This is a genomic window from Phreatobacter sp. GW821-FHT04C01, assembly GCF_059420385.1.
Window position 1 is genome coordinate 588,050 of the sequence record NZ_JBWKTP010000004.1, and the last position, 109,942, is coordinate 697,991.

A 109,942-nucleotide genomic window follows, 5' to 3' on the forward strand; every position below is an offset into this window, starting at 1 on the left:
CGGCAAGACCGGCGGCGAGGATACCGATTTCTTTCACCGCCTGCATCGTGCCGGCGCGGTCATCGTGGTGACCGACGATGCGTGCATCCATGAGGACGCCCCGCCGGCGCGCCTGGCGCCCGGCTATCTGCGTCTGCGCGCGATGCGTTCAGGTCAGTCCTATGCCCGGTTCAGGCTTTCCGGCCGGCGCGGCCTGGATATCAGCGGCTTGAGATTTCACGGCGACGCGGCGGCCAAGATGTTGGCCGGATTTGTCGCGGCCTCGCTGCTGCGGCCGCTGTCGCGCGCCCGTTCCATGGCCTTCGCCCAGAAGGCCTGGCTCAATCTCGGCAAGCTCAGGCAGGTGACCGGCCGCGACCTGCCGTCGATGTATTGACGCCGTATTTCCACTGCCGCAGCGGATTGCGGATCGCGGCCTCGACCCGGCGGCTCCAGTGGCCGAGGCCGCCGACCAGCGCGCGCGCCGGTGTGTCGCTACGCAGCGACGTGCGCGGCACCAGCCAGGCGGCCTTCGCCGCGAGCCCGCCCGAACTCGTATGTACCCGGCGATAGCCGGCCTCGGCGATCAGGCGCAGCACCCGGCCGTCGAAGGCGCCGAAGGGCACCGACAGGCTGTCGACGGCGCCGCCGGTGACGTCCTCGATCCGGGCGCGGGCGTCGTACAGCTCACGGCGCATGGTCGCGTCGGAGGCCTTGGTCCAGTCGACATGGTTTTCACCGTGACTGCCGACGGCCATGCCGTTCCGACGGAGCTCGGCGACGTCGCGGCGCGTCAGCGATCCCGGCTGGTCGAGGCGGCCGGCGAGCACGAAAAACGTGGCGCGCAGCCCGGCCGCCGCCAGCAAGGGCAAGCCGATGCCGATGTCCGAGGCATTGCCGTCGTCGAAGGTGATCTCGACGCGCGGTTCGGCCCGGGCGAGCGCCAGGACGTCGGAGAAGACGCCGGGCTCGACCCAATAGGGCCGCTCGGCCGCATCGATCCCGGCGGCGGGCTGGCCGAGCCCGTGGAAGGTCAGCACGATGCGGTCCGGCACGATGCGCCCGAACCAGCCGGCGGCCGCCGCGCGATCGCCGGCCATGTCGGCGGGCATCGCGACGCTATCTGCGGGTTCAGAACGCATTGCGATAGGACGCACGCGACAGCAAGGTCATCAGGATGATCCGGATATCGAGCCAGACCGACCAGTTCTTCAGATAGGCCAGGTCATAGGCGACGCGGGCGCGCATCTTGTCCTCGGTGTCGGTCTCGCCGCGCAGGCCGTGAACCTGGGCCCAGCCGGTAATTCCGGGCCGCACCACATGGCGCCTGGAGTAATGCGCGATACGGCTGTCGAAGGCGTCGTTGAGCGCGACCGGATGCGGCCGCGGCCCGACGATCGACATGTCGCCGGTGAGCACGTTCAGGATCTGCGGCAATTCGTCGATATTGGTCCGGCGCAGCCAGGAACCGACGCGGGTGACCCGCGCGTCGCCGCGCTTGGCCTGGGTGAAGGCGGCGCCGTCCTCCATCACGGACATGCTGCGGAATTTGAAGACGCGGAAGGTCGATTGGTTGAAGCCGTGGCGGGTCTGGCGGAACAGCACCGGGCCGGCGCTGTCGAGCTTGATCAGCAGCGCGACGATCGCCAGGACCGGCGCGAGCAGGACCAGCGCGATGCTGGCGATGGCAAGGTCCATGCTGCGCTTGACCAGTACCTCGGATGTGCCGAGCGGCGCACGCACCAGCAGGAAGCCCGGCTCCTGGGCATCGTCGCTGAGGCCGCGGTAGCGCCTCAGCCCGCGCTCCGGGGCGAGCCGGATGGCCGCGGGCGTCACCACCAGGGTGTCGGTCAGCGCTTCGATCAGGTCCATCTCGGACCAGGGCACGGCAATGAGGATTTCGTCGGGCTGCAGCCGTCGCGCGGCGTCGAGCGCCTGGGCCGCCGGATCGGCTGCGTCGTCGATCTCGACGACATGGGTGATCGCCGGCATGTCGCCGTCGCGCGGCCGCAGCCGTTGTATCGCGATGGTCGCGCGCTGGCCGACCACCAGCACGCGCCGCGGGGCGAAGCGACCGGCGCCGCGCAGGCGCGAAATGGCGTGGCCGGCCAGGGCTCGCAACGGCAGGACGGCCGCGAAGCCGGCGGCATAAAGCACGATGGTCGCGCCGCGCGAGATGTCGACGCTGGATTTGAGCAGGAACATCAAGGCCAGGACCGCGGCGAATGTGATTGTCCAGCTCACCCAGAGGTGGCCGGGACGGCGGGCTGAGCGAAGATAGGCCTGCAGGCCGTAATCGCCGCGAAACGACGCGACGAGCACGAAAACGATGGCGAAGGTCGCGCCCCAGCCCAGATGGCCGGCCATGGCCCCCGGGCTGCCGAAGGCGGCCCGATAATAGAGGTGGCCGGCGATGAGCGCGGTCGCGACGATCGCGCCAGCGTCAAGCATGGCCGCGGCGAATGCCAGGACCGGCCAGGTGACGGCCCGGCCGCCCTTGCCTGTCTCGCTCGTTCCCGCCAGATCGATCGACGTCATGTGGCTCTTCTCGCTGTCTCAAGGTGTCCCGGCTTTGGCCAGGACATGGCGGAGGCGGTGGCCGGAACCGGCCACATGTGTCCACCGGACCGGTCTCAGCAAGAGTCGGGCCGCGCCGTCGTCTCGCCGAGGGACAGGTTGCGCCGGCGCGATCAGGGCTGCTGCCGGATCGCCGCGCGCCGGATCGCGGCGATCGTCGCCGCGACGTCGCCACCCAGGAAATGGCTGGCGGTCGCATAGGGGGGAAACGCACCTGTATCCGGCATGAATGCGCGATAGACGCCGAGCCAGGCGAGGTTCCAGGGCGCCGGCACCGCCTGGGGCGAGCCGGCCCGCTCGGCAAAGAAGCGGGGGTCGGCGAGGCCGGACATGGTCCTCCCGGCAAGCCGCGCGAGGGCCTCGCGGTCGAACCGCCGGCCGCGCGCCGTTTCGATCAGCGCCAGGGCCGTCAGCGGCGCGGCCGCAAAGGCGTGATAATCGAGCGCCTTCTCGCCCCGGCTCATCTCCTGCGGCAGGGTTCCGTCCGGCCCGACGGCGGCCAGGCCGTCGCGCAGGACGCGTGCGCCCCTCGCCTCCAGGTCCGGTGCGCCGGTGGCGAGGCCGGCGGCCGCGAGAGCCAGTCCCGCCCAGTAGGACAGGTTGTTCGGTGGGATCGTGCCGCGGTCCAGGACGGTTTCGGCCGACCGCGCCATGCGCGTGAGCCAAGGGCCGACGACACCGCGCCGCTCCGGATCGGCGGCTGGGACGAGTTTCAGATAGGCCAGCGCCAGGGCCGCCAGATACCAGTTGCGCTCGTAATCGGCCTGGCGTGACGCGAGCGCGCCGGCGAGGACATCGGCGCGGCCCCAGCCGGCCAGGTTGTCGAGGGCGCAGCGTGCCGCTGCCTGGTCGCCGCCCAGCGCGAAGGCGTCGGCCTGCCTCTGCACCAGCCGGACGAAGGCCTCGTAGGGCGCGACCGCCTGTTCCCGGGCGGCGCGGCGCGCGCTGTCGATCACGCTGCCCTGCCGGTCGGCATAAAAGCCCTCGACCACGAAAGGGGCGGCCGGCGCCGGCACCATCGGGCAGGCCGCGGCGCCGGCCGGCGGCAGCCACAGGCCGAGGCCGAGGAGCGCCGGCAGGATTGCGGCGAGGCGTGGCGCCGTCGGCCTGCCGTGCGGGCGCGATCGCAGTGGCATCATCGGTATTCCGGCCTTTCGAGCGGACACGTGTCGGCGGTCATGTTGACTATAGGATCAATCTGGCCGGCAAGGACCGGCCGACCGTGTTTAAATGGACCGAAGTCGCCGGGATCCCCCGAGAGCCCGTCGCGACCCGTCGTCGTTCGAAATCAAAGGGATGCGTGAGAAGGGCATGACTGTTCGCCAAGTGAACCTGCCGGGAACCGATATCGCGAGCTCGGTCCTGGGATTCGGCTGCGCCTCCCTGGGTTCGCGCATTTCCCGAAAGACCGGGTTGAGAAGCCTCGAACAGGCCTATGAGGCCGGCGTGACCTGGTACGACGTGGCGCCGCCCTATGGCGCCGGCGAGGCCGAGCCCATCCTCGGCGAGTTCCTGCAGGGGCGCCGGCACCGGGTCCAGGTCTGTACCAAGGTCGGGCTGACCCATCCCGAGCGCAACGGGGTCATGCGGCTGGTCTATGCGGTGGCGCGGCCGCTGGTCGGCCACCTCAAAGGCGTGCGCCAGCGCTTTCGCAGCATGCCGTCGACCCGCTATCAGAAGGCGGCGCTCGACGCCGCCTCGATCATGGCCTCGGTCGACCGGTCGCTCAGCCGGCTGAAGACCGATCATGTCGACGTCTTCGCCCTGCATGATCCCTCGGAAGCCGATGTCACCAAGGACGAGGTCCTGCGCGCCCTGGAAATGATCGTGGCGTCGGGCAAGGCACGTTATCTCTCGGTCGGCGGGACCTTGCCGGCCTGCCGCGCGGCGGTCGGACCGAACCTGCCGTTCGGTCTGGTGCAATTCGCCGACGATCCGCGCCTGGCCGCGCTCGCGCAGGTGCAGGCGGCGGCCGCCCGGCCGGTCGCCACCATCACCCATTCGGTGTTCGGTGTGGCCGGCGCCCATGAGCGGCTCGTCGCGCGGCTGCGGTCGGAGCCCGAAGCGGTCCGCCGTCTGGAGGCGGCGGGTTATTGCGGCGACGTCGAGGCTGCGGCCTCGGCGCTGCTGCTCGACCGCGCCTTCGCCTCCAATGCCTCGGGCGTGGTGCTCGCTTCGATGTTTTCCGAACGCAATCTCCGCTTCAATCTCGACCGCGCCAGCCGCCCGCCCTCGCCCGCCAGCATCACGCTGGTCCGCGACCTCGTCGGCGACAGCGAATCCGGCCCGGATCGTCAGGCATGATCAGCGATCATCTCGAGGGGCTGGAGACAGTCCGGCACGATGTCTGCGTCGTCGGCTCCGGGCCGGTCGGCCTGACCCTTGCGCTCGAACTGGCGCGCCTGGGCAAGACGGTGCTGGTGCTCGAATCGGGTGGTGTCGCGCCGACCGAGGAGACGACCCGGCTGTCGACGGCCGAGATCGTCGAACCGGAGCGGCACGACGACATGAGGATTGCGGTCGCCCGCCGTCTCGGCGGCACATCCAATCTCTGGGCCGGCCGTTGCCAGCCGTTCGATCCGATCGATTTCGCGCCGCGGCCGCTGGTCGGCGATGCCCGCTGGCCGATCGCCCACGCCGATCTCAGCCCCTATTACGAGCGGGCCTGCGCCTATGCGCACTGCGGCCAAGCGGTGTTCCGCGATCCGATCGCGGGGGTCGAGACGGCCGATGCCGCCTTCGACTTCACCCGGCTCGAGCGGTTCAGCAACAAGCCGAAGTTTCAGGTCGCGCATGCCGCGCCCCTGAAGACCGAGGCGCGGATCGATCTGCGGTTGAATGCGACCGTCGTCGACGCGCGCTTCGATGCCGCCGGACGGATCCAGGGGCTGGTCGTCAGCCGCCCCGACGGCCGCCGCCAGACGGTTCCCGTCGCGACCGTGGTGCTCGCCGCCGGCGGCCTGGAATCGACCCGCCTGCTGCTGGCGCTGCAACGCCAGCAGCCGGACCGGTTCGGCGGCGCGGACGGGCCGCTCGGGCGTACCTATATGGGCCATCTGATCGGCGAGATCGCCGACATCACCTTCGCCAGCGACGCCATCGACGCGGCCTATGACTTCTATGTCGACGGCCACGGTTCCTATGTGCGGCGCCGGCTGATTCCCTCGGATGCGCTACAGGCCGCCGAAGGCCTGCCCAATGTCTCGTTCTGGCCGGTGGTGCCGCCGAGCGCCGATCCGCGCCATGGCAGCGGCATTCTCTCCATGGTCCTGCTGGCGCTGTCGGTCGGGCCGTTCGGCCGGCTGCTGGTCGCCGAGGCGATCCGCAAGCGTCATGTGCCCGAGGAGCTCGAGCGCTGGCCGCATGTGATGAATGTGCTGCGCGGCCTGCCGGCGGCCTGCCTCTACGTGCCGTCCTTCTTCTACCGCCGCTATTTTGCCGCCATGCGCCTGCCGGGCTTCTTCCTGCGCAACCCGGCCCGCACCTACGGGCTCTCCTATCATTGCGAGCACCTGCCCGACCCGGCGAGCCGGGTGCGGCTGACGGCCGAGGCCGATGCCCTCGGCCTGCCCCGGCTGTCGATCGATCTGCGATTCGGCCGGGCCAATGCCGAGGCCCTGCTGCGGACGCACGACCAGCTCGGCCGCTGGCTGAGCGCGACCGGTTTCGGCGCGCTCCGCTATCGCCAGCCACGGGAAGAGAGCGCCGACGCCATTCTCGGGCTGGCGGCGCATGGAACCCACCAGATCGGCACCATCCGCATGGGCGGCAGCCGGACCCAGGCGGTCGTCGACGCCGATCTGAGATGTTTCGACTGCGCCAATCTCCATGCCGTCGGAGCGGCCGTGCTGCCGACCTCGGGCCAGGCCAACCCGACGCTGACGGCGATCGCGCTGGCGATCAGGCTGGCCGATCACCTCGCTGGAAAGCGGGGATAATCCGGCGGAAACAGCGCGAGCGCGTGGCGGCGACGGTCATCGCCGTCGCGGCGGCGCCCACCGTCATGGACGGCCGGGCGTTGAACCTTTGATGTTCTGGAGGTGGGGGGTGGGGGAAGTAGGACTCGAACCTACGAAGGCGTAGCCAGCGGATTTACAGTCCGCCCCCTTTGCCGCTCGGGACATTCCCCCGTCCCAGACCCTCGGACTGGCCGCGGGGTGTGGCGCGCTTGATAGGGATGGCTCCCTGCCCTGTCAACCTTGAAACGTCACGCGCCTGACATGAGCTGTGCGTGGCAATTGCGCGAGACGGCGTGTCGTGGGATGAGGGCGCATGGATACGACGCCTCCGCGGGGCAACAAGAAGCCCTTCCGCCCGTTCTCGAAGCCCGGCCGCCCCTTCAAGGGGCGTGGCGGACGTGTATTGCGCGAGCCCGCGCCGGAATTCGAAACCGGCACCGTGCTGCTTTATGGCTGGCACACCGTGTCGGAAGCGCTGCGCAACAAGGGCCGGCGCATCCGGGTGCTGCTGGCGACCGAGAACGGCGCCAAGCGGCTGGACGAGGAAGGCATCGCGCACGAGGCGACGATCGTCTCGGTGCGCGAGATCGACCGCCGCCTGGCCTCGACGCCGGACGCCCTGCACCAGGGGCTGTTCGCCGAAGCCGATGCGCTCGACGCGCCGGATCTCGACACCATGCCGGCGGAAGGCGTGCTGCTGCTGCTCGACCAGATCACCGATCCGCACAATGTCGGCGCCATCGTCCGCTCGGCCGCGGCTTTCGGCGTCAAGGCGATCGTCACCACCAACCGGCATTCGCCCGAGGCGACCGGCGTGCTGGCCAAGAGCGCATCCGGCGGGCTCGAGCATGTGCCCTTCGTCACCGTGCAGAATCTGTCGCGCTCCATGCTGGACCTGCGCAAGCGCGGCTTCCTGATCATCGGCCTCGACAGCGAGGGCGATGCCGATCTCGACCAGGTCAAGCTGCGCGAGCCGGTGGCGCTGGTGCTCGGCGCCGAGGGCAAGGGCCTGCGCCAGCTGACGCGCGAGACCTGCGACGCGCTGGCGCGCATCGACATGCCCGGCGCGATCAAGAGCCTCAACGTGTCGAATGCGGCGGCGCTGGCGCTCTACGCGGTGACCACCAGGCTCGGCCTGCGCAGCTGAGGCGCGGCCGGCGGCATCTCGTCCAGCGTGATGACCCGGGAATCCGTGCCGGATGGATACCACGGCCGAACCGGTAGCAAGGCTTGCTGCTGGCGTGGCGAGGTCACCGGATAGGCGCCGGACCGCGGATAGACCGGCACTACCCCGCGCGGGAAGCTGTAGAGCGGCGGCGGGTAGATCGGCAGCACCATGCCGTAATGGACCACCGGCGGCCGCGGCACGACATAGGTGAAGGTCCCGGCCCGCTAGGCCCTGACCAGCCGCCGCAATACCAGCGACCCGCAATTGCAGTCGATCTCGTGCCTGACCACCGCGACATCGCCGTTGCGCCCGTTGACGATGGCGGTACGCCGGTAATATTGTGCATTCGCAGGCTGTGCAAATGGCGTCGACACGAGGGCGACAGTTATCGCCGCGGCGATCATAGACCAAGGTCGCATGGCCATCCCCCGTGACTGAATGCCGCATCGGCGTTAGTCTTGCCCTGGCTCTGGGGTGTGGTGAAGCGGACCGACCACCGGCCGGCGAATCTTTGCCCGATAGAGTGAATACGAGCGATCAATGCGATCGGGGTGGCTCAGATCGAGCCTTCAACCCGGCCTGCTCGAACCTGTCCCTGCGGGGCGGACAGGCCAGGAGGAGACGACACAGGCGGCCCCCCGGGCCGTCTCGCCGAAGCGGCCCGGCGCCTCAAGGCTCGCCCACAAGACCATATTGCCGCCGATGGCGTCCCCGCGACCTGCGAACTCTCGTTCGCGGCAAGGGTCGCGGCTTGCCCGGTGGTTTGAGCCAAGGGGACGAAACCGATGTCAATGAGTTCAGCAACAGGGGCCGCCACTGCGCCTCGCCCGATGAGTGGCGAGGAGAAGAAGGTCATTTTCGCCTCGTCGACCGGCGCGGTGTTCGAATGGTATGATTTCTATCTGGCGGGCGCGCTCGCCGCCAATATCAGCGCCAACTTCTTTTCCGGCGTGAACCCGACGGCCGGCTTCATCTTCACCCTGCTCGCCTTTGCCGCGGGCTTTGCCGTGCGCCCCCTCGGCGCGCTGTTCTTCGGTCGCCTGGGCGATATGATCGGCCGGAAATATACCTTCCTGGCCACCATGTTCGTCATGGGCATCTCCACCTTCGTGGTCGGCCTGCTTCCCGGCTACGCCTCGATCGGCATCCTCGCGCCGATGGCCTTCATCGCCTGCCGGCTGCTGCAGGGCCTGGCGCTGGGCGGTGAATATGGCGGCGCCGCCACCTATGTGGCGGAGCACGCGCCGCAAGGACGCCGCGGCTATTATACCTCGTGGATCCAGACGACCGCGACTCTCGGCCTGTTCCTGTCGCTGCTGGTCGTGCTCGGCTTGCGTCTCAGCATGACCGCGGAGCAATTCGCGTCCTGGGGCTGGCGCGTGCCGTTCCTGCTGTCGATCCTGCTGCTCGGCGTCTCCATCTGGATCCGGCTGCAGCTCAATGAATCGCCGGCATTCCAGAGGATGAAGGCGGAAGGCACCGGCTCCAAGGCGCCGCTGTCGGAAGCCTTCGGCAATTGGAAAAATGCGAGGATCGGCCTTCTCGCGCTGTTCGGCGGCACCGCCGGCCAGGCCGCGGTCTGGTATTGCGGCCAGTTCTACTCGCTGTTGTTCCTGACCCAGACATTGAAGATCGACATCGCGACCGCCAATGTCCTGGTCGCGCTGTCGCTCTTGCTCGCAACGCCGTTCTTCATCTTCTTCGGCTCGCTGTCGGACAAGATCGGCCGCAAGCCGATCATCCTGGCCGGCTGCCTGCTCGCGGCAGTGACTTATTTCCCGCTGTTCGGCCAGATCGCCAAGATCGGCAATCCGACGCTCGCGGCCGCCGTGCAGAACGTCCATGCGACCGTGACCGCCGACCCGGCGACCTGCGGCTCGCTGTTCGACCCGGTCAACGTGCGCACCTTCACGCAACCTTGCGATATCGCGCGCAAGGCGCTCGCGACCGCCTCGATCAAATATGACTATGTGGCCGGCCCTGCCGGCACGCCCGCCAAGGTGGCGATCGGTGGAGCCGAAGTGGCGATCAATGCCGATTTCGCCAAGAACATCATCCCTGCCGCCCAGGCGGCCGGTTATCCCAAGGCCGACGACCCCGGCATCGCCAACATCTTCAAGACCGGCATGAATGGTCAGATGTGGGCGCTGACCGGCCTGCTGTTCATCCTGGTGTTCTATGTCACCATGGTCTACGGCCCGATCGCGGCCATGCTGGTCGAGCTGTATCCGACCCGCATTCGCTATACCGGCATGTCGCTGCCCTATCACATCGGCAATGGCTGGTTCGGTGGGTTCCTGCCGCCGATCGGCTTCGCCATCGTGGCGGCCACCGGCGACATCTATGCCGGCCTCTGGTACCCGATCATCGTCGCCTTGATGACCTTCGTGGTCGGCCTGCTCTTCATGCCGGAGACCAAGGACCGCGACATCTACACCTACGAAGAAAAGTAAGTCCGGGCCGCGACAGACCTGAAACTCGAGGGAACGCCGGGGCTCGCGCCCCGGCGTTTTGCGTTCCAAAAGGTAGCTGGCGGTCTGCCGCGCTGGGCGGCGTTGAGCCGGCCCGGGCCATCGAAGCGGGAATGCAAATCTAAACGCCTTGTTGTCGTTCGGGGATCGCGTCTTCCCATTTTGTGATCGGCGAGTTCTGGGGGGCGATCCATCTCGCTGACAGTTGCACGCAGCGTTTTCGTGTGACGACCTGGGGGCCGCGGGCGCTTCCAAAGCGCGATCGCTTCGGACAGAGACGCCCCGCACAAAGCTTAGCCGTCCTTCGAGGCTAAGCTTTGTGCTGACCGCTTCAACTTGAAGCGACGATGCTCCAGCTGTCGCGATATCTGCCAGACCTGCTCAGCGTCGCCGCCGCGGGCGCGGCGTCGCCGGCGGTGCCGCCGGCGGCATCTCGTCCAAGGTGATGACCCGGGCATCCGTGCCGGTCGGATACCACGGCCGGACCGGCAGCAAGGCCTGCTGCTGGCGTGGCGAGGTTACCGGATAGGCGCCGGAGCGCGGATAAACCGGATAGGCCGGCACCACTCCGCGCGGAAAGCTGTAGAGCGGCGGCTGGTAGATCGGCAGCACCATGCCGTAGTCGACGACCGGCGGCCGCGGCACGACATAGGTGAAGGTCCCGGCCCGATAGGTCCGGACCAGCGGCCCGCAATTGCAGTCGATCTCGTGCCTCACCACGGCGACATCGCCGTTGCGACCGTCGACGATGGCGGTGCGCCGGTAATATTGTGCATTCGCAGACTGTGCAAATTGCGCCGACCCGAGGGCGACAGTTATCGCCGAAAGGATCATAGACCAAGGTCTCATGGCCCATCCCCGTGACTTGAACGCGGCATCAGCGTTAATCTTAGCCTGACTCTGGGGCGTCGTGAAGCGAATCGACCATTGGTCGGCAGATCTTCGTCCGAAAGAGTGAATGCGAGCGATCAACGCGATCGGGATGGCTCCTGGGGGGCCTTCAAACCCGGCATGCTCGAACCTGTCCACGCGGGGCGGACGGGTCAGGAGGAAACGGGACAGACGGCCCCCGAACCGTCTCGCCGAAGCGACCCGGCGCCCAGAGGATCGCCCACAAGACCATATTGCCACCGATGGCACCCTCTCGACCTGCGAGCTCTCGTTCGCGGCAACGGCAGTGCTTTGCCCGGTGGCCTCAGCCAAGGGGATGAAACGGATGTCGATGAGTTCAGCAACGGGGGCGGCCGCCGCGCCACGCCCCATGACCGCCGAGGAGAGGAAGGTCATCCTCGCCTCGTCCACAGGCACGATCTTCGAGTGGTATGACTTCTATCTCGCTGGCGCGCTCGCCGCGAACATCAACGTCAATTTCTTCTCCGGCGTAAACCCGACGGCCGGCTTCATCTTCACCTTGCTCGCCTTCGCCGCCGGCTTTGCCGTCCGCCCCTTCGGCGCGATCTTTTTCGGCCGCCTTGGTGACCTGATCGGCCGTAAATATACCTTCCTCGTCACGATGACGATCATGGGCCTGGCGACCTTCGTGGTCGGCCTGCTGCCCGGCTACGCCTCCATCGGCATTCTCGCGCCGATGGCCTTCATCGCCTGCCGGCTGCTGCAAGGCCTGGCGCTGGGCGGTGAGTATGGCGGCGCCGCCACCTATGTGGCCGAACACTCGCCCCAGGGACGCCGCGGCTATTATACCGCGTGGATCCAGACCACCGCGACGGTCGGCCTGTTCCTGTCGCTGCTGGTCGTCCTTGGCCTGCGCCTCAGCATGTCGGCCGAGGCTTTCGCGGCCTGGGGCTGGCGCGTGCCGTTCCTGCTCTCGATCCTGCTGCTCGGCATCTCGGTCTGGATCCGGCTCCAGCTGAACGAGTCGCCGGCCTTCCAGAAGATGAAAGCGGAAGGCACCGGCTCCAAGGCGCCGCTGACCGAAGCCTTCGGCAATTGGAAGAACGCCAGGATCGGCCTTCTCGCGCTGTTCGGCGGCACCGCCGGCCAGGCCGCGGTCTGGTATTGCGGCCAGTTCTACGCGCTGTTCTTCCTCACCCAGACGCTGAAGATCGACGGCACCACCGCCAACGTCCTGGTCGCCCTGGCCCTTATTCTCGGTACGCCGTTCTTCATCGTCTTCGGCTCGCTGTCGGACAAGATCGGGCGCAAGCCGATCATCCTGGCCGGCTGCCTGATCGCGGCGGTTACCTATTTCCCGCTGTTCGGCCAGATCGCCAAGGTCGGCAATCCGACGCTCGCGGCCGCGGTGCAGAACGTTCATGCGACCGTGACCGCCGACCCGGCGAGCTGCGGCTCGCTGTTCGATCCGGTCAATGTGCGCACCTTCACGCAGCCTTGCGACGTCGCGCGCAAGGCGTTGGCCACGGCCTCCATCAAGTATGATTTCGTGGCCGGGCCTGCCGGCTCGCCTGCGAAGGTCACGATCGGTGGCGCCGAGGTTCCGATCAATGCCGACTTCGCCAAGAACATCATTCCGGCGGCCCAGGCTGCCGGCTATCCGAAGGCTGACGACCCGGGCATCGCCAACATCGCCAAGACCGGCATGAACGGGCAGATGTGGGCGCTGACCGGCCTGCTGTTCATCCTGGTGATCTACGTCACCATGGTCTACGGCCCGATCGCGGCCATGCTGGTCGAACTGTTCCCGACCCGCATCCGCTATACCGGCATGTCGCTGCCCTACCACATCGGCAATGGCTGGTTCGGCGGGTTCCTGCCGCCAATCGCCTTCGCCATCGTGGCGGCCACCGGCGATATCTATTCCGGCCTCTGGTACCCGATCTGCATCGCCATGATGACCTTCGTGATCGGCCTGTTCTTCATGCCGGAAACCAAGGACCGCGATATCTACACCTACGAAGAAAAGTAAGTCCGGGCCAAAACAAGCCTGAAGCAGCAGGAAACGCCGGGGCTCACGCCCCGGCGTTTTGCTGTCCGGGCGCCGCCAAAGCGGCGGGATTGCGGACGAGCTGCACGCCTTTCTTCACGGCTGCGCGAGGCATTGTCACGTTCGTGCGACCATGCAATCAAGACTTCGTCATGTCCGCCCCGTCAGTGCATTTTCCCAGCTTCGTGATTAGAGCGTGATCGCGCGACGACCTATTGCCTTGGGGTCGGCGGCGGACACCTCCCGCCGATTGCACAAGATCAACCCCAGCGGCGCGTGTCCCTCCCCGCCGGGCTTCCGACTTGGAGACGTGCCATGAAGAAGTTGCTGTTCGCGACGGCATTGCTTGCGCCCTTCGCTGTCGCGCTTCCTGCCTTCGCCGACGATGCCGACATGCCCTCGTCTTATGGTCACCCGTTCTTTGCCGAACCGGCGCCGGTCACGGCGGCCGTCGTGCCGGTCAGCCATCGGCGCCACATGCGCCACATGCGCGACGAGATGGAAATGAGTGGGGAGACCTGGATCGATCACAACCTGATCGATCGCGAAGAGGTGCCATCCTCGGCCTTCGTGGGCAACGGACGCTAGCCGGCGTTCGACGCGACCGGGATCCATTCGAGCCGGGGCTTTGGCCCCGGCTTTTTTTATGCGGCCCGCGACGGTTCCCTGCCCAGGGTTCAAACTTTAATTTTGCGACAATGCATTTTTCGATCTATCGATATGCGATCGCGCATGCATTTTCTCAATTTCGTGATTGGCAAGTGAACGGCGGGGCGCCTATCTCAGTCCTGTCGGCGGCGGACACCTCCCGCCGGCACCGAAACAAACATCCCGGATCAGGCGTGTCCCTCCCACCACCGGGTTTTCCAATGGAGACTGTCATGAAGAAGCTGATCCTCGCCGCCGCCCTGCTCGCCCCGCTTGGCCTCGCCGCTCCGGCCCTGGCCGACGATGCCGCCGGTTTCATCGAGACCCCCTCGGTCACCACCTATGCACCGGCCCAGCCGCGCGAGTTCACGGCGCGCTACAGCCATGTCTCAGGTGCCGACCAGAGCCTGATCAACCGCGAAGCGGTGCCGTCCTCGGCCTTCTCGTCGTCCAACTGATTTTGGTCGACCCAAGCGCCGGCGCCCGTTTCGCCGACCGACCCGCCCACATTCCGGCCTGAAGCCTTCGTCGCCAGCCGGACCACCAAAAAGAGACCTGTCATGAAGAAGTTCATCCTTGCCGCCGCCCTGCTCGCCCCGCTTGGCCTCGTCGCTCCGGCCCTGGCCGATGACGCCGCCGGCTTCGTCGAAACCCCTGCCGTTTCGACCTATGCGCCGGTTCAGCCGCGCGAGTTCACCGCTCGCTTCGCCCAGAACGGCCAGGCGACGGGCAGCCTGATCAACCGCGAGGCGGTGCCGTCCTCGGCTTTCTCTTCGTCGAACTAACCTGACGTGCATGCCGGCGGCAGCCGGTCCTACCCAAGATCAACGCCGGGGCTCCTCCACCCCGGCGTTTTTCGTTGGCCATGGCGCATGGCCGCAGGCCGCTGCACTGTCCGCGCCAATGCAAATCTAAAGGGTTCGTTACCCTGGCGGCGATTGCGTTTTCCCATTCTTGTGATTGGCGCATCCCGGGCCCCGTATCCATTTGAAGAGCTGTTACGGCCGGTGCCCCATGCGCAGCCATCAACGCGGATGGGTCCCCTGACGCCGAGATCCATGACGCGCCTGGATTTTCGGCGGCTGCTTCGGAGCCGCGTCCAACCGCCAGCCCTGCGGCAATTGTGATCGTCTCGCTGTCATTATTTTGACAATAATTGCACAGGCGCATTCAGTTTGATTCATTGCCTGCGACATATGTGCATTTTCCCATTTTCGTGATTGGCATGTGACCAGACGGACGCCTATCTCCGCGCTGTCGACGGCGGAGACCTGCCGCCGATGCCAGAACAAACGTCCCGGATTTGGAGCGTCGCTCCCACCACCGGGATTTCAATGGAGACTGCCGTCATGAAGAAGCTCATCCTTGCCGCGACCCTGCTCGCGCCTTTCGCCGCCGCTGCTCCGGCTTTCGCTCAGCAGGACGCGGCCGGTTTCATCGAGACCCCGACGGTCACCGCCTCCGCACCGGTCCAGCCGCGCGAATTCGCCGGCCGCATTGCCCAGGGCAACCAGGCAGCAGGCACCCCGATCCATCGTGACGCGGTGCCGTCCTCGGCCTTCTCGTCGTCGAACTGATTTCGATCTCACCGACCTGACCTTTGTGCCGGCGCGCGCCGGCCGGTCGAGACCACGCCGGGGCTCCACCCCGGCGTATCTCATGGCGCCCGACCGCGGTGGCCATGACGTGTGATCATGCAATGCATTCTCGAATGTCATTACGCAGGTTTGCTCAGGCGCAAAACATCTGAACGCCAAAATTTCGAATCATCGCTGGATTTCCGAGACCCCGGCAACCCGGGCACACCCAAGCTGTCGCCGCGCCTGAATGGTTCGAGCCGCCGAAACAGACGGAATCGGAGCGGTTCCGATAAAAAATTGACCAATTTTCGTCGATTTCGCCGCAGCACGATCGCTCGGCGCGGTGACGCACCACGCTTCCCCTGACCTTCGGCGGGCGGAGCGCGGCAATTGTAAAGATTGCGACAATGCACTTTGAAATGAATTGAAACGTTCTGTAATGTGCATTTTCTCAATTTTGTGATTGGCAATTTCGACCGGGGTCACCTATCTAGGAAATGTCGACGGCGGACACCTCCTGCCGACACAGAAACAAATGTCCCGGGCTTGGCGTGTCCCTCCCCACCGGGATTTCGATTGGATGACCGTTATGAAGAAGCTGATCCTCGCCGCGACCCTGCTCGCGCCTTTCGCCGTCGCCGCTCCCGCTCTTGCCCAGGACGCCGCCGGTTTCATCGAGACCCCGTCGGTCACGACCTATGCACCGACCCAGCCGCGTGAATTCACGGCGCGTCCGGGCCGCATGACGGGTGCCGACCAGAGCCTGATCAATCGCGAAGCGGTGCCGTCCTCGGCCTTCTCCTCGTCGAATTGATCCCTGGCGGCGCCAGGCCGCCTCACACCGCTCCGGTTCAGTGCGCTTGCCGCCAATCCGGACATTCCAATGGAGACCATCATGAAGAAGTTCATTCTCGCTGCCGCTCTGCTTGCCCCCTTCGCCGCCGCTCCGGCTTTCGCTCAAGGGGCGGGCGACGCCGCCGGTTTCATCGAGACCCCGGCCGTCACCACCTATGCGCCGGTCCAGCCGCGCGAGTTCTCCTCGCATCGCAGCCTCGGCGGCCAGTCGGTCGGCGTGAGCAACGCCGAGCGCAATCAGATCCAGCGCGAAGTGGTGCCGTCCTCGGCCTTCTCGTCGTCGAACTGACCTCGGCGGCCGTTGCCGCCGATCCCAGACCAAGCCCGCCGGCCTGAGAGCGTTTCAACGCCCGCCGGACCATCCAATGGAGACCATCATGAAGAAGTTCATCCTCGCCGCCGCCCTGCTCGCCCCTCTGGCCGCCGCCCCGGCTTTCGCCCAGGGTTCGGGCGATGCCGCCGGCTTCATCGAGACCCCGGCCGTCACCACCTATGCGCCGGTCCAGCCGCGCGAGTTCTCCTCGCATCGCAACCTCGGCGGCCAGTCCGTCGGCGTGAGCAATGCCGAGCGCAATCAGATCCAGCGCGAAGTGGTGCCGTCCTCGGCCTTCTCGTCGTCGAACTGACTTTTGGTCGAACCGAATTCAGTGCATGCCGGCATTCGCCGGCTCGTCCAAGACCAACGCCGGGGCCTCACCCCGGCGTTTTCTTTTGGGCCGCGGCGAAAGCGGAATCGCGGCGACGCTCTTGCGCGCGGGGCGCGGCATTGCTAGGCCGATGCCGGTCATGGGCCGGCATAGCTCAGTTGGTAGAGCAACCGCCTTGTAAGCGGTAGGTCGCGAGTTCGAGTCCCGCTGCCGGCACCAGTCCCCTTGGTTTTGGACGTCATGGTCGACAATGGCCATCGCCCGGTCCGTCCGGCGGCGACGCCGCCCTGCAAGCCGTTCACGATGGCGTGACCTTCCCGAGCGGCGGCGGGCCTTTCGCCAAGCTTTTTCGCAGGTTAGCGTCGCGCGGCAAAACAATTGCCGCCCCGCGACCGAGAGACGCCAAGATGACACAGATCACCCGCCGTCACGCCCTGGCCGCCGCCGCGGCCGCTGCCGCCGCTCCCGCCATCGGATCCTCAGCCATGATCAGCTCCGCCCAAGCACAGACCGCCGCTCCGGCCCAGGCGCCGGGCTTCTACCGCTACAAGGTCGGCGACATCACGGTGACCGCGATCAATGACGGCTTCGCGCTCCGGCCGCTCGAGGGCTTCGTTCGCAATGCGCCGCTGGCCGACGTGCAGGACGCCATGCGCAAGTCGTTCCTGCCGACCGACGCGTTCCAGAACACCTTCACCACGCTGGTGGTGCAGACCGGCGGCAAGCTGGTGCTGATCGATACCGGCAACGGCGATTCGGGCGCGCCGACCAGCGGCGCCTGGATGCGCAATTTCCGCGCCGCCGGTTTCGATCCGGCGCAGGTCAATGCGGTCGTCATCAGCCATTTCCATGGCGACCACATCAACGGGCTCAGGCTGAAGGACGGCACGGCGGTGTTCGCCAATGCCGAGATCAGCGTGCCGGCGCCGGAATGGGATTTCTGGATGTCGGACGAGCGCATGGGCCAGGCGCCCGACGGCATGCGCGGCGGCTTCCAGAACGCGCGCCGGGTGTTCCAGCCGATCGCCGCGCAGGTGAAGCGGTTCACGCCGGGCGCCGAGGTGGCGCCAGGGGTGACCTCGTTCGCCGCGCACGGCCATTCGCCCGGCCACACCATTTTCGGCATCGCCTCGGGCAATGCCAAATTCACCTTCGTCGCCGACATCACCAGCCACCCGGCGCTGTTCGTGCGCAATCCCGACTGGTCGGCGGTGTTCGACCAGGATGCCGACATGGCGCGGGCGACGCGCCGGCGCGTGCTCGACATGGTCGCGACCGAGCGCACCCAGGTGCATTTCTATCACGCCCCCTTCCCCGCCACGGGCTTCATCGCCAAGGACGGCAACGGCTTCCAGTTCGTGCCGGTGCAGTGGAGCCAGTCGGTCTGACCGTTTGGCGCGACCGAAAAGCCCGTCCCGGCCGACAGGCCGGGGCGGGTCGCCTGTTTTCGGTGGAACGCCTTGCTTCCGTCGATTGACAAAATGCCGACGAGTCCGCCTCCTGGCCGGACTCGCGACGGCGGCCATCGCGCAAGCAATGGCCACGGGAATGCGGTGCGTACCGGATCGACGAAAACGGGCCTCCCGGCTCGTCATGGCGATCCGGTGCAAATCCGCAGCTGCCCCCGCAACTGTGAGCGGCGAGCCGGTTCCTGAATGCCACTGACGGCCGTTATCGGCCCTCGGGAAGGCGGAGCCCCGGCGACGACCCGCAAGCCAGGAGACCGGCCGGCGCGACGTCACTGTCCGGGCGTGCGGGATGGCGCGCGCGGGGAGCGGGTATCCGCTTTTTCGGTGACACCTGATGTCGCGGGAGCCGATCGGCTCGTCTTCGAGGCTTGAAGCTTCCGCGATCCCGTGTCCCTCCCGCGGAGATCCGCCATGGCGCAACGCCCGATTCTCAGCCTCGGTTTTTCGGCCCTGATTCTGTCCCTGCCCGGCTGGAGCGCGGCGCGCGCCCAGCAAGCGGCCCAGCCCCCGACCATCCTGCCCGACATCCTGGTCTATGGTGCCAGCACCGTGCCGGTCGAAGCGCCACGCGTCGGTTCGGCGGTCACCGTGATCACCGCCGACGACATCCGCAACCAGGGCGCCCAGGCGCTGCCCGACATATTGCGGCTGGTGCCGGGCGTGGCGATCAGCCAGAGCGGCAGCCGCGGCGGCCTGACCCAGGTGCGCATTCGCGGCGCCGAGGCCAATCACACCCTGGTGGTGGTCGACGGCGTGCCCATCAACGACGTCAACAATGGCGACAGCGACCTGGCCAACCTGCCGGTCGACAATATCGAGCGTGTCGAGGTCGTCAGAGGCCCGCAATCCGGCATCTGGGGCCCGAATGCCCAGTCCGGTGTCGTCCTGATCACCACCAAATCCGGACGCGGGCTGGCCCGGCCGGAGCTCACCGCCCGGCTCGAAGGCGGCTCGTTCGGCACGTTGCAAGGCTCGGTCTCGGCGCGTGGCGCGCAGGGACCGTTCTACGGCGCCCTGTCGGTGTCCGGCCTGCGCTCCGGCGGTTTCGTCGTCGCCCCCGGCACGACGCGGCCGAACGGTTCCGAGATGGGCTCGTTCAGCGCCAAGCTGGGCGTCGACCCGACCGACTGGTTCAATCTCGAGGGCACGCTCCGGATGGTCAGCCGGACCGGCTTCTACAATCCGGCCAACAGCGCCTTCGGCGATCCCAATTATGGCTTCCTGGCCAATGGCGTCGGGCGCGCCACGGCCAATGATTTCCAGGGCCGGATCGTCGGAACGGTCAGCCTGCTGGACGGGCGCTGGATCCAGAAGCTCTCGGCCGACACCTCGCGGCAAAGCACCAATGCCGCGGACAGCTATATCAGCGCGTTCAGCACGCTGGAGCGCCAGGCCTTCTGGTCGCAGACCGAGCGCAGCCGGGCGGAATATCGCTCGGCCTATACGTTCGAGACGCCGGGCTTTTTCGGTGCCCGGCATACCCTCGTCGGCGGCGCCGAGATCGTCCGCGAGCGCTTCCGCTACTATTACGAAAGCGACGGCATGTTCGGGTTCTACAGCAATCCCGGTTTCGCGGGCGCCGGCCAGAACCGCGAGCGCAAAGGCCTCTACGGCGAATATCTCCTGAGCCTGGCGACCGGCTTCTCGCTGTCGACGGCCATGCGCCAGGACTGGAACTCGTCCTTCCGCAACGCCACCACCTGGCGCCTGACGGCGGCCCAGACCTTCGACACCGGCACCAAGCTGCACGCTTCCCTCGGCAAGGGCGTGACCAACCCGACCTTCATCGAGCAGTTCGGCTTCACCAACACCTTTGTCGGCAATCCCAACCTGCGGCCCGAACAGTCGCTCGGCTGGGACGCCGGTATCGAGCAGCGCTGGTTCGGCGACAGGCTGGTCACCGACATCACCTATTTCCGGGCCAATCTGCAGAACGAGATCGTCGGATCCGGAATCACCGTCGAAAACCTGCCATTCGCGACATCGCGCCAAGGCCTGGAGGCATCGGTTACCGCACGGCCGCTCGACTGGCTGCGGATCACCGGCTCCTACACCTATACCGACACGCGTTCGGCCGAGAACACCTTCTCGGGCTATGTGTTCAAAGAGGCGGTGCGCCGGCCGAAACATGCCGCCAGCCTGTCGGCCGTCGCCTCCTTCGCTGAAGATCGCGGCAAGTTCACCGTGACGCTTGCCCATAACGGCACAATGCGCGACCGCTTCTTCGGACCGCTCGGGACGAGCGACGTCTATCTGAGGCCCTATACCTTGCTCGGCGCGCAGCTTTCCTACGACGTGACCAAGAATGCCACCGCCTATATCCGGGGCGAGAACATTTTCGGCCAGCGCTACCAGGACGTCTACGGCTACAATGCCGGCGGCGCGGCGGTCTATGCGGGCCTGCGCGTGCGCCTGGGCGACTGATCCGGGCGGATCTGCACCTGCATACAGTCGACAGTGGCGCCCGTTTCGGCCAGTCTGCCGATGCCATGATCGCGCGGCCAACAGCGCGCCGCCCATTCGCCTATCGGAGGAAACACATGTCGCAGAAGATTGCCGTCGTCACCGGAGCCGGTTCCGGCATCGGGCGCGCCTCGGCGCTGGGGCTCGCCGCTGCCGGCTATGCCGTCGTGGCGGCCGGCCGCCGCCAGGAGGAGCTGGAGAAGACCGTCGCGGCGGCGACCGGCGGCCCGGTCGTCGCGGTGCCGACCGATGTGGCGGACGAGGCCTCGGTCGCCGCCCTGTTCAAGGCGGTCAAGGACCGGTTCGGCCGGATCGACGTCTTGTTCAACAATGCCGGCATGGGCGCGCCCGCGATCCCCATGGATCAGCTGACCGTCGCCCAGTGGAAACAGGTGGTCGACGTCAATCTGACCGGCTCGTTCCTGTGCGCCCAGGAAGCCATGCGGCTGATGCGCGCCCAGTCGCCGAAGGGTGGCCGGATCATCAATAACGGCTCGATCTCGGCCTATGCGCCGAGGCCCTATTCGGCGCCCTATACGGCGACCAAACACGCCATCCTCGGGCTCACCAAGGCGATTTCGCTGGATGGCCGGGCCGACCGCATCGTCTGCTCGCAGGTCGATGTCGGCAATGCCGCGACCGAAATGACCGAGCGCATGACCAATGGCGTGCTGCAGGCGGATTTCTCGGTGAAGGTCGAGCCGCGCATGAACGTCAAGCATGTCGCGGAGGCCGTCGTCCACATCGCCAACCTGCCGCTGGACGTCAACATCCTGACCATGACCGTGATGGCGAACGACATGCCCTTCGTCGGCCGCGGCTGACCGGGCACACGAACCGTGTCGGGATCGGCGCCGCGACGCGGCGCCGATGGCCTGCCATGATCTCGACAAGGCATGCGCCGCGCGTATAGACGAGATTGACATCTGGCGTTGCTAAGCTGCCCTTGCGCCAGCCCCCTCCTCTGCATGACGGCCGCCATGTCGGACCAAGGTCCCGAGCCACACAAGATCGCCTTCGTCGCCTCGCCGGCGCCGGAAGCACAGGCCGCCTTCGCCAGCCTGTCCCAGCGCTATGGCTCGGTCCCGCCCGACGAAGCCGCGGTGATCGTCGCGCTCGGCGGCGATGGCCTCATGCTGCAGACGCTGCACCGGTTCATTTCCACGGGAAAGCCGATCTACGGCATGAACCGCGGCTCGGTCGGCTTCCTGATGAACGAATATGTCGAGGACGGGCTGGTCGAGCGGCTGCTCGCGGCCGAGCGCTCGGTCATCCATCCGCTGGCCATGACCACCATCGACATTCATGGCGAACGCCATGATGCGCTCGCCATCAACGATGTGGCGCTGCTCCGGCAAACCTCGCAGATCGCCAAGCTGCGCATCCTGGTCGACGGGCAGTTGCGCATGGACGAGCTGGCGGGTGATGGTGTCCTGGTGGCGACGCCGGCCGGCTCGACCGCCTATAATCTCTCCGCCAACGGTCCGATCCTGCCGCTGAACACCAATCTCCTGGCACTGACCCCGATTTCGCCCTTTCGCCCCAGGCGCTGGCGCGGTGCGCTGCTGCCCGACCGGGTGGCGGTGCGCATCGAGGTGATGGAGCCGACGCGGCGGCCGGTCAGCGCCACCGCCGACAATGACGAGGTGCGCGAGGTGGCGAGCGTCGATATCGCCATGGACCGGTCGCGCAGCATGGTGCTGCTCCACGATCCCGGTCATTCGCTCGACGAGCGGATCCTGCGCGAGCAGTTCGGCGCATAGCCGGGTGCCATATCCGGCGCGAGGCGGTCAGCCTTAACGCTTCGTTGAGCGGCACGGGCTAAATTCGCCGGCGATGATCCGCATCGACTTCAACCGTCTGCGATTCCTGGTGATTGACGATAACGCGCATATGCGCCGGATCGTCAGAACCCTGCTGCACGGCTTCGGCGCCCGCGAGGTCTACGAGGCCGAGGACGGCGCCGCCGGCCTCGAGGGTTTCACCCATTACATGCCCGACATCGTCATCACCGACTGGTCGATGCCGATCTTCGACGGGCTCGAGCTGACCAGCATGATCCGCCAGCCGGGGGCCAACGCCAATCCCTACGTGGCGATCATCATGCTGACCGGCCATTCGGAAAAGAAACGCGTGCTGGAATCGCGCGATGCCGGGGTTACCGAGTTCCTGGCCAAGCCGATCTCGGCCAAGGCACTCTACCAGCGCATCCTGAACGTGGTGGTGAACCCGAGGCCCTTCATCAAGACCAAGACCTTTTTCGGCCCCGACCGGCGGCGCAACCACAGTTCCAGCTATGTCGGGCCGGAACGCCGCAAGAGCGACAAGACCGAGACCATCCGGGTCCAGCCCTTGCTGGACAAGACCAAAAGTTCGGTGTGACGGACAGATCCATGAAAAAGCGCAAAGAGACCAAGTTGGACGAGGCTAGCGTCAAGAGCTTCGGCGACTACGAGGTCATCGTGCCCAAGCACAACCTGCGCACCTATGTTCACAAGGTCGAGGGGCCGGATGACGGTTTCGGCGGCATCGATCCCGAGGCGATCGAGCGCGCCGAGGCGGCTCTCGCCGAGCTGTCGTCGGAATTCGACGGCTGGATGGACAAGGAAGTGGCGCGCCTGACCAGCGCGCGCGACGCGGCCGCAAGCCAGGGCCTGGACGCCGCGACCCGCGCCGAGCTGTTTTCGGCCGCCCATGACATCAAGGGCGAGGCCGCGACCTTCGGCTATCCGCTCGCGGCGCGCGTCGCCGACAGCCTGTCGCTGTTGCTGCAGGCGGTGGAGGATCCCAGGAACCTGCCCTGGGCGCTCGCCAACCAGCATGTCGACGCGATCCGCGCCATCGTGCGCGAGGAGGCCAAGGGGCTCGATCACCCTGTCGCCTCCGAACTGGTCGATCAACTGGTGGCGGTGACCACCGAGAAGCTGATCGAGATCACAGGGGCGCCGCCGCTGGTTCCGTGAGCGACCGTTTGAGAGCTCGTTCCAGGCGGTTCGCCGCCGCTCGTCATCCCCCGGCCTGGCCCGGGGATCTGCGCATTCAAAACAGAACAAGTCGTGGATGGCCGGGACAAGCCCGGCCAAGACGACGCGAGGCCTCGCCGGAACGCGTTCTCAAACGGGTTCCGAGGTGATTCAGCATCGGGGCGTGATATCGCCTCGAATTGAAGCGGTCGAGCGGTTCAGCACAAGTGTTCGCCGTCCTTCGATGCTCGCTTCAGCCCCCGCCCCGCTCAAGCCGCGGCGGCGAGCGGGAATGTCAGGTCGTCGTCGTCAACGGCATCGCGGCCGGCGATCAGGTCCTCGGTGAAGGCCCGCGCCTCGTCGCGCGCCGCTTCCGCCGCGAAACGCCGCAACAACGCCAGCAGCTGATCGAGATCGCCGGCAGCCATGGGGGCATAGGCGGTCAGCACGCGTTCCACCATGCGCCGGCGCAATTGCGCGTCGCCGCCCCGCCCGGCGCTGCCCGCGCCGTCGGCGTGCCAGGCGTCGAGGGCCGCGCTGAAGGCCGGATAGGCGGAGGCCGGCAGGCCGGCCTTCTCATAAAGCGCACGGAAACCGGCACCGCGGCGATCGCCGACGAGGCCCGCGACCCTGCGGGCGCTGAGCCCCGACAATTCGGCCAGCGCCTCCTCGAACAGGCCGATATGACCCGACAGCAAGGCGCGCAGCACCAGCCCGGTGGTCAACTGGCCGGAGCGGCGCAGATGCCGGGCGAGCGGGCGCAAGGCGTCGCAGCGGGCCGAGGCCGCGATCACCACCGTGGCCTTCTCGGCGGCCTCCTTGACGACACGGCCGGCACGCTCCTTGCCGAGCCAGGCCCGGTCCGAGACGAAGATCGACAAGGCCTCCGACAATTTGACCACCAGCGCCTGGCGGGCGCCGGCGGAAAGGTCGGCCCGGCGGAACAGGGCTTCGCGCATCTCGGCGTCGTCACCGAAGCGCTCGATGATCCGGTCGATCGAGAAGGCCGGGACATCGGCCCCGTCGAGCGACACCACAGCCAGGCAAGCCTCCAGGCAGCCGACCTCGGCGATGGCGGCGGCCACGGGGGCCGGCACATCGAGGCGGCGGGCGACGGCATATTGCACCAGCGGCTCGCCGGTGCCGACCAGGTCGACCAGCTCGGCATCGAGCAGCAGCGGCGAATGACGGGCGACGATCGCCGCGATGTCGGGCTGGTCCTGAAGCAGGCCCGCCAGCACGCTGTGCGGCGCGTCCTCGGCGCCGGCGAGCGCATCGGCCAGCGCGCGGCGCACCAGCGGCGAGGGATCGTCGAGCAGGACGATCATCGCGGCTTCGGCGGCGGCACGGTCGCCGGCGGACAGGTCGGAATGAAGATAGGCGCGCGCCAGGGCCGATGTCGCATCGGCCCGGTCGCCGGCCGGGGCGGTCTGGATCCATCGGAGGAAATGACGGACGATCATGGGAAGCGCCTGCACAGCCGAGGGCCCGACGCCCCCGCAAGATCAGGCTAGCGCGCCGCCGCTTAACAAAGCGTTCACTATGAAATTTAACGCTTTTTCCGGCCTGACGCGCGGGCTCAGCGACGGTCGCCCTGACGCCGGAACTGGCTGAGATCGAGCGGCCCGCCGCGGTTCGCCGGCTCGGTACGAACCGGCACATAGGGGCCGCCGACAGGGCCGCGCGGGTGGGCCGGCGCAACCACCGAAAGCGGTGTCGGCGCAATGCTGGCGGCTGCAGTGGTGGTCTGGGCCAGAGCGGTCGCGGCGGTCACGGTTTCGCGGGTCGAGGGACCGCGGCCGAGCGACGACCAGGTGGCCGAGACGAAGGCGTTGATCGGGCCGGCGCCGGTGGCGAACATCGAATGGAACGGCCGGTTGGGGTTGGCGTTCATGCGCGGCACGGCCGACCAGGAGCCGTTATCCGATTCGGCCTCCTGGGCCGGCGCGGCGCTGGCGGCGGCCTGCTGAACCGGTGCGACGGGCGGCGTGCCGGCAACCGCGGTCGCCTGCCCGGACGCGAGCAGCGAATAGACCTCGGCGACAGTGCGCGGCCGGCCATTGTCGAAGAAGATCCGGCGGTTGGCGCCGGCGGCATCCGGAAAGGCGCGCGCGGCGGTCGCCTGCGGATTGCTGGCGTTCAGGCTGATCAGCCGTGACGCGCCGCCCGAGCCGAGGAAATGCGCCATATAGAGTTCGCCTTCGGTCGGATTGCGACCGATGGCCGAGCGAAGATCGGCGGCATTGCGGTTGGTGAAAGCGCCGGCCATCAGCGCAGCCACCTGCGGATCGTCGCGCAGCGCCAGGATCTGCTGGCGCATGGCGGGATCGGCGACCACCGGCTGGCCGGTGCTGGTCGAACCGATCTGGGAGGCGTAGCGTTCCAGGCCGAGCTTGCGGCCCTCGTCGCGCATCATGGTCAGCCAGGTCGTGTCGATGAACTGGTACAGGCCGCGGGCGCTCGAGGTCGGCGCCTGCGCCGCGGGCTGCAGGCTCGATTCGCGTTGCGCCGTGCGCAGCAGGTAATCGAAGCCGGCGCCGGTGGCCTGGGCCGCCGACTGAATGGCCGACACCACGCGATTCACCCCGGCTTCCGTCGCATTGGTCGGACGGCTCTGCGGTTCGGCAGGTGAACGGAAGAGAAACATGGCGGCAGCGCTCCGGAGGCGATACCTCCAGCTTCGATCCTGGTCGATTATGGTAAATGAAATCCTAACTTCCCTCCCCGAGATGGCGCAGCTCCCATGACCTCCACCGTTCTGATAACCGATGCCCAACGCCATCCGCGCGGCGGCATCTATTTCGACGATTTCGTTGTCGGCCAGTTGGTCAAGCACCGCTTCACCCGCTCGGTGACGCAAATGGACAATGTGCTGTTCTCCAACATGACGATGAACCCGCAGCCGCTGCATATCGACCGGCAATTCTCAGCCGATTCGGAATGGGGCAAGCCGCTGATGAACTCGCTGTTCACGCTCGGCCTGATGATCGGCATTTCCGTGCCCGACACCACCAACGGCACGCTGTTCGCCAATCTCGGCATGACCGATGTGAAGTTCCCGCACCCGCTGTTCGAGGATGACACGATCCATTGCGAGAGCGAGGTGGTGGCCAAGCGCGAATCGAAGTCGCGGCCGACCATGGGGGTGATCGAGTTCCATCACCGTGCCTTCAACCAGAACGACAAGCTGGTGGCGGAATGCCTGCGCCAGTCGCTCGTCCTCAAGCGTCCGGCCTGAACCATGCGCTCCATGCTGTTCGTGCCCGCCGATTCGGAGAAGAAGCTCGGCAAGGGCCTGGAAAGCGGCGCCGACGCGCTGATCCTGGATCTCGAGGATTCGGTCGCCGCCGCCAACAAGCCGCTGGCGCGCGCCACCGCCCGCGCCTTCCTCTCCGCCCATGCCGGAACCAAGGACCGGCCGCTGCTGATGGTGCGGGTCAATGCGCTCGATACCGGGCTGACCGATGCCGACCTGGAGGCGGTGGTCGGTGCGCGGCCTGACGCGGTCATGCTGCCGAAGGCCGAGCGCGGTGCCGACGCCACGCATCTGGACGCCAAGCTGACCGCGCTCGAGGCCATCCACGGCATCGAGGAAGGCATGATCAAGATCGTCGTGGTGGCGACCGAGACGGCCAAGGCGGTGTTCAACCTCGGCAGCTATCAGGATGCCAGTGCGCGGCTGACCGGCCTCACCTGGGGCGCCGAGGACCTCTCCGCCGACATCGGTGCGGAGACCAACCGGGCCGTGGACGGCCGGCACACCGAGCCGTTCCGCCTCGCCCGCTCGCTTTGCCTGTTCGGCGCGGTGGCGGCCGGCGCCCAGCCGATCGACACGGTGTTTCCGGCGTTCCGCGACAGCGAGGGCCTGCGGCTGGAATGCGAGGAAGCGCGGCGCGACGGCTTCACGGCCAAGATGGCGATCCATCCGGCGCAGGTGCCCGTCATCAACGCGGTGTTCACCCCGACGGCCCAGGCGATCGCCGAGGCCCAGGCTATCATCGACGCCTTCGCGGCCCAGCCGGATGCCGGTGTGGTCAATATCGGTGGCGAGATGTTCGACCGACCGCATCTGACGCGGGCCGAGCGGCTGATCGCGCGGAGCAAGGGCTGAGGGGCTGGCGGCCGTTCCGCGCGTACGGCCTGCCGGATTCTCACCGCGTCTTGGCGGATCAGGGGTATAAGTGGATGGCCGGGACGAGCCCGGCCAAGATGGTGGTGGGCAATCGCCTCCCGTGATCAGACGGCGCGGGAATATTGGCCTGGCGGCTGCCCGACATGCCGGCTGAACGCCGTGCTGAACGTGCTTGCCGAGCCATAACCGACCCGCCGCGCCACCTCGTCGAGGGCGATCGTCCTGTTGCGGAGCAGGTCCTTCGCAACCGCCATGCGCCAGGCGAGCAGATATTCCATGGGCCGGAGCCCGACCAGACGGGTAAACCTGTCGAAAAAGGCCGATCGGGACATCCCTGCCCGTCCGGCAAGGTCCGCCACGGTCCAGGAACGCTCGGGATCGTCGTGCATCTGCCGCAGCGCCACGGCGACGCGCGCGTCGGCCAGCCCGCGCAGCAGCCCGGCCGGCGCGTCCTTGCCTCGAATGGCCCGCAGCGATTCGATCAGCAGGACCTCGACGAGACGCGCCAGCACGAGATCGCGGCCGACGCTCTGCCGGCTCGCCTCCTCGCCGACGAGGCGCACCAGCACGGACAGCCGCGGGATGCCGCGGATGTGAACCATGGCCGGCAAGAGCGATACCAGCAGCGCCGCGTCGGGCGAATCGAAAGCGAAATAGCCACCGAACAGCCGGACGTCCGGAGGGCCGTCGGGCCGACCATGACGGACCTCGTCGGTTGGCGCCGGTGCGGCCTTCGGATCGATATGTTTCGGGGGCGCTGGCTGGAAGCCGGACATGGTGAAGGCGGGCGTCGCCGGCAGCAGAACGAAGTCGCCCTCCTCGAGATCGATCGGATCCTCGCCGTCGACGGCCAGGCGGCACCCGCCTTCGATGACCGCGCAGAAGCCCGGCTGCCCGAATTCGGAATAGCGCACCGCCCAGGGGCCGGCGCCGCTGATGCCTTTCGAGAACACGGCGCGCGGCCGCAAGAGGTCGATGACCTGGGTGAGCGGGTCGGTCATTTTCGGACTATCACCAATTAATACTGGACGGATGATCGATGATAGTCCGGATTGTGCGGGGTATTTCAAGGGCGTCAACCCGCCAACGAAAGCCCCTCCCATGAAGACCGCTCTGATCACCGGCTGCTCCTCCGGCTACGGCCTGGAAACCGCCCGTCATTTCCATTCGCAGGGATGGACCGTGATCGCCACCATGCGAACGCTTCGCGACGACCTCCTGCCCCGGTCCGAGCGCCTTCGCCTGCTGCCGCTCGATGTCACCAGGCCCGAGAGCATCGCGGCGGCCCTCGCGGCCAGCGGGCCGATCGACGTGCTGGTCAACAATGCCGGCATCGGTGTCGTCGGCGCTTTCGAGGCGACGCCGATGGCGCATATCCGAAAGGTGTTCGAGACCAACACCTTCGGCGTGATGGCGATGACCCAGGCGGTGATCCCGCAGTTCCGCGCCCGCAGATCCGGCGTGGTGGTCAATGTGACCTCCAGCGTGACGCTGGCGCCGATGCCGCTGGCGGCCGCCTATACCGCCAGCAAGATGGCGATCGAGGGGTTCACCGGGTCGCTCGCCCATGAGCTCGGGGCTTTCGACGTCCGGGCCAAGCTGGTCGAGCCCGGCTACGCCCCGACCACGCGCTTCGCGCAGAATACCGACGTGAACATCGAAGACCTGATCCCGGAGGCTTATGCCTCCTTCGCCCAGCCGATCTTCGCCGCCTTCGCCAAGCCGGCTTTGGTGACCACGGAAACCGATGTCGCGGAAGCGGTGTGGCGGGCCGCCAACGACATGTCGGGCCAGCTGCGTTTTCCGGCGGGAGCCGACGCCGTGGCCCTGGCTCAGGCACATTGAGGATTGCCGGCGCCCGGCGGCTCACCTGCGCAACCAAGGCCATGCGTGGATGGCCGGGACAAGCCCGGCCAAGACGAATGGGGCGGTGATGCCGGACGCGTGGCTTGCGCCCGGCCCTGCCCGCCTCAGCGCTTGCGTTCGTTGAAATTGCCGCCGCCGGGCGGGCGGGTCATCTTGAACATCTGGTCGGGGCCGACCTGGAAATATTGGTCGTAGCCGGCGCGCATGATCGGCCGCATGGCGCCGGTGTCGACGATGCCGTCACGAATGAAGGCGTCGTCGATATAGATGCCGACCACCTGCCCGATGATCAGGAAATAGTTGGTGACGCCCTCCAGCGAGGTCAGCGGCACGGTCTGAAGATATTTGCATTCGAGCGCGGCCGGCGAGGCCTTGACCCGAGGCGGCTTGACGAATTGCGAGGGAGCGGCTTCGAGGCCGGCGAAAGCCATCTCGTCCTCGCCGCGCGGCAGCGGTGCCGAGGTGCGGTTCATTTCCTCGCGCAGGTCGAAGGTCGACAGCGAGCAGGTGAATTCACCGGTTTCCTCGATGAAGGCGCGCGCATCCTTCATGCCGCCGCCGCCGAAGGCGACCATGTGCGGCTTGTCGGAAATGGCGTTGAAGAACGAATAAGGCGAGCAATTGACCCGGCCGTCCTTGTCGAGCGCGGTGATCCAGCCGATCGGACGCGGTGCGACGACGGCCTTGAACGGGTCGTAAGGCAGGCCGTGATCGGCGGCGGTGACGTTGTAATGCATGAGATCAGCCTTCGAAATGCGTGGTGATGCTGGCCATGTCGGGCCGCACCCGGTCCTCGGCCTTGCCGGTCGGGGTGCCGATATGGACGAAACCAACGATCTTTTCGGACGCCGCCAGGCCCAGCCGGTCGAGCACGCGCCGGTCATAGGCCGGCCATTCGGTGACCCAATTGCCGCCGAAGCCATGGGCCGCCGCGGCATGGAGCAGGTTCAGGCCGACCGCGCCCGCCGACAGAAGCTGCTCCCATTCCGGGATCTTCACATGCGGACCGGCGCGCGAGACGATGGCGACGCAGACCGGCGCGCGGCTGAAGCGGGCGGCATCCGCCTCCAGCTTCTTGCCGTCGGCTGCGGGATCGTCGGCCTTGGCGAGTTCGACCAGCCAGGCGCCGAGCCGGGCGCCTGCGGCACGGTCGATGACGATGAAGCGCCAGGGCGCGAGCTTGCCGTGATCGGGAACCCGGGCGGCGATGGCGAGCATGGCGTTCAGCGTCGCGGCATCCGGTCCGGGCTCGGCCATCAGCGGAAACGGCACGGAGCGGCGGGTCTTCAAGTGGTCGATCAGGTCTGGTGATACCGGCATGATGGCTGTCCTCACGGTCCTGGCTCAACTAGGTTGGATCCGTGGCCGCGCCAAGTCCTTTCGCGCGATTTGGGGGTTTATCAGCCTTGTCCCTTGGCTTGTCCGGCCAGGCCGGCGAGCTTTCCCTTGCCTGCGCGGCGGATGCGCAGCAAAAAGGCCATAATCGCCGGTGAATGGTTCGCCGGTCCCCTCAACCTCCCGAAACCGCAGCCGATGCCCTCGATCGCCCAGCGCCTCAGTTCGTCCTGCCTCGCCGCGGCCATCGCCGTCACGGCGCCGGCGGGCATGGCCATGGCGCAGCCGTCGCCGGGGGCCCCAGGCGCGGCACCGCTGCAGACCGATCTCGCGCCTCTGGCCAGCGAGCCGCAGCGCCGGCGCCGGCATATCCCGGGCGGCGCCGCCACGCCCTTCTTCACCTTGCCGGACGGCGCCCTGCCGTTCGCGCCGCAGGCCGGCACCAATCCGGCGCTGCAATTGCCGGGCGCGCCGCCGCAGCCCAATATCGTGCCGCAATTCACCGACCGGACACCGGTGAATTTCGACGCCCGCTACAAGGCCAACGGCCAATATGTCCGCGGCGGCCTGCACTGGCGTGTCTTCGCCGATCAGCCCGAGGCCAACGGCGCCTTCGCGCTGATCACCGAATCGCGCGACGCGGCACCGACCTTCGGGCTCAGGCCCGGCTCCTATATCGTGCATATTTCCTTCGGCACGGTGGCGCAGGCGCAGCGGGTCGAGATCGGCACCGGGCCGTTCCGCCAGACCATCGTGCTGAATGCCGGCGCGCTGAAACTGGTCGGCAAGGTCGGCGAGCGCGAGATTCCCAATGCCCGGCTGGCCTTCGACATCTTCGCCGGCGGCCTGTTCGACGGCGGCGAGCCGCGCCTCGTCATGCGCCAGGCGCCGGCCGGCGACCTGATCGCGCTGACCGAGGGCACCTATCACATCGTCTCCGTCTATGGCGACGCCAACGCCACCATCCGCGCCGATATCCGCATTCGCGCCGGCCAGGTGACGGACGCGACCATTCACCACCGCGCCGCCAATGTCAGCCTGCGGCTGGTGCAGGGCCGCGAAGGCGGCGAGCCGATCGGCAATGCCGCCTGGACCGTGCTGACGCCGGGCGGCGACGTGATCAAGGAATCGATCGGCGCCTTCCCCTCCATGGTGCTGCAGGAAGGCGAATATCTCGCCATCGCCCGCCACGAGGGCCGCGTGTTCAACCGGAAATTCCAGGTCGAAGCCGGCAAGGACCTGCAGCTTCAGGTCGTCGCGCGGTAGGACTCACTGCGACGGGGATGGCCGTCCTTCGAGGAAGGCGCCGGAGCCACCACCTTTGCCTCTCCCCGGCGGGGAGAGGTCGGCGCGTCAGCACCGGGAGAGGGGGAGTAGAGCTTTCCGAACAAGGCGTTACCTGCTTCGCATGATGCGTGTTCGATGAGCGCCGCGCCCCCTCTCCCGACCTTTCGCTACGCTCAAGGCCGACCTCTCCCCGCCGGGGAGAGGTCAAGGTTGTGGTTCTCGTGCAAGCCTCGAGGGACGGCTGTCCCTGATGCAAGGCTCGGCTCCCCCAAACAACAAGGGCCCCGGTTTTCACCAAGGCCCCTGCTCATTCCACGATCACGCAGCCCGGGCCCGCCGGATATCCGGCGGGGTCGCTTCGTCGGTCAAGGTTGCGACGATCTGTTCGAGGCTGACCGTCTCCTGGGCCTGCGAGCCGAGCCGGCGCACTGAAACGGTGCGTTCGGCCGCCTCCTTCTTGCCGACCGCCAGGATGACCGGCACCTTGCCGAGCGAGTGCTCGCGCACCTTGTAGGAGATCTTCTCGTTGCGCAGGTCGGCATCGGCCCTGAGACCTGCCTTGCGGCAGGCGGCGAGCACTTCCAGGCCGTAATCGTCGGCTTCCGAGGTGATCGGGCAGATCACCACCTGTTTCGGGGCGAACCAGAACGGGAAGTGGCCGGCGAAGTTCTCGATGAGAATGCCGATGAAACGCTCCATCGAGCCGCAAATGGCCCGATGGATCATCACCGGCGTGGTCTTCTCGCCGTCGGCGCCGATATAGAAGGCGCCGAACCGCTCCGGCAGGTTGAAATCGACCTGGGTGGTGCCGCATTGCCAGTCGCGGCCAATGGCGTCACGCAGCACATATTCGAATTTCGGCCCGTAGAACGCGCCCTCGCCCGGGTTGATCGAGGTCTTGATGCGGTTGCCGGAGCGTTCGGCAATGGTCTTCAGCACCTCGCCCATGACAGCCTCGGCGCGATCCCACATGGCGTCGGTGCCAACCCGCCGTTCCGGCCGGGTCGACAGCTTCACCACGATCTCGTCGAAGCCGAAATCGGCATAGGTGGTCAGGATCAGCTCGTTGATGCGGATACATTCCGCCGCCATCTGCTCGTCGGTGCAGAAGACGTGGGCATCGTCCTGGGTGAAGCCGCGCACGCGCATCAGGCCATGCAGGGCGCCGGACGGCTCGTAGCGATGTACCGCACCAAATTCCGCAAGTTTCATCGGTAGATCGCGGTAACTCTTCAAGCCATGCTTGAAGATCTGGACGTGGCCCGGACAGTTCATCGGCTTGATCGCGAACCAGCGCTTGTCCTCGGCCTCGTCGCCGGCGGACTGGGCCGCGAACATGTTCTCGCGATACCATTCCCAGTGGCCGGAGGTCTCCCACAGCGACTTGTCGAGCAGCTGCGGCGCGTTGACCTCCTGGTAGTCCATCTCATTGAGGCGGCGGCGCATATAGGCGACCAGGTTCTGGAACATGGTCCAGCCCTTGGCGTGCCAGAACACGACGCCCGGCCCCTCCTCCTGGAAATGGAACAGGTCCATTTCGCGGCCGAGCTTGCGGTGGTCCCGCTTCTCGGCCTCTTCGAGCATATGGGTATAGGCCTTCAGTTCCTCGTCGGTACGCCAGGCGGTGGCGTAGATGCGGGTCAGCATCGGGTTCTTGGCGTCGCCGCGCCAATAGGCGCCGGCCACCTTCATCAGCTTGAAGGAATTGCCGATCTGGCCGGTCGAGGCCATGTGCGGGCCGCGGCAGAGGTCGAACCAGCCGCCCTGGTCGTAGAGCTTGATCTCCTGGTCGGCGGGGATCGCCCCGACCAGCTCGACCTTGAAGGTCTCGCCCTTGTCCTTGAAGATCTGCACCGCCTCGTCGCGCGACACCACACGCTTGGTGAACGGCTTGTTGGCGGCGATGATCTTGCGCATCTCGGCTTCGATCGCGCCGAAATCCTCGGGCGTGAACGGCTCGTTGCGGAAGAAGTCGTAATAGAAGCCGTTCTCGATCACCGGACCAATGGTCACCTGGGTGCCGGGCCACAGCTTCTGGACGGCCTCCGCCATGACATGGGCGGCGTCGTGGCGGATCAGCTCGAGCGCCTCGGCGCTCTCGCGCGAGACGAACTCGATCGCGGCGTCCTTGAGGATGGGATCGCCGAGGTCGGCGACGACGCCGTCGAGCTTGACGGCGATGGATCGCTTGGCGAGCGACGGGGCAATGGCTTTGGCGACGTCGAGGCCGGTCGCTCCGGCATCGTAGGACCGTTTGGCGCCATCGGGAAAGGTCAGCACGGGCATGGAATTCTCCTCTCACTCCTGCCGACGGAGCAGGTAAGGGGTTGGACAAAGGGTTGAATCCGTCAGCCGGACTTGCCGTACACGGGCGCGGCATACGGTCGACGGAGGAGGCTGGGATAGCGGAGCCCGGCGGCCAGGGCAACATGCCAGGCGCGCGATCGGCCTTTCCCGCGGCCCCCGCCACGGCTAGCCTTGCGCCGATGCGGTCAACCCTCGCCCTGTTCGTCGGTCTCGCGACGTGCCTCTGGCAGGCGCCGGCGGCCCGTGGCGAGACCATGCCGCCGCCGCCCGTGGCTGGTGAGGCGCCCGCCATCCGCCCGGCCCCGCAAGCGATGATCCCGATGACCTTCACCCGCATGACCGGCGAGCCGGGCGTCTGCGGGCCCGGCTGCTCGGAATGGATCGCCGCCGAGGGTGTGATCCTGCCCGGCACGGTGGTCAGCTTCGCGGCCTTGGCGGAGCAGCTCGGCAAGACCAGGCCGCCCGTGGTCATCCATTCCGAGGGCGGCATCGTCGATGTCGCCATGGCGCTCGGCCGGATCGTCCGGCGCGCCAGGCTCGACACGATCGTGGCGCGCACCGACCGGTCCGGGGCGAGCCCGGCCCTGGCGCTGGACGGCGCCTGCCATGGCGCCTGCCTCTACCTCCTGGTGTCGGGCGTGGCGCGGGCGGCGGCGCCCGGCGCGATCATTTCGATCAGCCCGATCGACTTCCGCCATCCGGCCGGCGGCGTGTTGCCGGACGCGCTCCGGCAGAAGCTGATCGCCGCGACGCTCGAGCGGGTGCGCAGCTATTTCGGCGATATGGGGCTCGATCCGGCCCTCGGCGACCTGATGGACGGCGAACAGAACGAGCTATTCTATCCGGAACGCGGCCTTCTCGAAGGTTACGGCATCATCACCCGCGATCAGGGCTTCTGACCGGCATCCACCGCGTCACAGGCCGGCCCGCCCTTGCGCCAGCGCCAATGGCCGTAACGCCAGGGCCGGAACCAGCGCGCGCCGAGAGGCAGGATCAGCGGCGGGTTGTCGATGCCCGACGTGCCGAGCGGATGGCAGCGGCAAAGCCGGGCCACCCCCATCCAGCCGCCGGCCCACAGGCCGTGGCGCATCACCGCCTCGTCCATATAGGCAGAGCAGCTCGGCAGGTGCCGGCACCAGCGGCCGACCAGCATGGAAATGCTCAGCTGATAGCCGCGCAGCAGCGCATGGCCGGCAAGCCGCGGCCAGCGGCGCGGGTGCTTGTCGTCGAACAGCCGGTCGATATCGGAGCGTGCCATGCGGCTTTTTAGCATGCGCGCGCCCATCCGGCGTTGAAGCCGGCGTGCCCTGTCTCTATCGATAATGCATGACCAGAGCTTATGATCTCGCCGTTGTCGGTGCCGGCATTCTCGGCCTCGCCCATGCATTGGCGGCCGCCCGTCTCGGCAAACGTGTCATCGTGCTGGACAAGGACAGCCAGGCCAATGGCGCCTCGATCCGCAATTTCGGCCTGGTGACGGTCACCGGCCAGCAACGCGGACTGACCTGGCGCCGGGCCACGCGATCGCGCGACGTCTGGGCCGAGATCGCACCCAAGGCCGGCATCGCGGTCGAACATCGCGGCGTCGCAATCGCGGCCAGCCGGCCGGAGGCGGTGCCGGTGCTGGAAGCCTTCATGGCGACCGAGATGGCCGAGAATTGCCGGATCGCCACGCCGGCCGAGGCGGCGAAGCGCGTTCCGGCCCTGCGCACGGAGGCCCTGAAGGCGGTGCTCCTGTCGGAGGGCGCCCTCAGGGTCGAGAGCCGGACGGCGATCCCCAAGCTCGCGCGCCATCTCGCGGAAGCCCATGGCGTGGTTTTCCAGCGCGGCACGACGGTCACCGCCGTCGAGCCGCCCCGGATCCAGACCTCGGCCGGCCCGGTCGCGGCGGAAACCGCCATCGTCTGCCCGAACGACGACTTCCTGACCCTGTTCCCCGAGCGTATCGCCGCGCGCGGGCCGACCAAGTGCAAGCTGCACATGCTGCGGGTCAGGCCGGAACAGCCGGTCGGATTCGGCGCCGCCGTCATGTCGGATTTCGGCCTTGCCCGTTATGAGGGCTTCGCCGCCCTGGCCGAGGCCGAAGCCCTGAAAGCCCGGCTCGCCGCCGAACGGCCGGACATGCTCGCCAACGGCATCCATCTGATCGTCGTGCAATCGGCCGACGGTTCGCTCGTCGTCGGCGACAGCCATCATTACGGCGCGACGCCCGATCCTTTCGCCTCCACCGCCGTCGACGACCTGATCATGGGCGAATGCGACGCGGTGCTCGCTTTGCCCGGCCGGCGGATCGTCGAGCGCTGGACCGGCATCTATCCGTCCGGCCCTGATGTCATGTTCATGGACGCCCCGCGCCCCGACGTGCGGCTGGTCATGGTGACCGGCGGCACGGGCGCCTCGACCTCCTTCGCCATCGCCGAAGAGACGATCGCCGACCTCTATGGGCTGGCGCCACCGGCGCATGCCGTGGCGGTGTGAGGGACCGGACTGAGCGGCCCCTGTGCGGCAGATCGCATTGCACGGGAAGCACAACCCCACCTCTCCCCGGCGGGGAGAGGTCGGCGCGCGAGCGCCGGGAGAGGGGGAATAGAATTGTCCGAACAAGCCTTGCGCTCGTCGCGCGGAGCCTTCTCGTCTCGCGTTTTGCCCCCTCTCCCGGCCTTCGGCCGACCTCTCCCCGCCGGGGAGAGGTAAAAGGAGTGGTACCGGCGCTTCTGATGACGGGTCAACCGGAGTGCAAGGTTTTCGCCGGGTCGCGGTTCGGGCGTCCCTTCCCGGCCTACTCCGCCGCCTGGGGGCTGCGGGCCGCTTCGATCTTGCCGATGGCGTCGACCACGGCGTCGAAGGTCAGCAGCGTCGAGGCATGGCGCGCCTTGTAGTCGCGCACCGGCTCGAGCACGGCGATATCGGACCATTTTCCCGCCGGCGGCGCGCCGTTCTCCTTCAGCATGCGCCTGACCGTCTCGCGCAGGCTCCGGAGCTCCTCCGCCGTCGAGCCCACGACATGGCGCGCCATGATCGAGGACGAGGCCTGGCCGAGCGCACAGGCCTTCACGTCATGGGCGAAATCGGTGACCCGGTCGCCATCCATGGCGAGATCGACGACCACCGTCGAGCCGCATAGTTTCGAGTGGGCGGTGGCGCTCGCCTGGGGCGCCGCGAGACGGCCGAGCCGCGGGATGTCGGCGGCCAGTTCGAGGATGCGCTTGTTGTAGATGTCGTCGATCACGGTTGCGGTTCCCTGCGGCCGCAACATGAACAATTGTTCATGGGCCGTTCAGATGCCTCCATCATATATGCCTCCCGTGTCGACATGGAACCCCGGGCCAAGCCGGGGCGTTGCACCGGCGATAGCGGGCATGCATTTCGTCCACCCTCGATCCTCTCTCCTCGACAGTAACAGCCTGCCCCGGACCGCCGAATAACGAAGTCGTTGGGAACGTCCCTCTACCGGAGTTGAGTCATGGATGCCGTCGTTACGACCCTTCCCGTGCACAAGGGTCCCGAGGCGAAGCGTCACCGTCGTCCGACGCGGGAGGAGGCCGAAGCCGCGGTCCGCACGCTGATCGAGTGGATTGGCGACGATCCCGACCGCGAGGGCCTTGTCGATACCCCGCGCCGCATGGCGAAGTCCTGGGAGGATCTGTTCCGCGGCTATGGCCAGTCGGCCGCGGACGAACTGGGCACGGTGTTCGAGGAGGTCGGCGGTTACGGCGACGTCGTGCTGGTGCGCGACATCCCGTTCTTTTCGCATTGCGAGCACCATATCGTGCCGATCCAGGGCAAGGCGCATATCGCCTATTACCCGCGCGACGGCGTGGTCGGCCTGTCCAAGCTCGCCCGGGTGGTCGATATCTTCGCCCGCCGCCTGCAGACGCAGGAGAACATGACCGCCGAGATCGTCGCCGCCATCGAGGAGAGCCTCAGCCCCCGCGGGCTCGCCGTGCTGGTCGAGGCCGAGCACATGTGCATGTCGATGCGCGGCGTGCAGAAACAGGGCGTCTCGACCATCACCACCGGATTCACCGGGCTGTTCAAGGCGGACGCCACCGAACAGGTCCGGTTCATGACGATGATCCGCGGGTTCAAGGGGTAAGAAGCAAATGGTGAGTGGCGAATAGCGAATGGGGATGGGGATGAAGTGAAACGCCTCCCGCGAAGACGCGGGCGAGCGTTTCGCGCGACCCTATCCCCTACGCGCCATTCGCTGCTCGCACTTCGCCCGCTTCAAAGCGTCAACGCTTCCCCGACCTTCGGCACCGCCACCTTGGTCTTCGAGCCGCCCATGGCGCCGACGAACTTGTCGGCGGTCTGGTCGATCATCGGGAAGGTGCCGTAGTGGCAGGGCACGACGGTTTCGAAATTGAAGAACTTGCGGCAGGCGAAGGCGGCGGCATCGCCACCCATGGTGAAGCGGTCGCCGATCGGCACCAGGGCCAGAGAAGGCTTGTGATATTCCGCGATCAACGCCATGTCCGGCATCATGTCGGTATCGCCCATGGCATAGAGGTTGGGCCCGCCCTTGACCTTGATCACCAGGCCATTGGGATTGCCGAGCGCCTGGCTGATGCCGTCGTGGAAATCGCAGGACGAATGCAGCGCGTTGGTGAGCGACACGGTGAAGTCACCCTGGTCGGTGGTGCCGCCGCAATTCATCGGGTCGAAGGCCTTCAGGCCCTTGGACGCCAGCACCATGCACAGGTCGAAATTGGTCACCACCTTGGCGCCGGTCTCGGCCGAAATCGCCAGGCTGTCGCCGACATGGTCGGAATGGCCGTGGGTGAGCAGCACATGGGTGGCGCCGGCAATGGCCTCGGCGCGGTTGCCGGTGAATGACGGGTTGCCGGTCAGGAAAGGATCGATCAGCACGATCGATGTGCCGAACTCGAGCCGAAAGGCGGAATGGCCGAACCAGGTGAGTTTCATCGGGCGTCTCCTCATGCGGTAGGACGTGCCAAGCGGTAGGACTTGGTCCGGTTCGGCAGTATAGAGGCCGCGGGGACGGTCACAACGCATCGTCGAGGATGGGCAGCAGCATGGCGATCGTGGAACTGGTCCAAATCAGGGCCCTGGTCGGCAAGGGCTTGCGGGTGATGGGCCTGGACCTCGGCACCAAGACCATCGGGCTGGCGCTCTCCGACGTGAACTGGACGATCGCGACGCCGCTGGAAACGATCCGGCGGGTGAAATTCACGCCCGATGTCGAGGCGCTGCTGGGCCTGGCGGCCAGGCACGACGTCGGCGCGCTCTTGATCGGCCTGCCGAAGAACATGGACGGCACCGAGGGGCCGCGGGCGCAGTCGACCCGCTCCTTCGTGCGCAATCTGGTGCCGAAGACGCCTTTGCCGATCGTGTTCTGGGACGAGCGCATGTCGACCCAGGCCGTCACCCGCACCTTGCTCGCCGCCGATGCCTCACGGGCAAGGCGCGCCGAGCTGGTCGACAAGATGGCGGCCGCCTTCATCCTGCAGGGGGCGCTGGACCGGCTGGGTTATGGGGAAATCGGAGAAGCGAATAGCGAATAGCGAATGGGGAAGGAGGTGCGCCCGCGACTCAGGCTCGTCTTCCCCGTTCGCCATTCGCCCTAACGAAGGTCCACCGGACGCGGCAGCATCTCGGTGATCTGAACGCCGATGCGATTGCCGTTGATCACCACCTGGCCACGGGCGATCGGCATGTCGTTGGCGAGGATTTGCACCTCGTCGTCCTCCGTGGCATCGAGTTCGATGATGGCGCCACGCGCCATGCGCAGCATCTGGTGGATGGGCATTTTCGTCGTGCCGAGGACCACCGAGATGTCGAGGGATACAGTTTCGATTTGCGCCATGAATGCACCATGCAGGAATGGCGTTAACAGACCATGATCATGGTGAACGAGTGGTAAATTCCCGCGAGGATTTGGCCGGAACGATGCTGCCGGCGGACGGCTCCGCGCCGGTCGAATGGTTGATCGCGCCGGCGCCTGTCGCCTACGAGGACGCGCTGGCCGAGATGGACCGGCACGTGCAGGCGATTTCCGAAGGCCGGGCCGCCGAGCGCATCTGGCTCATCGAACATCCGCCGCTCTATACCGCCGGTACCAGTGCCCGCGGCACCGGCCTGATCGACGCCCGCTTTCCGGTGTTCGAGGCTGGCCGCGGCGGCCAGATGACCTATCACGGCCCGGGCCAGCGGGTCGCCTATGTCATGCTCGACCTGAACCGGCGCCGGCGCGATCTCCGGGTCTTCGTGGCCGCGCTGGAATCCTGGATCATCGCGACGCTCGCCGGTTTCAATGTCCGTGGCGAGCGGCGCGAGGACCGCGTCGGCGTCTGGGTGAAGCGGCCCGAAAAGGGCCCCGGACATGAAGACAAGATCGCCGCGATCGGCATCCGGGTGAAGCGCTGGGTGACGCTGCACGGCATTTCGCTGAATGTCGAACCGGATCTCGGCCATTTCGACGGCATCGTCGCCTGCGGCATCCAGGATCCGCGCTACGGCATCACCAGCCTGGTCGATCTCGGCCTGCCGGTGACCATGGAAGAGGTCGACACGGTGCTGCGGCAGAGCTTCGAGGAGCGATTCGGGAAGACGGTGGCGGTTTAGCGCATGAACCCTCGCCCGCGGGCGGGTGAGGATCGAGGTCCGCGCTCGTTCAAAGCGTGGGGCGGATTTCAAAACCCTGCGTGAGCCCCTCGCCCTCCGCCGCGCGCCGGTCGATGCGGTCGACCTTGGCGCCCAGCGGGCCGTTCATGGCCTCATTGATGGTGGCTTCCACCGCGGCCTCGTCGCCCGACAACACGGCCTCGACGGTCGTGTCGCGGCGGTTGCGCACCCAGCCATCGAGGCCACGCGCCGCGGCGTGGCGGCTGAGCCATTGCCGGTAGCCGACGCCCTGGACCCGGCCGGAAATGATCAGGTGGATGACCATGGCAGCATCGCCTCACGGGTCTTCAGCACGGCTTCCGCCGCGGTGATGAAATCGCGCTGCACCGGCACCGCGTCGCGGGTTTCCGACAGCAGCAGCTGGTAGACCATGTTGGAGCCGTGCAGGAAGCCGAGCTCGACGGCGGCGAGATAGAATTCCCACATGCGGGCGAAACGCTCGCCCTGCATGGCGACCACCTTGTCGCGCACGGCCTCGAAATTCTCGCGCCAGGCCTTGATGGTCCAATAATAGTGCAGCCGCAGCACTTCGCAGTCGTCGACCCAGAGCCCGGTCCGCTCGGTCGAGGCGAAGACCTCCGAGAGCGCCGGCACATAACCCCCGGGGAAGATATATTTGCGGATGAAGGGCGCGGTTGTGCCGGGCGGCGACATGCGGCCAATGGCGTGGATCATGGCGTAGCCGCCATCGTTCAGCAGGCGTTTCACGGTCGAGAAATAGTCGTCGAAATGATTGACGCCGACATGTTCCATCATGCCGACGGAGACGACCCGGTCGAAGCGCCCGGTGAGCTCGCGATAGTCCTTTTCGAAAAAGGTGACCCGGTCGGCGACGCCGGCCTGTCGGACGCGGTCCTTGGAGGCGGCGAGCTGGTCGGGCGAGACATTGATCGCGGTGACATGGACGCCGCAGACCGCGGCCAGATAGGTCGCAAGCCCACCCCAGCCCGAGCCGATCTCGGCGACGGTCATGCCCGGCTCGAGCCCGAGCTTGGCCGCGATGTGGCGCATCTTGGCGACCTGCGCGTCCTTCAGCGAGACGTCCGGCCGTTCGAAATAGGCGCAGGAATAGCTCATGGTCTCGTCCAGCCAGAGCTCGTAGAAGGCGCGCGGGTGGTCGTAGTGGCTCGACACATTGGCCGCGGCCTGCCCCACCTTGTTGGCCTGGTGCCGGCGCTTCAGGGCCCGCCAGACCTTGCGCAGGGCCTGCTGGACGGGATGGGAGCCGAGGCCCGAACGGTTGACCGAGAACAGCGTCAGCAGGTCGAGGACCTTGCCGCCGTTCTCGATCGTCAGCCGGCCGTCCATATAGGCTTCCGCCGAGGCGAGCTCCGGATTGAAGAACAGCTCGCGCTGCACCTTGGCGTCATGCAGCTTCACCGTCACGTCGGGGCCGCCGGCGCCCGAGCCGAAACTCTCGCGGCTGCCGTCGTGATGCAGAACGGTCAGGCGGCCGTTCTTCACGAAGCGGGAGAGAAGATGGGCAAGCATGCTCATGTCAGGTCTCAACCTCGAAAATCAGAACTCGGCGGCCAAAGCCACGCGTCCATTGCGACAGCCAAGTCTTAATTGCGAAAACCGTTCCGCGCGAGGCGGTCCAGTTGGGCGATATAGCCCGACGGCGGGTCCCAGGCGAGCGCCGGGCCCGGCCCGCCCGCGCCGGCGACGCCTGCCGGCCACGCGTGGCGCCATGCGCTGATGGCACTTGCCCTGCCAGCCCCGGCGTGATGCAAGTCGCCTCCCGCCATAACCTGTCCCATCCCATGTCCCCGATCGTCGCCAGCCTCGCCCCGGTTTTCCTGATCATCGTGCTCGGCGCGCTGCTGCGCGCCCGCGGCCTGATGGATGGCGGCGGCTGGAACGGGTTGGAACGGGCGACCTATTATGTGTTCTTTCCGGCCGTGATCATCATGACACTGGCCAAGGCCGACCTGCGCACCGTGCCGGTGATCGAGGTCGGCGTGGCCCTGATCGGCGCGATCCTGATCATGGCGGTGCTGCTGCTGGCGATGCGGCCCCTGCTCGCGCGGCTGTTCGACATGAACGGACCAGCCTTCACCTCGGTGTTCCAGGGCGCGACCCGCTGGAACTCCTTTGTCGCGATCGCGACCGCCGGCGCGCTGCACGCGACCGTCGGCCTGACGCTGACCGCGATCGCGGTGGCAGCGATGATCCCGCTGCTCAACGTGCTGGCGGTGATCATGCTGCAGCATTATGCCCAGGACCGCCCGGTGGTGCTGGGGCCGACGCTGAAGGCAATCGTCAGCAACCCGTTCATCTGGTCCTCGGCCATCGGCATCGTGGTCAATGCGCTGGGCCTGCCGGTTCCGGTCGTGATCATGCGTTTCGGCGATATCCTGGGCTCGGCTGCGCTCGGTGCCGGGCTGTTGCTGGTCGGCGCCGGCCTCGACGTCAAGGCGGCGCTCAAGCCCAGCGCGCTGACCTGGCTCTGCTGCGTGCTGAAGCTCGTGCTGATGCCGGCCATGGTCGGCGCCATCGCCATGGCGCTGGGCGTCTCCGGCGTGCCGCTGCAGGTGGCCGTGCTCTGCGCCGCCATGCCGACCGCGTCGGGCTCCTACATCCTCGCCCGCCACATGGGCGGCGACGCGCCGCTGATGGCGGAGATCCTCACCGTCCAGACCCTGGTGGCTGTGGTGACCATACCGCTGGCGCTCGGGCTGGTGAGCTAAGGCACGCTGGTGACGCCTCGTCTTGCCCGGGCTTGTCCCGGGCATCCACGTCTTCTCTCCGGCCAAGACGAGAACCATCCTTCACGGGAGCGCCTCGCGCCGTCGCGAACGATGAAGGCCGTGGTCACGGCTCGATCGGCCCCGGCTTGCCCTGACCCCAAAAAAGAAGCGCGGCCTCTCGACCGCGCTCCTCTTCATGCTCATGTGCCGTGACGTCCCGGGATCAATCCCAGTCGTGCATGTTGCTGCCCGGCGTGTAGAAATTGCGAGCCGGACGCTGGTAGTAGACGCGCGGCGGCGGCGCCTCGTCGTAGTAATAGGCGCGCGGAGCCGGGGCGTAATAGCCGCCGCCGTAATAGCGCTCGCGCGGATAATAGGCGGGCTCCTCGTAGCGACGGTTCTGCGAGGCGATCGCGGCACCGGCGGCAAGGCCGATAATGCCGAGCGCGATGCCGGCGCCGACGGCAGCGCCCCGGTCGCCACCGCGGTAATAGTGGCGGCGATACTGAGCGGAAGCCGGCGTGACGCTGGCGGCAACGCCCGCAGTGATCACGAGGCCGGCCACGAGGGCCTTCAGGCCCCGGGATTTGAAAGCATTGGTCAGCATTGTCATGCCCCTTCGCGTTTGTCTGGAAGCTCCGTGGCGCGTCGCGCCTCGACTTCAAGCTCCCTTCCTCAACGTTCCCGGAGACTAGCGGTTCCCCTTTGAACCCTGGCTGAACGGACAGTGACGATATCGTGGCGTGCCGATGAACGGCTGTTCATGGAATTTCAGGTATCCACAGCCCATTTCAGAGGTTTTCCGGGACCGCCGAGATGATCACGAAGGCTTGCGCCATCGGATAGTCGTCGGTGATCGTCAGGTCGACCTGGGCGCGGTAGCCGGCCGGTGTGATGGCCTTCAGGCGCTCGAGCGCGCCATTGGTCAGAACCATGGTCGGTTTGCCGGAAGGCAGGTTCGCCACGCCCATGTCGCGCCAGAACACGCCCTGCCGGATGCCGGTGCCAAGCGCCTTGCAGCAAGCCTCCTTGGCGGCGAAACGCTTGGCATAGGTCGCGGCGCGATGGGCCCGGCCCTCGGCCTTGGCGCGCTCCAGATCGGTGAACAGCCGATGGGTGAAGCGTTCGCCGTGGCGTTCCAGCGATTTCTCGATACGCCTGATATCGCAGAGATCGGAGCCGATCCCGAGAATCATCTCAAGCTTTCCTGAGCGCGAGACCGGTGAGGACGAGGCCGCCGGCGCTCAGCGCCAGCCCGAGCAGAACCAGGGGAATACGCTCCTTCGGCGGATCGTCGAGCACGATGACGTCCTCGCAGGTCGTGCCCGGAACCAGGCTGAGCGTCTCGAAGATCGGCTTGCCGTCGGGGGCATGCCGGTATTGCGGCAGGTCGATGCGGCAATCCTGGACCATGGGACCGATCCGCCGCTCGAAGACATAGGCCGGCACCGAAACCGTGTCGCGCGAGGAATGGGTGACCACCGACGACACCCAGCGCGCCGTGACCGCCTGCGTGCGGTCGGCGCGCCAATAGTGCCAGAGCGGCCAGACATTGGGCAGGAGCACGACCAGGCCGAGCACGACCACGAACAGGCCGACCAGCAGCTTGGTGCGCCCCGGCGCCAGTTCGGATGTGGCTTGGGTCAAGCCTTGGCTCCCTGAATGCCGCGCGAGCCCGGCTTGACCGGCGGCAGCGCCGCGAGTTCCGGCGGCAGCGCATCGGCGGCGAAGTCGGGCACGAACCAGGACAGCAGCGAGACCAGGGGCACGCCGACATCGACCTTGCCGCCGGAGCGGTCGACGAGAACGGCCGCGCCGACCGTGATGCCAGGGTGGCCCTCGATGGCGGTCAGGCATTCGCGGGTCGAAAGGCCGGTCGTGACGATGTCCTCGACAACAAGGACACGCGCGCCCTTGGGGATCTCGAAGCCGCGGCGCAGCTTGAACTGGCCGCCCTCGCGCTCGACGAAGATCGCCTTGGCGCCGAGCTGGCGGGCCGTTTCATAACCCGGCACGATGCCGCCGACCGCCGGCGAGACCACATAATCGACCGCGCCGAAGGTCGCCTGCACCTTGGCGGCCAGCGCCGCGCAAAGCCGGGCGGTGCGCTCGGGATCCATGAAGACGAACATCTTCTGCAGGAAGACCGGGCTGCGCCGGCCCGAGGACAGGATGAAATGGCCTTCGAGAAGGGCGCCCGCGGCGCGGAATTCGGCGAGCACGTCGTCGGGTGTCATGAGCGTTTCAGATTCCGTTTGAACTTCGGGGATCAACGCCGAACGATCTGCCGTGTCAACCATTCTTGGTGCAGTCAGACGTTTTCACCTTGGCCGGCGGCAGAACGCACGACGTCATCCCCGGCCGAGCGAAGCGAGGGGAAGGGGATCCAGGGGCCGCCTGGCGACGCCTTCAGCGCATGAAATCGCTCGGCAGGTGATCTCGTCCCGGGGGCGCGCAGCGGCGCGGACATTGCTCGGCAACCCTGGATCCCCTTCCCCTCGCCTCCGCAGAAGCAAGGGCTTCTGCTCCGGCTCGGCCGGGGATGACGGAGAGATCCTTCGGCTATCGTTCCACCCGGCATCGCCTGCGGGACCGGCCCTCTCCCTCACTCGAACACCCGCAGCGCATCGGCGGCGACCGGCAGGCTCTTGATGCCGCCGATGATGGCGTTCAGGTGCTTCAGGTCCCAGACCTCCAGATCGATCATCACGTCGGTGTAGTCGGCGGTTTTCCGGTGCATGCGGAGATTGTCGATATTGCCATCATTGTCGGCGATGACCTGGGTGATGCGGGCGAGCGAACCGGGCTCGTTGCGCGATTTCACCGCGATGCGCACGGGATAGCGCGACGGCTTGGTCTCGTCGACGTCCCAGCGCACGTCGAGCCAGCGCTCGGGCTCGTTGTCATAGGCCGCCAGCGCCGGCGACTGGATCGGGTAGATGGTGATCCCCTCGCCCGGCGTCATGATGCCGACGATGCGATCGCCGGGCACGGCGCCGCCATCGGCGGCGAAGCGCACCGGCAGGTCGAAATTGATGCCGCGAATCGGGATCGCGCCCTCGGTCTCCGGCACCTGGAATTTCAGCTCGCTGGCCCCGCCGACGCCGAACCAGTCTTCCGTCGGTTTCGGCCCGAGCGCGACCGGCCCCTTGAAGTCGGGATGGACCGCCTTCAGCACGTCGTCGGGCGGGATCTCGTCGCGGCCGACCGCCCAATAGACGTCCTCGACGGAGGCGCGCGCCAGGCGCTTCAGGCCCGGCTTGATCAATTCGTCGGAGAACGGCTTGCCGGCGCGGGTGAACAGGTTCTGCACGATGCGTCGGCCGAGCTCGAGATATTGCGAGCGGGTCGCGGCCCGGGTGGCGCGGCGGATCGCCGAGCGGGCGCGGCCGGTGACCACGATGCTCTCCCAGGCCGGCGACGGCGTGGCATTGGCATCGGTGATGATCTCGACCTCGTCGCCGTTCTGCAGCTCGGTCACCAGCGGCCGCTCGACGCCGTTGATGCGGGCGCGCGAGCAGTGATTGCCGATATCGGTATGAACCGCATAGGCGAAATCGATGCAGATCGCCTTGCGCGGCAGCGCGATCAGCCGGCCCTTGGGCGTGAAGCAATAGACCTGGTCGGAGAACAGCTCGAGCTTGGTGTGCTCGAGGAACTCTTCCGGGTTGGAGCCATGGGCCAGCGTCTCCACCGTGTAGCGCAGCCAGGCATAGGCCTTGCTCTCGTTCTCAAAACTCGAGAGCTCGGCGCCGTCCTTGTAGAGCGCATGGGCCGCGATGCCATATTCGGCGATCTCGTGCATGGCGCGGGTGCGGATCTGCATCTCGACGCGCTGGCTGCCGGGCCCGATCACGGTGGTGTGGATCGAGCGGTAGTCATTGGCCTTGGGCGTCGAGATATAGTCCTTGAAACGCTGCGGCACCGCCGGCCAGGTGGTGTGGATGACGCCGACCGCGCGATAGCAGTCGGGCAGGCTCTCGACCACCACGCGGAAGCCGACGATATCGGACAGCTGCTCGAACGAGACCGACTTGCGCTCCATCTTCCGGTAGATCGAATAGGGCTTCTTCTCGCGTCCCGAGACCTCGGCCGTGATGCCCTGGCCGGCGAGCTTGCCGGTCAGCTGCGTCTCGATCTCGGCGATGGCCTTGGCATTGGCCTCGCGCTGCCGGTCGAGCCGGGCGGTGAGCGCGGCATGGGCTTCCGGATTGATCTGGCGGAACGACAGGTCCTCCAGCTCCTCGCGCATGTCGTGCATGCCCATGCGGCCGGCGAGCGGAGCATAGATGTCGAGGGTTTCCTGGGCGATCCGGTCGCGCTTGGCGGGCGGCACATAGTGCAGCGTGCGCATGTTGTGCAGCCGGTCGGCGAGCTTGACCAGCAGGACACGGACATCGGAGGTGATCGCCAGCAGCAGCTTGCGCAGGTTTTCCGCCTGCACCGCCTGCTTGGAGACGAGGTCGAGCTTCTTCAGCTTGGTCAGGCCGTCGACCAGTTCGGCGATGTTCTCGCCGAACTTCTCCCGGATATCCTCCTTGGTCGCGGCGGTATCCTCGATCGTGTCGTGCAGGAGGGCTGCGACAATGGTGGCGTCGTCGAGCTTCAGGTCGGTGAGGATCGCCGCGACTTCGAGCGGATGGGAAAAATAGGGATCGCCGGAGGCCCGTTTCTGGCTGCCATGGGCGAGCATGGCATAGACATAAGCCCGGTCGAGCAGCGCCTCGTCGGCCTTCGGGTTGTAGCGCTTGACGCGGTCCACCAGCTCGTATTGCCGCATCATGGGGTGAACATCTGCCTCGGGTCGGATAAGCCGGCGGAAGCGCCGTGGGATATGGATATCATCCCTTGGCATTGTTCCCACAAGGCAAGGGCTAAAAAAGCCGGAAACAGGGCAGATCTGCGAACCTCTGGCGGCAAATAAAAAGGGCGGCCAATGGCCGCCCCGGTCGTCTCCACCGATGAGGGCGCGACTCACATGCCGTCGTCTTCGTCGGTATCCTCCGGCGGCTTCAGGCCTTCGAGGCCGCGCAGCAGGTCCTCTTCGCTCATCCGGTCGAGCGCCACGTCGTCGTCGCGATCGCCGCCGCCCGAGGACGCGATCATCGGCACCGCATCCGGCTCCGGCTCGTCGACCTCGACATATTTCTGCAGCGAATGGATCAGGTCTTCCTTGAGGTCGTCGGGCGAAACGGTCGCATCGGCGATCTCGCGCAGGGCCACGACCGGGTTCTTGTCGCGATCGCGATCGATCGTCAGCGGCGCGCCGGCGGCGAGCATGCGCGCGCGGTGGCTGGAGAGCAGCACCAGCTCGAACCGGTTGTCGACCTTTTCAATGCAGTCTTCGACGGTGACGCGAGCCATCGGTTATCCTTTTGGGAACGCCTTGCAATCAGGCGGATGTCCGGAAAGCTGGGCTGTATAGACGTGTCGGGGCTTCGAGACAAGTCTCGATGTCGGGCTGGTCCCGGCGGGCGATTGATGCACCAGGCATCCCGCGCGGATGATTCGTGTCTCGCCCGGGCTTGTCCTTGATACCCAAGCATTGCCTTGGCGAGGCAAGTCGTGGATGCCCGGGACAAGCCCGGGCAGGACGAAGTGTTGAGCTCGCATTGTCCCAAACGACCGAGGCGCCTCCGCCAAGGATAAGTCTCGTCCTGGCCGGGCTTGTCCCGGCCATCCACGACTTGGCGATGCGGCGACGGCTGAATACGTGGATGCCCGGGACAAGCCCGGGCAAGACGAAGGCGCGCGTGATCACTCCCGATTCCCGTGCGGGACCGTCAGGACGCATCGGCCCATTCAAAGCCGGTCGAGCGTCGCCTGATCAGGAACATCGCCGCAATACTTGGTCAGGGCCTGCGCGAACAGCGGCTCCTCCGGCGCGGCCCGGGCGAACAAGGTCATCGACGAACGGAACTTCAGGTCGTCGGGATTGCCGAAGATGTCGTGGAGGGTGCATCCCTCCGCCCGGTTCACCAGCGCGGTGCATTCGACAAGCCGGCGGCCGAGCACGGGATGGCCGGCATAGGACCTGGCCTCGGCGAGGGAGGCGAGCGCGAATCGCCGCGCCGTCGGGCTGAAGCCGAGGCCCGCGATCTGCGGGAAGACGAACCACATCCAGTGGCTGGTCTTCCGGGCCCGGCGCAGTTCGGCGAGAATCTGGCCGTAGATCGGATCCTGGGCGTCGATGAAGTGCTGCAGAGGATCGATGCCGGGCATGACCGCCCCCTTCGATGGATCAGTTGATCGGGCCGTCCGGGGCGAAGGCGCTCCGACAAAGCTTCCGGCGATGCGCCGCCGACGGTCGCAAGCCTTGCCGGCCCAATGAAAATACCCCAATCATTGCCGTGGATTGTGACGCCAATGTCTTGTGGCGCCAGGGCCGCATGTTAAAGTCGTTCCAGATTTGGCTAAAACTGGCCACATCGGTTGTTGAAGACCCCCTTTGCCGACGCGCGGCTTGCTTTTGCTATGGATCACCTGCCCCGCGCCGCATTGCCTGAAGGACTGGATCCATGTCGCTCGGACAGGAACGTATCGCGCTCTTCATTGACGGCGCCAATCTCTATGCGACAGCCAAGACCATTGGTTTCGATATCGACTACAAGCGGCTGCTGAAAGAATTCCAGAGCCGCGGTTATTTGCTTCGGGCTTATTATTACACCGCGCTGATCGAGGATCAGGAATATTCGTCGATCCGGCCGCTGATCGATTGGCTCGACTATAACGGTTTCACCGTCATCACCAAAACGGCCAAGGAATTTACCGATTCCATGGGGCGCCGGAAGGTGAAGGGCAATATGGACATCGAGCTTGCGGTCGATGCCATGGAACTGGCGCCGCGCGTCGACCACATCGTGCTGTTCTCCGGCGACGGCGACTTCCGCTCGCTGGTCGAGGCGCTGCAGCGCCGCGGCGTCAAGGTCTCGGTCGTGTCGACGGTCTCGGTCCAGCCGGCAATGATCGCCGACGAACTGCGCCGCCAGGCCGATGAGTTCATCGATCTCGCCCAGCTCATTCCGCGCGTCGGCCGCGACCCGTCCGAGCGGGCGCTGCGCCAGACCGGACAGGATATTCCCGGCTTCGTGCGCGACCGCCCTCGCCCGCCGCGCCCGCCGGTCGCCTCGACCAATCCGGCCGGCGCGGGCCCCGATGACGATTTCGCCGATCGTTGAGCGCGATGATCGAGCTCGACCCCGGGCGTGACTGCCCGCTTTGCCCGCGTCTCGTGGCGTTCCGGGAGAAGCAGCGCGCCGCCCATGCCGATTGGCACAATGCGCCCGTGCCGTCCTTCGGCACGGATGAGGCGCGCCTGCTGATCGTCGGGCTGGCGCCCGGCCTTCAGGGCGCCAACAAGACCGGCCGGCCGTTCACCGGCGACTGGGCCGGCGATCTGCTCTACGAGACGCTGATCGATTTCGGTTTCGCCAGCGGCGTCTATGACGAGCGGCCGGACGACGGGCTGACGCTGATCGACACGCGCATTACCAACGCGGTGCGCTGCGTGCCGCCGGAGAACAAGCCGACGACCGAGGAAATCGGCACCTGCCGGCCGTTTCTCTCGGCAACGGTCGCGGCCATGCCCCGGCTGTCGGCGATCGTCGCGCTCGGCCGCATCGGCCATGACAGCGTGGTGCGCGCGCTCGGCGAACGCCCCTCCAGGGTCGCCTTCGGCCACGGCGCCACGCACCGGGTCGGTCAGCTGACGCTGTTTTCCAGCTATCACTGCTCGCGCTACAACACGAATACCGGCGTGCTGACGCCGGCCATGTTCCGTGCCGTGTTCCAGGCGGTGCGCGCCCATCTCGACGCGGCCTGATCCGCGCGCGCCGCCCGGCCCTTTGAACCTTTTCCCTCGCTACGCACACCCATGGCCGGCGCCGCTCCGCGGTCGCCGCCGGCCGGGCTGCTCCCGCCGGCCCGGCGCGCCGAGCGAGGGACAAGTGCATGGCCATGACCAGCGACACCAGGACCATTCTGCGGATCTTGATCCTCGCCGGCGCGGCCATCGGCACGCTCTACTGGCTCGACACCACCTTGCGCGTCATCGCCCTGCCGGTGGCGCGCCGCGACGGCCTCGACACGATCGGCGTCTTGATGACCACCGGCTATTTCCTCGGCCTGGTGCTGCCGGTCCTGATTCTCGGCATTCTCGGCCGCTGGCTGGTACCGGGCGCCATCATGGCAATTGCCGTGATGGGGCTCGCCACCGACGCGATCTGGCCCTGGCTGCCCTGGTGAACGCCGCGCCGATAAGCCGCCGCCCGCAATTTCCGTTGCGTTAGTTGCACGCCGAGCCCAGGTTGAGCGCGCGGAACCGGCCGCGCGGGATCACGCGCTCGTGACCTCTCGCGAAGCGTCCACCTGACGCAAGTGCCGTGTTCCCTCTGCGCCCCGCCGGTTGGCGGGGTTGAAACACGGGAGACAGACATGAACCGCCGTCACGCCCTCAAGCTGCTGGGCGCCGCAGCCCTCGGCGCCGCCCTGCCGATTCCTGCGAGCCACAAAGTCTTCGCGCAGGCCGCCACGGGCCCCTTCACGCTGCCGCCGCTCGGTTACGGCTACGATGCGCTGGAGCCGAATATCGACACGATGACGATGACCATTCATCACCAGCGCCACCATGGCGCCTTCATCGGCAATCTCAACACGTTCGCGGCGCAGTACCCGGCCTTGAAGCCCGACGCGGTCGAGACCGTCCTGCGCAATCTCGCGGCCGCCCCCGAGGCGATCCGAGCGGGCGTGCGCAACAATCTCGGCGGCCATTGGAACCACAGCCACTTCTGGGAGATCATGACGCCCGGCGGCGCCAAGGAAGCCGGCTCCGAACTGGCCACCGCGATCAACGGCGCCTTCGGCGACCAGGGCCAGTTCCGCCAGCGCTTCAACGCGGCGGCGGCCGGCCGCTTCGGTTCGGGCTGGGCCTGGCTGGTGGTCGACAAGGACAAGAAGCTGGCGGTCGTGTCGACGCCGAACCAGGACAATCCGCTGATGGACGGCGCCAAGGGCGTGGTGCTCGGCGTCGATGTCTGGGAACACGCCTATTACCTGAAATACCAGAACCGCCGCCCCGACTACGTGACGGCCTGGTGGAACACCGTGAACTGGACCAAGGCGGGCGCGAACTTCCAGAAGGCGATGGCGTAAATCCCGTCGCGCGATGCGGGGAGCGGCTCGACGCTGCCCGCATCGCCGCGGCCGCCGTCAGTTTGCATGCTTCACATGAGCAAAGTTATTTCACGGCTTGGAATAGCTCATGAATTCCATCAGCGATCCGTCGGGATCGCGGAAATAGACGCTGGTTCCCGGCCCCTTGGCGCCGTTGCGCGCGACCGGGCCGAGCTCGACGGCCACCTGATGGCGCGCCAGATGGGCGACGGCGCCGTCGATCGGCCCGTCCCATTCAAAACAGAGATCGGAATTGCCGGGCTGCACCGGCAGCCTGGCGACCGGGGTGGCCTCGACGCCCGGCCCATGGCAGTTGAGCTGGGTATCGCCGAAACGATAGGCGAAACCTGGTCCGCGCGCGATGATCTCGGCGCCGAGCACGTCGCGATAGAAGGCGTTGGATCTAACCCAATCGCCGACATGGATCACGCAATGGTCGAGCTTGATCCGCATCGGGGGTGTCTCCGGGCTAGCCGCGGTCGCGCATGATGCGCGCCTGGTCGCGCTGCCAGTCGCGCTTTTTCTCGCTCTCGCGCTTGTCGTGCAGCTTCTTGCCGCGCGCGAGCGCGATCTGCAGCTTGGCGCGGCCCTTTTCGTTGAAATAGAGCTTCAACGGAATGACCGTCATGCCTTCGCGCTGGACGCCGCCGATCAGCTTGGCGATTTCCTTCTTGTGCAGCAGCAGGCGGCGCGGCCGGCGCGGCTCATGGTTGAAACGGTTCGCCTGCAGATATTCCGGGATATTGCAGTTGAACAGGAAGAATTCCTCGCCCGAAGGCCCGGCATAGCTCTCGGCGATCGTCGCCTTGGCGGCGCGCAACGACTTCACCTCGGTGCCGGTCAGCGACAGGCCGGCCTCGAAGGTCTCCATGATCTCATAGTCATAGCGACCGCGACGATTGTCGGCGATCAGCTTGATATTGGGATCCTGCTTGGGCGCCATCAGTTCATCAGGCCGGCATGGACGAGCGCTGCCTTGAGGGTTTCCTTGGTCGCGGCGGTCACCGGAACCATGGGCAGCCGGGTCTCTTCCGACATGCGGCCGAGCATGGCGAGCGCCGCCTTGGAGGGGGCCGGGTTGGGCTCGACAAACAGCGCCTGATGCAGCGGGAACAGCTTGTCCTGCAGCTTCAGCGCGGTCTTGTAGTCGCCCGCCAGGCAGGCATTCTGGAAATCGGCGCAGAGCCGGGGCGCGACATTGGCGGTCACCGAGATGCAGCCGTGGCCGCCATGGGCCATATGGGCCAGCGCGGTGCCGTCCTCGCCGGACAGCTGGATGAAGTCAGGGCCGCAAACCTCACGCTGGGCCGAGACCCGGTCGAGCTTGGCGGTGGCATCCTTGACGCCGACGATGTTCTTGATCTTCGCGAGCCGGCCCATGGTCTCGACCGTCATGTCGACCACCGAGCGCGGCGGGATATTGTAGATCAGGATCGGCAGCGCGGTCGCTTCGGCGATCGCCTTGAAGTGCTGATAGAGCCCTTCCTGGTTCGGCTTGTTGTAATAGGGCGTGACGTGCAGCAGCCCCTGCGCGCCGACCTTCTCGGCATGCTGGGAGAATTCGATGGCATCGACCGTGTTGTTGGAACCAGCGCCGGCGATGACGGGCACCCGGCCGCGGGCTTCCTCGATGGCCCAGACGATGACCTGCTTGTGTTCCTCATGGGTGAGCGTCGGGCTCTCGCCGGTCGTGCCGACCGGCACCACGCCGTGCGAACCTTCCGCGATCACCCAGTTCACATGGGCGCGGAACGCTTTCTCGTCGACCTTGCCATTGGAAAACGGCGTGACGAGCGCGGGCATCGACCCCTTGAACAGAGCGGCGGACATGAAACGTTCTCCCGAACGTGGATGAGTTAGCACGGAATAGCGCGGCCGGTCGCCGCGCGTGAAAGGTCGGACACAAAGCCTTGTGACGGCCCGGACGTCAAGCGTGGCGGTATTTTCGCATGGCTGACGGCGCCTCGTCGATTCGACCAACGCCCGAGAAATATACGACACGCCGATAAAAATCCCATGATGAATTCGCCGGTGTTCCATCACCACGCCATATGGGCCGCGGCTTCAGGCGCCGGAACTGGCGCCGTGGCGGCCCTCCGCCGCCATTTGCCGCACCTGTGCGATCAGCCGGCGGGTCGCGGCGGAAAGCGCGCCGCCGCGATAGGCCAGATGCAGCGGCGCGACCAGATCGGCCGCGTCGGTCAGGCCACGATAGGCGATGCCTTCGGTCTCGAGGCGGCGCATGGAAGCCGGAATGATCGAGACGCCGAGCCCGGCGGCGACCAGGCTGAGGGTCGACGGCATGCGCGGCGCCTCCTGGCCGATGCGCGGGCTGAAGCCGGCGGCGCGGCAAGCGGCGATGATCGCGTCATAAAGCCCCGGCCCGGTCGGCCGGCGGTAGAGAATGAAGGTTTCGCCGGCGAGATCGGCCAGCGCGATATGGCCGGCCGGGCGCGCGCCGCGCGGGCCCGGCCCGGCCAGGGGATGATGCGCCGGCAGCGCCGCCAGCATCGGCTCTTCGAGCAAGGGCTCGACGGCGATGCCCGCGGCTTCGCCGGCCGGCGCCCGGATGAAGGCGGCGTCGAGCCGGCCGCTGCGCAGGGCGCCGACCAGTTCGACGGTGCCGCCCTCCTCCAGCGCCAGCGACACGTCGGGGGCCGCGTCGCCGAAGGCGCGGATCGCCGACAGCACGAAGGGATGGAACGCCGCCGAACTGGTGAAGCCGACGGCAATGCGACCGCTTTCGCCGCGGGCGACGCGGCGTGCCGTTTCGACCGCGCGCTCGACCTGGGCCAGGATGGCGCGCGCGTCCTCGAGCAGCACCTGGCCGCTTTCGGTCAGCTGCATGCCGCGCGGCAGGCGATGGAACAACACCGCGCCGATCTCGGCCTCCATGGCGCGGATCTGCTGGCTCAGCGGCGGCTGCTGCATGCCGAGCCTTTCGGCCGCGCGCGTCACATGGCCTTCCTCGGCGACGGCGACGAAATAGCGAAGCTGGCGAAGGTCGATCAACGGCATATCCCATCGATATGGCAAGGCAATGAAACATATATTGGACTGCCATGGCCAGGAGAAGTAGGTCGATAACCACAAATCCGGTCGCGAACGGGCGCGCCGGGAGGCCGCGCCTCGCCTTGTGCTTGGCCGGGCACGGAGCGGGACGATGACGGTGGCGGCCAACGAGCTTCAGGTGAGCGAGCAAGCAGGACCGCCCACCGTGCGGGCCTTGTTCCTCGGCTTTCTGGGGCTCGGCCTGACCGGTTTCGGCGGCGTCCTGCCGCTCGCCCGCACCATGATCGTCGAGCGGCGGCAATGGCTGACGGCCGAAGAATTCACCGACCTGCTCGGGCTCTGCCAGTTCCTGCCCGGCGGCAACATCATCAACCTGTCGGTGGCGATCGGCCTGAAATTCCATGGTCTTGCCGGCGCATTGGCTTCGATCCTCGGCCTGATCGCCTTTCCCTCGATCATCGTCATCGGCCTTGGCGTCATCGCCGAGCATCTGCAGGGCGACCCGCATGTGCAGCACATGTTCGCGGGGCTGGCGGCCGCCGCGGCCGGCCTGCTCGTCTCGATGGCCGTCAAGATCGCATGGCCCTTGCGCCGCCGGCCGGAGGGCATCGTCATCGCCGTGGCCTGTTTCGTCGCCATCGCCGTTCTGCGCCTGCCCTTGCTGCCGACCATGCTGACGCTCGCGCCCTTGAGCATTCTGGCGACCTGGTTCGTCAGGGTCCGGGCCTCGGGCCTTGGGGGTGCCAAGCCATGACGTCGGTCCTGGTCGCCCTCGCCGTCATCTTCACCCAGCTGTCGCTGCTCGCCTTTGGCGGCGGCAATACGATCCTGCCGGAGATGCAGCGGCAGGTCGTGGATATCCATCACTGGATGACCGCGCGCGAATTCTCGACCATGTTCGCCGTGGCGCAGGCTTCCCCCGGACCGAACATGATGATCGTCACGCTGGTCGGCTGGCACGTCGCGGGCTGGCAAGGCGTGCTGGTGACCTCGCTGGCGAAATTCGGCCCGTCTTCCATCGTCACGGGGATCGCCATGGGCCTGTGGCAGCGCTTCAAGGACAATCCCTGGCGCGCCACGGTCCAGGCCGGGCTGGTGCCGATGACGGTCGGCCTGGTCTCGGCCAGCGCCGCGCTGATCACCGAGGCCTCCGACCATGAATGGATCCTGGTGGCGATCACCGCCGCCGTCGCGCTGGTCACCTTCAAGACCCGCATCCACCCGCTCTGGGCCCTTGGCGCGGGCGCCCTGCTCGGCTGGAGCGGCTTCGGCCAGCTCTGATCGCCGCGCATCGTTAGCGGCCGCTTAACCAGTTTTACCGGATGCCACCCGTCCCGTTCAGCACTCGTCAAGGAAAACGAACGACAAACGATCACTCAAAGGCCGCATTTCGCCCGCGGGGTGAGGCCATCCGGTGTTGCGTATCAGGACGGTTTCATGGTGCCGACCTTTGTTTACCCTTTGCGTCTGGCGCTGCTGACCAGGGTTGCCCTCGGCGTCTTGACGCTGGCCGGACCGGCCTGCGCCCAAGCAACCGACGGCGATATCGCCCAGCATCTGCTGGAGCGGCGGGCGACCGAGGCGGCCCAGAGCGAGCAGTCGGCCGCCGAACCGCTGCCGGCCGAGCAGCCGATCGTCGAGGCTCGCGCAACCGCGCCCACCACCACCGGGTCGATCCCGCAGGCCGACCGGGCGTGGCGCCCGCAAGGCGATGCCGGCGGCCAGGCCGACGTCGCCGCTCTCGGCCGGGTGATCACGGCGGCCAAGGCCGGCCGGGTCGACCAGGCGACCGCCGGCCGCAATGCCCTGACCGACCCGATTTCGCGGGCGATCGCCGAATGGGCCATTCTCCGCTCCAATGAAGGCGTCGGCTTCGCCCGGCTGTCGGCCTTCCTGCAGGCCAATCCGGGCTTTCCCGCTTCGCAGCGCATTCGCATGCGTGCCGAGGGCGCGCTGCTGGAAGAGAATCTCGACGCGGCGACGGTGCGCGCCTTTTACGCCACCCGCCAGCCCAACTCCGCCAAAGGCAAGATCGCCCTTGCCATCGCGCTGAAGCGCGGCGGCGATGCCGAGCGTGGCAATCGCCTGGCGCGCGACATCTGGCGGCGCGACGATCTCTCCGCCGACACCGAGCAGACCTTGCTCACCGCCTTCGGATCGATCCTGACCCAGGCCGATCACAAGGCCCGCCTCGACCACATGCTGCATGCCGAGCAGGACGGCACCGCCATGCGCGCGGCGCAGCGGCTCGGTGGCGGCCAGGTGGTCCTGGCGCGTGCCTTCCTCGCCATCGGCGCAAGGCGCGCCAATGGCGGCGCCCTGCTCGCCCAGGTTCCGGCTTCGCTGCACCAGGATCCCGCCTACCTGTTCGCCAAGGCGCAATGGCTGCGCCGCGAGGACCGGGCCCAGGAGGCCGCCGCCGTGCTGATCGCGGCGCCGCGCGACCCGGCGGTGCTCGGCAGCCCCGAGGACTGGTGGACCGAGCGGCGCGTCATGGTGCGCAAGCTGCTCGACGCGGGCGATGCCCGCACCGCCTATCGCGTCGCCTCGACCCATTCGGTTCGCCAGGGCTCGGCACGGGTCGAAGCCGAATTCCATTGCGGCTGGCTGGCACTGCGCTTCCTCAACGATCCGGCGACCGCCCTGCGTCATTTCGAAGCCGCGCGCCACGCCTCCAACACGCCGATGTCGCAGTCGCGGGCGTTCTACTGGGTGGCTCGCGCCCAGGAAGCCCTCGGCCAGCAGGCCGAGGCGCGCCGTTCCTACGAGGCAGCCGCGCGCCATCCGACCCATTATTACGGCCAATTGGCCCGCGCCAAGCTCGGCATGACCGACCTGCCGATCCGCCGGCCGGTGGAAGCCACGCCCGTCCGCGGGCCCTCGGCCCGGGCGCTGAGCATGCTCTACCAGCTCGGCGAACAGGATCTGGCCCGTGCCATCCTGGCCGATCTCGGCCTGCGCGCCATGGATACCGGGCAATTGCATGCCGCGGCCGAAGTCGCGGCGCGCAACAACGACGCCAAGGGCGTGCTGATCCTCGGCAAGCTCGCCAACAACCGCGGCCTGCCATTCGACATCCACGCCTTCCCGACCATTGGCATTCCGCAATATGCCCATGTCGGGCCGGAGGTCGACCGGGCCGTCGTCTATGCCATCGCGCGGCAGGAATCGACTTTCGACCCGCGCGCCGTCAGCCATGCCGGCGCGCGCGGCCTGCTGCAGCTCATGCCGGCGACGGCACGGGCGACGGCGCGCACCTATGGCGTCGCCTTCGACCAGGGCCGCCTGATCAGCGACCCCGCCTATAACGCGCGGATCGGCGCGGCCCATCTCGGCGAACTGGTGGCCGAGTTCAACGGCAGCTACATCATGACCTTCGCCGCCTATAATGCCGGTCGCGGCCGGGTGCGCGAATGGGTGCAGGCCTATGGCGACCCACGCGACCCGCGTGTCGATCCGATCGATTGGGTGGAGCGCATTCCCTTCACCGAGACGCGCAACTATGTGCAGCGCGTGATGGAGAACGTGCAGGTCTACCGGGCGCGCCTCGGCGGCGGATCCGGCCTGCGCATCGAGGCCGATCTCAGGCGCGGCCGGACGAACTGACCCGCCGAATGGCGACCGGCCGAACCGGCGGTCAGCTCTTGCCGGTTTTCGGCTCGACCGCCACCGCCACCAGCCAGCGCCGGATGACCCGTTCGTCGGCCTCGGAGAACCCTTCGGACAGATGCTGTTCGGCGTCACGGACCGCCTCGCGGCAGCCGGCGAGCAAGGTCTTGCCGGCTTCCGACAGGCCGAGCTCCTGGATCCGGCCATGCACGGCGTGCGCCTTGCGGGTGACGGCGCCTGCCCGCTCCAGGTTGGCGACGATGACACTGACCGTCTGGGGCGTCAGCATGGTCAGGCGGGCGATGTCGGCATTGGACAGGCCCGGATAGGCGCCGAGCATGGTGAGCACCAGGAATTGCGGCGGCGTGGTGTCGAGAGGGCTCAGCGCGCGCTCGAGCCGCAGCCGATGGGCGGCGCCTGCCTGGCGCAGCAGGTAGCCGAGATAGCCCTCCTCGCCGCGCTTGCCTTCGCCGATATCAGGCATCGCAGGTGGCCCGGCAGGCTTGCGCATCATATCAGTGCTCTTATATGTTGTTCGTGTTCTAACATTATCTCCTATCCGCAAAAAGAGCCAGCCATGTCCGCATCTGCCCCCCGCATTGGTTATGAAGCCTTCGGCACGATCGCCCCCGCCGCGCGCGCGGCGCTGACCGCGCTCGGCAAGGCCGTCGACGATTCCGGTCTCGACAAGGGATTGACCGAGCTTCTCAAACTGCGCGCGTCGCAGATCAACGGCTGCGCGTTCTGCATCCAGTATCATCTGCATCTGGCGCGCAGGGCCGGCGTGGCGGCGGTCAAGCTCGACCTGGTCGCCGCCTGGGCGGAAGCCGGCATCTATTCGCCGCGCGAAACGGCGGCGCTCGCCTGGACCGAAGCGCTCACCGTCAATCCGGGCGCCGGCGCGACCGACGCGCTCTATGCCAGCGTGCGCGAACAGTTCAGTGAGACCGAGCTGGCCTTCCTGACCGCGGCGATCGCCAATATCAACGCATGGAACCGGATCGCCGCCTCGCTGCGCTTCGCCGTGGCGGGCGCGTAGGGCGAGCGGGTGGCGAGTAGCGAATAGCGATGAAGCGAAACCCGCCGTGTGCGTCAGCCCTCTCCTGCGGCGGCGCAGGAGAGGGTTCGCGCTGTGCCTCGCGCATCATGCCCCATTCGCCACTCGCCATTCGCCCCCTCACCCCCTCAGCGTCACCCGGGCGGGCGGCTCGGTATGGGCTGCGGGCTCCATGGCTTCGACCAGCTGAATGAAGGACGAGCCCGGCAGAGGCGGCGCGAAGACGTAGCCTTGCGCACTGCGGACGCCGCGCCGGCGCAGGGCCTCGACCTGGGCGAAGGTCTCGACGCCTTCGGCGACCACGTCCATGTTCAGATGCGCCGCCAGATCGATCAGGCTGTCGACAATGGCGGTGGACTGGCGCTCGGCGCCAAGCGCGTCGATGAACAGCTTGTCGATCTTCATGACGTCGACGCCGAGCTTCAACAGATAGCTCATGCCGCCATGGCCGGTGCCGACATCGTCGAGCGCCACCTTGACCTCCATGGCCTGGAAGCGGGCGATGATGCTGCGCGCGGTCTCGATGTCGTCGAGCGGGTCGCGCTCGGTCACCTCGAGCAGGATCTGCGACAGCCGAAGGTCGGACGCGCCGAAAATGGTGGCGACGTCGGCGATGATGGTGTCGTCCTTGAAGTGCGCGGCGCAGAGATTGAAGCCGCATTTGAGCGTGGGGCGCACCGAATAGGTCGGGCCGAGCTCCTGGGCGGCCTGGCGCATCAGCGCCAGCGTCAGCGGGAAGATGAAGCCGGAGCGCTCGGCGCGGTCGATGAAGGCGCCCGGCGGGACGATGCTGCCGTCGGGTTTGCGCCATCGCACGAGCACCTCGCAGCCAAGGATGCGACCGGTGTCGATATCGAGGATCGGCTGGTAGTGCGGAATGAACTCGCCATTGTCGAGCGCGTCCTGCATCTCGGCCATGGGGTCGACGCCGCGCCGCGCGGAAATGACAATGAGCGCGCCGATGACCAGGCCGAGAAGCGCGGCGACCACGGTGGCCAGGACGATGATCCAGAGCCGCGCCTCGCGCCAGTCGGCGCGCGACGCGGTGACCGCAACCTTGATCGGCAGGCTCTGCGAAACATTGTCCAGCCGGGCGTCGAAGGCGGCACCGTTGCGGCCCAGATTGCGGGAGATCAGCAAGGCCGAGCCTTCGCTGAGATTGACCTCGATGCCCAGCCGGTCTCCCGTCCCGCCGGCGGTCTGATAGGGGGCGAACAGGCTGGCCGCCACCAGTCCGCCGAAAATCGCGTTCTCATGCTCGCGCCAGACGATCCTGAGTGCCCTGCCCTCGGAGCCGAAAGCGACCACCGACCCCAGCGAAATGCGCGGGTCGCGGGTGGGAAGCAGCTCGGAGAGCGGCGAGATACGGACGAGCTCGCCGATATTGTTGCACAGCACCGTGCCGTCGGGCGCCAGCACCGCCAGTTCCTTCAGCACCGGCGAGCCGAAGACCAGGACGCGCAGCGCCTCGCGGTCGCGCAGGTTGCAGGTGCTGGCCCGGCGCAGCGCCGCTTCCTTGAGCGTCACCACCGAGCGCTCGACCGAGCTCTCGATGCGCTGGATGACCTGGGTCGCCATGCGCTGGAGATGGGCTTGCAGGTCGCGCTCGACATAAGCTTCGGCGCCGAAATAAGCCGCGATGGGCGCAAGCGTCGCAATCGCGGCCGCCGCCATCCACACCAGGCCTCTCGCGCCCAAGCCCGCCCTCAAACCCACCCCACCGATCGCTGCCGAATCCGCCAGGAACCGGCAGGATCGTACAAGGATATCAGGACATTAAGGAGCGCGTCTTAATGGTCTCTTGCCTGCCCTATGGTCAGGCGGCAGGCAATTTCGCGGCCTCCTGAGCCTCGACCACCGCCAGCGCCGTCATGTTGACGACGCCGCGCGCGGTGACCGAGGAGGTCAGGATATGCGCCGGCTTGGCCGGGCCGACCAGGATCGGGCCGACCGGCAAGGCGTCGGCCAGCACCTTGATCACCTGGAAGGCGATATTGGCGGCGGCCATGTTGGGCATGATCAGCACATTGGCGACGCCGGTCAGCTTGGAATGCGGGAAGATGCGCTCGCGCAGCTCCGGCAGGAGGGCCGTATCCGCGTGCATCTCGCCGTCGACCTCGAGACCCGGCGCCCGCTCCCAGATCAGCTTCAGGGCCTTGCGCAGGGTTTCCGCATCGGCGTCGTCATAGCTGCCGAAATCGGAGTGGCAGACCAGCGCGATCTTCGGCTCCAGGCCGAAACGCCGGACATGGCCGGCGGCGGTGATCGCCATGTTGGCGATCTGCTCGGGCGTCGGGTCGGTGGTGACATGGGTGTCCGCGATGAACAGCGGGCCCTTGGAGGTGATCAGCAGCGACAGGGCCGCCAGCCCTTCGCAATCGTCGTTCAAGCCGATCACCTGGCGGATATGGCGCAGATGCGTGTTGAACCGGCCCTCGACGCCGCAGATCATGGCGTCGGCATCGCCACGCGCCAGCGCGACGGCGGCGATCGCCGAATTGGAGGTGCGCATGATGGTGCGCGCCGCGTCGGGCGTCACGCCGCGCCGGCCGGTGCTCTCGTGATAGCTCGCGACATAATCGCGATAGCGCGGGTCGGACTGAGGGTCGATCAGTTCGAAATCCTTGCCCGGCCGGATCGACAGGCCGAACCGCTCAAGCCGCTGCTCGACCACCGCGGGCCGGCCGATCAGCACCGGCAAAGCCAGCCCCTCCTCGACCACGACCTGGGCGGCGCGCAGGATCCGCTCGTCCTCGCCCTCGGCATAGATGACGCGCTTCGGCGCCTCGCGGGCCTTGTCGAAGACCGGCTTCATCAACAGGCCGGAGCGGAAGACGAAGCGCGACAGTTCGGTGCGATAGGCGTCGAAATCGGTGATCGGCCGGGTGGCGACACCGGTTTCCATGGCCGCCTTGGCCACCGCCGGCGCGATGCGCAGGATCAGCCGCGGATCGAAGGGCGAGGGAATGAGGTTGCCGGCGCCGAACGTGCCGACCTCGCCGCCATAGGCCCGCGCCACCACGTCGGAGGGCGCCTCACGCGCCAGGCCGGCGATGGCGCGCACGGCGGCGAGCTTCATCGGCTCGTTGATCGCGGTCGCGCCGCAATCGAGCGCGCCGCGGAAGATGTAGGGGAAACACAGGACATTATTGACCTGATTGGGGAAATCCGACCGTCCGGTGCAGATCATCGCGTCGGGCCGCGCCTCGCGCGCGACGTCGGGCATGATCTCCGGATTGGGATTGGCCAGCGCCATGATCAGCGGGCCCTTGCCCATGCGCTTGACCATGTCCGGCTTCAGCACGCCGGCCGCGGAAACGCCGAGGAAAATGTCGGCATCGCCAATGATGTCGCCAAGGGTTCGGGCATTGGTGTCCTTGGCATAGACCTCCTTATAGGGGTCCATCAGCTTTTCGCGGCCCTTGTAGACGACCCCTTCGATGTCGGAGACCCAGATGTTTTCGGTCTTGGCCCCGAGTTCGACCAGCAGGTTGAGGCAGGCGATGGCAGCGGCGCCCGCGCCGGAGGCGACGATCTTGACGTCCTCGATGCGCTTGCCCATCAGCTCCAGCGCATTGGTGACCGCCGCGCCGACGATGATCGCGGTTCCGTGCTGGTCGTCGTGGAATACGGGAATCGCCATGCGCTCGCGCAGGCGCCGCTCGACCTCGAAACATTCCGGGGCCTTGATGTCCTCGAGGTTGATGCCGCCGAAGGTCGGTTCGAGCGCCGCGATCACGTCGACGATGCGATCGACCTCACGCGCGTCGATCTCGATATCGAAGACGTCGATGCCGGCGAATTTCTTGAACAGGACCGCCTTGCCCTCCATCACCGGCTTGCCGGCGAGCGGGCCGATATCGCCGAGCCCGAGCACGGCCGTGCCGTTGGAGATGACCGCCACCAGGTTGGCGCGGATGGTCAGCTCGGCGGCTTGAGCCGGATCGGCGACGATCGCCTCGCAGGCCGCCGCCACGCCGGGGGAATAGGCCAAGGCCAGATCGCGCTGATTGCCCAGAGGCTTGGTGGCCTGGATCTCCAACTTACCCGGCCGCGGCAGCCGATGATAAATCAGCGCGCCGGCTTTCAGATCGTCGGTAATTTCCTTGGACATGTACCCCTCCGATGACGCGGTCATGCGCTTCTGGTTTTGCCGGGTCAACCATCCGACATCAAGAGCCGGCCGGAAAGCCGGTCTGGCCAATCAGCACCTTTGCCGAACAGGAAAAAGCGCATTTGCCGACAAGGCGAGTCAGCCGCGGTGCCGGATGGCCGCCCTAACACAAATCGTCATGCCGATTGAAGGGCACGCCCGTGGCCGGAGCGAGAAAATCGGGCTAGACCGTTGCGAGCGGCGCCCGCGCGGGCTATCGGGGCGGATCAACGGGATAAGTCACGTGACCGACAAGCCGAAAGCCTCAAATGGCCTGACCTATGCGCAAGCGGGCGTCGATATCGATGCCGGCAATCGCCTGGTCGACATGATCAAGCCGCTGGTGCGCGCCACCGCGCGGCCGGGCGCCGATGCCGAGATCGGCGGCTTCGGCGGATTGTTCGACCTGAAGGCCGCGGGTTTCAAGGATCCGGTGCTGGTCGCCGCCAATGACGGCGTCGGCACCAAGATCAAGATCGCGATCGAGGCCGACCGGCACGACACGATCGGCATCGATCTGGTCGCCATGTGCGTCAACGACCTCGTTGTCCAGGGCGCCGAGCCGCTGTTCTTCCTCGACTATTTCGCCACCGGCAAGCTGTCGCCGGAAGCGGCCGCCCAGGTGGTCAAGGGCATCGCGCTCGGCTGCAAGCAGGCCGGCTGCGCGCTGATCGGCGGCGAGACCGCCGAAATGCCCGGGCTCTACGCCGATGGCGACTATGATCTGGCCGGCTTTTCGGTCGGCGCCGCCGAACGCGGCACGCTGCTGCCGCGCCCCGATGTCGCCAGCGGCGACGTGGTGCTGGGCCTCGCCTCGTCCGGCGTCCATTCCAACGGCTATTCGCTGGTGCGCAAGATCGCCGAGCTCTCGGGATTGCGCTGGGACGCGCCGGCGCCCTTCGGCCCCGAGATGACGCTCGGCGAAGCCTTGCTGGAACCGACCCGCATCTACGTGAGGAGCGTGCTGTCGGCCCATCGCTCGACCGGGGCGATCAAGGCGCTGGCCCATATTACCGGCGGCGGCTTCGTCGACAATATTCCGCGCGTGCTGCCTGATGGGCTCGGCGTCGCGGTCGACCTGTCGGCCGTGCCGGTGCCGCCGGTATTCGGCTGGCTCGCCAAGGTCGGCGGCCTGGACCAGGCCGAAATGGTGCGCACCTTCAATTGCGGGATCGGCATGGTCGTGGTGACGGCGCCGGCCGACGCCGAACGGCTGATCGCGGCCTTCGAGGCCGTGGGCGAGACGGTGGTGACGCTCGGCCAGGTGGTCGCCGCGACCGAGGAGCCGCTGGTGACCTTTACCGGAGCCTTGACGCTGTGAGCCGCAAGCGCGTCGCGATCCTGATCTCCGGACGCGGTTCCAACATGGCCGCGCTGATCGCCGCGGCCAAGGCCGCGGACTATCCGGCCGAGATTGTTCTCGTGCTGTCGAACGTCCCCGGGGCCGGTGGCCTGGCGCTGGCCGAAGCCGAAGGCATCGCGACGGTGACAATCGACCGCAAGCTCTACGGCCGCGACCGCGAGGCCTTCGAGCAGGCCATGCAGGCGGAGTTCGAAGCCCACGCGATCGAGATCGTCTGCCTCGCCGGCTTCATGCGTATCCTCAGCCCCTGGCTGGTCGGCCAGTGGCAGGACCGCATGATCAATATCCATCCCTCTATTTTGCCGGCGTACAAAGGTCTCGACACACACGAACGAGCGCTCGCGGATGGTGCCACCAGGCACGGTGCGACGGTGCATTTCGTGGTGCCGGAAATGGATGCCGGACCGATCATCCTGCAGGGCGAAGTGCCGATCCTGCCCGGCGACACCGCGGAAACACTGGGAAAACGAGTGCTCGAAGTCGAGCACCGGATCTACCCTGAAGCGCTGCGGATGATCGCGACCGAGTACAGCTTGAGCTGAGTCGCTATGGTATTTAGCCGGATCATTGTCTGGTCTGCGATGGGCCCGACGGCAGCCGGAAAAGGCACTGCGTCATCCCCGGCCGGCGAAGCGCGGGAAGGGGATCGAGGGGCCGACAGACCGTGCGTCCCGCGCATCAAATTGCCTGGCAGGAGATCTTGTCGAGGTGGTTTCGCGGCGTCGCGGACGCCGCCCTGCAACCCCTGGATCCCCTTCCCTCGCCTCCGCAGAAGCAAGGGCTTCTGCTCTGGCTCGCCGGGGATGACGTAGAGCGTCATCGACGGCCGTTCAGCCCGTCCGCATGCCGGCAAGACGCCCCTGCCTCAATCACTCCACGGGCCTGATCCAGGCCTTGTTGTCGTGGAAGGCAGCGCCACCGAAGGGGGCGACCGCGTCGGCGCCGGTCAGCATGTTGATGCCCCTGCCCTTTTCATGCGCGGAATTGGGCCAGAGGCCTTCGGCGATCAAGGTGCCGGGGCGGGTCTGGTCGGTGACCTTGGCATGCAGGATGACCTGGCCGCGCTCATTGCCGAGCTCGACCTTGGCGCCCGGCGCGATGGCCAGCCGCTCGGCATCGGCCGGGTTGATCATCACTTCCGGACGGCCCTCGCGCTTTCTGGACGACGGCGTCTCGGCGAAACTCGAATTGAGATAGCTGCGCGACGGCGAGGTCGCGAGCTTGAACGGATGGGCCGCGTCCGGCTCCTCCGTCACGTCCCAATGGTCGGGCAGCGACGGCATCTTATCCCAGGGCCCGAGCGTGCCGATATTGGCATTGGGCACGTTCGGCCAGTCCGGCTTGAACTTGAACTTGCCGTCGCGATAGGCGAATCCCCCGAGATAGTGGGCCTCCTCGAATTTCGGCTGGACGTCGCGGAAATTGGTGGTCTCCAGCTCGGCCAGCGTACCCCAGCCGGAATTCTGCAGGGTCCAGTCGATGATCTCGCGCGGGCTCATGGTGAAGCCCTGATGCTCGGCGCCCAGCCGCTGCGCCAAAGCCGAGATCACCTCGTGGTTCGACCGGCATTCGCCGGGAGCCTCGACCAGTTTCAGGCCGAGCATGATGTGCTGGTGGCCGCCGCCGGCATAGAGGTCGTCATGTTCCATGAACATGGTAGCCGGCAGCACGATATCAGCCATCTTGGCCGTATCGGTCATGAACTGCTCGTGCACCACGGTGAACAGATCGTCGCGGGCGAAGCCTTGGAACACCTTGGCCTGGTCGGGCGCCACATTGACCGGATTGGTGTTCTGGATCAGCAAGGCGGTGACCGGCGGCCCGTCGCTGCCGTCGGGGCGCTTCAACGCCTCGCGCTCACCGGTCAGGATCGCGCCGATGCGCGACTGGTCGAGGATGCGGATCTTGGGATCGCGCGCGTCGAGCCCTTCGATCAGCGATTTGCGCCAGTGATAGATCGCGCCATTGTTGTGGAAGGCGCCGCCGCCCTCATATTGCCAGGCGCCGGTGACCGCCGCGATGCAGGCGGCGGCGTGCATGTTGACCGCGCCGTTGCGCTGGCGGCCGAAGCCGTAGCCGAGCCGGAAGAAGGTCTTCCTGTTCTCGCCGACCAGCTTGGCGAAGGTCTCGATCTCGTCGACGGTGAGACCGGTGATGCCGGCGGCCCAGGCCGGGCCGCGGGTCGAGAGATGGGCTTCGAGCTCGGCCGGCACGTCGGTGTAACGGGCGAGATAGTCCCGGTCGGCATAACCGTCGCGAAACAGCACATGCATGACGGCGCAGGCGAGCGCGCCGTCGGTGCCGGGCTTGAGCACCAGGCTCAGATCGGCCTGTTTCATCGTGTCGGTCTTGTAGACGTCGATCACCACCACCTTGGCGCCGCGCTCCTTGCGGGCCTTCATCGCATGGGTCATCACATTGACCTGGGTCGACACCGCATTGGTGCCCCAGATCACCACGACGTCGGCAAGCGCCATTTCGCGCGGATCGACGCCGGCGAGCTTGCCGGTGCCGGCAATGAAGCCGGACCAGGCCATGTTGGTGCAGATGGTGGCGAAGAAGCCGGAATATTTCTTCACATGGCGCAGGCGGTTGATGCCGTCGCGCATGACGAAGCCCATGGTGCCGGCATAATAATAGGGCCAGACCGTCTCGGAGCCATGGCGCGCTTCGGCCTCGCGCAGTTTCGCGGCCGCGATGTCGAGCGCCTCGTCCCACGAAATTCGCTGAAACTCGCCCGACCCCTTGGGTCCCTTGCGGATCAGCGGATACAGCAGGCGGTCGGGATGGTAGGTGCGCTCGGCGTAGCGCGCGACCTTGGCGCAGACCACGCCTGCGGTGTAGCTCTGCCTGGCATCGCCATGGACGCGGCCGATCCGCCCCTCGATCACCTCGATGTCGAGCGAACAGGCCGACGGGCAATCATGCGGGCAGGTCGACTGGCGGCGTTCGATGCGCAGCGGGGCATTCATCGGGGGCTCCGGGATGGGGGCACCTGACCGTGGACCGGCCTTGGGATCGGCGTCGAGCCTAAGCCATATCGCGCCAACGAAAAAGGCGGGCCGGAGCCCGCCTTGACGCATATTGTTCTATGGATCGATCAACCGGGCTGATCGACGGCGATCAACCGGGCTGATCGAAGGCGATCAACCGGAGATGATCTCGTTCTCGGAGAAGAACTGGGCGATCTCGAGCTTGGCGTTGTCGGCCGAGTCCGAACCGTGCACCGAGTTCTCGCCCACCGACAGGGCGAACTGCTTGCGGATCGTGCCGTCGGCGGCCTGGGCGGGATTGGTGGCGCCCATCACTTCGCGGTACTTGGCAATGGCGTTCTCGCCTTCCAGGACCTGCACGACGACCGGCGCCGACACCATGAAATCGACGAGCTCACCGAAGAACGGCCGCTCCTTGTGGACCGCATAGAAGCGGCGTGCTTCGCCGAGCGACATCTGAATGCGCTTCTGGGCGACGATCTTCAGGCCGGCGGCCTCGATGAGGGCATTGATCGCGCCGGTGAGGTTACGCTGGGTGGCGTCCGGCTTGAGGATGGAGAAGGTGCGCTCGATGGCCATCGACTGTTCCTTGGGAGAGGGATTGGGAGGAAGGTGGCGCGCTTCTAGCAGCGCCTTAACCCGCCCGCAACGCCCAGGGCGTCACGGTGGCGGCGGGATGAACCGGACATGAAGCGACGGATCAGAAGGCGTTCAGCGCAACCGCGCTAGCTTCTTCTCATGACGGCTGATCGAGGCCGCCACGTTACCGATCGAAAAATGGCCGGTCGAACCCGTCAGTTGAATTTACGTCCTGGAGAACCCCTATGCGCAAGCTCGCCCTCACCGCCATCGCAGGCTTCGCCGCCCTGATGGCAGTGGCGCTGACGCCATCCAAGGCCGACGCCCAGATGTCCATCGGCATCGGCGTCGCCAGCTCGAGCCCCTATATGCCGGTGCAATATTACGGCGGTGGCGGCGGCTGGGATCGCCCGCGCCGCGACTGGGACCGTCCCCGTCCCTATTATCGTCCGGGCTACGGCGGTTACGCCCCGCGCCGCTGCTGGGTCGAGCGGCGCTGGGTCGAGACGCCCTGGGGTGCCCGCCCGCGTGACGTTCGCATCTGCCGCTAAGGCATCCGAGTAGTCGCGCGGGTCATGACGCCCCACCTGGTCCGCGCGAAGTTGGCCCGTCGCCCCGTTGATCCGGAGCGGCGGGCCTTCTTGTCTTCAGGCTCCCGCCAGGATCGATGGGCCGGTCGAGACCGGCCCGGATCCCGCCGGTGTCAGGCTTCCAGTGTCTTCGACTTGAACAGCGCCCCGGCGACCGCGCCGGCAATCGTCGGGACGATCAGGAACATCCAAACCTGGGCCAGCGCCGTGCCGCCGACGAACAAAGCCGGTCCGAACGAGCGCGACGGGTTGAGCGAATTGCCCGAGACCGGCACGAAGGCCAGATGCAGGATGGCCAGCGTCAGGCCGATGGCGAGCCCGGCGACCGGCGTCGTGCCGGCCTTCGAAGTCGCGCCCAGGATGACCACGACGAACAGGAAGGTCGCGACGAATTCGGCGACGATCGCCGAGGTTGCCGAATAGCCCGACCAGCCGGTCTGGCCGAGGCCGGCGGTCGCGACGTCATAGCCGCCGACCTTGCCGGCCAGCATGACGTAGAGAATGGCCGCGCCGGCGATCGCGCCGAGAAACTGCGCGATGATATAGCCCGGGACTTCCGAGGTCGGCATGCGGCCGGCGACCCAGGCGCCCACCGTCACGGCCGGATTGATGTGGCAGCCCGAGATCGGTCCGATCCCGTAGGCCATCGCGGTGACCGCCAGGCCGAAAGCAAGGCCGATGGGCAGGATGGCGAGCGAGGCCAGAGGCTGACCGCTGCCCAAGGCGCCACCCAGGCCGCCCAAGGTGATCGCCCCGCAGCCAATAATCACCAAAGCCGCCGATCCGATGAATTCGGCGAGATACTTCTTCATTGAACCGTTCATGACAGCCCTCTCCATTGCCCGACTCGTTTTTGATGGTCCGGCGGACAGAGCTTAACACCAGTCAGAGGCGGGAAACCGTCGAATTGCGCATAACTCACCCCGCTTATCACCTGGGAAGCAGGGCCGTCGGCGCAATCGGCGTGGTTTCCCGGCCGAGTTCACGGCCATCGAGCAGAAAACGCAGCGCGATCGAATTGGCCGCCTGGGTGATTCCAGGGAAATTATAGCTGTAGCTGCGCTCGACCCGCCCGGCCGTGGCGCCGCATTGGGCGGCCGGGTCACGGACCACCGTGACCTCGACGGCGAGCGTCCGGGCGGTGACGCCATTGGCCTTGGCCCGCACCAGCCGGGTGCACTGGTCCGGAAGGTCGGCCTTGATGGCGAGCTGGACGACGCCGGACTGCCAATGGGCCTGAGCGCTGGTCGCCCGCACGGTCTGGGCAATGGCATGGGACGTCGTGAGCAAGGTTGCGAGGGTGACGGCAACGGCAGAGAAAGCACGCATGGCCAGGGTTCCGTACTTGATGGGCATGGAAGAGCGGATGGGCCGAAGCAGCCGGCTGCTGCCCGGCACTTCGGCGCGGATGTCGAGAGACTGGATATTGTCGGTGGGGATGGTCGACGCCTGCCGGCAAACGCATGGGCGCTGCGACCGCGTCGCGTTCAGCGCCTGCACCGGCATCCGGCCGAATTGGTCTCATCGGGAAGCCTGTCCCTGTTGAGTCCGCTGCTCAAAGGTTAGCATGCCACCGCGCAGACGTCTTGCATGGAACCACGTCCTCCGTCACAAGCACCGCCATGCTTCAGATCAACGACCTTACCGTGCGCGTGGCCGGACGCGTTCTCCTCGACAAGGCATCGGTCGCCTTGCCGCCGAACGCCCGCGTCGGCTTTCTCGGCCGCAACGGCACGGGCAAGACCACCTTGTTCAAGGTGATCACCGGCGACTATCCGGCCGACGAGGGTTCGATCAAGCTGCCCTCGCGGGCGCGCATCGGCGGCGTCGCGCAGGAAGCGCCTGGCGGCCCCCAGTCGCTGATCGATTTCGTGCTGGAGGCGGACAAGGAGCGTTCGAGCCTGCTGGCCGAGGCCGAGACCGCCAGCGATCCGCACCGGATCGCCGAGATCCAGATGCGGCTGGTCGATATCGATGCCCATTCGGCACCGGCCCGCGCGGCGGTGATCCTTGCCGGCCTCGGCTTCGATGCCGCGGCGCAGATCCGCCCCTGTTCGGACTTTTCCGGTGGCTGGCGCATGCGCGTGGCGCTCGCCGCCGTGCTCTTCGCCGAACCCGACCTGCTGCTGCTCGACGAACCGACCAACTATCTCGATCTCGAAGGCACGCTCTGGCTGCAGGAATACCTGGCGACCTATCCGCACAGCGTGCTGCTGATCAGCCACGACCGCGATCTCCTGGATGCCTCGGTCGAGCACATCCTGCATCTCGACCAGGGCAAGCTGACGCTCTGGCGCGGGTCCTATTCGACCTTTGCCCGGTCGCGGGCCATCGAGAACTCGGTGCGTGAAAAGGCGATCCGCAAGCAGGAGGACCGGCGTGCCGACCTGCAGGCCTTCGTCGACCGGTTCCGCGCCAAGGCGAGCAAGGCACGCCAGGCCCAGTCGCGCCTGAAAATGCTGGAGAAGATGGAGACGGTGACGGCGATCGTCGAAACCGATGTCGCTCCGTTCACGATTCCGCCGCCAGAGCGCAAGGCGTCGCCGCCGATCATTTATCTGGAGGGCGCTTCCGTCGGTTATGCCGAGAACAAGCCGATTCTCAGGAAGCTCGACCTGCGCATCGACGACGACGACCGCATCGGCCTGCTCGGCTCCAACGGCAACGGCAAATCGACCTTCCTGAAGCTCATTTCGGACCGGTTGAAAGCCATGTCCGGCCGCGTGACGCGGGCCGACAAGATGAAGATCGCCTATTTCGCCCAGCACCAGCTGGACGAATTGCGGCCCGAGGAGAATGTCTACCAGCACCTCAGGCGACTGATGCCGAATGACGGCGAGGCCAAGGTTCGGGCCGCCTCGGCGCGCGCCGGCTTCTCGGGAGAGCGCTCCAATACCAAGGTCTCGGCGTTGTCGGGCGGCGAAAAGGCGCGGCTGCTGTTCGCCCTCGCGGTGTTCGACGGCCCGCACCTGCTGATCCTCGACGAACCGACCAACCATCTCGACATCGACAGCCGTGCCGCCCTGGTCGAGGCGCTGAACGGCTATCCCGGCGCCGTGATGATCGTCTCGCATGACCGCTACCTGCTGGAGGCGACCGTCGACCGGCTCTGGCTGGTCAGCGACGGCACGGTCCAGCCGTTCGACGGCGATCTCGACGACTATCGCCGCATCGTGCTGAGCGGCGGCTCGGCGCAATCGGTCAAACCCGGCAAGGGAACCGGCAAATCGGCGGAAAAGGCCTCGGCCGAGGCGGTCGATCAGGCCGCCGCGAGGTCGGCACCGACGGCGCCGCCGGTCGAGGCGAAGCCGCTCGGCAAGCTCGAGGCCAAGGCGATCGCCAAGAAGGTCGCCGAGATCGAGGCGTCGATGAAACGCCTGCGCGACGATATCGCGAAGATCGACCGGATCCTGGCCCAGCCGGGCTTCTTCAAGGCGCAGCCGAACAATGCCGCGGAGGCGTCGCGGCTGCGCACGCAGCGCGCGGCGCAACTGGCGGAGGCCGAGGAAGCTTGGCTCGAGGCGAGCGAGGACCTCGAAGCGGCACGCTGAAACACGGTCGAGCGCCCGTCCGGGCCGCCAAGGACGGCAAGTCTTTGGGAGGGAGTGGCCGGCCGCTTCATCGGCCGATCGCGCCCTAAGGCCTGCCGAGCGTCTTGCGCCACTTGGCCCGCAATTGCGTCGGCCGTTCCGGGTGGCGTTCGTCGAGGAAGCTCGCGCGCTGCACCCGGTCGGTGCGGAAGCTCCTGAAATCCTCGCGCATTTCGCACCAGGCGACGACGTGCTTGACCGTGTCGAAATAGCCGATGGCGACCGGCCAGATCTTGCGCTCGCTGACCCGGCCCTGCTCGTCGCTGTAGCTGATCAGGAGCTTGCGGCCGGCGTGGATCGCGGCGCGCACCTGCGCCATGTCGATGGCGTCGGGCGTCGGGTCCCAGACCGGTGGCGTCCGGACCGCCGGCTCCAGCGCATAGGAGCGCAGCCGCTCCGGCACGATCGCGGCGATCTTGGCGATCAGGTCATGCGCGGCGCGCGCCAGTTCCGGGTCGCCGCGATGGCTCACCCATTGCGCGCCGAGCACGGCCGCCTCGATCTCCAGCGACGTCAGCATCAGGGGCGGCAGGTCGAAACCGCCCTCCAGCACATAACCGATCCCGGCCTCGCCGCGGATCGGCACGCGCTGGCCCATCAAGGTCGCGATGTCGCGATAGACCGTGCGCTTGGAGGTCTCGAGTTCGGCGGCGATCGCGTCCGCGGTCATGGGTTTGCGCGAGCGGCGCAGGATCTGGATGATCTGGAAAAGCCGGTCGGCGGGTCTCATGTCGGATGTCCCAGAATGCCGATGCCGTCACCATGATGGCGACAGCTTGGCAGCAGGACAAGAGGACCGGGACTGAGCAGCGAGAGATGGGGCATTCGGTCGAAGCCGGGTGTGGGATGAGATTGCGGGCTATCGGCTCCCGCGCGGGTTCTGCAGCCGGCGGTGTCACGTGTCGCCCCCAAAGGCATTCTCGTCTTGGCCGGGCTCGTCCCGGCCATCCACGAATTCGATCCAGTCGGTAATCGACATGGCACCAATCGCATGCGGCAGCGGCGGCGGGTCGGATCGAGAGCCCGCGGCCTCAAGGCCACAAGAGGTCGTGGATGCCCGGGACGAGCCCCGGGCAAGACGATGGGTCGGCCTCACGGTGTATCGGCCACGGCAAAGGTCTTGTGACCGATGGTGCCGTGCGCCTCGCCCGACCTGCGATCCCCACGGGCCGCCTGCGGGCCGCTAGCGAAACCGCCGGTACCAGGCAACGACGAGGCCGGCCGCCAGCACCAGGCCGGTGCTGGCGGTGGCGATCATCACGGGCGGATAGCCGAACCGCGCGATCGAGACGCTGGCCGGCAGGGCGATGAGATAGATCGCCGCGAAGAATGTCGCGTTGAACAGAGCAAGCGGCGTCGCCCGCGCCTCCGGCGGCGTGCCGTCGCAGATCCAGGCGGACAGCACGGGAAAACCGATCGAATGGCCCATGCCGAAGACCAGCCCGGCGGCGATCGCCATTGGCGCGCTATGGGCAAGCGCGGCCAGCGTCAGCCCCAGCGCCAGCACCACGGCGCCGCCGGCGACCACCAGGCGCCGGTCGATGGTTTCGAGGGGTCCGAGCAGGCCGAGCCGGACAATGAAGATCGACAGCGTGAAACTGGTGAAGAAGGCGCCGATCGACAGGCCGCGCTCGAGCATGACCGGCGCCATGAAGGCACTGACGAAACCGAACATCGAGCCGAACACGCAGGCCGCGATCATCGGCAAGGTGACGCGGCCCGAGGCGACCAGCGCGCGCATGCCGCCGACCTCCGGCTCCGCCTTCTCGACCGGACGCAAGGTCCACAGCAGCGGCAGCGCGAGCAGGCCGGGGACCGATCCGGCCAGGAAGAATGCCCGCGGCCCAAAGGTATGGAACAGATATTCCGCGACCACCGGCCCGAAGGCATAAGGCAGCGGCGCCATGGCGGAGAGCAGGCCGAACAGCTGAATGAACCGGTCCTGGGTCAGCCGGGTCGTGCCATAGGTCATGACCGGGGCGTGGAACAGCGCGAAGCCGGCTCCCTGCACGACGCGCGAGGCAAAGGAGCCGGCGAAGGAATCGTGGGTGAAATAGAGGCTGAGCAGGCCGAAGGTGGTCAGGACGGCGCCGAGCCGGACCGTCGGCAAGAGCCCGAAGCGGTTGGCCGCGGCGCCCGAGAACAGGCTCGCCAGCACCAGCGGGACACCGTAGACGCCGAGCAACATGCCGATATCGGCGTGGCTGAAGCCCGCCTCCTGCCAGACCACGGCGAGGATCACCGCCTGCTGGTTGGTCATCGCGGTCAGAAACACGATCGCCGCCAGGCGGATGAATTCCGGACGCGCCGTCTGGTCGATGAAGCCCGGCCGGATCAGCTGCGACTGGCCGGTCACGCCTTTTTCTCCCAGCGGCCAATGTCGTTCTGTTGCCAATAGGTGCAGGCATGGCCGCCGGATCTGGCCTCGCGCCATTGCTGGCGCGCGAGATCGACGGCGTCGGGGTCGTTGCCATCGAACATCAGCACCAGGCGCTCATAACTGCCGGCGTCCGCCGGCAATGGCGCGCCATCGACCAGGAAGCGCACGCTGGCGCCGTTGGTGCGATCGGGCTTGGTGGTGATGAGGATGGGCTGGAGCGCCGCATCGGCCTCGCGGTCGGTGCCGTGGGCGAGGAAACTCTCGTCCGAATAGGTCCAGAGCAGGCTGTCCAGGGCATCGACGCGTTCGGGCGAAGCCGCCTCCACCACGACCTTCCAGCCGCGCTCGACCGATTTCTCGAGCAAGGTCGGCAAGACCCTGTCGAGCGGCTGGTTCTGCAGGTGGTAGAAGAAGACGTCGGTCACGTGGGTTCAGGCTCCGGACGCCGTCCATGACGAAGAGACATCCCGAACCATAACCTGTCCAGCGACGGCCGTGACCCACCGCCGCGACATGGCCCCGCGCCAGAATTGCGGCGCCGCACCAAATCGTGGCGGGGGCCTTCGAGATCGCGCGCCGGAGCCACCATTCTTTACCTCTCGCCGGCAGGCAGAGGTCGGCGCGCAGCGCCGGAAGAGGGGGAACTGGAGCGACAGAACCAGGCTCCATGCGTTTCGCATGGTGACTTCTCGTCTGGCGCCTCGCTCCCTCTGCCGACCGGTCGCTACGCTCGCGGTCGACCTCTCCCGCTGGGGAGAGGTAAGGAATGGTGGTTCCAGCTCCAGTCTCGAAGGGCGACAAGCTGTCGCTCAATGCATTGAAACGGCGACGCTTTTCGAGCTGCCTGCGCGCCCTGCCCGGCCGGCGCCGAGCCCTCGGTCAGCTCTCGTAGCTGTCCTTGACCATGCGGTCGAGCAGCCTGACACCCCAGCCGCCGCCCCAGGACCGGTTGAGGTCGGTCTTGGGCGAATTCATCGCGGTGCCGGCGACGTCGAGATGGACCCAGGGCGTGGTGTCGACGAAGCGCTGCAGGAACTGCGCGGCGGTGATCGCGCCGGCGAAACGGCCGCCGGCATTCTTCATGTCGGCGAACTGGCTGTCCATGATCTTGTCGTATTCGGGCGCCAGCGGCATGCGCCAGACCTTCTCGCCGGTGATCAGGCCGGCTTCGCCCAGCGCCTTGGCCAGGTCGTCATTGTTGGAGAACAGCCCGGCATGTTCCTGGCCGAGCGCCACCATGATGGCGCCGGTGAGCGTCGCCAGGTTGATCATGAATTTCGGCTTGAACCGGTCCTTGGCGTACCAGAGCACATCGGCCAGCACGAGCCGGCCTTCGGCGTCGGTGTTGATGATCTCGATCGTCTGGCCCGACATCGAGGTGAGAATGTCACCCGGGCGATAGGCATTGCCGTCGGGCATGTTCTCGACCACGCCGATCAGGCCGACCACATTGACCTTGGCCTTGCGTGCCGCGAGCGCATGCATCAGGCCGACGACGGCGGCAGCCCCCCCCATGTCGCCCTTCATGTCCTGCATGCCTTCGCCCGGCTTCAGCGAGATGCCGCCGGTGTCGAAGCAGACACCCTTGCCGATGAAGGCGAGCGGCGCTTCGCCGTCCTTGCCGCCGTCCCAGCGCATGACCACCAGCTGGCTGTCCTTGACCGAGCCCTGGCCGACCGCCAGCAGCGCACCCATGCCGAGCTTCTTCATCTCCTTCTCGCCGAGCACCTCGACTTCGACGCCGAGATCGCCGAGGGCCGCGGCGCGGCGGGCGAATTCGGCCGGCGTCAGGACGTTGGGCGGCTCGTTGACCAGGTCGCGCGCGACATCGACGCCGTCGGCGACGGCCTCGCGCGCCCGGAAGGCCTTACGCGCGGCTTTTTCATCCTCGACCAGCAAGGTGAGGTGGCGTTTGCGCGCCGCCTCGTCGCCGTCCTTCTTCTTGGTCTTGTAGCGGTCGAAGGCGTAGAAGCGCAGCCGGATGCCGAGCGCCAGATCGGCGGCTTGTTCGGCGCTGAGCGCGCCCTGCCCGGTTTCCAGCAGCAGCGTCGCCTCGGCCGCGGCGTCCGGCAGCTTGGCGACGATCGCGCCGCCGAGCTTGACCACGTCCAGCTCCTTCCAGTCCGAGGGCTTGCCGCAGCCGGCGACCAGCAGCCTGGTCAGCGGCAGCTTGTCGGGCGCGACGATGTCGATGAACGAGCCGGTCTTGCCCTTGAAGCCGTCGGCGGCCGCGGCACGGGCCAGAATGTCGCCGGCGGGTTTGACCAGCGCTGCCGTCAGGGCGCCGGGCACGAGGTCGGCGCCGAGCAGGACGACGGCCAGGCCGGAGACCGGGCTGGACAGGGAGGCGAAGGTAATCTTGAGGGTGTCGGGCATGAACCACAGCTTGGGTCGGGGGGGAATCAGGCGCAAGCGCGTCATTTCGACACTATCGCGCGGATGTGGCCGGGGGGAGACGCTGCGGCGGGAATCGGATCTGCGACCTTGCCGCCGCCACGATCGCCTTTTACCCCTCAATCGTGAGAACATGTGGCCGCTCGCGGCGGCCGCAAGCATGGGCCGGAAATGGAATCGCTCGAACGCTATATTTTCCGGCAGGCTGCGGTCGCCTTCGTGGGCGGCCTGTTCATTCTGACCCTGGTGGTGTGGATCACCCAGGTGCTGCGCCAGCTCGACCTCGTCACCAATAGCGGCCAGACGATCGCCCTGTTCTTCCTGATGACCAGCCTCGGCATTCCCGTGCTGGTGACCTTGATCGCACCGATCTCCCTGTTCATGGCGATCGTCCAGACCCTGAACAAGCTGAACGGCGATTCGGAACTGATCGTCATGGCGGCGGCCGGGGTTTCGCCGGTCAGGCTGATGCGGCCCTTCGTGACCTTGACCGTGCTGGTCTCGCTGATGGTCGGGGCGCTGGCGCTCTACATCACGCCTGCCTCGATCCGGCATTTCCGCCTGCTTCTGACACAGGTCCAGGCGAACCTCCTGACCGCCATCGTCCGGCCCGGCCAGTTCACCCAGGCCGATCGCGGACTGACCTTTCACATTCGCGACCGGGCTCCGGGTGGCGTATTGCTGGGCATCGTCGTCGCCGACAGCCGCGACCCGGCCTTGCAGATGACCTATGTGGCCGAGCGCGGGGTCATCAGCGAGCAGCCGCAGGGCACCTTCTTCGTCCTGGAGAACGGCAACCTGCAGCGCCGCGAGGTGAAGGACGGCTCGACCTCGATCGTCGTCTTCGATCGTTATGCCTTCGACCTGTCGCAGCTGACCCAGGCCGCGGAAACCATTTATAGACCTTCGGAACGCTATACCTACGAACTCATGAAGCCGGATCCTGCCGATCCCATGCTGGAGCGTTGGCAGGGCCGGTTTAGACAAGAGCTGCACGACCGTTTCAGCGCGCCGCTCTACCCACTGGCCTTGATGTGTATTGCGTTCGCCATGCTGGGACATGCACGTACCACGCGGCAAAGCCGCGGCACGGCGATCGCCGTCGCGATCGTCGCCATGGCCGTCGTCCGCGGCGCCGGCTTCGCCGTCTCCGGCATGGCGGCCACCCGGCCCTGGGCCGTGCCGCTGGTCTACGCGGTGCCGCTCGCCGGCATCGTCGTGTTCGGCGCAATGGCGCTGGGCTGGTTCAAGCCACGCGTACCGATAGCCTTCAGCCGCGCCTTCGGCGACATCTCCGATCGCATCGCCCAGCGGGTCGCCGAGCGCTTCCCGCAAGGGGACCGCGCATGATCGGGCGGACCTTCGCGACCTATATGACGCGGAAATTCACCGGCGCGGTGACCGGGGCCTTTTTCGGCACCTTCGGCCTGGTGCTGATCGTCGACTTCGTCGAGCAGCTGCGGCGGGTCGAGGATTCCAGGCGCGCGCCGACGCAGCTGGTCGCCCTGCTGGCGGTCTATCGGGTGCCCGCCTTCATCGAGGTGGTGCTGCCCTTCGCCGTGCTGGTCGGTGCCATGCTGTGTTTCCTCGGCCTGTCGCGCAAGCTCGAGCTCGTGGTGGCAAGGGCGGCCGGCCTGTCGGCCTGGCAGTTCCTGGCGCCGGCGCTGGCGGTCGCGGCCCTGATCGGGGTTGCCGCCGCCACGATCTATAATCCGATCGCCTCGGAGTTCCGCGAGCGCGGCATGCAGCTCGAGGCGCAATTGTTCGGGCGCAGCTACGGCGCGGATTCGCGCAACGATTTCTGGCTGCGCCAGGCGACCGATGGCGGCCAGGTGGTGATGAACGCGGCGTCCGCGACCGAACGCGGCCGTCGCCTCGCCGGCGTCAGCGCCCTGGTCTACGGCACCGACAACAGCTTCCTCAAACGGATCGACGCCGAGGCGGCGGAGCTCAATGACGGCTACTGGACCCTGCACAAGGCGCGGGTGACGCCGGTCAGCGGCGAGCCGGAAAACCACCCGACCTATCGCCTGCCGACGAAGCTCACTCCCGAGCAGGTGCGGCAGAGCTTCGTCATGCCCGAACAGGTGTCGTTCTGGGAGCTTCCACAGTTCATCGACCTCGCCCGCAAATCGGGCCTGCCGAGCGCCCGATTCGAGTTGCAGTACCAGCTTTTGCTGGCCAGACCCCTGCTTCTGGTGGCCATGGTGCTGGTGGCTGCCGCAGCGTCTTTGCGGTTCGCGCGATTAGGTGGGCTCGGTCGAACGATTCTAGGTGGCGTGGTCGCCGGATTTTTGCTTTACGTGGGCTCCGAACTCGCGGGGAACCTGGGGCGCTCCAATCTGGTGCCTCCCTTGCTCGCCGCGTGGTCGCCTGCATTCATCGGTGCGTTAATGGGTTTCATGGTGCTTTTGAAGCAGGAGGATGGCTGATGCGTTCCGCACCTAGCCGTCTTCCCGCCTTTCCGACCCGAATCGCCCGATCCGCCATTTATGTGTCGGTGAGCGTGGTTGCGCTTTTCGTCGCATGGGGTGGGTATGCGCCTCTGCGCGCCCAGACCAGCGAGCCGGTCGACACGTCGCGGTTGTTCATCGCCGACCCGACACGCGTCGATTCGTCGCAGCAATATCGTTCGCCGATCGCCACGCCGAGCGCGGCGCCCACCGGCGTGGCGATTCCCTCGCCCGCGCCGACCTTCACCCGGACGTCGCGCAACGCGCCGATGCAGGTGAACGCCAACCAGCTCGTCTATGACGAGCGCACGTCCCGGGTGACCGCCCGCGGCCGGGTGCAGATCTATTACGATGGCCGGACGATCGAAGCCGACCAGGTCACCTATGACCGGCAGACCAACCGCGTGCGCGCCACCGGCAGCGTCCGGATCACCGAGCCGTCGGGCATCATCGCCCATGCGCAGGACATGGAGTTCGACCAGGACTTCCGCAGCGGCTTCGTCCGTTCGCTGAACCTGGAGACGCCCGACCGGCGCTATATCGGAGCGAACAACGTCACCCGCGAGAACGGCGACGTGACCACCTTCGATCAGGCGACCTATACCGCCTGCGACGCCTGCCGCGACGATCAGACCCGGCCGCCGACATGGATGATCAAGTCGAAGCGGATCATCCATAAGGAATCCGAGCGGACGATCTATTTCGAGGACAGCCGCGTCGAGATCTTCGGCGCGCCGATCGCCTATGTTCCCTACATGTCGTCGCCCGACCCGTCGGTGCGCAAGGCGTCGGGCATTCTCATGCCCAATATCACCGGCTCGAACCAGACCGGCATCGGCGTCGAAATTCCGTATTTCTGGAACATTCAGCCGAATTACGACCTGCTGATCGCGCCGCGCTATTACCAGCGCCAGGGCTTCATGCCGGTCGCCGAATGGCGCCATGGCTTCGAGAGCGGAGCCTATAGCATCCGCGCCGCCGGCATCTGGCAGCGCGACCCCTCGGTGTTCCTCTACAGCGACGGTACGTCCGAGGTCGGCAACCGCGACTTCCGCGGCGTCCTCTCGACATCGGGCAGTTTCCGCATCACGGAGCGCTGGTCCTTCGGCTGGGATTTGAATCTCATGTCCGACACGGCCTTCCTGCGCGACTATTCGCTCATGTTGCCGGGCCAGACCGAGGCCAATTCCCGGCTCTATCTGCGCGGCCAGGGCACGCGAAGCTGGTTCGACCTGTCGGCCACCCGCTATGTCGGCATCACCGCGACCGATGTCGACAACAAGATCCTGCCGGTCACCCATCCGGTGCTCGACTATTTCCGGGTGCTCGACCAGTCGGTCCTGGGCGGCGAGCTGTCCTGGCGCACCAATATCACCAGCCTGACCCGCGAGGCTGCTGATGTCGCGGTGCGCAACCCGCTGACGCCGATCACCTGCTACTCGACCCTGCCGAAGACCGGCGCGAACACCATCAATCCGTCGAACTGCCTGGTCAACGGCATCGACGGCAATTACAGCCGCGCCTCGATCGAGGTGGCCTGGCGCCGGCGCGTCATCGACGCCTATGGCCAGGTCTGGGAGCCCTTCGTCTCGGTGCGCGGCGACGTCGCCGCCTATCAGCTGCGCGACAGCGGCAAGGTGCTCGGCTCGTTCGCCAACCTGGTCGCCGACGACGGCCGGACCCAGACGCGGTTCATGCCGACGGCCGGCATGACCTATCGCTATCCGTTCATCGCGGTGACCCAGTACGGCACCACCACCGTGGAGCCGATCGCCCAGGTGATCGTGCGGCCGAACGAAACCTCGATCGGCCGGCTGCCGAACGAGGACGCGCAGAGCCTGGTGTTCGACGACACCAACCTGTTCTCGACCAACAAATTCTCCGGCTGGGACCGGGTCGAGGGCGGAGGCCGGTTCAATTACGGCCTGAACATCACCCACCGCTTCATCAACGGCTCGTTCATGAACGTCATGTTCGGCCAGTCGGTGAGCATGTTCGGCGTCAACTCCTTCGCCTATGGCGATCCGAGCCTTACGCCCGCGAACTATGACGTTGCGAGCACAGGCGCCAATTCGGGTCTCGACAAGCCGCGCTCGGACTATGTCGGCCGGTTCACCTATCAGTTGAACCGCGACTTCCGGTTCAGCGCCCGTGGCCGCTTCGACGAGCATTCGCTCGCCGTGCAGCGCGGCGAGCTGGAGGCGACGGGGCGTTTCGGCGCCTTGGCCCTGACCGGCACCTATGCCTATCTGGCGGCGCAGCCCGTGCTCGGTTACCAGGTGCCGCGCAGCGGCATCGGCGCGGCCGCCTCCTATACGGTGGCCGAGAACTGGACGCTTTATGCGGCCGGTCGCTTCGCCTTCCAGCGGCAGAACCTGCTGGCCTCCTATCTCACCCCGACGGTGCCGATCGCCGAGACCAACAAGATCGAAGGGGTGACGCTGGGCGTCAACTATCTCGACGAATGCTTCCAGTTCGGCTTCTTCTATTCGCGTGACTTCGCCGCCGCGGTCGTGACCACGGGCACGACCACGGAGACGCGCGACGTCCACCGCTTCATGTTCCGCTTCAATATCCGCACGGTCGGTGACTTCACGCTGTCGCAGAACGTCTCGAACTGGTTCAACCCACCGACGCAATGATCGGCCGTTTGCCCTGATTGCGCCACCGTGTTGCGCGACAGGGGGCGGTTCCATTGTCGTTACGTTCAAGGAAGATCCGCCCATGGACCTGATGCGTCCATTGCTCAGCTTCGCACTTGTCGCCGGCCTCGCCGCCGGCGCCGCCATGGCCGTTGCACCCGCCGCCGCCCAGGAAGGCCGGGTTCTCGCCACCGTGGGCGGCGTGCCGATCACCAGCTTCGACATTCCGCAGCGCCAGCGGCTGCTGCAGCTGCGCGAGCACCGCTCGGTGTCCCATCAGCAGGCGCTCGAGGACCTGATCAACGATCGCATCAAGTTCGCCGAAGCCCGGCGCTTCCGGGTCGAGGCCTCGGATGCGCAGGTCAATGCGGCCTATGCCCAGGTGGCCCAGCGCTCCGGCATCGATCCGCGTGGCTTCGACCAGGTGCTGCGCGCGCAGGGCATCGAACCGCGCGTCTACAAGGGCAAGCTCAGGGCGGACCTGTCCTGGTCGAACATCGTCGGCGCCCGTTTCGGCAGGACGATCTTCGTGACCGACACGCAGCTCGCCGACGCCATCGCCAGGCGCCGGAGCAGCGCCGAAAAGCCGATGGAATATAATTTCCGCTCGATCGTGCTGCTGGCGCCGGCCAATGCGCCGCCGGCGGTGCTGCAGCGTCGGCTGGCCGAGGCCAACGCCTTGCGCGGCAGGTTCAACAGCTGTGCCACCGACCTCGACCAGGTCAATCGTATCCCCGATGCGGCGGTGCGCGATCAGGTCCGCCGGACCAGCACCGATATCAGCCCCGAATTCCGTCGGGTTCTCGACCAGACGCCGGCCGGCAAGCTGACCCCGCCGAGCCGCTCGCAGCAGGGCTTCGAGATGATCGCGGTCTGCTCGAAGAGCGAGATGCGCGCGGATGATACGACCGCCCGCAACCAGGTGCGCGAGGAAATGACCACGACCGAGATGCAGCGCATCGCTCGCGATTACCTGGCACGGCTCCGCCGCGTCGCCGTGATCGAATACAGGAATGGCGGCCAGTAGATCCGGCCGTCCCGTCCGTCGGTCTGCCGATCGGCGGGCGGACCGGTTCCCACTTTCACACTGAATGCGCCGAGGTACCGGTTCCGCCATGCTGCCGCTTGCTGTGACCATGGGCGAACCGGCAGGGATCGGGCCGGACGTCGCCCTGATGGCTTGGCGCGACCGGGCCGAGCATCGGCTGCCGCCCTTCTACGTCATCGGTGATCCCGACCTGATGGAGGCACGCGCCGCCCGACTGGGCATCGGCGTTCCCGTGGTGCCGGTGTTGCCGGAAGAGACGGTCGAGACCTTCAGTTTCGGGCTGCCGGTGGTGGCGATCGAGGGCTCGGCGGCCGACCGGCCGGGGCAGCCGTCGCCGGAAACCGCCGGCCTCGTCATCGAGGCGATCCGGGCCGGCGTCGACCATATCCGCTCGCACCGGGCGCGCGCCATCATCACCAATCCGATCGCCAAATCCGTGCTGGCCGCCGCCGGTTTCGACCATCCCGGCCATACCGAGTTCCTCGGCGAACTGGCCCGGCCGTTCCGGGTCGGCCCGGTCAGGCCGGTCATGCTGATCTGGAGCGAACAGCTCGCCGTCGTGCCGGTGACCATCCATATTCCACTCTCCGAAGTGGCCGGCCGGCTGACCCGCAATCTGATCGTCGAGACCGGCGCGGTGGTGGCCCATGACCTGAGGACGCGCTTCGGCATCGCCGAGCCGCGGCTGGCGGTCTGCGGGCTCAATCCGCATGCCGGCGAGAGCGGCCTGCTCGGCAGCGAGGACAACGAGATCGTCGCGCCCGCGGTCGCCGAGCTCAACCGCATCGGCATCGCCGCGACCGGGCCGCATCCGGCCGATACGCTGTTTCATGCCGAGGCCCGCAAGAGCTATGACGTCGTGCTCGGCATGTATCACGACCAGGTGTTGGTGCCGGTGAAGACGCTGGCCTTCGACGAAGGCGTCAACGTGACGCTCGGCCTGCCCTTCCTGCGCACCTCGCCCGACCACGGCACCGCTTTTTCGCTGGCCGGAACCGGCCGGGCCCGGCCGTCCAGCCTGATCCATTCCATCGCCCTGGCGGGCCGGTTGACCTCCGCGCCCGACTTTCAGACGTCGATGCCATGAGTGCCGTGCCATGAGTGCCATCGACGACCTGCCGCCGCTGCGCGAGGTCATTGCCCGGCACGGCCTGATGCCCAAGAAGGCGCTGGGCCAGAACTTCCTGTTCGACCTCAACCTGACGAGCCGGATCGCGCGCGCCTCCGGGCCGCTCGAGGGCGTCACCGTGGTCGAGGTCGGTCCCGGCCCCGGCGGCCTGACGCGGGCCCTGCTCGCCAATGGCGCGGCCAGGGTGGTTGCCGTGGAGCGCGACCGGCGCTGCCTGCCGGCCCTGGCCGAGATCGAGGCGCGCTATCCCGGCCGGCTCCTGGTGATCGAGGGCGACGCCCTGGAGGTCGACCTCAAGCCGCATCTCGGCGAAGGGCCGGCGCGCATCGTCGCCAACCTGCCCTACAATGTCGCGACGCCGCTGCTCACCGGCTGGCTGACCAGCGATCCCTGGCCGCCCTGGTTCCAGTCGCTGACGCTGATGTTTCAGAAGGAGGTCGCCCAGCGCATCGTCGCGGCGCCCGGCTCGGACGCCTATGGCCGGCTCGGCGTGCTGGCCGGCTGGCGTTCGCAAGCCAGGATCGTTTTCGACGTCGGTGCCGGCGCCTTCGTGCCGCCGCCGAAGGTCACCTCGTCGGTGGTGCATCTGGTGCCGCGCGCCGCGCCGGTGGCGGCAGGCGTCCGGGCGCTCGAGCGGGTTACGGCGGCCGCCTTCGGCCAGCGGCGCAAGATGATCCGGCAGAGCCTGAAAAGTCTCGGGCGCGACCCGGCCGGATTGATCGCGGCGGCCGGCCTCGATCCGACCGCCCGGGCGGAGGAATTGCCGATCGAGGCCTTCTGCGCCCTCGCCCGCCTGTTCGAGGCCGGGACCTGACATCGGGGCGGCGCCGGGTCCTGACCGAGACCGACATTTGCCGAGCCTAGCGACCCGAGCCCCCCGAGAAGGCTTGGCGTTCCAGTTCGAGGCGATCATCCGCCCGCGCCATCGCGGGCACGAAGGCGCTATCCGATCCCGATATGTCGGGGATTGTTGACATGTCGGAATTTTCCGACATAATCGCGACATGCAAAACGAGCCCGTCTTTTCCGCCCTCGCCCATCCGGTCCGCCGTCAGGTGATCTCGCTACTTCTGGTTCGCGAACACACGGCGGGCGCGATCGCCGAGGAGTTCGATATCAGCCGGTCCGCCGTGTCCGAGCATCTCGGCATTCTTCGCCATGCCGACCTCGTGCGGGAAACCAAATCCGGCCGCGAGCGGATCTACGCGCTCAATGCCGAGCCGCTCACCGAGCTTCGTGACTGGCTGGCACCATTCGAGACCTACTGGAAAGCAAGGCTCGCCCTGCTGGCGCAACAACTCGAGGACGATCCGGAATGACTTTGGAAAGCGTGACGATAGACCAGCCGATCAATGCCTCTCCCGCCAGGGTCTGGGAGCGCATCGCGACGCCGGACGGCATCGCCCGGTGGTGGGCCCCGGGCGATATCGCTGCCATCCCGGGCCATGAATTCATCATGGACATGGGCAAATGGGGCAAGGTTCCATGTCGCGTACTGGAGGCCGTGCCGCACGAGAAACTCGTCTATACGTTCGACGATTTCGAGCTGCACTGGACCATCATCCCGGAGGAAAATGGCTGCGTTCTCCGGCTCGAGCATCGCGGCTTCGACCTGACGAACCCGAAGCACCGCTTCGCCTTCGACACGATGGGCCGGGGCTGGCGAACCCTCGTGCTGCCGCGCCTGGCCAGCGATCTCCAGGCGGCGGCCTGACGCGTCGGCCCCGGCATCCAAGCGGGGGCCGCCGCCGCTTCACGACTGGCCTTCAAGGACGAGGCGCAGCCCGCCGGAACGCGAAGACGACGCGTCCCGGCGGGACCGCACCCATCAGGTCAGCGCCTGAAACCGTGCCCTGCCCTCGTGCAGGAAGCAGGCTTTGGAGAAAAGCCCGATATCCATTTCGTCGTGCAGCCGGATGTCCTCCATGTCCGGCACCGGTTTGGCGTCCGGCCGGTAGGAACGGTCGATCTGAGTGATGAACGCGAGAATGATCCCGGTCCGGGACGCGAACTCCCGCAGCGCGGCGACTTGTTCCGATAGCGCGGGCGTGCTTCGGCGCTGATCGAGAATTTGCAGATAATCGATAACGGCAACTGTTCCGCGCGGAGCACCGGCGAGATGCCTCATGACATAATCCGCGCAAATCTCGTCGGACGTCACGATGTCCAGGGCATCGCCAAGCCCCGGGGTCGGACCTTCCAGTGACCGGATGCGCTCCTTCGTCTCCAGCTCGGTATATTCGAGCGTGAAGAACAGGCCGCGCCGGCCGTCACGGACGGCATCGAGCAGAAGCCGCAGCGCCAGCAAGGTCTTGCCTTGCCCTGGCCGTGCTCCGAGCAGCAACAGATCGCCGTCGGCCAGCCGCGAAAGCATTTCGCCGGCCGGCGCGTTCATCACAATTCGCGCGGCGAGCAGGCTCCATGCCGCGAAGCCTTCGTCCCGCGCGATGCGGTCCAAGGCCGTGTGCAGGGCGATTTTCTCATTTCGCGCCAAGAGTTTGGCGCGCCGTTTCAACTGGTGGACCGGGGCGGACAGCCGCATCGTAGAACCTCCGTTCCGAGCGGAAACGCAATCCCTCCTTATGCGGTGCTCGAACAGGTGGTTCGATGATCTCGATACCCCGTATGAACGATACTTCCCCAATTGGAGGGAGGAGGCGCGGGCCAAGCCTGTCCCCTGAAACATAACGCGAAGGCGATGTGCCCGACAAGCGAGCAAAGCGACCGGCAAGGCCGCCGTAGCGCCCCGCCCATTCGTGCCAGCAGTCATGGACGGGTCGTGCGCCGCCGCAGGTTTCAGGCGCCGCGCAACAGCACCGCCGAGACCCAGGGATGGGCGATGCAGCCGGCCAGATCGCGGTAAAGCACGCCTTCCCAGCCGAAGGCACTGGCGGCCTCTACGACCGCCGCCGAATCGTCGAAGAACAGTGGCGGCTCGGCTTGCGGACCGAGAATGTCAGAAACGCGCTCGAAGAACACCCTGTCGGGTTTCAATGCGCCAAACCGCGCGGCATGAAACATGTCGTCGAACAGGTTTTCGAAACCATGCCGGTTCCAGAGATGAAACGCGCGCATATGCTCCTGGTTGGTCGCGACATAGAGCCGGGCGAGCCCGGATCGGCGAAGCCCGCGAACGACATCCAGCAATTGCAGGTTCAGATGGCTGTCGCGATTGAGCCAGTAGCTCGCCACGACGAAAGGCGAGCCATGAAAGCCAAGCCGCGGAAGTGTTTCTTCCAGGGCCGCGAGCAAGGCCTTCCGGCCGGTCAGAACCTCATTTTCGAAGACCTGCTTGATGAAGATGGCGCTGAAGGCCGATGGATCGATCCCCAGATCGGCCAGGAGATGTTCGTCCCAGCGGCGGCGTCGTTCGACCTGGTCGGTGTAGCCGTGAACCAGAACGCCATCGACATCAAAAAGAACAGCTCTCACCGGCACACCCCTCGCTGTTCAAGTCGCAGAACCCAGGCCCATGTCGCGTCTGACATCCACGACGCACCATGTCGCGGACCTTGCCGGCAGGTCTTTACGAAGCGCCGCGCGGATCGGCGATCACGCCTGGGAGAGAGCCCCGAGATTGCCGGCGGCCAGGACCTTTTCGAGGTCGCGGTCGAGCTCGGCGATCAGCGCCTCGATCTTCGGCCGGCGGCTCTGCTTCAGCCGCTCGGCGGCGAGGATCGCGCGCAGGCTGGAGAAGGCCCGCTCCAGGTCGTCATTGACCAGGATGTAGTCGAAGTCGCGCCAATGGGCGATCTCGTCCCTGGCGGTGGTCAGGCGCCGCAGGATCGCCTTGTCCTCGTCGGTGGCGCGCCGCTTGAGCCGGGAGATCTGCTCGGCCACCGAAGGCGGCAGCAAGAAGACCGTCGCCATGTCCTCGCGCACCATCTCGGACAATTGCCGGACACCGGCGACGTCAATGTCGAACAGCACGTCCTTGCCCGCCGACAGCGCGTCCTCGACCGCCTTGCGCGGGGTGCCGTAGAAATTGCCGTGGACCTCGGCCCATTCCAGCAGTTCGCCGGCGTCGCGCATCTGGGCGAAGCGGCTCTTGTCGATGAAGTGATAGTGGACGTGGTCGATTTCGTCCTGGCGGCGCGGCCTCGTGGTCACCGATACCGAAAGCGCGATCTCGGTCTCGGTCTTGAGCAGTTCCCTGGTGAGGGTCGACTTGCCGGCGCCCGACGGCGAGGTCAGCACCAGCATCAGCCCGCGGCGGGCCGTGATCGGGTCCGTCATGGGCATTACTCCAGGTTCTGAACCTGCTCGCGGAACTGTTCGACCACGGCCTTCAGCTCCAGGCCGATGGCAGTGAGCGAGACGTCGTTGGCCTTCGAGCAGAGCGTATTGGTTTCGCGATTGAATTCCTGCGCCAGGAAATCGAGCTTGCGGCCGACCGGCCCGCCCGACGCCATCAGCTTGGCCACGGCGGCGACATGGGCGTCGAGCCGGTCGAGCTCCTCGCGGATGTCGGCCTTGCCGGCGAGCAGCAAGGCCTCCTGGTGCAGCCGGTCCGGGTCGAAGGCCTTACCGGTCTCCAGCACCGCGGCAATGGATTCGGCGAGCTTGAGCTTGATCGCTTCGGGTTTGCGCGCCGGGTTGGTTTCGGCTTGCCGCTTCAGTTCGGCGATCTCGGCCAGCCGATCGTTCAACACCACGCCGAGCGCCGCGCCTTCCGCCTTGCGCATGGCGACCAGCCCGGCCAGCGCCGTATCGAGGCCGCCAAGCACGGCCGCCTGCAACGCGGCGCGCTCCTCTTCGGTCTCCTCGGGCTCGACCACGTCGACCACCCCCTTGATGGCCAGAATGCCGTCAACGGAGGGCGCACGGGCATCGACTCGCTCGGTGATCAGCTTGACGGCGTCGAGCACCTGGGCAAGCACCAGTTCATTGACGCGCACTTCGCTGGCCATGCCCTCGCGCTTCACCGACAGAGAGGCGAAGAGGCTGCCGCGCGCCACCAGTGCCGCGATCTTCTGCCGGATGGCGGGCTCGGCGCCGTCGAAGCCCGGCGGCAGCCGCAGCTTGACGTCGAGCCCCTTGGAATTGACCGACTTGATCTCCCAGGCCCAGACCGCGGTGCCGGTCGCGCCCTCGGCGCGGGCAAAGCCCGTCATGCTCGATAGAGCCATGGAATCCCCTGCGCAGTTGCCTTGCTGCGTTGGCGGTTAAGTGGCGCCAGCGCGAAGGTCAAGGGCCGACAGGCCGACGGCCCGGCCTGATGTGCTCAACCGGGTTCGCGTCCCCAAGCCACGCCGCGCGCGCCGGGCCGGATCAGCGCGGCGTCGCCGGAGGATTGGGAGCCGGGTTGGCTCCAGCCGGCGTCGCGGTGCCGGTAGGCGTATCGCCCATCGTGGGGCGGTCGCGTTGGGGATCGGCCAGGCCGCGTTCGCGTTCGATCCTGCGCCAATTGGCGACGTTGCGATTATGCTGTTCGAGCGTCTCGGCGAAGGCATGGCCGCCAGTGCCGTCGGCGACAAAATAGACGTCGCGGCCACGCAGCGGATTGACCACCGCCTCCATCGCGGCCCGGCCGGGATTGGCGATCGGGGTCAGCGGCAGGCCGTCCATCTGATAGGTGTTGTAGGCCGTCTGCCGTTGGATATCGGCCTGGGTGATGCTGCGGCCGAGCGGGCCGCGGCCGAGCGTGATGCCATAGACGATGGTCGGGTCGGACTGCAGCCGCATGCGGCGGTTCAAACGATTGATGAACACGCTGGCGACGCGCGGCCGCTCATCGGCCCTGCCCGTCTCCTTCTCGACGATGGAAGCGAGAATGACCATTTCCTCGGGCGACCGGATCGGCAGGTCCGGCGCGCGCCGGGCCCAGATCTGCTGCATCGATCGCGTCTGCAGCGCGGCCATCTGGTCGATGATCTGCTGACGCGACGTGCCACGGGTAAATTTATAGGTCTCCGGCATCAGCGTGCCTTCCTTGGGAATGCGCGCGATATCGCCGGTCAGCACTTCGTTGTCGCGCAGCCGGCCGACGATCTGCTCGGATGTCAGACCCTCGGGGACGGTGATGCGGTATTCGATCGCCTTGCCTTCGATGATGATGGCCATGGCCTCGGCCATCGAGACCCGCTTGGGGAACAGATACTCGCCCCATTTCAGGTCGCCGCGGGCGCCGTAGAGCTGGGTCGCGGCCCAGAACAGCGTCTGCGAGGAAATGACGCCATTGCGATCGAGGATCTCGCCGATCTGCTCGGAGGTCGAGCCGCGCGCGATGAACACCGCGCGGTCCTGTTCGAGCGGCCCGGGCGATACGAACGCCTTGCGCCCGTAACTGAAGGCGATGAGGCCGCCGACCAGCAGCACGAGCGCCAGCGACAGGATCAGGTTGCCCAGAACCACCCATTGGTTGCGGACATGCCGCGATGCCGGCGGAGCCGGCGGGGCCGCCTCCGGCTCCAAGGCGGCACGGGGCGACTTGATGGCCGGACGGGAACCGTTCTGGACCGGACCGAGCCCGGGGGAATCGCTCATCACGCTAGCTCTGAATCGATGCTGTCACATCACTAACCAACTGATGCGAAGCGAATGTGGCGAAAGGCGGGTGGGGTTTGCAGGCAAACTGGATCGATCCGCGATCGATACCCAGCGCGCCCCCAAGGTCCGCCCCCGAGTCGGCCAAGTCTACCGCATTTTCCTCGGGCGCGGGCCAAGGCCGCGCCCGGCGCGACAATTGGTCAGGCCGCGGCGCGGAAGATCAGGGAGGCATTGGTGCCGCCGAAGCCGAAGGAATTCGACAGGACGGTTTCGATCGAACGCTTGCGCGCCTGGTGCGGCACCAGATCCATCACCGTGTCGACCGACGGGTTGTCGAGATTGAGCGTCGGCGGGGCGATCTGGTCGCGAATCGCCAGCACCGAGAAGATCGCCTCGACCGCCCCGGCGGCGCCCAGCAGATGGCCGATCGACGACTTGGTCGAGGACATCGAAATCTTCGAGGCGGCATTGCCGACGACGCGCTCGACGGCGGCGAGTTCAATGCCGTCCGCCATGGTCGAGGTGCCATGGGCATTGATATAGTCGATATCGGCCGGCGCGATGCCGGCCCGCTTGATCGCGGCCTGCATGCAGCGATAGGCGCCGTCGCCGTCCTCGGCGGGCGCCGTGATGTGATGGGCGTCGCCCGAAAGGCCGTAGCCGATCACCTCGGCATAGATCTTGGCGCCGCGCGCCTTGGCATGCTCATAGGCCTCGAGCACGACCACGCCGGCGCCCTCGCCCATGACGAAGCCGTCGCGGTCGCGGTCATAGGGGCGCGACGCACGGGTCGGTTCGTCGTTGAACGCGGTGCACAGGGCGCGGCAGGCCGAGAAGCCGGCCAGCGACAGCCTGCTAACCGGCGATTCGGTGCCGCCGGCGACCATGACGTCGGCATCACCGAAAGCGACCAGGCGGGCCGCGTCGCCGATCGCATGGGCGCCGGTCGAACAGGCGGTGACGACGGCGTGATTCGGCCCCTTGAGACCGTGCAGGATCGAGACGTAGCCGCCGGCGAGATTGATCAGCCGGCCGGGAATGAAGAAAGGCGAAATGCGCCGCGGGCCCTTTTCCTTGAGGATCAGGGACGCCTCGGCGATGCCGTCGATGCCGCCGATGCCGGAGCCGATCAGGACGCCGGTGGAAATCTGTTCTTCGCGGGTCTTGGGATGCCAGCCGGCATCGTCGAGCGCCTGGGTCGCGGCGGACATGGCGAAGATGATGAAGTCGTCGACCTTGCGCTGCTCCTTCGGCTCCATCCAATCGTCGGGATTGAACGTGCCGGCGGTGCCGTCGCCGCGCGGTATCATGCAGGCGATCTTGGCGGCGATGTCTGAAACGTCGAAGTGTTCGACCTTGCGCGCGGCATTGTCGCCTTTGACGAGCCTTGCCCAGGTCGTCTCGGCTCCGCATCCAAGCGGAGATACGACACCCACGCCGGTCACCACTACACGCCGCATCATCGCCTCACCCGTTGCCTTTTCCCACACCCTATCTCCTGAACGAAAGGCCGGAGGCGTTCAACGCTCTCCGGCCCCTCGAACATCGATTTATTTGGTCCAACAGCGCGTCAAATCAGGCGCTGGCGGCCTTCTCGAGGAATTTCACCGCGTCGCCGACGGTGAGAATCGTCTCGGCCGCGTCATCCGGGATCTCGACCCCGAACTCTTCCTCGAACGCCATGACGAGCTCGACGGTGTCGAGGCTGTCGGCACCCAGGTCGTCGATGAAGCTCGCGGCCGGGACCACTTTCTCGGCATCGACGCCGAGCTGCTCGACGACGATCTTCTTCACGCGGTCAGCGATATCGCTCATAAGTTTATCCTCGTTCCATCCGACGATAAGGCACCGCCCACGATGGGACGCGGTGTGCGGCATTCAGGATTGGTGATGGCGGGCCGCTCCGCCGTGAATCTGGATCGTCTCGGGAAGGCCCCCTGCCCGAACCGTAGGGCTCTCTAACACAGGCCTAACGGTTTTGCCAGCGCGCCTCCGAAACGGCGAAATACGTAATTATATCATGGCCATGCCACCGTTGACGTGAAGCGTCTGACCGGTGACGTAAGCGGCTTCTTCCGACGCGAGATAGACAACGGCGGCCGCGATTTCATTTGCCTTGCCGAGCCGGCCGGCCGGAACCCGCGTCAGGATGGTCTCCTTCTGCTTGTCGTTCAGGACATCCGTCATGGCGGTTTCGATGAAACCGGGGGCTACGCAGTTGACCGTGACGTTGCGGCTCGCGACCTCGGCGGCAAGCGCTTTCGACATGCCGATAATGCCGGCTTTGGACGCGGCATAGTTGCCCTGGCCGGGATTGCCGGTGACGCCGACCACCGAGGTGATCGAAACGATCCGGCCCCAGCGCTTGCGCATCATCAGCTTGGTCGCGGCGCGGGTCAGGCGAAAGCTGGCGCTCAGATTGACCGCGATCACCTGGTCCCACTCCTCATCCTTCATCCGGATGAACAGATTATCGCGGGTGATGCCGGCGTTATTCACAAGAATATCGAGCTGGCCCATGGCCTTCTCGGCCGCGGGAACCAAAGCCTCGACCTCCTCGATCGACGACAGGTTGGTCGGCAGCACGTGGACGCGTTCGCCCAGGGTCGCCGCCAGCTCGTCGAGCTTTTCCCGGCGCGTGCCCGAGAGCGCCACCGTCGCGCCGCGGGCGTGAAGGGCTGCCGCCACCGCGCCGCCGATGCCGCCGGTCGCGCCGGTGACGAGTGCCGTCTTGCCTGTCAGATCGAACATGGAAGCACCTCTTATCCGCGCGAAGCCTTGAAGGCGGCGATGTCGTCGGGCGAGCCGATGGCGGTGCCGGTGGCACCGTCGGCGATGCGCTTGACCAGGCCGGAGAGCACCTTGCCCGCGCCGATCTCGTAGAACGTGGTGACGCCGAGCCCGGCCATGGCCGCCACGCATTCGCGCCAGCGCACCGTGCCGGTGACCTGCTCGATCAGCCGCCTGGTGATTTCGGCGGGGTCGGAAATCGGCTGCGCCAGGACATTGGCGACGACGGGCACGACCGGGGCCTTGGCCGGCACCTTCGCCAGCGCCTCGGCCATGGCCTCGGCCGCGGGCTGCATCAGGGCGCAATGGAACGGCGCGGAAACGGGAAGCGGAATGGCGCGCTTGGCGCCGCGCGCCTTGGCCAGCTCACAGGCGCGCTCGACCGCCGCCTTGTGGCCGGAAATGACCACCTGGCCGCCGCCGTTGTCATTGGCGGCCTGGCAGACCTGGCCTTCCGCCGCGTCGGCGGCGACCGTGACCACGGCATCGAAGTCCAGGCCGAGAATGGCGGCCATGGCGCCGACACCGACCGGGGTGGCCGCCTGCATCGCCTTGCCGCGGATGCGCAGGAGGCGCGCCGCGTCGCCGATCGAGAAGCTGCCGGCGGCGGCAAGCGCCGAATATTCGCCGAGCGAATGGCCGGCGACATAGGCAACGTCGCGGGCGAGGTTCAGGCCGGCTTCGGCTTCGAGCGCGCGAAGGGTGCCGAGCGAGACCGCCATCAGGGCCGGCTGGGCGTTCTCGGTCAGCGTCAGCGTCTCGATCGGGCCGTCCCAGATGGTCGCCGACAGTTTTTCACCGAGCGCGTCGTCGACTTCGGCAAAGACCGCGCGGGCGGCGGGAAAGGCATCGGCCAGGGCCTTGCCCATGCCGACAGCCTGGCTGCCCTGGCCAGGAAAGGTGAAAGCAATGGTCATGGAACCCTCGCGCGCCGCTTCGAAGTGGCGGCGAACTCGCATCGGGTCGCTCAAGAGTCAAGCACAACCACCCGGCGATCGGCCCGGGCGGTGGAAAGATCAGACGTCCTGCGGCGTTTTCGGCTTGCTTCGGAAGCTCTGGAAGAACTGCTTGAACGGCACGATGATCTGGCCGGCGAAGTCCTTCGGGAAGTCCGGGTCGAAAGTGCCGTATTCCTGGGGCAGCTTGCCCTGGGGCATGTAGAACGTACCGAACATGACATCCCAGAAGGCGAAGGTCGGGGCATAGTTCATCATGCCGCCATCGTCGGGATGACTGTGATGCCAGCGGTGGAAGACCGGCGTCGCGACCACGTATTTGAGCGGCCCGAGCGTCCACTTCAGATTGCTGTGCACGAAGGCCGCCGTGATGATGTCGAACGGCACCAGGGCGACCATGACCACCGGCGACACGCCCAGGCCGATCATGATGAGGCTGACCAGTGTCGGCCCCAGAAGCGTATTGACCGGGTGGAACCGATAGGCGGAGGTCCAGTCGACGTCCTCGGACGAATGATGCACCGCGTGAAACGGCCAGAGGTGCATGCCGTGAAACAGCCGGTGGCTCCAGTACAGCAGAAAATCCGTCGCCAGCAGATAGAAGATCGCCTGCCCCCAGAGCGGCAGGTGACTGACCGGGCCACGGCCGTTCTGCATGAAGTCGAGGATGTCGTCGTCGCTGACCGAGCCGCGCGCGAGCGCCACGACCAGGATGATCAGGCAGATGCGCAGATAGGGCATCACGATCGGCAGGATCAGGCCGTATTCGGCATCGGTGAGCAGGCCGCGGTTTTTCCACCAGGGTTTGCCGGGATTGCAGGTCTGGCTGGAAAAGATGGCGAGCACGGTGAACATGGCGGCAAGGCCGAGCGCCCAGGGCAGCTGGGCCGCCAGCACTTCGCCGAGCCGCGCGATGATCGCCCAAAGGATATCCATGAGCCCGTCGTCCTTGCCTGATGCAACCGGCCAATTGAAGCGCAGCCTCGTTAAGATGCCGTTAGGGAGCGGGCTTCCGGGCGGGGCGGTTTTTTAAACAAGCGGTGTTAGGCAGGTCCGTCGCCTTCGAGAGATCCGCGGAGAAACCGATTGTTCGCTCGCCTGTCGTCCCGGCTTGCGCTGGTGGCCGTCCTGGTCGTCGGGCTCGGCACCGGCAACGCCGTGCTGACGCTGGGCACGCCTGTGCCGCAGACGACGATGATGCAGGACATGACCTGGATGGAAGTGATGAGCGCCATCCAGCACGGCTCCACCACGGTCATCGTGCCGACCGGCGGCGTCGAGCAGAACGGCCCCCATATGATCCTGAACAAGCATGACCATATTGTCGGCCACGCGGCCCGTGTGATCGCCGGCAATCTCGGCCGGACCCTGGTCGCGCCGGTCGTCTCCTTCGTGCCGCAGGGCGACTACGCGCCGCCGACCGACAACATGCAGCTTCCCGGCACGATCGGCCTGCGCGAGCCTGTCTTCGAGCAATTGCTCGACGGCATCGCCCGCAGCCTCAAGGCGGCGGGCTTCAGGACCATCCTGTTCATCGGCGATCACGGGCCGAGCCAGGCGACCCAGGCCAGGGTCGCCGCGGCGCTCAGCCGGGAATGGGCGGGCGACGGCGTGCTGGTCGCCCAGATCGAGCGCTACTACGAGGACGACGCGCAGAACAAGCTGCTCGTGGCCCAGGGCGAGAGCGCGGCGACGATCGGCTTTCATGCCGGCCTGATCGACACGTCGGAACTGATGGCGGTGCATCCGTCAGGGGTCATGCTCGACCGCTTGCAGGGCCTGCCCGGCAGCCTGCGCCAGATGGGCGCGAGCGGCGATCCGAGCCGTGCCTCGCCGGCCCGCGGCGCGGCGCTTCTGGCGATCCGGATCGACGCCGCGACCGCCCAGATCAGGGCGATCCTGGCCGGCCGCTGAGGCTGGCCGGCCGGCCTCGCCATCCAGGCGTCGCTCCGACAGGCAAGACGTGGATGGCCGTGACAAGCACGGCCATGACGCGATGGAGACCGGCGCGCCCTCGGTTGCCGGCGGATATGCGCTGGCCGGGCTTGTCCCGGCCATCCAAGTCTTCGCTTCAACAACACGACGAGCCCGGTCGCAACGAGCCCGCCGGCCGTGCCTTGCGACGTCACGCTCAATTACGCTATGTTATATCATAACATTTCTTGGAGCGCTCATGCCGCCGGCCAAATCCGACACCCGCCTGCCCGTCACCGTGCTCTCCGGCTTCCTCGGCGCGGGCAAGACCACCTTGCTCAACCACATCCTGAACAACCGCGAGGGGCGCCGGGTGGCGGTCATCGTCAACGACATGTCGGAGGTGAATATCGATGCCGATCTCGTCCGCGACGGCGGCGCCAACCTGTCGCGCACCGACGAGCGGCTGGTCGAGATGACCAATGGCTGCATCTGCTGCACGCTGCGCGACGATCTCCTCAGCGAGGTCAGGCAACTCGCCGAGACCGGCAAATATGACTACCTGCTGATCGAAGGCACCGGCATCGCCGAACCCTTGCCGATCGCGGCGACCTTCTCGTTCCGATCGGAAGAAGGTGACGCCCTGGAGGATATCGCCCGGCTCGACTGCATGGTGACCGTGGTCGATGCGATCAATCTGGTGAAGGATTTCAGCGGCCATGACGTACTGGCCGATCGGGGCGAGACCGCGGGCGACGGCGACGACCGGACCCTGGCCGACCTCCTGACCGACCAGATCGAGTTTGCCGACGTGGTGGTCATCAACAAGACGTCCGATGTCGGCCGCGGGCAACTGGCCCTGGTCGAGAAGGTCGTGCGCGCGCTCAACCCCGACGCCTTGGTCATCAAGACCGATTTCGCCAAGGTCGCGCTCGCCGACGTCCTCGATACCGGCCGCTTCGACAAGGATGCCGCCGAAACCCATCCGCTGTGGGCGAAGGAGCTCTATGGCTTCAAGGATCATGTCCCGGAAACCGAGGAATACGGCATTTCCTCCTTCGTCTATCGTGCCGCCCGCCCCTTCGACCCCATGACGTTCGATGCCTTCCTGAAGGCGACCTGGCCCGGGCTGATCCGCGCCAAGGGGCATTTCTGGCTGGCGACGCGACCGAACTGGTGCGGTGAGCTGTCGATCGCCGGCGCGGTCTGCCGCACCTCCGCCATGGGGTTCTGGTGGGCCGCCGTGCCCAAGGCGCGCTGGCCGGACAGCGATGAATGGCGGACCATGCTGAAACGGCACTGGCACCCGGTCTATGGCGACCGGCGCCAGGAGCTGGTGTTCATCGGCACGGGCGTCGATGAAGAACGCATGCGCGCGGCGCTCGACGACTGCCTGGTCGGCCGGGCCTCAGCGACACGGTTCGACGCCGCCGAGCATGCCGGGCTCGCCGATCCCTTCCCGGCCTGGCGCAGCGAGGCCGACGCCGCGTGAGATGCCCGGCGAAGAGAGCCGTGGACGACAAGGCGAACGCCACAGGCCTGTCGCTGCGTCTTGGCCGGGCTTGTCCCGGCCATCCACGACTTCGTTTGGCGAGGCCCAAAAAGGTCGATTATGAAGGAAGGGGCGCGGACCGGCCAAGACGCAGTGAGGGCATGATGTTGCAGGGTGCCCTCGCCGGCTCGGTCCCGCTGGCCGCATCTTTCTCCCGCGAGGCCCCTCGAGCGCCTTTTGCGGCTTTACCCTTGAACCCCCGGCGTTTTCGCGTATAAGGCCGCCTTCGCTTTGATCGGCTGGTGGCTGAACGGGTGGCAGGCTTGCCTGCAGAGGACCTTTAAAACCCTCGTCATCCGGTGTCTCCGCCTTCGAGAATTCTGTCGGGCCTGTCCAGGGCTTGAGGGGCTTCGCGCCGAGCAAGCGTCATTTCGAACGAGGAGACAGGCCGAATGCCTCTCTATGAACACGTATTCCTGGCGCGCCAGGATGTCACTGCGCAGCAGGCCGAAGCGCTTGCGACGCAGTACAAGGACGTCATCGAAGCCAATGGCGGCTCGGTTGCCAAGACCGAGTCCTGGGGCTTGAAGTCGATCGCGTTCCGGATCCGCAAGAACCGCAAGGCCCACTACACGCTGATGAACATCGACGCGCCGCACGCAGCGGTCGCCGAGATGGAGCGCCAGATGTCGATCAACGAAGACATCCTGCGCTTCATGACCATCAAGGTGGAGGCTCTCGAGGAGGGCCAGTCGGCCATGCTGCAGAAGCGTGACCGCGACGACCGCGGCGAGCGCGGCTTCGGCGATCGCGGCTTCGGTGGCGGCGGCGGCTTCGGCGGCGGCCGTGACCGTGGATTTGGCGGCGGCGGTGGTGACCGCAGCGGTGGCGGCGGTGCCCGCCGTTTTCGTGACCGGGACGGCGGCGACGTCGAAGCCGGTGCCGAAGCCGTTGTGACGGAGGAGTGAGCATGACGTCCGCATCGACCTCGACCGGTGGCGGCGCCCGCCGTCCCTTCTTCCGCCGTCGCAAGACCTGCCCGTTCTCCGGCCCGAATGCTCCGGTGATCGACTACAAGGACGTGCGCCTGCTGCAGCGCTACATTTCCGAGCGCGGCAAGATCGTGCCGTCGCGCATCACGGCGGTCTCCGCCAAGAAGCAGCGCGAGCTCGCCCAGGCGATCAAGCGCGCCCGCTTCCTCGGCCTTCTGCCCTACGTGATCAAGTGATCACGTGATCAAGCAACGCGATCAGTCGATCGCGTCCTGAGATTGCCGGTGGGACGGCCAACGCCCCACCGGTTCTGCCAAGTTGACTATTGATCGTCGGCCGGACGGATGAACCGTCGCGGCTGAAGTTGGGGTGAAGCCCCCTAACCCTCGGGATCGAGCGGGACAGCTGACGATGGGACCGACCCTCGCCATTGCTTTCGGCGCCGGACTGGCGTCCGCCCTCCTCTTCGCGACACTCGCGTCGGGGAACCCGCTGGCTATCGTCCTGTTCTATTTCGCGGCCCTGCCCGTGCTGATCGCAGGCCTCGGCTGGGGCCACTATGCCGGCGCCTTCGCCAGCACGATCGGCGCGCTCGCCCTGTCGCTGGCGCTGCGCTCGCAGCTCGGCCTGTTCTTCTTCTTCTCCATCGGCCTGCCCGCCTGGGTCCTGGCCTATCTCGCGCTCACCACGCGCGCCGCGCCGACCGCCGCCGATCCGCAAGCCGTGGAATGGTGCCCGCCGGGCCTGTTGCTGTCGGCCATCGGCGTCGGCGCGGTGGCCCTCACCCTGTTCGGCATGGCGGTGCTGTTCGGTTTCGATTTCGAAGCCTATCAGACATCGCTGCGCGCCGCCGTCGACCAGACGCTGCGCCAGATGACCTCGGTCGACGGCGAGACGCAGGCCATGCTGGCGGCCTTCATGACCGCGGCCGTGCCGGTCGCCGCCGCCATCGTCTGGACCCTGGTCACGGCGCTCAACCTGTTCGTCGCCGGCCGGATCGTTCGTGCCTCGGGCAAGCTCGTGCGGCCCTGGCCGGACCTGCCGTCGATGCGGCTGCCGCGCTGGACCGCCGTCGCCCTGCTCGCGGGAACCCTGGCATCGTTCGCCACCGGCATCGTCGGCCATGTCGGCATCATCGTGACGGCCGTGGGCCTGGCGGTGTTCGCGCTGGCCGGCTACGCGCTCGCCCATGACGTGACGCGCGGCTGGAGCATGCGCGGTTTCGCGCTCGGCCTCCTCTACGCCCTGACCTTCATCATCGGCTGGCCGATGATCTTCGTTGCACTCGCCGGCCTCGCCGACGTGCTTTTCAACCTGAGGGACAAGCGCCAGGCGCCGCCCTCGGCTCCCTCCAACACATGACATGCACCTGACACCACAAGGAGATTGAACATGGACGTGATTCTGCTGCAGCGCGTGGCCAAGCTTGGCCAGATGGGCGAAGTCGTGAAGGTGAAGCCGGGCTATGCCCGGAACTACCTGCTGACCCAGGGCAAGGCGCTCCGCGCGACCGAGACCAACCGCAAGAAGTTCGAGACCATGAAGGTCCAGCTCGAGGCGCATAACCTCGAACTGAAGAAGGATGCCGAAGGCGTCGCCGCACAGCTCGACGGCACCACCTATGTGATCATCCGCCAGGCCGGCGAGACCGGTCACCTCTACGGATCGGTGTCGGCCCGCGATCTCGCCGAGGCGATCACCGAGGGCGGCGTGACCGTGGCGCGCGCCATGATCCAGCTCGACAGCCCGATCAAGGCCATCGGCCTGCACAAGGTGACGATCGCCCTGCACCCGGAAGTCGACGCTCATGTGACCGTCAACGTCGCCCGTTCGGTCGGCGAGGCCGAGCGCCAGACCCATGGCGAGGACCTGACCCAGCGCGCCGAAGAGCCGACCTTCGAAACCTTCAATCCGGAAGAGTTCATGGATGCCGGCGAGGCCGGCCAGAACGAGGGCTGAGCCCGTCCGATCAAGGCCGGCTGCCCGCGCGGCGGCCGGCCGCCCATGCAAAAACGCCCGGCTGCGAAGCCGGGCGTTTTTTGTTGGGGCCGGTGGGCGCGAGACGCGCCCCCCGCCTCGAACAGGGTGAGATCAATAGCGAGCGACGATCGGCTCGACGGCGACCGGCGGCGAACCGAAGAGGTAGCTGATGCCGACCCGAACCGCATGGGTCTCGATACGGTTGCTGATGTCGGAGGCGTTGGCGTTGATCGCGCAGGCGTCCTGGGCGTAGCAGTTGCGCGAGCCGTAATTGGTGTAGCGGTACTCGAGACGGGCCGACCAGTTATACGAGAACTTGTGCTCGATGCCGGCGCCGATCGTCCAGCCGACGCGCGTCGAGGTGTATTTCACGACATGGCCGACAAAGCCCTGGCAATCGTTGAGAACGGTACAAGCCTTGAAGTTGCCGAAGGCAAAACCACCGGTCACGTAGAACAGGGTCTTGACGTTGTGCACCCAGCCGAGGCGGGCACGCACCGAACCCTGCCAGTTCGAGCGGAGCCGCTGCTGATAGTGGTTGCCTTGGCCGAAATCGGGGTTGGAATTGTACCAGGACGACTGGATCGCCGACATCGGGCCTTCGAAATCGGCCTCGACGCCGAACAGAACCTGATTGAACAGGCGCTGATAGCCGGCATGCAGGCCGTAGCTGAAGCCGGTCTTGGCGAAGTCGTAGTCGAAATCGTAGTGCTGCACGCCGTTGCCGTCGGGCCGGGTCGAGTTGCTCGAGTCGCTGTGCGAACCCCAGTTGCGCTGGGACTGCAGGCCGACCTGGCCGCCGATATAGAAGCCGCTCCACTTGTCGACATAGTCGGGAGCCGCGGCAATGACTTCCGAACCTCGGAGCGCCGCTCCGCCGAGATCGGCCGCCTTCGCACCGAATGTGAGGGCCGCTAAGGCGACCATGGGTAATGCGACACGCTTGAACATGGGAGCGCCCCTTCACGAATGAGTAACCGCTTGTGCGGATTGCAAAGGGATCGCACGGCAGAGTTAACGTTGGGTTTCCGCGCTAGGTAAAAAGTTGATTTCACCGCGACATCTATGGGGTCTGGGCCGATTTCTTGCCCAGGGCTTGCGCCTGGGCGGAGACGGCGAGTCGACGGGATGCCGGCCGGCCAGTGTCAATCACCAAAGCGTTTCTTTTCCGTGCCTGTGAGAATCGGGGACATTGGGGCTCTGTCGGCGCCCGGCGGAAAAGCCTTCGCATCGGGCGCTCCAAGCCTGCTAGAGACGGGGTCCCCCGAAGCCAGCTGTCGAAACCTGAAGCAATGTCCGCCCTGCCCGCCCTAGTCCCCGTCGGCGCCGCCGAACCGGCGTACCGCCAGGCCCCGCACAATATCGAGGCCGAGCAGGCGCTGCTGGGCGCGATCCTGGTCAATAACGAGGCGTTCTACCGGGTCGCCGACTTTCTCGAGGCGAAGCATTATTTCGATCCGCTGCACCAGAAGATCTACGAGACCACGGCATCGCTGATTCGCGGCGGCAAGATCGCCACGCCGGTCACGCTCAAGACCTTCCTGGATCCGGCGCTCGACATCGGCGGATTGACGATCGTTCAATATCTCGGGCGCCTGGCGGCCGAGGCGACCACCATCATCAATGCCGAGGACTATGGCCGCTCGATCTACGATCTGGCGATCCGCCGGGATCTGATCCAGATCGGCGAGGGCATGGTCAATGTCGCTTATGACGCCCCCGTCGACATGCCGCCGCGCGCGCAGATCGAGGACGCCGAACGCAACCTGTTCTCGCTGGCCGAGAGCGGGCGTTACGACGGCGGCTTCAAGCGCTTCACCGACGCGGTGGCGCGTGCCCTCGACATGGCGGGCCAAGCCTATCAGCGCGATGGCCACCTGTCGGGCATCTCCACCGGCTTGCGCGACCTCGACAAGACGCTCGGCGGCATGCAGCCCTCCGATCTCGTGGTGCTCGCCGGCCGCCCCGCCATGGGCAAGACCGCGCTCGCCACCAATATCGCCTTCAACATCGCCAAGGCCTACAAGTTCGAGGTCGAGGCCGACGGCACGCACAAGACCACCAATGGCGGCATTGTCGGCTTCTTCTCGCTGGAAATGAGCGCCGACCAGCTGGCCACCCGTATCGTGGCCGAGCAGGCGCAGATCTCCTCCTACAAGATCCGCCGCGGCGACATCCAGGAGGACGAATTCTACCGGCTGACCGAGGCCGCCCGCGAGATCCAGGCGATTCCCTTCTACATCGACGATACCGGCGGCCTGTCGATCTCGCAGCTGACCGCCCGTGCCCGCCGCCTGAAACGCCAGCGCGGGCTCGATTTCATGGTGGTCGATTATCTCCAGCTCCTGTCCGGCTCGTCGAAGAACAACCAGAACCGCGTGCAGGAGCTGACCGAGATCACCACCGGCATGAAGGCGCTGGCCAAGGAGCTGAACGTGCCGATCCTGGCGCTGTCGCAGCTGTCGCGCCAGGTCGAGGCGCGCGACGACAAGCGCCCGCAGCTCGCCGATCTGCGCGAATCGGGGTCGATCGAGCAGGACGCCGACGCCGTGCTGTTCGTGTTCCGCGAAGAATATTACATCCAGAACCGCGAGCCGAAGCCGGGCACGGAAGAGCATATCAAGTGGCGCGACGAAATGGCCCGGCTGCACGGCAAGGCCGAAGTGATCGTCGGCAAGCAGCGTCACGGACCGACCGGCACGGTTACGCTGCAATTCGAGGCCAATGTCACGCGCTTCTCGGATCTCGCCGAGGAGGATCATTTGCCCCAGAGGCTGGAATAGAGGCTGGAACAGCACGATGAGCGGGGCATTCCACGTGCCGGCGGATGAGGCCGGCGCACGCTTGACGATCGATCTCGGCGCCATCCAGCGCAATTATCGTGCTCTGACGGCCATGACGGCAGGAGCCGAATGCGCCGCCGTGGTCAAGGCCGACGCCTATGGCACCGGCATCGAGGCGACCGGACCGGCGCTGGCGGCCGCCGGCGCGCGCACCTTCTTCGTCGCGCACCTCTCCGAGGCCAGGCGACTGCGTGCCGTGCTGCCGGGCGCGGTCATCTATGTCCTGAACGGCCTGTTCGGCGAGGCGCTCGCCACCTATGCCGATCATGCGCTTCGGCCGGTGCTGGGCAGCCGCGACGAGATCGAGATCTTCAGTGCCTTCTGCGCCGCGACGGGCAAGCGCTGGCCGGCCGCCGTCCATGTCGATACCGGCATGAACCGGCTCGGCCTCGACCTCGCCGAGGCGGCCCTGCTGGCCGAGCCCGGCCCGCACGCGCTGGCCTTCGAGCCGGCGCTGCTGATGAGCCATTTCGCCTGCGCCGACGAGCCGGGCCACCCGCTGACGGCGCGCCAGATCGATCGCTTCGCGCAACTGCGCGGGCTGTTTCCGGGCGTCGCCGGCTCGCTCGCCAATTCCGCCGGCTGCACCATGGCCGCGGCCCGCCATGACCTCGCCCGGCCGGGCATCGCGCTTTATGGCGCTCGCTTCTCCGCCGGACGCGACCCGCTCGAGCCGGTGGTCCGCCTTCAGGCGCCGCTCGTCCAGGTCCGCGACGTCAGGGCCGGCGACGCGGTCGGTTATGGCGCGACCTGGACCGCCGCCAGGCCGAGCCGTATCGGCATCGTGTCGGTGGGCTATGCCGACGGCTATCTGCGCGCCGCCGGTTCCGTGGACCGCAATGTCCGGGCCAAGGTCCGTGTCAATGGCGCGACCTGCCCGCTCGCCGGGCGGGTCTCGATGGACTTGATCGCGATCGACCTCACCGAGGCCGGCCCAGTCAAGCGCGGCGACCTCGTCACCCTTCTCGGGGACGGCATCGGCGTCGACGAGGTCGCCGAGGTCGCCGGCACGATCGGCTACGAAATGCTGACCAGCCTTGGGCGACGCTATAACAGGCGTTATACCGGAGACTGATTCCAGCTCACGCAGGCTCCATGGCGCGCACCGTCACCTCTTTCGTCTGTCAGTCCTGCGGCGCCAGCTATGGCCGCTGGCAGGGCAAATGCGAGAGCTGCGGCGCCTGGAACACGATCGCCGAGGAAAGCGTCGCCACGACCGGCGTCGGCGGCGCGCCGGCCAAGGGCGGCGCCAAGAAAGGCCGGACCTTCGCGCTGGCCGGCCTCGACGGCGTCAATGATCAGGCGCCGCGCACCGAGACCCAGGTCGGCGAGCTCGACCGGGTGTTCGGCGGTGGCCTGGTCAAAGGCTCGGTGATCCTGATCGGCGGCGATCCCGGCATCGGCAAGTCGACACTGCTGATCCAAGCCTCGGCCCGGCTCGCGCGCATGGGCCACCGTGTCGTCTATATCTCCGGCGAAGAGGCGGTCGGCCAGGTTCGGCTGCGCGCCGAGCGGCTCGGCCTGACGGCCTCGCCGGTCGAGCTCGCCGCCGAGACCAATGTCGAGGATATCGTCGCGACCCTGTCGGAAGGCGGCACGCCGCGGCTGGTGGTGATCGATTCGATCCAGACCATGTGGACCGACAAGGTGGAGAGCGCGCCGGGCACGGTCAGCCAGGTGCGCTCGGCTGCCCAGGTGCTGATCCGCTACGCCAAGAAGTCCGGCGCGGCGGTGATCCTCGTCGGCCACGTCACCAAGGACGGCCAGATCGCCGGCCCGCGCGTCGTCGAGCACATGGTCGACGCGGTGATGAGCTTCGAGGGCGAAGGCGGCCACCATTTCCGCATCCTGCGCGCGGTGAAGAACCGTTTCGGCCCGACCGACGAGATCGGTGTGTTCGAAATGACCGGCAAGGGCCTGCGCGAGGTGCCGAATCCGTCGGAACTGTTTCTCGCCGGCCGCGATCTCGGCGCGCCCGGCACGGCGGTGTTCGCCGGCATGGAGGGCACGAGGCCGGTGCTGGTCGAGATCCAGGCCCTGGTCGCGCCCTCGACGCTCGGCACGCCGCGCCGCGCGGTGGTCGGCTGGGACAATGCCCGCATGTCCATGGTGCTCGCCGTGCTCGACGCCCATTGCGGCGTCAGGCTCGGCAGCCACGACGTCTACCTGAACGTCGCCGGCGGCTTGAGGATCGCCGAGCCGGCCGCCGATCTGGCGGTCGCCGCGGCCCTGGTCTCCTCGCTGACCGGCGCCGTACTGCCGGCCGATGCGGTCTATTTCGGCGAGGTCAGCCTGTCCGGCGCGGTCCGGCCGGTGGCCCAGGCCGCCGCCCGCCTGAAAGAGGCCAAGAAACTCGGTTTCACCAAGGCGGTGATCCCGGAAGTGGCGCGCGGCGAACCGGCGGAGGCAGGTCTCGGCACCCATTCCGTGACCAACCTCTCGACACTGGTCGCCGATATCGCGGCCGCCGGCGTCGGCGCCCGCAAGCCCAAGGCGGTGGCCGGCGAGTAGAGGCGCCCGGATCGAGGGCTTCGTTTCGAGGCCAGGGCGGCGGGCACAAAGGCCGCTGCGGGCTGCCTTGCGAAGAACCAGACCGGAATTCGTGGGTGGCCGGGACAAGCCCGGCCAAGACGAAGCGCAGCGTCGCGGGAAGCGCGTGGGAGCCCGGCGTAGAGGACTCCCGCCCATGACCCAGGGCGGCGCAAAGCTCGCCGCATCGTCTTGCCCGGGCTCGTCCCGGGCATCCACGACTTGCGTCGACCGTGCCATCGGCACCCATCTCGCGCTGTTGCCGGGACGCGCCCTGATCATTGGTCGAGATGAATGGCGACCAGGTCCGAAATGGCGGCGACCGGACAGCAGAATTGCTTCCGCGATTTGCCTGTGGCTGACGGGGTGACGGCAGCCGCATGCCTCGCTATAAGCGCGTGATCGCGCGGCTTGATACGACTCGCGCCACTCGTTCTGCTTGCCCGGAGCCCTCCCCCGATGCCGGTCACCTATCTCGACATGGGCCTCGCCGCGATCATGCTGATTTCAGCGCTGCTCGCGATGGTCCGCGGTTTCGTCCGCGAGGTTCTGTCGATCGCCTCCTGGGGCCTGGCGGCGCTCGCCACCTGGTGGGCCTTCCCCCGGCTCTTGCCGCTCGCCCAGACCCAGGTGTCCAACGAGCTGGCCGCCAAGGCCATCGTCATCGCCGGTGTATTCCTCACCGTGCTGGTGGTCGTCTCGCTGATCACCATCCGCATCTCGGACGCCATTCTCGATTCGAAGATCGGCGTGCTCGACCGCACCCTCGGCTTCGCCTTCGGCCTGGCGCGCGGCCTGGTCATCGTGGTGGTCGCATTCGCCTTCTTCACCTGGCTGGTGCCCAGCACCAACCGGCCGGACTGGATCGCCAAGGCGAAATCCTACGCCCTCCTGGACAATACCAAGGACTGGCTGATCGAGAAATTGCCCCAGGACCTCGAAGGCTCGGATATCCTGCGGCGGCTCAATCGTTCGCAGCAGCCGGCCGCGGCGCCCGCCGACGGCACCGCGCCGCCGGCCGCGCCGGCAGCCCCTGGAGCGACGCCGCCGGCCCAGCCGCAGCGCCGGTCCTGAGACTGAGAACGTGGCCCGGCGGCGCATGGCCGCCGTGCATGGGGTGGAAAGGGTCTTTCTAACCGGCGCATCACCCCGCATATGACGTGACGGGGCGACGATCGGAGCCTTCGGAGCACTGAAGCGATCCATCCGGATCGGGCCAGGGCTCGTATTTCTGTTGGACCAGGAGATCGCGCCGATGGCCCATTCCGGGCCCCGCCGGTCTCGTTCTTGGACGAGGATGCCATGACGCGATCCCTAGAGGTGCGCCACTACGAGGCGGACCTGGAGCATGCGCGCGAGGACTTCGACCGACAGGCCGCGGATGACGGGGCCTTCGACAGCGAAGCCGACCGCCTGCACGAGGAATGCGGCGTCTTCGGCGTCCATGACCATCCGGATGCGGCGGCGCTGACCGCGCTCGGCCTGCACGCCCTGCAGCATCGCGGCCAGGAGGCGGCCGGCATCGTCTCGTTCGACGGCGCCCGCTTCCATTCCGAGCGGCGGCTCGGCCTGGTCGGCGACAACTTCTCCAGGCGCGAAGTGATCGAGCGCCTGCCCGGCTCGTCGGCCGTCGGCCATACCCGCTATTCGACCACCGGCGGCATGATCCTGCGCAACGTCCAGCCGTTGTTCGCGGAACTGGAGACCGGCGGTTTCGCCGTCTGCCACAATGGCAACCTCACCAACGGCCTGACCTTGCGCAGGCGCCTGATCGCCGATGGCGCGATCTATCAGGCGACCTCGGACACCGAGGTGATCCTGCATCTCGTCGCCCGCTCCCGGCGCAACCGC

111 protein-coding genes, 2 tRNA genes and 1 riboswitch (2 of these 114 cut by a window edge) are annotated in these 109,942 nt (G+C 66.9%); of the genes, 61 read left to right on the forward strand and 52 right to left on the reverse strand.

All coding sequences use genetic code 11. The features are described 5' to 3' along the window. A protein-coding gene (locus AC07WJ_RS18630) for a glycosyltransferase family 2 protein (protein WP_494936110.1) crosses the window boundary here: on the forward strand, positions 1-376 show its 3' end. The gene continues 524 nt to the left of window position 1, outside the view; 376 of the gene's 900 nt are visible here — the last part of the coding sequence; its start codon lies off the left edge, out of view; the stop codon is at positions 374-376. Here AC07WJ_RS18630 and AC07WJ_RS18635 read toward each other — a convergent pair. The 3 genes from AC07WJ_RS18635 to AC07WJ_RS18645 all read right to left on the reverse strand — a co-directional run bounded on the left by AC07WJ_RS18635 (position 336) and on the right by AC07WJ_RS18645 (position 3,695). After that, complete coding sequence (locus tag AC07WJ_RS18635) at positions 336-1,091, reverse strand: polysaccharide deacetylase family protein (RefSeq protein ID WP_494936111.1); 756 nt, start codon at positions 1,089-1,091, stop codon at positions 336-338. The genes AC07WJ_RS18630 and AC07WJ_RS18635 overlap by 41 nt on opposite strands. Before the next feature lie 19 nt (positions 1,092-1,110). Next, positions 1,111-2,517 (reverse strand): exopolysaccharide biosynthesis polyprenyl glycosylphosphotransferase, encoded by a 1,407-nt coding sequence (locus tag AC07WJ_RS18640; RefSeq protein ID WP_494936112.1) that lies wholly within the window; start codon positions 2,515-2,517, stop codon positions 1,111-1,113. A gap of 152 nt (positions 2,518-2,669) precedes the next feature. Further along, positions 2,670-3,695: an alginate lyase family protein gene (locus AC07WJ_RS18645; RefSeq protein WP_494936113.1), complete on the reverse strand. Its 1,026-nt coding sequence runs from the start codon at positions 3,693-3,695 to the stop codon at positions 2,670-2,672. 172 nt (positions 3,696-3,867) lie between these two features. Here AC07WJ_RS18645 and AC07WJ_RS18650 point away from each other — a divergent pair, with 172 nt between their 5' ends. Continuing rightward, positions 3,868-4,860 (forward strand): aldo/keto reductase, encoded by a 993-nt coding sequence (locus AC07WJ_RS18650; protein ID WP_494936114.1) that lies wholly within the window; start codon positions 3,868-3,870, stop codon positions 4,858-4,860. Beyond that, positions 4,857-6,494 carry an FAD-dependent oxidoreductase gene (locus AC07WJ_RS18655; protein WP_494936115.1) on the forward strand — a complete coding sequence of 546 codons (1,638 nt, stop codon included), beginning with the start codon at positions 4,857-4,859 and terminating at the stop codon, positions 6,492-6,494. The genes AC07WJ_RS18650 and AC07WJ_RS18655 overlap by 4 nt, the downstream gene beginning before the upstream one ends. Positions 6,495-6,604: 110 nt before the next feature. On the opposite strand, the gene AC07WJ_RS18660 is transcribed toward AC07WJ_RS18655, so the two are convergent. Beyond that, positions 6,605-6,686 (reverse strand) — tRNA-Tyr (locus AC07WJ_RS18660). 142 nt (positions 6,687-6,828) lie between these two features. Here AC07WJ_RS18660 and rlmB point away from each other — a divergent pair. Further along, positions 6,829-7,662, forward strand: a complete 834-nt coding sequence (rlmB, locus tag AC07WJ_RS18665; protein ID WP_494936116.1) for a 23S rRNA (guanosine(2251)-2'-O)-methyltransferase RlmB — start codon at positions 6,829-6,831, stop codon at positions 7,660-7,662. On the opposite strand, the gene AC07WJ_RS18670 is transcribed toward rlmB, so the two are convergent. After that, entirely contained in the window at positions 7,626-7,883 is a 258-nt protein-coding gene (locus tag AC07WJ_RS18670; RefSeq protein ID WP_494936117.1) for a hypothetical protein, read from the reverse strand. The genes rlmB and AC07WJ_RS18670 overlap by 37 nt on opposite strands. Positions 7,884-7,907: 24 nt before the next feature. After that, on the reverse strand, positions 7,908-8,102 hold the full coding sequence (locus AC07WJ_RS18675; protein WP_494936118.1) for a hypothetical protein: 195 nt from the start codon (positions 8,100-8,102) through the stop codon (positions 7,908-7,910). Between the two features lie 366 nt (positions 8,103-8,468). On the opposite strand from AC07WJ_RS18675, the gene AC07WJ_RS18680 reads away from it, so the two are divergent. Continuing rightward, positions 8,469-10,136 (forward strand): MFS transporter, encoded by a 1,668-nt coding sequence (locus AC07WJ_RS18680; RefSeq protein ID WP_494936119.1) that lies wholly within the window; start codon positions 8,469-8,471, stop codon positions 10,134-10,136. Between the two features lie 399 nt (positions 10,137-10,535). Here the strand turns inward: AC07WJ_RS18680 and AC07WJ_RS18685 are convergent, their stop codons facing one another. Further along, complete coding sequence (locus AC07WJ_RS18685; RefSeq protein WP_494936120.1) at positions 10,536-11,003, reverse strand: hypothetical protein; 468 nt, start codon at positions 11,001-11,003, stop codon at positions 10,536-10,538. Positions 11,004-11,370: 367 nt separating this feature from the next. Between AC07WJ_RS18685 and AC07WJ_RS18690 the strand changes: the two genes are divergently transcribed. The 15 genes from AC07WJ_RS18690 to AC07WJ_RS18760 all read left to right on the forward strand — a co-directional run bounded on the left by AC07WJ_RS18690 (position 11,371) and on the right by AC07WJ_RS18760 (position 23,681). Further along, positions 11,371-13,038: an MFS transporter gene (locus AC07WJ_RS18690; RefSeq protein WP_494936121.1), complete on the forward strand. Its 1,668-nt coding sequence runs from the start codon at positions 11,371-11,373 to the stop codon at positions 13,036-13,038. Positions 13,039-13,371: 333 nt separating this feature from the next. Then, entirely contained in the window at positions 13,372-13,644 is a 273-nt protein-coding gene (locus AC07WJ_RS18695) for a hypothetical protein (RefSeq protein WP_494936122.1), read from the forward strand. 293 nt (positions 13,645-13,937) lie between these two features. Then, complete coding sequence (locus AC07WJ_RS18700) at positions 13,938-14,162, forward strand: hypothetical protein (protein ID WP_494936123.1); 225 nt, start codon at positions 13,938-13,940, stop codon at positions 14,160-14,162. Between the two features lie 102 nt (positions 14,163-14,264). Continuing rightward, complete coding sequence (locus AC07WJ_RS18705) at positions 14,265-14,489, forward strand: hypothetical protein (RefSeq protein ID WP_494936124.1); 225 nt, start codon at positions 14,265-14,267, stop codon at positions 14,487-14,489. A 564-nt stretch (positions 14,490-15,053) separates the two neighbouring features. Beyond that, complete coding sequence (locus AC07WJ_RS18710; RefSeq protein ID WP_494936125.1) at positions 15,054-15,281, forward strand: hypothetical protein; 228 nt, start codon at positions 15,054-15,056, stop codon at positions 15,279-15,281. Positions 15,282-15,864: 583 nt separating this feature from the next. After that, positions 15,865-16,098: a hypothetical protein gene (locus AC07WJ_RS18715; protein WP_494936126.1), complete on the forward strand. Its 234-nt coding sequence runs from the start codon at positions 15,865-15,867 to the stop codon at positions 16,096-16,098. A gap of 81 nt (positions 16,099-16,179) precedes the next feature. Next, the gene (locus tag AC07WJ_RS18720; RefSeq protein ID WP_494936127.1) at positions 16,180-16,428 is read left to right on the forward strand and encodes a hypothetical protein; all 249 of its coding nucleotides are present in this window, start codon (positions 16,180-16,182) and stop codon (positions 16,426-16,428) included. A gap of 88 nt (positions 16,429-16,516) precedes the next feature. Beyond that, positions 16,517-16,765 carry a hypothetical protein gene (locus tag AC07WJ_RS18725; protein WP_494936128.1) on the forward strand — a complete coding sequence of 83 codons (249 nt, stop codon included), beginning with the start codon at positions 16,517-16,519 and terminating at the stop codon, positions 16,763-16,765. A 164-nt stretch (positions 16,766-16,929) separates the two neighbouring features. After that, positions 16,930-17,005: transfer RNA gene (locus tag AC07WJ_RS18730), tRNA-Thr, on the forward strand. Positions 17,006-17,193: 188 nt separating this feature from the next. Continuing rightward, positions 17,194-18,174: an MBL fold metallo-hydrolase gene (locus AC07WJ_RS18735; protein ID WP_494936129.1), complete on the forward strand. Its 981-nt coding sequence runs from the start codon at positions 17,194-17,196 to the stop codon at positions 18,172-18,174. Between the two features lie 111 nt (positions 18,175-18,285). Next, positions 18,286-18,532, forward strand: a riboswitch (cobalamin riboswitch). A gap of 134 nt (positions 18,533-18,666) precedes the next feature. Then, a complete protein-coding gene (locus AC07WJ_RS18740) occupies positions 18,667-20,679 on the forward strand; it encodes a TonB-dependent receptor plug domain-containing protein (protein WP_494936130.1) in 2,013 nt (670 codons plus the stop codon). Positions 20,680-20,795: 116 nt separating this feature from the next. Further along, entirely contained in the window at positions 20,796-21,542 is a 747-nt protein-coding gene (locus tag AC07WJ_RS18745) for an SDR family oxidoreductase (protein ID WP_494936131.1), read from the forward strand. Between the two features lie 156 nt (positions 21,543-21,698). Then, positions 21,699-22,481, forward strand: coding sequence for an NAD kinase (locus tag AC07WJ_RS18750; protein ID WP_494936132.1), 783 nt, complete (start codon positions 21,699-21,701; stop codon positions 22,479-22,481). A 73-nt stretch (positions 22,482-22,554) separates the two neighbouring features. Beyond that, positions 22,555-23,100 carry a response regulator gene (locus tag AC07WJ_RS18755; protein ID WP_494936133.1) on the forward strand — a complete coding sequence of 182 codons (546 nt, stop codon included), beginning with the start codon at positions 22,555-22,557 and terminating at the stop codon, positions 23,098-23,100. 11 nt (positions 23,101-23,111) lie between these two features. Continuing rightward, on the forward strand, positions 23,112-23,681 hold the full coding sequence (locus AC07WJ_RS18760) for an Hpt domain-containing protein (protein WP_494936134.1): 570 nt from the start codon (positions 23,112-23,114) through the stop codon (positions 23,679-23,681). A 269-nt stretch (positions 23,682-23,950) separates the two neighbouring features. Here the strand turns inward: AC07WJ_RS18760 and AC07WJ_RS18765 are convergent, their stop codons facing one another. Continuing rightward, the gene (locus AC07WJ_RS18765; RefSeq protein ID WP_494936135.1) at positions 23,951-25,144 is read right to left on the reverse strand and encodes a DUF2336 domain-containing protein; all 1,194 of its coding nucleotides are present in this window, start codon (positions 25,142-25,144) and stop codon (positions 23,951-23,953) included. A 116-nt stretch (positions 25,145-25,260) separates the two neighbouring features. Beyond that, a complete protein-coding gene (locus AC07WJ_RS18770; protein WP_494936136.1) occupies positions 25,261-26,328 on the reverse strand; it encodes a lytic transglycosylase domain-containing protein in 1,068 nt (355 codons plus the stop codon). A 96-nt stretch (positions 26,329-26,424) separates the two neighbouring features. On the opposite strand from AC07WJ_RS18770, the gene AC07WJ_RS18775 reads away from it, so the two are divergent. Both AC07WJ_RS18775 and AC07WJ_RS18780 read left to right on the forward strand, forming a co-directional pair. Further along, a complete protein-coding gene (locus AC07WJ_RS18775) occupies positions 26,425-26,919 on the forward strand; it encodes a MaoC family dehydratase (RefSeq protein ID WP_494936137.1) in 495 nt (164 codons plus the stop codon). Between the two features lie 12 nt (positions 26,920-26,931). Next, the gene (locus AC07WJ_RS18780; RefSeq protein ID WP_494936138.1) at positions 26,932-27,792 is read left to right on the forward strand and encodes an HpcH/HpaI aldolase/citrate lyase family protein; all 861 of its coding nucleotides are present in this window, start codon (positions 26,932-26,934) and stop codon (positions 27,790-27,792) included. A 125-nt stretch (positions 27,793-27,917) separates the two neighbouring features. Here the strand turns inward: AC07WJ_RS18780 and AC07WJ_RS18785 are convergent, their stop codons facing one another. Continuing rightward, complete coding sequence (locus AC07WJ_RS18785; protein ID WP_494936256.1) at positions 27,918-28,814, reverse strand: AraC family transcriptional regulator; 897 nt, start codon at positions 28,812-28,814, stop codon at positions 27,918-27,920. A gap of 100 nt (positions 28,815-28,914) precedes the next feature. On the opposite strand from AC07WJ_RS18785, the gene AC07WJ_RS18790 reads away from it, so the two are divergent. Continuing rightward, a complete protein-coding gene (locus tag AC07WJ_RS18790) occupies positions 28,915-29,658 on the forward strand; it encodes an SDR family oxidoreductase (protein ID WP_494936139.1) in 744 nt (247 codons plus the stop codon). Between the two features lie 125 nt (positions 29,659-29,783). Here AC07WJ_RS18790 and AC07WJ_RS18795 read toward each other — a convergent pair whose 3' ends face one another. Further along, on the reverse strand, positions 29,784-30,416 hold the full coding sequence (locus AC07WJ_RS18795) for a flavin reductase family protein (RefSeq protein ID WP_494936140.1): 633 nt from the start codon (positions 30,414-30,416) through the stop codon (positions 29,784-29,786). Between the two features lie 4 nt (positions 30,417-30,420). Beyond that, positions 30,421-30,999 (reverse strand): nitroreductase family protein, encoded by a 579-nt coding sequence (locus AC07WJ_RS18800; protein WP_494936141.1) that lies wholly within the window; start codon positions 30,997-30,999, stop codon positions 30,421-30,423. 213 nt (positions 31,000-31,212) lie between these two features. On the opposite strand from AC07WJ_RS18800, the gene AC07WJ_RS18805 reads away from it, so the two are divergent. Continuing rightward, positions 31,213-32,280 (forward strand): RgsD C-terminal domain-containing protein, encoded by a 1,068-nt coding sequence (locus AC07WJ_RS18805; RefSeq protein WP_494936142.1) that lies wholly within the window; start codon positions 31,213-31,215, stop codon positions 32,278-32,280. Between the two features lie 339 nt (positions 32,281-32,619). Here the strand turns inward: AC07WJ_RS18805 and thrS are convergent, their stop codons facing one another. Further along, a complete protein-coding gene (gene thrS, locus AC07WJ_RS18810; protein ID WP_494936143.1) occupies positions 32,620-34,587 on the reverse strand; it encodes a threonine--tRNA ligase in 1,968 nt (655 codons plus the stop codon). Between the two features lie 200 nt (positions 34,588-34,787). Between thrS and AC07WJ_RS18815 the strand changes: the two genes are divergently transcribed. Further along, a complete protein-coding gene (locus AC07WJ_RS18815; protein ID WP_494936144.1) occupies positions 34,788-35,507 on the forward strand; it encodes a hypothetical protein in 720 nt (239 codons plus the stop codon). Here the strand turns inward: AC07WJ_RS18815 and yidD are convergent. Then, complete coding sequence (yidD, locus tag AC07WJ_RS18820) at positions 35,495-35,866, reverse strand: membrane protein insertion efficiency factor YidD (RefSeq protein WP_494936145.1); 372 nt, start codon at positions 35,864-35,866, stop codon at positions 35,495-35,497. The genes AC07WJ_RS18815 and yidD overlap by 13 nt on opposite strands. A 68-nt stretch (positions 35,867-35,934) precedes the next feature. Between yidD and AC07WJ_RS18825 the strand changes: the two genes are divergently transcribed. Continuing rightward, positions 35,935-37,086, forward strand: coding sequence for a TIGR03364 family FAD-dependent oxidoreductase (locus tag AC07WJ_RS18825; protein ID WP_494936146.1), 1,152 nt, complete (start codon positions 35,935-35,937; stop codon positions 37,084-37,086). 301 nt (positions 37,087-37,387) lie between these two features. Here AC07WJ_RS18825 and AC07WJ_RS18830 read toward each other — a convergent pair whose 3' ends face one another. Further along, positions 37,388-37,837: an iron-sulfur cluster assembly scaffold protein gene (locus AC07WJ_RS18830; protein ID WP_494936147.1), complete on the reverse strand. Its 450-nt coding sequence runs from the start codon at positions 37,835-37,837 to the stop codon at positions 37,388-37,390. A gap of 234 nt (positions 37,838-38,071) precedes the next feature. Between AC07WJ_RS18830 and folE the strand changes: the two genes are divergently transcribed. Further along, the gene (gene folE, locus AC07WJ_RS18835; protein WP_494936148.1) at positions 38,072-38,704 is read left to right on the forward strand and encodes a GTP cyclohydrolase I FolE; all 633 of its coding nucleotides are present in this window, start codon (positions 38,072-38,074) and stop codon (positions 38,702-38,704) included. Between the two features lie 131 nt (positions 38,705-38,835). Here the strand turns inward: folE and AC07WJ_RS18840 are convergent, their stop codons facing one another. Beyond that, the gene (locus AC07WJ_RS18840) at positions 38,836-39,534 is read right to left on the reverse strand and encodes a metal-dependent hydrolase (protein ID WP_494936149.1); all 699 of its coding nucleotides are present in this window, start codon (positions 39,532-39,534) and stop codon (positions 38,836-38,838) included. A gap of 110 nt (positions 39,535-39,644) precedes the next feature. Here AC07WJ_RS18840 and ruvX point away from each other — a divergent pair, with 110 nt between their 5' ends. Continuing rightward, positions 39,645-40,133 carry a Holliday junction resolvase RuvX gene (gene ruvX / locus AC07WJ_RS18845; protein ID WP_494936150.1) on the forward strand — a complete coding sequence of 163 codons (489 nt, stop codon included), beginning with the start codon at positions 39,645-39,647 and terminating at the stop codon, positions 40,131-40,133. Positions 40,134-40,192: 59 nt separating this feature from the next. Here ruvX and AC07WJ_RS18850 read toward each other — a convergent pair whose 3' ends face one another. Beyond that, positions 40,193-40,435 (reverse strand): FliM/FliN family flagellar motor switch protein, encoded by a 243-nt coding sequence (locus AC07WJ_RS18850; protein ID WP_494936151.1) that lies wholly within the window; start codon positions 40,433-40,435, stop codon positions 40,193-40,195. A 17-nt stretch (positions 40,436-40,452) separates the two neighbouring features. Here AC07WJ_RS18850 and lipB point away from each other — a divergent pair, with 17 nt between their 5' ends. After that, positions 40,453-41,193 (forward strand): lipoyl(octanoyl) transferase LipB, encoded by a 741-nt coding sequence (lipB, locus tag AC07WJ_RS18855; protein ID WP_494936257.1) that lies wholly within the window; start codon positions 40,453-40,455, stop codon positions 41,191-41,193. Positions 41,194-41,242: 49 nt separating this feature from the next. On the opposite strand, the gene AC07WJ_RS18860 is transcribed toward lipB, so the two are convergent. Then, positions 41,243-41,518: an acylphosphatase gene (locus AC07WJ_RS18860; RefSeq protein WP_494936152.1), complete on the reverse strand. Its 276-nt coding sequence runs from the start codon at positions 41,516-41,518 to the stop codon at positions 41,243-41,245. Next, entirely contained in the window at positions 41,503-42,750 is a 1,248-nt protein-coding gene (locus AC07WJ_RS18865) for a class I SAM-dependent methyltransferase (protein ID WP_494936153.1), read from the reverse strand. Before AC07WJ_RS18865 ends, AC07WJ_RS18860 begins: the two co-directional genes overlap by 16 nt. A gap of 266 nt (positions 42,751-43,016) precedes the next feature. Between AC07WJ_RS18865 and AC07WJ_RS18870 the strand changes: the two genes are divergently transcribed. Then, complete coding sequence (locus AC07WJ_RS18870; protein WP_494936154.1) at positions 43,017-43,943, forward strand: AEC family transporter; 927 nt, start codon at positions 43,017-43,019, stop codon at positions 43,941-43,943. Between the two features lie 223 nt (positions 43,944-44,166). Here the strand turns inward: AC07WJ_RS18870 and AC07WJ_RS18875 are convergent, their stop codons facing one another. From AC07WJ_RS18875 to AC07WJ_RS18905, 7 genes are all read right to left on the reverse strand, one after another. Next, entirely contained in the window at positions 44,167-44,550 is a 384-nt protein-coding gene (locus AC07WJ_RS18875) for a hypothetical protein (protein WP_494936155.1), read from the reverse strand. Positions 44,551-44,734: 184 nt separating this feature from the next. Next, entirely contained in the window at positions 44,735-45,139 is a 405-nt protein-coding gene (acpS, locus tag AC07WJ_RS18880; protein WP_494936156.1) for a holo-ACP synthase, read from the reverse strand. Between the two features lies 1 nt (position 45,140). Beyond that, complete coding sequence (locus AC07WJ_RS18885) at positions 45,141-45,590, reverse strand: hypothetical protein (RefSeq protein ID WP_494936157.1); 450 nt, start codon at positions 45,588-45,590, stop codon at positions 45,141-45,143. Beyond that, positions 45,587-46,180 (reverse strand): orotate phosphoribosyltransferase, encoded by a 594-nt coding sequence (gene pyrE / locus AC07WJ_RS18890; protein ID WP_494936158.1) that lies wholly within the window; start codon positions 46,178-46,180, stop codon positions 45,587-45,589. Before pyrE ends, AC07WJ_RS18885 begins: the two co-directional genes overlap by 4 nt. Positions 46,181-46,548: 368 nt before the next feature. Next, entirely contained in the window at positions 46,549-48,726 is a 2,178-nt protein-coding gene (locus AC07WJ_RS18895) for a RelA/SpoT family protein (protein ID WP_494936159.1), read from the reverse strand. Between the two features lie 191 nt (positions 48,727-48,917). Continuing rightward, a complete protein-coding gene (gene rpoZ, locus AC07WJ_RS18900) occupies positions 48,918-49,307 on the reverse strand; it encodes a DNA-directed RNA polymerase subunit omega (RefSeq protein ID WP_494936160.1) in 390 nt (129 codons plus the stop codon). Positions 49,308-49,745: 438 nt separating this feature from the next. Further along, on the reverse strand, positions 49,746-50,165 hold the full coding sequence (locus tag AC07WJ_RS18905) for a DUF1810 domain-containing protein (protein ID WP_494936161.1): 420 nt from the start codon (positions 50,163-50,165) through the stop codon (positions 49,746-49,748). Positions 50,166-50,461: 296 nt separating this feature from the next. Between AC07WJ_RS18905 and AC07WJ_RS18910 the strand changes: the two genes are divergently transcribed. The 4 genes from AC07WJ_RS18910 (at position 50,462) to AC07WJ_RS18925 (ending at position 53,093) form a co-directional block, all read left to right on the forward strand. Further along, positions 50,462-51,121: a LabA-like NYN domain-containing protein gene (locus AC07WJ_RS18910; protein WP_494936162.1), complete on the forward strand. Its 660-nt coding sequence runs from the start codon at positions 50,462-50,464 to the stop codon at positions 51,119-51,121. A 5-nt stretch (positions 51,122-51,126) separates the two neighbouring features. Then, positions 51,127-51,765, forward strand: coding sequence for a uracil-DNA glycosylase (locus AC07WJ_RS18915; RefSeq protein ID WP_494936163.1), 639 nt, complete (start codon positions 51,127-51,129; stop codon positions 51,763-51,765). A 128-nt stretch (positions 51,766-51,893) separates the two neighbouring features. Continuing rightward, positions 51,894-52,187 carry a hypothetical protein gene (locus tag AC07WJ_RS18920; protein WP_494936164.1) on the forward strand — a complete coding sequence of 98 codons (294 nt, stop codon included), beginning with the start codon at positions 51,894-51,896 and terminating at the stop codon, positions 52,185-52,187. A 189-nt stretch (positions 52,188-52,376) separates the two neighbouring features. Next, a complete protein-coding gene (locus AC07WJ_RS18925) occupies positions 52,377-53,093 on the forward strand; it encodes a superoxide dismutase (RefSeq protein ID WP_494936165.1) in 717 nt (238 codons plus the stop codon). Positions 53,094-53,183: 90 nt separating this feature from the next. On the opposite strand, the gene AC07WJ_RS18930 is transcribed toward AC07WJ_RS18925, so the two are convergent. The 4 genes from AC07WJ_RS18930 to AC07WJ_RS18945 all read right to left on the reverse strand — a co-directional run bounded on the left by AC07WJ_RS18930 (position 53,184) and on the right by AC07WJ_RS18945 (position 56,126). Next, a complete protein-coding gene (locus tag AC07WJ_RS18930; RefSeq protein ID WP_494936166.1) occupies positions 53,184-53,567 on the reverse strand; it encodes a VOC family protein in 384 nt (127 codons plus the stop codon). Positions 53,568-53,583: 16 nt separating this feature from the next. Next, positions 53,584-54,057 (reverse strand): SsrA-binding protein SmpB, encoded by a 474-nt coding sequence (gene smpB / locus AC07WJ_RS18935; protein WP_136963509.1) that lies wholly within the window; start codon positions 54,055-54,057, stop codon positions 53,584-53,586. Beyond that, positions 54,057-54,944, reverse strand: a complete 888-nt coding sequence (dapA, locus tag AC07WJ_RS18940) for a 4-hydroxy-tetrahydrodipicolinate synthase (RefSeq protein WP_494936167.1) — start codon at positions 54,942-54,944, stop codon at positions 54,057-54,059. The genes smpB and dapA overlap by 1 nt, the downstream gene beginning before the upstream one ends. A 234-nt stretch (positions 54,945-55,178) precedes the next feature. Beyond that, positions 55,179-56,126 carry a LysR family transcriptional regulator gene (locus AC07WJ_RS18945; RefSeq protein WP_494936168.1) on the reverse strand — a complete coding sequence of 316 codons (948 nt, stop codon included), beginning with the start codon at positions 56,124-56,126 and terminating at the stop codon, positions 55,179-55,181. Between the two features lie 178 nt (positions 56,127-56,304). Between AC07WJ_RS18945 and AC07WJ_RS18950 the strand changes: the two genes are divergently transcribed. From AC07WJ_RS18950 to AC07WJ_RS18960, 3 genes are all read left to right on the forward strand, one after another. Then, entirely contained in the window at positions 56,305-56,880 is a 576-nt protein-coding gene (locus AC07WJ_RS18950; RefSeq protein WP_494936169.1) for a chromate transporter, read from the forward strand. Next, positions 56,877-57,407, forward strand: coding sequence for a chromate transporter (locus tag AC07WJ_RS18955; RefSeq protein ID WP_494936170.1), 531 nt, complete (start codon positions 56,877-56,879; stop codon positions 57,405-57,407). Before AC07WJ_RS18950 ends, AC07WJ_RS18955 begins: the two co-directional genes overlap by 4 nt. Before the next feature lie 156 nt (positions 57,408-57,563). Continuing rightward, a complete protein-coding gene (locus tag AC07WJ_RS18960) occupies positions 57,564-59,732 on the forward strand; it encodes a lytic transglycosylase domain-containing protein (protein ID WP_494936171.1) in 2,169 nt (722 codons plus the stop codon). 31 nt (positions 59,733-59,763) lie between these two features. On the opposite strand, the gene AC07WJ_RS18965 is transcribed toward AC07WJ_RS18960, so the two are convergent. After that, on the reverse strand, positions 59,764-60,246 hold the full coding sequence (locus AC07WJ_RS18965; RefSeq protein WP_494936258.1) for a MarR family winged helix-turn-helix transcriptional regulator: 483 nt from the start codon (positions 60,244-60,246) through the stop codon (positions 59,764-59,766). 66 nt (positions 60,247-60,312) lie between these two features. Here AC07WJ_RS18965 and AC07WJ_RS18970 point away from each other — a divergent pair, with 66 nt between their 5' ends. Next, positions 60,313-60,774 (forward strand): carboxymuconolactone decarboxylase family protein, encoded by a 462-nt coding sequence (locus AC07WJ_RS18970; RefSeq protein WP_494936172.1) that lies wholly within the window; start codon positions 60,313-60,315, stop codon positions 60,772-60,774. Between the two features lie 138 nt (positions 60,775-60,912). On the opposite strand, the gene AC07WJ_RS18975 is transcribed toward AC07WJ_RS18970, so the two are convergent. Beyond that, positions 60,913-62,490 (reverse strand): EAL domain-containing protein, encoded by a 1,578-nt coding sequence (locus AC07WJ_RS18975; RefSeq protein ID WP_494936173.1) that lies wholly within the window; start codon positions 62,488-62,490, stop codon positions 60,913-60,915. A 118-nt stretch (positions 62,491-62,608) separates the two neighbouring features. Next, positions 62,609-64,906 (reverse strand): NADP-dependent malic enzyme, encoded by a 2,298-nt coding sequence (locus AC07WJ_RS18980; protein WP_494936174.1) that lies wholly within the window; start codon positions 64,904-64,906, stop codon positions 62,609-62,611. A gap of 283 nt (positions 64,907-65,189) precedes the next feature. Here AC07WJ_RS18980 and purM point away from each other — a divergent pair, with 283 nt between their 5' ends. Together purM and purN are read left to right on the forward strand one after the other, a co-directional pair. Then, the gene (gene purM, locus AC07WJ_RS18985) at positions 65,190-66,266 is read left to right on the forward strand and encodes a phosphoribosylformylglycinamidine cyclo-ligase (RefSeq protein ID WP_494936175.1); all 1,077 of its coding nucleotides are present in this window, start codon (positions 65,190-65,192) and stop codon (positions 66,264-66,266) included. Then, positions 66,263-66,850 carry a phosphoribosylglycinamide formyltransferase gene (gene purN / locus AC07WJ_RS18990; protein ID WP_494936176.1) on the forward strand — a complete coding sequence of 196 codons (588 nt, stop codon included), beginning with the start codon at positions 66,263-66,265 and terminating at the stop codon, positions 66,848-66,850. The genes purM and purN overlap by 4 nt, the downstream gene beginning before the upstream one ends. A 327-nt stretch (positions 66,851-67,177) precedes the next feature. Here the strand turns inward: purN and AC07WJ_RS18995 are convergent, their stop codons facing one another. Together AC07WJ_RS18995 and ndk are read right to left on the reverse strand one after the other, a co-directional pair. Continuing rightward, positions 67,178-69,280, reverse strand: a complete 2,103-nt coding sequence (locus AC07WJ_RS18995) for a molybdopterin-containing oxidoreductase family protein (protein ID WP_494936177.1) — start codon at positions 69,278-69,280, stop codon at positions 67,178-67,180. A 174-nt stretch (positions 69,281-69,454) separates the two neighbouring features. Further along, entirely contained in the window at positions 69,455-69,880 is a 426-nt protein-coding gene (gene ndk, locus AC07WJ_RS19000) for a nucleoside-diphosphate kinase (protein WP_494936178.1), read from the reverse strand. A gap of 245 nt (positions 69,881-70,125) precedes the next feature. On the opposite strand from ndk, the gene AC07WJ_RS19005 reads away from it, so the two are divergent. Further along, positions 70,126-70,431 (forward strand): GCG_CRPN prefix-to-repeats domain-containing protein, encoded by a 306-nt coding sequence (locus AC07WJ_RS19005; RefSeq protein WP_494936179.1) that lies wholly within the window; start codon positions 70,126-70,128, stop codon positions 70,429-70,431. A gap of 152 nt (positions 70,432-70,583) precedes the next feature. Here AC07WJ_RS19005 and AC07WJ_RS19010 read toward each other — a convergent pair whose 3' ends face one another. Continuing rightward, positions 70,584-71,294 carry an aquaporin gene (locus AC07WJ_RS19010; RefSeq protein ID WP_494936180.1) on the reverse strand — a complete coding sequence of 237 codons (711 nt, stop codon included), beginning with the start codon at positions 71,292-71,294 and terminating at the stop codon, positions 70,584-70,586. A gap of 106 nt (positions 71,295-71,400) precedes the next feature. After that, complete coding sequence (locus AC07WJ_RS19015; RefSeq protein WP_494936181.1) at positions 71,401-71,799, reverse strand: hypothetical protein; 399 nt, start codon at positions 71,797-71,799, stop codon at positions 71,401-71,403. A gap of 293 nt (positions 71,800-72,092) precedes the next feature. Between AC07WJ_RS19015 and AC07WJ_RS19020 the strand changes: the two genes are divergently transcribed. Next, entirely contained in the window at positions 72,093-74,021 is a 1,929-nt protein-coding gene (locus AC07WJ_RS19020; RefSeq protein WP_494936259.1) for an ABC-F family ATP-binding cassette domain-containing protein, read from the forward strand. Between the two features lie 85 nt (positions 74,022-74,106). Here the strand turns inward: AC07WJ_RS19020 and AC07WJ_RS19025 are convergent, their stop codons facing one another. The 4 genes from AC07WJ_RS19025 to AC07WJ_RS19040 all read right to left on the reverse strand — a co-directional run bounded on the left by AC07WJ_RS19025 (position 74,107) and on the right by AC07WJ_RS19040 (position 78,816). Beyond that, positions 74,107-74,790 carry a helix-turn-helix transcriptional regulator gene (locus AC07WJ_RS19025; RefSeq protein ID WP_494936182.1) on the reverse strand — a complete coding sequence of 228 codons (684 nt, stop codon included), beginning with the start codon at positions 74,788-74,790 and terminating at the stop codon, positions 74,107-74,109. 453 nt (positions 74,791-75,243) lie between these two features. After that, positions 75,244-76,416, reverse strand: a complete 1,173-nt coding sequence (locus AC07WJ_RS19030) for an MFS transporter (RefSeq protein WP_494936183.1) — start codon at positions 76,414-76,416, stop codon at positions 75,244-75,246. Further along, positions 76,413-76,865, reverse strand: coding sequence for a DNA polymerase III subunit chi (locus AC07WJ_RS19035; RefSeq protein ID WP_494936184.1), 453 nt, complete (start codon positions 76,863-76,865; stop codon positions 76,413-76,415). Before AC07WJ_RS19035 ends, AC07WJ_RS19030 begins: the two co-directional genes overlap by 4 nt. A 454-nt stretch (positions 76,866-77,319) precedes the next feature. Beyond that, positions 77,320-78,816, reverse strand: a complete 1,497-nt coding sequence (locus tag AC07WJ_RS19040; RefSeq protein WP_494936185.1) for a leucyl aminopeptidase — start codon at positions 78,814-78,816, stop codon at positions 77,320-77,322. A 189-nt stretch (positions 78,817-79,005) separates the two neighbouring features. Here AC07WJ_RS19040 and lptF point away from each other — a divergent pair, with 189 nt between their 5' ends. From lptF to AC07WJ_RS19080, 8 genes are all read left to right on the forward strand, one after another. Further along, a complete protein-coding gene (gene lptF / locus AC07WJ_RS19045; RefSeq protein WP_494936186.1) occupies positions 79,006-80,184 on the forward strand; it encodes an LPS export ABC transporter permease LptF in 1,179 nt (392 codons plus the stop codon). After that, positions 80,181-81,266 carry an LPS export ABC transporter permease LptG gene (gene lptG, locus AC07WJ_RS19050; RefSeq protein ID WP_494936187.1) on the forward strand — a complete coding sequence of 362 codons (1,086 nt, stop codon included), beginning with the start codon at positions 80,181-80,183 and terminating at the stop codon, positions 81,264-81,266. Before lptF ends, lptG begins: the two co-directional genes overlap by 4 nt. Continuing rightward, a complete protein-coding gene (locus AC07WJ_RS19055; RefSeq protein WP_494936188.1) occupies positions 81,266-83,929 on the forward strand; it encodes an LPS-assembly protein LptD in 2,664 nt (887 codons plus the stop codon). Before lptG ends, AC07WJ_RS19055 begins: the two co-directional genes overlap by 1 nt. An 82-nt stretch (positions 83,930-84,011) precedes the next feature. Then, on the forward strand, positions 84,012-84,956 hold the full coding sequence (locus AC07WJ_RS19060; RefSeq protein ID WP_494936189.1) for a peptidylprolyl isomerase: 945 nt from the start codon (positions 84,012-84,014) through the stop codon (positions 84,954-84,956). Between the two features lie 88 nt (positions 84,957-85,044). Next, positions 85,045-86,064: a 4-hydroxythreonine-4-phosphate dehydrogenase PdxA gene (gene pdxA / locus AC07WJ_RS19065; protein WP_494936190.1), complete on the forward strand. Its 1,020-nt coding sequence runs from the start codon at positions 85,045-85,047 to the stop codon at positions 86,062-86,064. 10 nt (positions 86,065-86,074) lie between these two features. Then, on the forward strand, positions 86,075-86,920 hold the full coding sequence (gene rsmA / locus AC07WJ_RS19070) for a 16S rRNA (adenine(1518)-N(6)/adenine(1519)-N(6))-dimethyltransferase RsmA (protein ID WP_494936191.1): 846 nt from the start codon (positions 86,075-86,077) through the stop codon (positions 86,918-86,920). A gap of 190 nt (positions 86,921-87,110) precedes the next feature. Further along, entirely contained in the window at positions 87,111-87,425 is a 315-nt protein-coding gene (locus AC07WJ_RS19075) for an ArsR/SmtB family transcription factor (RefSeq protein WP_494936192.1), read from the forward strand. After that, positions 87,422-87,820 (forward strand): SRPBCC family protein, encoded by a 399-nt coding sequence (locus tag AC07WJ_RS19080; protein ID WP_494936193.1) that lies wholly within the window; start codon positions 87,422-87,424, stop codon positions 87,818-87,820. The genes AC07WJ_RS19075 and AC07WJ_RS19080 overlap by 4 nt, the downstream gene beginning before the upstream one ends. 114 nt (positions 87,821-87,934) lie before the next feature. Here AC07WJ_RS19080 and AC07WJ_RS19085 read toward each other — a convergent pair whose 3' ends face one another. From AC07WJ_RS19085 to AC07WJ_RS19130, 10 genes are all read right to left on the reverse strand, one after another. Next, entirely contained in the window at positions 87,935-88,648 is a 714-nt protein-coding gene (locus AC07WJ_RS19085) for a DNA helicase (protein ID WP_494936194.1), read from the reverse strand. A 254-nt stretch (positions 88,649-88,902) separates the two neighbouring features. Continuing rightward, positions 88,903-89,538 (reverse strand): HAD-IA family hydrolase, encoded by a 636-nt coding sequence (locus AC07WJ_RS19090; protein ID WP_494936195.1) that lies wholly within the window; start codon positions 89,536-89,538, stop codon positions 88,903-88,905. Positions 89,539-89,658: 120 nt separating this feature from the next. Then, positions 89,659-90,342 (reverse strand): guanylate kinase, encoded by a 684-nt coding sequence (gmk, locus tag AC07WJ_RS19095; protein WP_494936196.1) that lies wholly within the window; start codon positions 90,340-90,342, stop codon positions 89,659-89,661. A gap of 5 nt (positions 90,343-90,347) precedes the next feature. After that, positions 90,348-91,235, reverse strand: coding sequence for a YicC/YloC family endoribonuclease (locus tag AC07WJ_RS19100; protein ID WP_494936197.1), 888 nt, complete (start codon positions 91,233-91,235; stop codon positions 90,348-90,350). A gap of 142 nt (positions 91,236-91,377) precedes the next feature. Continuing rightward, the gene (gene mltG / locus AC07WJ_RS19105; protein WP_494936198.1) at positions 91,378-92,592 is read right to left on the reverse strand and encodes an endolytic transglycosylase MltG; all 1,215 of its coding nucleotides are present in this window, start codon (positions 92,590-92,592) and stop codon (positions 91,378-91,380) included. A gap of 203 nt (positions 92,593-92,795) precedes the next feature. After that, positions 92,796-94,055 (reverse strand): beta-ketoacyl-ACP synthase II, encoded by a 1,260-nt coding sequence (fabF, locus tag AC07WJ_RS19110; RefSeq protein WP_494936260.1) that lies wholly within the window; start codon positions 94,053-94,055, stop codon positions 92,796-92,798. A gap of 115 nt (positions 94,056-94,170) precedes the next feature. Next, complete coding sequence (locus AC07WJ_RS19115; RefSeq protein ID WP_494936199.1) at positions 94,171-94,410, reverse strand: acyl carrier protein; 240 nt, start codon at positions 94,408-94,410, stop codon at positions 94,171-94,173. Positions 94,411-94,608: 198 nt separating this feature from the next. Then, positions 94,609-95,346, reverse strand: a complete 738-nt coding sequence (gene fabG / locus AC07WJ_RS19120; RefSeq protein ID WP_494936200.1) for a 3-oxoacyl-[acyl-carrier-protein] reductase — start codon at positions 95,344-95,346, stop codon at positions 94,609-94,611. Positions 95,347-95,357: 11 nt separating this feature from the next. After that, positions 95,358-96,302, reverse strand: a complete 945-nt coding sequence (fabD, locus tag AC07WJ_RS19125; RefSeq protein ID WP_494936201.1) for an ACP S-malonyltransferase — start codon at positions 96,300-96,302, stop codon at positions 95,358-95,360. Between the two features lie 99 nt (positions 96,303-96,401). After that, a complete protein-coding gene (locus tag AC07WJ_RS19130) occupies positions 96,402-97,277 on the reverse strand; it encodes a sterol desaturase family protein (RefSeq protein ID WP_494936202.1) in 876 nt (291 codons plus the stop codon). Between the two features lie 150 nt (positions 97,278-97,427). Here AC07WJ_RS19130 and AC07WJ_RS19135 point away from each other — a divergent pair, with 150 nt between their 5' ends. The 6 genes from AC07WJ_RS19135 (at position 97,428) to rplI (ending at position 102,698) form a co-directional block, all read left to right on the forward strand. Then, positions 97,428-98,255, forward strand: a complete 828-nt coding sequence (locus AC07WJ_RS19135; RefSeq protein ID WP_494936203.1) for a creatininase family protein — start codon at positions 97,428-97,430, stop codon at positions 98,253-98,255. Positions 98,256-98,514: 259 nt separating this feature from the next. Further along, positions 98,515-99,747 carry a GTP-binding protein gene (locus tag AC07WJ_RS19140; protein ID WP_494936204.1) on the forward strand — a complete coding sequence of 411 codons (1,233 nt, stop codon included), beginning with the start codon at positions 98,515-98,517 and terminating at the stop codon, positions 99,745-99,747. Between the two features lie 452 nt (positions 99,748-100,199). After that, complete coding sequence (gene rpsF, locus AC07WJ_RS19145) at positions 100,200-100,715, forward strand: 30S ribosomal protein S6 (protein ID WP_494936205.1); 516 nt, start codon at positions 100,200-100,202, stop codon at positions 100,713-100,715. A gap of 2 nt (positions 100,716-100,717) precedes the next feature. Next, on the forward strand, positions 100,718-100,975 hold the full coding sequence (gene rpsR / locus AC07WJ_RS19150) for a 30S ribosomal protein S18 (protein WP_494936206.1): 258 nt from the start codon (positions 100,718-100,720) through the stop codon (positions 100,973-100,975). 175 nt (positions 100,976-101,150) lie between these two features. Then, positions 101,151-102,101 (forward strand): DUF2232 domain-containing protein, encoded by a 951-nt coding sequence (locus tag AC07WJ_RS19155; RefSeq protein ID WP_494936207.1) that lies wholly within the window; start codon positions 101,151-101,153, stop codon positions 102,099-102,101. Between the two features lie 30 nt (positions 102,102-102,131). Then, complete coding sequence (rplI, locus tag AC07WJ_RS19160; RefSeq protein ID WP_494936208.1) at positions 102,132-102,698, forward strand: 50S ribosomal protein L9; 567 nt, start codon at positions 102,132-102,134, stop codon at positions 102,696-102,698. 132 nt (positions 102,699-102,830) lie between these two features. Here rplI and AC07WJ_RS19165 read toward each other — a convergent pair whose 3' ends face one another. Next, positions 102,831-103,670, reverse strand: a complete 840-nt coding sequence (locus tag AC07WJ_RS19165; RefSeq protein WP_494936209.1) for an outer membrane protein — start codon at positions 103,668-103,670, stop codon at positions 102,831-102,833. 341 nt (positions 103,671-104,011) lie between these two features. On the opposite strand from AC07WJ_RS19165, the gene AC07WJ_RS19170 reads away from it, so the two are divergent. The 5 genes from AC07WJ_RS19170 to purF all read left to right on the forward strand — a co-directional run. Further along, positions 104,012-105,502, forward strand: coding sequence for a replicative DNA helicase (locus tag AC07WJ_RS19170; RefSeq protein ID WP_494936210.1), 1,491 nt, complete (start codon positions 104,012-104,014; stop codon positions 105,500-105,502). Positions 105,503-105,518: 16 nt separating this feature from the next. Beyond that, a complete protein-coding gene (gene alr / locus AC07WJ_RS19175) occupies positions 105,519-106,637 on the forward strand; it encodes an alanine racemase (RefSeq protein WP_494936211.1) in 1,119 nt (372 codons plus the stop codon). A 20-nt stretch (positions 106,638-106,657) separates the two neighbouring features. Then, positions 106,658-108,073, forward strand: coding sequence for a DNA repair protein RadA (gene radA / locus AC07WJ_RS19180; RefSeq protein ID WP_494936212.1), 1,416 nt, complete (start codon positions 106,658-106,660; stop codon positions 108,071-108,073). A 477-nt stretch (positions 108,074-108,550) separates the two neighbouring features. Next, positions 108,551-109,165: a CvpA family protein gene (locus AC07WJ_RS19185; RefSeq protein WP_494936213.1), complete on the forward strand. Its 615-nt coding sequence runs from the start codon at positions 108,551-108,553 to the stop codon at positions 109,163-109,165. A 246-nt stretch (positions 109,166-109,411) separates the two neighbouring features. After that, positions 109,412-109,942 carry the start of an amidophosphoribosyltransferase gene (purF, locus tag AC07WJ_RS19190; RefSeq protein ID WP_494936261.1) on the forward strand. The gene runs 981 nt beyond the window's last position, so only the first 531 of its 1,512 coding nucleotides appear in the window; it begins with the start codon at positions 109,412-109,414; its stop codon lies off the right edge, out of view.

Coding starts and splice junctions, on each gene's coding strand:
- AC07WJ_RS18635 (WP_494936111.1), bottom strand. CDS start 1,091: ATGCCCGCCGACATGGCCGGCGATCGCGCGGCGGCCGCCGGCTGGTTC.
- AC07WJ_RS18640 (WP_494936112.1), bottom strand. CDS start 2,517: ATGACGTCGATCGATCTGGCGGGAACGAGCGAGACAGGCAAGGGCGGC.
- AC07WJ_RS18645 (WP_494936113.1), bottom strand. CDS start 3,695: ATGATGCCACTGCGATCGCGCCCGCACGGCAGGCCGACGGCGCCACGC.
- AC07WJ_RS18650 (WP_494936114.1), top strand. CDS start 3,868: ATGACTGTTCGCCAAGTGAACCTGCCGGGAACCGATATCGCGAGCTCG.
- AC07WJ_RS18655 (WP_494936115.1), top strand. CDS start 4,857: ATGATCAGCGATCATCTCGAGGGGCTGGAGACAGTCCGGCACGATGTC.
- rlmB (WP_494936116.1), top strand. CDS start 6,829: ATGGATACGACGCCTCCGCGGGGCAACAAGAAGCCCTTCCGCCCGTTC.
- AC07WJ_RS18675 (WP_494936118.1), bottom strand. CDS start 8,102: ATGCGACCTTGGTCTATGATCGCCGCGGCGATAACTGTCGCCCTCGTG.
- AC07WJ_RS18680 (WP_494936119.1), top strand. CDS start 8,469: ATGTCAATGAGTTCAGCAACAGGGGCCGCCACTGCGCCTCGCCCGATG.
- AC07WJ_RS18685 (WP_494936120.1), bottom strand. CDS start 11,003: ATGAGACCTTGGTCTATGATCCTTTCGGCGATAACTGTCGCCCTCGGG.
- AC07WJ_RS18690 (WP_494936121.1), top strand. CDS start 11,371: ATGTCGATGAGTTCAGCAACGGGGGCGGCCGCCGCGCCACGCCCCATG.
- AC07WJ_RS18695 (WP_494936122.1), top strand. CDS start 13,372: ATGAAGAAGTTGCTGTTCGCGACGGCATTGCTTGCGCCCTTCGCTGTC.
- AC07WJ_RS18700 (WP_494936123.1), top strand. CDS start 13,938: ATGAAGAAGCTGATCCTCGCCGCCGCCCTGCTCGCCCCGCTTGGCCTC.
- AC07WJ_RS18705 (WP_494936124.1), top strand. CDS start 14,265: ATGAAGAAGTTCATCCTTGCCGCCGCCCTGCTCGCCCCGCTTGGCCTC.
- AC07WJ_RS18710 (WP_494936125.1), top strand. CDS start 15,054: ATGAAGAAGCTCATCCTTGCCGCGACCCTGCTCGCGCCTTTCGCCGCC.
- AC07WJ_RS18715 (WP_494936126.1), top strand. CDS start 15,865: ATGACCGTTATGAAGAAGCTGATCCTCGCCGCGACCCTGCTCGCGCCT.
- AC07WJ_RS18720 (WP_494936127.1), top strand. CDS start 16,180: ATGAAGAAGTTCATTCTCGCTGCCGCTCTGCTTGCCCCCTTCGCCGCC.
- AC07WJ_RS18725 (WP_494936128.1), top strand. CDS start 16,517: ATGAAGAAGTTCATCCTCGCCGCCGCCCTGCTCGCCCCTCTGGCCGCC.
- AC07WJ_RS18735 (WP_494936129.1), top strand. CDS start 17,194: ATGACACAGATCACCCGCCGTCACGCCCTGGCCGCCGCCGCGGCCGCT.
- AC07WJ_RS18740 (WP_494936130.1), top strand. CDS start 18,667: ATGGCGCAACGCCCGATTCTCAGCCTCGGTTTTTCGGCCCTGATTCTG.
- AC07WJ_RS18745 (WP_494936131.1), top strand. CDS start 20,796: ATGTCGCAGAAGATTGCCGTCGTCACCGGAGCCGGTTCCGGCATCGGG.
- AC07WJ_RS18750 (WP_494936132.1), top strand. CDS start 21,699: ATGTCGGACCAAGGTCCCGAGCCACACAAGATCGCCTTCGTCGCCTCG.
- AC07WJ_RS18755 (WP_494936133.1), top strand. CDS start 22,555: ATGATCCGCATCGACTTCAACCGTCTGCGATTCCTGGTGATTGACGAT.
- AC07WJ_RS18760 (WP_494936134.1), top strand. CDS start 23,112: ATGAAAAAGCGCAAAGAGACCAAGTTGGACGAGGCTAGCGTCAAGAGC.
- AC07WJ_RS18765 (WP_494936135.1), bottom strand. CDS start 25,144: ATGATCGTCCGTCATTTCCTCCGATGGATCCAGACCGCCCCGGCCGGC.
- AC07WJ_RS18770 (WP_494936136.1), bottom strand. CDS start 26,328: ATGTTTCTCTTCCGTTCACCTGCCGAACCGCAGAGCCGTCCGACCAAT.
- AC07WJ_RS18775 (WP_494936137.1), top strand. CDS start 26,425: ATGACCTCCACCGTTCTGATAACCGATGCCCAACGCCATCCGCGCGGC.
- AC07WJ_RS18780 (WP_494936138.1), top strand. CDS start 26,932: ATGCTGTTCGTGCCCGCCGATTCGGAGAAGAAGCTCGGCAAGGGCCTG.
- AC07WJ_RS18785 (WP_494936256.1), bottom strand. CDS start 28,814: ATGACCGACCCGCTCACCCAGGTCATCGACCTCTTGCGGCCGCGCGCC.
- AC07WJ_RS18790 (WP_494936139.1), top strand. CDS start 28,915: ATGAAGACCGCTCTGATCACCGGCTGCTCCTCCGGCTACGGCCTGGAA.
- AC07WJ_RS18795 (WP_494936140.1), bottom strand. CDS start 30,416: ATGCATTACAACGTCACCGCCGCCGATCACGGCCTGCCTTACGACCCG.
- AC07WJ_RS18800 (WP_494936141.1), bottom strand. CDS start 30,999: ATGCCGGTATCACCAGACCTGATCGACCACTTGAAGACCCGCCGCTCC.
- AC07WJ_RS18805 (WP_494936142.1), top strand. CDS start 31,213: ATGCCCTCGATCGCCCAGCGCCTCAGTTCGTCCTGCCTCGCCGCGGCC.
- thrS (WP_494936143.1), bottom strand. CDS start 34,587: ATGCCCGTGCTGACCTTTCCCGATGGCGCCAAACGGTCCTACGATGCC.
- AC07WJ_RS18815 (WP_494936144.1), top strand. CDS start 34,788: ATGCGGTCAACCCTCGCCCTGTTCGTCGGTCTCGCGACGTGCCTCTGG.
- yidD (WP_494936145.1), bottom strand. CDS start 35,866: ATGGCACGCTCCGATATCGACCGGCTGTTCGACGACAAGCACCCGCGC.
- AC07WJ_RS18825 (WP_494936146.1), top strand. CDS start 35,935: ATGACCAGAGCTTATGATCTCGCCGTTGTCGGTGCCGGCATTCTCGGC.
- folE (WP_494936148.1), top strand. CDS start 38,072: ATGGATGCCGTCGTTACGACCCTTCCCGTGCACAAGGGTCCCGAGGCG.
- AC07WJ_RS18840 (WP_494936149.1), bottom strand. CDS start 39,534: ATGAAACTCACCTGGTTCGGCCATTCCGCCTTTCGGCTCGAGTTCGGC.
- ruvX (WP_494936150.1), top strand. CDS start 39,645: ATGGCGATCGTGGAACTGGTCCAAATCAGGGCCCTGGTCGGCAAGGGC.
- AC07WJ_RS18850 (WP_494936151.1), bottom strand. CDS start 40,435: ATGGCGCAAATCGAAACTGTATCCCTCGACATCTCGGTGGTCCTCGGC.
- lipB (WP_494936257.1), top strand. CDS start 40,453: ATGGCGTTAACAGACCATGATCATGGTGAACGAGTGGTAAATTCCCGC.
- AC07WJ_RS18860 (WP_494936152.1), bottom strand. CDS start 41,518: ATGGTCATCCACCTGATCATTTCCGGCCGGGTCCAGGGCGTCGGCTAC.
- AC07WJ_RS18865 (WP_494936153.1), bottom strand. CDS start 42,750: ATGAGCATGCTTGCCCATCTTCTCTCCCGCTTCGTGAAGAACGGCCGC.
- AC07WJ_RS18870 (WP_494936154.1), top strand. CDS start 43,017: ATGTCCCCGATCGTCGCCAGCCTCGCCCCGGTTTTCCTGATCATCGTG.
- AC07WJ_RS18875 (WP_494936155.1), bottom strand. CDS start 44,550: ATGCTGACCAATGCTTTCAAATCCCGGGGCCTGAAGGCCCTCGTGGCC.
- acpS (WP_494936156.1), bottom strand. CDS start 45,139: ATGATTCTCGGGATCGGCTCCGATCTCTGCGATATCAGGCGTATCGAG.
- pyrE (WP_494936158.1), bottom strand. CDS start 46,180: ATGACACCCGACGACGTGCTCGCCGAATTCCGCGCCGCGGGCGCCCTT.
- AC07WJ_RS18895 (WP_494936159.1), bottom strand. CDS start 48,726: ATGATGCGGCAATACGAGCTGGTGGACCGCGTCAAGCGCTACAACCCG.
- rpoZ (WP_494936160.1), bottom strand. CDS start 49,307: ATGGCTCGCGTCACCGTCGAAGACTGCATTGAAAAGGTCGACAACCGG.
- AC07WJ_RS18905 (WP_494936161.1), bottom strand. CDS start 50,165: ATGCCCGGCATCGATCCTCTGCAGCACTTCATCGACGCCCAGGATCCG.
- AC07WJ_RS18910 (WP_494936162.1), top strand. CDS start 50,462: ATGTCGCTCGGACAGGAACGTATCGCGCTCTTCATTGACGGCGCCAAT.
- AC07WJ_RS18915 (WP_494936163.1), top strand. CDS start 51,127: ATGATCGAGCTCGACCCCGGGCGTGACTGCCCGCTTTGCCCGCGTCTC.
- AC07WJ_RS18920 (WP_494936164.1), top strand. CDS start 51,894: ATGGCCATGACCAGCGACACCAGGACCATTCTGCGGATCTTGATCCTC.
- AC07WJ_RS18925 (WP_494936165.1), top strand. CDS start 52,377: ATGAACCGCCGTCACGCCCTCAAGCTGCTGGGCGCCGCAGCCCTCGGC.
- AC07WJ_RS18930 (WP_494936166.1), bottom strand. CDS start 53,567: ATGCGGATCAAGCTCGACCATTGCGTGATCCATGTCGGCGATTGGGTT.
- smpB (WP_136963509.1), bottom strand. CDS start 54,057: ATGGCGCCCAAGCAGGATCCCAATATCAAGCTGATCGCCGACAATCGT.
- dapA (WP_494936167.1), bottom strand. CDS start 54,944: ATGTCCGCCGCTCTGTTCAAGGGGTCGATGCCCGCGCTCGTCACGCCG.
- AC07WJ_RS18955 (WP_494936170.1), top strand. CDS start 56,877: ATGACGTCGGTCCTGGTCGCCCTCGCCGTCATCTTCACCCAGCTGTCG.
- AC07WJ_RS18960 (WP_494936171.1), top strand. CDS start 57,564: ATGGTGCCGACCTTTGTTTACCCTTTGCGTCTGGCGCTGCTGACCAGG.
- AC07WJ_RS18965 (WP_494936258.1), bottom strand. CDS start 60,246: ATGCGCAAGCCTGCCGGGCCACCTGCGATGCCTGATATCGGCGAAGGC.
- AC07WJ_RS18970 (WP_494936172.1), top strand. CDS start 60,313: ATGTCCGCATCTGCCCCCCGCATTGGTTATGAAGCCTTCGGCACGATC.
- AC07WJ_RS18980 (WP_494936174.1), bottom strand. CDS start 64,906: ATGTCCAAGGAAATTACCGACGATCTGAAAGCCGGCGCGCTGATTTAT.
- AC07WJ_RS18995 (WP_494936177.1), bottom strand. CDS start 69,280: ATGAATGCCCCGCTGCGCATCGAACGCCGCCAGTCGACCTGCCCGCAT.
- ndk (WP_494936178.1), bottom strand. CDS start 69,880: ATGGCCATCGAGCGCACCTTCTCCATCCTCAAGCCGGACGCCACCCAG.
- AC07WJ_RS19005 (WP_494936179.1), top strand. CDS start 70,126: ATGCGCAAGCTCGCCCTCACCGCCATCGCAGGCTTCGCCGCCCTGATG.
- AC07WJ_RS19010 (WP_494936180.1), bottom strand. CDS start 71,294: ATGAACGGTTCAATGAAGAAGTATCTCGCCGAATTCATCGGATCGGCG.
- AC07WJ_RS19015 (WP_494936181.1), bottom strand. CDS start 71,799: ATGCGTGCTTTCTCTGCCGTTGCCGTCACCCTCGCAACCTTGCTCACG.
- AC07WJ_RS19020 (WP_494936259.1), top strand. CDS start 72,093: ATGCTTCAGATCAACGACCTTACCGTGCGCGTGGCCGGACGCGTTCTC.
- AC07WJ_RS19025 (WP_494936182.1), bottom strand. CDS start 74,790: ATGAGACCCGCCGACCGGCTTTTCCAGATCATCCAGATCCTGCGCCGC.
- AC07WJ_RS19040 (WP_494936185.1), bottom strand. CDS start 78,816: ATGCCCGACACCCTCAAGATTACCTTCGCCTCCCTGTCCAGCCCGGTC.
- lptF (WP_494936186.1), top strand. CDS start 79,006: ATGGAATCGCTCGAACGCTATATTTTCCGGCAGGCTGCGGTCGCCTTC.
- lptG (WP_494936187.1), top strand. CDS start 80,181: ATGATCGGGCGGACCTTCGCGACCTATATGACGCGGAAATTCACCGGC.
- AC07WJ_RS19055 (WP_494936188.1), top strand. CDS start 81,266: ATGCGTTCCGCACCTAGCCGTCTTCCCGCCTTTCCGACCCGAATCGCC.
- AC07WJ_RS19060 (WP_494936189.1), top strand. CDS start 84,012: ATGGACCTGATGCGTCCATTGCTCAGCTTCGCACTTGTCGCCGGCCTC.
- pdxA (WP_494936190.1), top strand. CDS start 85,045: ATGCTGCCGCTTGCTGTGACCATGGGCGAACCGGCAGGGATCGGGCCG.
- rsmA (WP_494936191.1), top strand. CDS start 86,075: ATGAGTGCCATCGACGACCTGCCGCCGCTGCGCGAGGTCATTGCCCGG.
- AC07WJ_RS19075 (WP_494936192.1), top strand. CDS start 87,111: ATGCAAAACGAGCCCGTCTTTTCCGCCCTCGCCCATCCGGTCCGCCGT.
- AC07WJ_RS19080 (WP_494936193.1), top strand. CDS start 87,422: ATGACTTTGGAAAGCGTGACGATAGACCAGCCGATCAATGCCTCTCCC.
- AC07WJ_RS19085 (WP_494936194.1), bottom strand. CDS start 88,648: ATGCGGCTGTCCGCCCCGGTCCACCAGTTGAAACGGCGCGCCAAACTC.
- gmk (WP_494936196.1), bottom strand. CDS start 90,342: ATGACGGACCCGATCACGGCCCGCCGCGGGCTGATGCTGGTGCTGACC.
- AC07WJ_RS19100 (WP_494936197.1), bottom strand. CDS start 91,235: ATGGCTCTATCGAGCATGACGGGCTTTGCCCGCGCCGAGGGCGCGACC.
- mltG (WP_494936198.1), bottom strand. CDS start 92,592: ATGAGCGATTCCCCCGGGCTCGGTCCGGTCCAGAACGGTTCCCGTCCG.
- fabF (WP_494936260.1), bottom strand. CDS start 94,055: ATGCGGCGTGTAGTGGTGACCGGCGTGGGTGTCGTATCTCCGCTTGGA.
- AC07WJ_RS19115 (WP_494936199.1), bottom strand. CDS start 94,410: ATGAGCGATATCGCTGACCGCGTGAAGAAGATCGTCGTCGAGCAGCTC.
- fabG (WP_494936200.1), bottom strand. CDS start 95,346: ATGTTCGATCTGACAGGCAAGACGGCACTCGTCACCGGCGCGACCGGC.
- fabD (WP_494936201.1), bottom strand. CDS start 96,302: ATGACCATTGCTTTCACCTTTCCTGGCCAGGGCAGCCAGGCTGTCGGC.
- AC07WJ_RS19130 (WP_494936202.1), bottom strand. CDS start 97,277: ATGGATATCCTTTGGGCGATCATCGCGCGGCTCGGCGAAGTGCTGGCG.
- AC07WJ_RS19140 (WP_494936204.1), top strand. CDS start 98,515: ATGCCGCCGGCCAAATCCGACACCCGCCTGCCCGTCACCGTGCTCTCC.
- rpsF (WP_494936205.1), top strand. CDS start 100,200: ATGCCTCTCTATGAACACGTATTCCTGGCGCGCCAGGATGTCACTGCG.
- rpsR (WP_494936206.1), top strand. CDS start 100,718: ATGACGTCCGCATCGACCTCGACCGGTGGCGGCGCCCGCCGTCCCTTC.
- AC07WJ_RS19155 (WP_494936207.1), top strand. CDS start 101,151: ATGGGACCGACCCTCGCCATTGCTTTCGGCGCCGGACTGGCGTCCGCC.
- rplI (WP_494936208.1), top strand. CDS start 102,132: ATGGACGTGATTCTGCTGCAGCGCGTGGCCAAGCTTGGCCAGATGGGC.
- AC07WJ_RS19165 (WP_494936209.1), bottom strand. CDS start 103,670: ATGTTCAAGCGTGTCGCATTACCCATGGTCGCCTTAGCGGCCCTCACA.
- AC07WJ_RS19170 (WP_494936210.1), top strand. CDS start 104,012: ATGTCCGCCCTGCCCGCCCTAGTCCCCGTCGGCGCCGCCGAACCGGCG.
- alr (WP_494936211.1), top strand. CDS start 105,519: ATGAGCGGGGCATTCCACGTGCCGGCGGATGAGGCCGGCGCACGCTTG.
- radA (WP_494936212.1), top strand. CDS start 106,658: ATGGCGCGCACCGTCACCTCTTTCGTCTGTCAGTCCTGCGGCGCCAGC.
- AC07WJ_RS19185 (WP_494936213.1), top strand. CDS start 108,551: ATGCCGGTCACCTATCTCGACATGGGCCTCGCCGCGATCATGCTGATT.